At 40.2% G+C, this 115343-nt stretch carries 102 protein-coding genes and 3 tRNA genes (1 of these 105 running past the window's edge); 40 read left to right on the top strand and 65 right to left on the bottom strand.

What is annotated here, in order from left to right; genetic code table 11:
* The 16 genes in view from nhaA to PO830_RS03225 are tightly spaced (at most 28 nt apart) and all read left to right on the top strand, a layout consistent with a single transcriptional unit that may run on beyond the window.
* Positions 1–849 carry the 3' portion of a Na+/H+ antiporter NhaA gene (gene nhaA, locus PO830_RS03300; RefSeq protein WP_272852118.1) on the top strand. It extends 465 nt beyond the left edge of the window, so only the last 849 of its 1314 coding nucleotides appear in the window; its start codon lies off the left edge, out of view; the stop codon is at positions 847–849.
* A gap of 2 nt (positions 850–851) precedes the next feature.
* Positions 852–1865 carry a type II glyceraldehyde-3-phosphate dehydrogenase gene (locus PO830_RS03295; protein WP_272852117.1) on the top strand — a complete coding sequence of 338 codons (1014 nt, stop codon included), beginning with the start codon at positions 852–854 and terminating at the stop codon, positions 1863–1865.
* 12 nt (positions 1866–1877) lie between these two features.
* The gene (locus PO830_RS03290; RefSeq protein ID WP_272852116.1) at positions 1878–2489 is read left to right on the top strand and encodes a class I SAM-dependent methyltransferase; all 612 of its coding nucleotides are present in this window, start codon (positions 1878–1880) and stop codon (positions 2487–2489) included.
* Between the two features lie 28 nt (positions 2490–2517).
* On the top strand, positions 2518–3579 hold the full coding sequence (locus PO830_RS03285; RefSeq protein WP_272852115.1) for a class I fructose-bisphosphate aldolase: 1062 nt from the start codon (positions 2518–2520) through the stop codon (positions 3577–3579).
* A 9-nt stretch (positions 3580–3588) separates the two neighbouring features.
* Positions 3589–4944, top strand: coding sequence for a dicarboxylate/amino acid:cation symporter (locus tag PO830_RS03280; RefSeq protein WP_272852114.1), 1356 nt, complete (start codon positions 3589–3591; stop codon positions 4942–4944).
* 7 nt (positions 4945–4951) lie between these two features.
* Positions 4952–5926, top strand: a complete 975-nt coding sequence (locus PO830_RS03275) for an ATP-dependent 6-phosphofructokinase (RefSeq protein ID WP_272852113.1) — start codon at positions 4952–4954, stop codon at positions 5924–5926.
* An 11-nt stretch (positions 5927–5937) separates the two neighbouring features.
* Positions 5938–6933: a 2-hydroxyacid dehydrogenase gene (locus PO830_RS03270; protein WP_272852112.1), complete on the top strand. Its 996-nt coding sequence runs from the start codon at positions 5938–5940 to the stop codon at positions 6931–6933.
* A 28-nt stretch (positions 6934–6961) separates the two neighbouring features.
* Positions 6962–7792, top strand: coding sequence for a universal stress protein (locus tag PO830_RS03265; RefSeq protein ID WP_272852111.1), 831 nt, complete (start codon positions 6962–6964; stop codon positions 7790–7792).
* A 3-nt stretch (positions 7793–7795) separates the two neighbouring features.
* A complete protein-coding gene (locus PO830_RS03260) occupies positions 7796–8638 on the top strand; it encodes an ATP cone domain-containing protein (RefSeq protein WP_272852110.1) in 843 nt (280 codons plus the stop codon).
* A gap of 28 nt (positions 8639–8666) precedes the next feature.
* Positions 8667–10028 carry an MBL fold metallo-hydrolase RNA specificity domain-containing protein gene (locus tag PO830_RS03255; protein ID WP_375334180.1) on the top strand — a complete coding sequence of 454 codons (1362 nt, stop codon included), beginning with the start codon at positions 8667–8669 and terminating at the stop codon, positions 10026–10028.
* Positions 10029–10031: 3 nt separating this feature from the next.
* On the top strand, positions 10032–11534 hold the full coding sequence (locus tag PO830_RS03250; protein ID WP_272852109.1) for a thymidine phosphorylase family protein: 1503 nt from the start codon (positions 10032–10034) through the stop codon (positions 11532–11534).
* Between the two features lie 10 nt (positions 11535–11544).
* Positions 11545–12438 carry a ribose-phosphate pyrophosphokinase gene (locus PO830_RS03245; RefSeq protein WP_272852108.1) on the top strand — a complete coding sequence of 298 codons (894 nt, stop codon included), beginning with the start codon at positions 11545–11547 and terminating at the stop codon, positions 12436–12438.
* A complete protein-coding gene (locus tag PO830_RS03240) occupies positions 12435–13079 on the top strand; it encodes a hypothetical protein (RefSeq protein ID WP_272852107.1) in 645 nt (214 codons plus the stop codon). The genes PO830_RS03245 and PO830_RS03240 overlap by 4 nt, the downstream gene beginning before the upstream one ends.
* Positions 13080–13086: 7 nt before the next feature.
* Positions 13087–13380, top strand: a complete 294-nt coding sequence (locus tag PO830_RS03235; RefSeq protein ID WP_272852106.1) for a phosphoribosylpyrophosphate synthetase — start codon at positions 13087–13089, stop codon at positions 13378–13380.
* An 18-nt stretch (positions 13381–13398) separates the two neighbouring features.
* Positions 13399–15501, top strand: a complete 2103-nt coding sequence (locus PO830_RS03230; RefSeq protein WP_272852105.1) for a copper-translocating P-type ATPase — start codon at positions 13399–13401, stop codon at positions 15499–15501.
* On the top strand, positions 15502–16719 hold the full coding sequence (locus tag PO830_RS03225) for an MFS transporter (protein WP_272852104.1): 1218 nt from the start codon (positions 15502–15504) through the stop codon (positions 16717–16719). It abuts the gene before it with no gap.
* A gap of 14 nt (positions 16720–16733) precedes the next feature.
* Here the strand turns inward: PO830_RS03225 and PO830_RS03220 are convergent, their stop codons facing one another.
* From PO830_RS03220 to PO830_RS03110, 23 genes are all read right to left on the bottom strand, one after another.
* Positions 16734–17348 carry a nucleotidyl transferase AbiEii/AbiGii toxin family protein gene (locus PO830_RS03220; protein ID WP_272852103.1) on the bottom strand — a complete coding sequence of 205 codons (615 nt, stop codon included), beginning with the start codon at positions 17346–17348 and terminating at the stop codon, positions 16734–16736.
* Complete coding sequence (locus tag PO830_RS03215) at positions 17341–18108, bottom strand: DUF6577 family protein (RefSeq protein WP_272852102.1); 768 nt, start codon at positions 18106–18108, stop codon at positions 17341–17343. The genes PO830_RS03220 and PO830_RS03215 overlap by 8 nt, the downstream gene beginning before the upstream one ends.
* A 152-nt stretch (positions 18109–18260) precedes the next feature.
* Complete coding sequence (locus tag PO830_RS03210) at positions 18261–19016, bottom strand: hypothetical protein (RefSeq protein ID WP_272852101.1); 756 nt, start codon at positions 19014–19016, stop codon at positions 18261–18263.
* 6 nt (positions 19017–19022) lie between these two features.
* Positions 19023–19433 carry a protein NO VEIN domain-containing protein gene (locus tag PO830_RS03205; RefSeq protein WP_203295412.1) on the bottom strand — a complete coding sequence of 137 codons (411 nt, stop codon included), beginning with the start codon at positions 19431–19433 and terminating at the stop codon, positions 19023–19025.
* A 308-nt stretch (positions 19434–19741) separates the two neighbouring features.
* Positions 19742–22825 carry an efflux RND transporter permease subunit gene (locus tag PO830_RS03200; protein ID WP_272852100.1) on the bottom strand — a complete coding sequence of 1028 codons (3084 nt, stop codon included), beginning with the start codon at positions 22823–22825 and terminating at the stop codon, positions 19742–19744.
* A 12-nt stretch (positions 22826–22837) separates the two neighbouring features.
* Positions 22838–24340: an efflux RND transporter periplasmic adaptor subunit gene (locus PO830_RS03195; RefSeq protein ID WP_272852099.1), complete on the bottom strand. Its 1503-nt coding sequence runs from the start codon at positions 24338–24340 to the stop codon at positions 22838–22840.
* Between the two features lie 20 nt (positions 24341–24360).
* Positions 24361–24696, bottom strand: a complete 336-nt coding sequence (locus tag PO830_RS03190; protein ID WP_272852098.1) for a hypothetical protein — start codon at positions 24694–24696, stop codon at positions 24361–24363.
* A gap of 18 nt (positions 24697–24714) precedes the next feature.
* The gene (locus PO830_RS03185) at positions 24715–25899 is read right to left on the bottom strand and encodes a TolC family protein (RefSeq protein ID WP_272852097.1); all 1185 of its coding nucleotides are present in this window, start codon (positions 25897–25899) and stop codon (positions 24715–24717) included.
* A 71-nt stretch (positions 25900–25970) separates the two neighbouring features.
* Positions 25971–26411, bottom strand: a complete 441-nt coding sequence (locus tag PO830_RS03180; protein WP_272852497.1) for a hypothetical protein — start codon at positions 26409–26411, stop codon at positions 25971–25973.
* A 77-nt stretch (positions 26412–26488) separates the two neighbouring features.
* Positions 26489–28453, bottom strand: coding sequence for a heavy metal translocating P-type ATPase (locus tag PO830_RS03175; RefSeq protein WP_272852096.1), 1965 nt, complete (start codon positions 28451–28453; stop codon positions 26489–26491).
* Positions 28453–28824 (bottom strand): DUF3703 domain-containing protein, encoded by a 372-nt coding sequence (locus tag PO830_RS03170; RefSeq protein WP_272852095.1) that lies wholly within the window; start codon positions 28822–28824, stop codon positions 28453–28455. The genes PO830_RS03175 and PO830_RS03170 overlap by 1 nt, the downstream gene beginning before the upstream one ends.
* Positions 28825–28835: 11 nt before the next feature.
* Positions 28836–29192, bottom strand: a complete 357-nt coding sequence (locus PO830_RS03165) for an STAS/SEC14 domain-containing protein (protein ID WP_272852094.1) — start codon at positions 29190–29192, stop codon at positions 28836–28838.
* A 63-nt stretch (positions 29193–29255) separates the two neighbouring features.
* Positions 29256–29672 (bottom strand): Fur family transcriptional regulator, encoded by a 417-nt coding sequence (locus PO830_RS03160; RefSeq protein WP_272852093.1) that lies wholly within the window; start codon positions 29670–29672, stop codon positions 29256–29258.
* The gene (locus PO830_RS03155) at positions 29669–30307 is read right to left on the bottom strand and encodes a cation diffusion facilitator family transporter (protein WP_272852092.1); all 639 of its coding nucleotides are present in this window, start codon (positions 30305–30307) and stop codon (positions 29669–29671) included. The genes PO830_RS03160 and PO830_RS03155 overlap by 4 nt, the downstream gene beginning before the upstream one ends.
* 5 nt (positions 30308–30312) lie before the next feature.
* On the bottom strand, positions 30313–31509 hold the full coding sequence (locus tag PO830_RS03150; RefSeq protein WP_272852091.1) for an efflux RND transporter periplasmic adaptor subunit: 1197 nt from the start codon (positions 31507–31509) through the stop codon (positions 30313–30315).
* Positions 31510–31513: 4 nt separating this feature from the next.
* Positions 31514–35935, bottom strand: coding sequence for a CusA/CzcA family heavy metal efflux RND transporter (locus tag PO830_RS03145; protein WP_272852090.1), 4422 nt, complete (start codon positions 35933–35935; stop codon positions 31514–31516).
* A gap of 126 nt (positions 35936–36061) precedes the next feature.
* Positions 36062–36487, bottom strand: coding sequence for a DUF6660 family protein (locus PO830_RS03140; RefSeq protein WP_272852089.1), 426 nt, complete (start codon positions 36485–36487; stop codon positions 36062–36064).
* Positions 36465–37301: a DUF932 domain-containing protein gene (locus tag PO830_RS03135; protein ID WP_272852088.1), complete on the bottom strand. Its 837-nt coding sequence runs from the start codon at positions 37299–37301 to the stop codon at positions 36465–36467. The genes PO830_RS03140 and PO830_RS03135 overlap by 23 nt, the downstream gene beginning before the upstream one ends.
* Before the next feature lie 257 nt (positions 37302–37558).
* Positions 37559–39346 carry a ParB/RepB/Spo0J family partition protein gene (locus PO830_RS03130; RefSeq protein WP_272852087.1) on the bottom strand — a complete coding sequence of 596 codons (1788 nt, stop codon included), beginning with the start codon at positions 39344–39346 and terminating at the stop codon, positions 37559–37561.
* 393 nt (positions 39347–39739) lie between these two features.
* Positions 39740–39821 (bottom strand) — tRNA-Leu (locus PO830_RS03125).
* Between the two features lie 321 nt (positions 39822–40142).
* Entirely contained in the window at positions 40143–42788 is a 2646-nt protein-coding gene (locus PO830_RS03120) for a TonB-dependent receptor (protein ID WP_272852086.1), read from the bottom strand.
* Between the two features lie 67 nt (positions 42789–42855).
* Entirely contained in the window at positions 42856–43566 is a 711-nt protein-coding gene (locus tag PO830_RS03115) for a GLPGLI family protein (RefSeq protein WP_272852085.1), read from the bottom strand.
* A gap of 265 nt (positions 43567–43831) precedes the next feature.
* Positions 43832–44059, bottom strand: coding sequence for a hypothetical protein (locus tag PO830_RS03110; RefSeq protein WP_272852084.1), 228 nt, complete (start codon positions 44057–44059; stop codon positions 43832–43834).
* A gap of 311 nt (positions 44060–44370) precedes the next feature.
* Between PO830_RS03110 and PO830_RS03105 the strand changes: the two genes are divergently transcribed.
* Both PO830_RS03105 and PO830_RS03100 read left to right on the top strand, forming a co-directional pair.
* The gene (locus PO830_RS03105) at positions 44371–45759 is read left to right on the top strand and encodes a dipeptidase (protein WP_272852083.1); all 1389 of its coding nucleotides are present in this window, start codon (positions 44371–44373) and stop codon (positions 45757–45759) included.
* Positions 45760–45762: 3 nt separating this feature from the next.
* Entirely contained in the window at positions 45763–47013 is a 1251-nt protein-coding gene (locus PO830_RS03100) for a hypothetical protein (RefSeq protein ID WP_272852082.1), read from the top strand.
* A gap of 263 nt (positions 47014–47276) precedes the next feature.
* On the opposite strand, the gene PO830_RS03095 is transcribed toward PO830_RS03100, so the two are convergent.
* Positions 47277–48053, bottom strand: a complete 777-nt coding sequence (locus tag PO830_RS03095) for a DUF1206 domain-containing protein (protein WP_272852081.1) — start codon at positions 48051–48053, stop codon at positions 47277–47279.
* Positions 48054–48347: 294 nt separating this feature from the next.
* Between PO830_RS03095 and PO830_RS03090 the strand changes: the two genes are divergently transcribed.
* The gene (locus PO830_RS03090; RefSeq protein ID WP_272852080.1) at positions 48348–50108 is read left to right on the top strand and encodes a tetratricopeptide repeat protein; all 1761 of its coding nucleotides are present in this window, start codon (positions 48348–48350) and stop codon (positions 50106–50108) included.
* Between the two features lie 55 nt (positions 50109–50163).
* On the opposite strand, the gene PO830_RS03085 is transcribed toward PO830_RS03090, so the two are convergent.
* Positions 50164–50739, bottom strand: a complete 576-nt coding sequence (locus tag PO830_RS03085) for a PhnA domain-containing protein (RefSeq protein ID WP_272852079.1) — start codon at positions 50737–50739, stop codon at positions 50164–50166.
* A 126-nt stretch (positions 50740–50865) separates the two neighbouring features.
* Between PO830_RS03085 and PO830_RS03080 the strand changes: the two genes are divergently transcribed.
* Positions 50866–51240, top strand: a complete 375-nt coding sequence (locus PO830_RS03080) for a BlaI/MecI/CopY family transcriptional regulator (RefSeq protein WP_272852078.1) — start codon at positions 50866–50868, stop codon at positions 51238–51240.
* Entirely contained in the window at positions 51237–52676 is a 1440-nt protein-coding gene (locus PO830_RS03075) for a M56 family metallopeptidase (RefSeq protein ID WP_272852077.1), read from the top strand. Before PO830_RS03080 ends, PO830_RS03075 begins: the two co-directional genes overlap by 4 nt.
* Before the next feature lie 64 nt (positions 52677–52740).
* Here the strand turns inward: PO830_RS03075 and PO830_RS03070 are convergent, their stop codons facing one another.
* A complete protein-coding gene (locus tag PO830_RS03070; protein WP_272852076.1) occupies positions 52741–54171 on the bottom strand; it encodes a cell wall anchor protein in 1431 nt (476 codons plus the stop codon).
* A gap of 210 nt (positions 54172–54381) precedes the next feature.
* Here PO830_RS03070 and PO830_RS03065 point away from each other — a divergent pair, with 210 nt between their 5' ends.
* Complete coding sequence (locus PO830_RS03065; RefSeq protein WP_272852075.1) at positions 54382–55482, top strand: DUF4407 domain-containing protein; 1101 nt, start codon at positions 54382–54384, stop codon at positions 55480–55482.
* A 59-nt stretch (positions 55483–55541) separates the two neighbouring features.
* Positions 55542–56276 carry a peptidoglycan DD-metalloendopeptidase family protein gene (locus tag PO830_RS03060; RefSeq protein ID WP_272852074.1) on the top strand — a complete coding sequence of 245 codons (735 nt, stop codon included), beginning with the start codon at positions 55542–55544 and terminating at the stop codon, positions 56274–56276.
* On the opposite strand, the gene PO830_RS03055 is transcribed toward PO830_RS03060, so the two are convergent.
* Positions 56251–57150: an ATP-grasp domain-containing protein gene (locus tag PO830_RS03055; protein ID WP_272852073.1), complete on the bottom strand. Its 900-nt coding sequence runs from the start codon at positions 57148–57150 to the stop codon at positions 56251–56253. The genes PO830_RS03060 and PO830_RS03055 overlap by 26 nt on opposite strands.
* Before the next feature lie 55 nt (positions 57151–57205).
* On the opposite strand from PO830_RS03055, the gene PO830_RS03050 reads away from it, so the two are divergent.
* On the top strand, positions 57206–57643 hold the full coding sequence (locus tag PO830_RS03050) for a YybH family protein (RefSeq protein WP_272852072.1): 438 nt from the start codon (positions 57206–57208) through the stop codon (positions 57641–57643).
* Here the strand turns inward: PO830_RS03050 and PO830_RS03045 are convergent.
* The 8 genes from PO830_RS03045 to ruvC are packed head-to-tail and all read right to left on the bottom strand — an operon-like array spanning position 57640 to position 63638.
* The gene (locus PO830_RS03045; protein WP_272852071.1) at positions 57640–58887 is read right to left on the bottom strand and encodes an NAD(P)/FAD-dependent oxidoreductase; all 1248 of its coding nucleotides are present in this window, start codon (positions 58885–58887) and stop codon (positions 57640–57642) included. The two genes, PO830_RS03050 and PO830_RS03045, sit on opposite strands and share 4 nt — an antisense overlap.
* 2 nt (positions 58888–58889) lie before the next feature.
* The gene (locus PO830_RS03040; RefSeq protein ID WP_272852070.1) at positions 58890–59249 is read right to left on the bottom strand and encodes an MmcQ/YjbR family DNA-binding protein; all 360 of its coding nucleotides are present in this window, start codon (positions 59247–59249) and stop codon (positions 58890–58892) included.
* Positions 59250–59251: 2 nt separating this feature from the next.
* Positions 59252–60139: a transglutaminase domain-containing protein gene (locus tag PO830_RS03035; protein WP_272852069.1), complete on the bottom strand. Its 888-nt coding sequence runs from the start codon at positions 60137–60139 to the stop codon at positions 59252–59254.
* Between the two features lie 34 nt (positions 60140–60173).
* Positions 60174–60800 carry a DUF4230 domain-containing protein gene (locus tag PO830_RS03030; protein ID WP_272852068.1) on the bottom strand — a complete coding sequence of 209 codons (627 nt, stop codon included), beginning with the start codon at positions 60798–60800 and terminating at the stop codon, positions 60174–60176.
* Positions 60800–61153: a DUF4260 domain-containing protein gene (locus tag PO830_RS03025; RefSeq protein ID WP_272852067.1), complete on the bottom strand. Its 354-nt coding sequence runs from the start codon at positions 61151–61153 to the stop codon at positions 60800–60802. The genes PO830_RS03030 and PO830_RS03025 overlap by 1 nt, the downstream gene beginning before the upstream one ends.
* Positions 61150–61896, bottom strand: coding sequence for a cyclase family protein (locus tag PO830_RS03020; protein WP_272852066.1), 747 nt, complete (start codon positions 61894–61896; stop codon positions 61150–61152). Before PO830_RS03020 ends, PO830_RS03025 begins: the two co-directional genes overlap by 4 nt.
* Positions 61893–63041, bottom strand: coding sequence for a radical SAM family heme chaperone HemW (gene hemW / locus PO830_RS03015; protein WP_272852065.1), 1149 nt, complete (start codon positions 63039–63041; stop codon positions 61893–61895). Before hemW ends, PO830_RS03020 begins: the two co-directional genes overlap by 4 nt.
* A gap of 45 nt (positions 63042–63086) precedes the next feature.
* Entirely contained in the window at positions 63087–63638 is a 552-nt protein-coding gene (ruvC, locus tag PO830_RS03010; protein ID WP_272852064.1) for a crossover junction endodeoxyribonuclease RuvC, read from the bottom strand.
* Positions 63639–63671: 33 nt separating this feature from the next.
* Here ruvC and PO830_RS03005 point away from each other — a divergent pair, with 33 nt between their 5' ends.
* Genes PO830_RS03005 through PO830_RS02995 form a run of 3 tightly spaced genes read left to right on the top strand, consistent with a single transcriptional unit; the run spans position 63672 to position 66656 of the window.
* On the top strand, positions 63672–64619 hold the full coding sequence (locus PO830_RS03005) for a hypothetical protein (protein ID WP_272852063.1): 948 nt from the start codon (positions 63672–63674) through the stop codon (positions 64617–64619).
* Positions 64616–65749 carry a glycosyltransferase gene (locus PO830_RS03000; RefSeq protein WP_272852062.1) on the top strand — a complete coding sequence of 378 codons (1134 nt, stop codon included), beginning with the start codon at positions 64616–64618 and terminating at the stop codon, positions 65747–65749. Before PO830_RS03005 ends, PO830_RS03000 begins: the two co-directional genes overlap by 4 nt.
* A 34-nt stretch (positions 65750–65783) precedes the next feature.
* A complete protein-coding gene (locus PO830_RS02995; RefSeq protein WP_272852061.1) occupies positions 65784–66656 on the top strand; it encodes a hypothetical protein in 873 nt (290 codons plus the stop codon).
* Here PO830_RS02995 and PO830_RS02990 read toward each other — a convergent pair.
* The 6 genes from PO830_RS02990 to PO830_RS02965 are packed head-to-tail and all read right to left on the bottom strand — an operon-like array spanning position 66646 to position 71981.
* Positions 66646–67128, bottom strand: coding sequence for a hypothetical protein (locus PO830_RS02990; RefSeq protein ID WP_272852060.1), 483 nt, complete (start codon positions 67126–67128; stop codon positions 66646–66648). The genes PO830_RS02995 and PO830_RS02990 overlap by 11 nt on opposite strands.
* A gap of 41 nt (positions 67129–67169) precedes the next feature.
* Complete coding sequence (locus PO830_RS02985; protein WP_272852059.1) at positions 67170–68297, bottom strand: tetratricopeptide repeat protein; 1128 nt, start codon at positions 68295–68297, stop codon at positions 67170–67172.
* Positions 68290–69705, bottom strand: coding sequence for a M56 family metallopeptidase (locus tag PO830_RS02980; RefSeq protein ID WP_272852058.1), 1416 nt, complete (start codon positions 69703–69705; stop codon positions 68290–68292). Before PO830_RS02980 ends, PO830_RS02985 begins: the two co-directional genes overlap by 8 nt.
* On the bottom strand, positions 69702–70064 hold the full coding sequence (locus PO830_RS02975) for a BlaI/MecI/CopY family transcriptional regulator (RefSeq protein WP_272852057.1): 363 nt from the start codon (positions 70062–70064) through the stop codon (positions 69702–69704). The genes PO830_RS02980 and PO830_RS02975 overlap by 4 nt, the downstream gene beginning before the upstream one ends.
* Position 70065: 1 nt before the next feature.
* Positions 70066–70485 (bottom strand): YybH family protein, encoded by a 420-nt coding sequence (locus PO830_RS02970; protein WP_272852056.1) that lies wholly within the window; start codon positions 70483–70485, stop codon positions 70066–70068.
* Entirely contained in the window at positions 70482–71981 is a 1500-nt protein-coding gene (locus PO830_RS02965; protein WP_272852055.1) for an alpha/beta hydrolase family protein, read from the bottom strand. The genes PO830_RS02970 and PO830_RS02965 overlap by 4 nt, the downstream gene beginning before the upstream one ends.
* 138 nt (positions 71982–72119) lie before the next feature.
* On the opposite strand from PO830_RS02965, the gene PO830_RS02960 reads away from it, so the two are divergent.
* Positions 72120–72584, top strand: a complete 465-nt coding sequence (locus PO830_RS02960; RefSeq protein WP_272852054.1) for a DUF456 domain-containing protein — start codon at positions 72120–72122, stop codon at positions 72582–72584.
* Positions 72585–72640: 56 nt separating this feature from the next.
* Positions 72641–73804, top strand: coding sequence for a hypothetical protein (locus PO830_RS02955; RefSeq protein WP_272852053.1), 1164 nt, complete (start codon positions 72641–72643; stop codon positions 73802–73804).
* An 11-nt stretch (positions 73805–73815) separates the two neighbouring features.
* On the opposite strand, the gene PO830_RS02950 is transcribed toward PO830_RS02955, so the two are convergent.
* Positions 73816–74376: a nitroreductase family protein gene (locus tag PO830_RS02950; protein WP_272852052.1), complete on the bottom strand. Its 561-nt coding sequence runs from the start codon at positions 74374–74376 to the stop codon at positions 73816–73818.
* A gap of 114 nt (positions 74377–74490) precedes the next feature.
* Here PO830_RS02950 and PO830_RS02945 point away from each other — a divergent pair, with 114 nt between their 5' ends.
* The 4 genes from PO830_RS02945 to PO830_RS02930 are packed head-to-tail and all read left to right on the top strand — an operon-like array spanning position 74491 to position 79591.
* Positions 74491–75177, top strand: a complete 687-nt coding sequence (locus PO830_RS02945; RefSeq protein WP_272852051.1) for a TetR/AcrR family transcriptional regulator — start codon at positions 74491–74493, stop codon at positions 75175–75177.
* Positions 75170–76837: a peptidase domain-containing ABC transporter gene (locus PO830_RS02940; protein WP_272852050.1), complete on the top strand. Its 1668-nt coding sequence runs from the start codon at positions 75170–75172 to the stop codon at positions 76835–76837. Before PO830_RS02945 ends, PO830_RS02940 begins: the two co-directional genes overlap by 8 nt.
* 2 nt (positions 76838–76839) lie before the next feature.
* Complete coding sequence (locus PO830_RS02935; RefSeq protein ID WP_272852049.1) at positions 76840–78186, top strand: HlyD family secretion protein; 1347 nt, start codon at positions 76840–76842, stop codon at positions 78184–78186.
* Positions 78167–79591, top strand: a complete 1425-nt coding sequence (locus PO830_RS02930; protein WP_272852048.1) for a TolC family protein — start codon at positions 78167–78169, stop codon at positions 79589–79591. The genes PO830_RS02935 and PO830_RS02930 overlap by 20 nt, the downstream gene beginning before the upstream one ends.
* On the opposite strand, the gene PO830_RS02925 is transcribed toward PO830_RS02930, so the two are convergent.
* From PO830_RS02925 to PO830_RS02900, 6 genes are all read right to left on the bottom strand, one after another.
* A complete protein-coding gene (locus PO830_RS02925; protein ID WP_272852047.1) occupies positions 79580–81523 on the bottom strand; it encodes a cytochrome-c peroxidase in 1944 nt (647 codons plus the stop codon). The genes PO830_RS02930 and PO830_RS02925 overlap by 12 nt on opposite strands.
* Before the next feature lie 68 nt (positions 81524–81591).
* The gene (locus tag PO830_RS02920; RefSeq protein ID WP_272852046.1) at positions 81592–83439 is read right to left on the bottom strand and encodes an alkaline phosphatase PhoX; all 1848 of its coding nucleotides are present in this window, start codon (positions 83437–83439) and stop codon (positions 81592–81594) included.
* Positions 83440–83750: 311 nt separating this feature from the next.
* Positions 83751–85280, bottom strand: a complete 1530-nt coding sequence (locus PO830_RS02915) for an FG-GAP repeat domain-containing protein (protein WP_272852045.1) — start codon at positions 85278–85280, stop codon at positions 83751–83753.
* A 70-nt stretch (positions 85281–85350) separates the two neighbouring features.
* A complete protein-coding gene (locus PO830_RS02910; protein WP_272852044.1) occupies positions 85351–87417 on the bottom strand; it encodes a glycosyltransferase family 9 protein in 2067 nt (688 codons plus the stop codon).
* 80 nt (positions 87418–87497) lie between these two features.
* Positions 87498–88181, bottom strand: coding sequence for a hypothetical protein (locus tag PO830_RS02905; RefSeq protein WP_272852043.1), 684 nt, complete (start codon positions 88179–88181; stop codon positions 87498–87500).
* Positions 88182–88315: 134 nt separating this feature from the next.
* Entirely contained in the window at positions 88316–89092 is a 777-nt protein-coding gene (locus tag PO830_RS02900; protein ID WP_272852042.1) for a hypothetical protein, read from the bottom strand.
* Between the two features lie 144 nt (positions 89093–89236).
* On the opposite strand from PO830_RS02900, the gene PO830_RS02895 reads away from it, so the two are divergent.
* Both PO830_RS02895 and PO830_RS02890 read left to right on the top strand, forming a co-directional pair.
* The gene (locus tag PO830_RS02895; RefSeq protein WP_272852041.1) at positions 89237–89692 is read left to right on the top strand and encodes a hypothetical protein; all 456 of its coding nucleotides are present in this window, start codon (positions 89237–89239) and stop codon (positions 89690–89692) included.
* 348 nt (positions 89693–90040) lie between these two features.
* A complete protein-coding gene (locus PO830_RS02890) occupies positions 90041–93616 on the top strand; it encodes a T9SS type A sorting domain-containing protein (RefSeq protein WP_272852040.1) in 3576 nt (1191 codons plus the stop codon).
* A 67-nt stretch (positions 93617–93683) separates the two neighbouring features.
* On the opposite strand, the gene PO830_RS02885 is transcribed toward PO830_RS02890, so the two are convergent.
* The 14 genes from PO830_RS02885 to PO830_RS02820 all read right to left on the bottom strand — a co-directional run bounded on the left by PO830_RS02885 (position 93684) and on the right by PO830_RS02820 (position 107870).
* Positions 93684–95264, bottom strand: a complete 1581-nt coding sequence (locus PO830_RS02885) for an FAD-binding protein (RefSeq protein ID WP_272852039.1) — start codon at positions 95262–95264, stop codon at positions 93684–93686.
* Positions 95265–95275: 11 nt separating this feature from the next.
* Entirely contained in the window at positions 95276–95653 is a 378-nt protein-coding gene (locus tag PO830_RS02880) for a Bor/Iss family lipoprotein (protein WP_272852038.1), read from the bottom strand.
* A 325-nt stretch (positions 95654–95978) separates the two neighbouring features.
* Positions 95979–97277, bottom strand: a complete 1299-nt coding sequence (locus PO830_RS02875) for a hypothetical protein (RefSeq protein WP_272852037.1) — start codon at positions 97275–97277, stop codon at positions 95979–95981.
* Positions 97261–98295, bottom strand: a complete 1035-nt coding sequence (locus tag PO830_RS02870; protein ID WP_272852036.1) for a hypothetical protein — start codon at positions 98293–98295, stop codon at positions 97261–97263. The genes PO830_RS02875 and PO830_RS02870 overlap by 17 nt, the downstream gene beginning before the upstream one ends.
* Before the next feature lie 25 nt (positions 98296–98320).
* Entirely contained in the window at positions 98321–99034 is a 714-nt protein-coding gene (locus PO830_RS02865) for a hypothetical protein (RefSeq protein ID WP_272852035.1), read from the bottom strand.
* Positions 99031–100995 carry an AAA family ATPase gene (locus PO830_RS02860; protein ID WP_272852034.1) on the bottom strand — a complete coding sequence of 655 codons (1965 nt, stop codon included), beginning with the start codon at positions 100993–100995 and terminating at the stop codon, positions 99031–99033. The genes PO830_RS02865 and PO830_RS02860 overlap by 4 nt, the downstream gene beginning before the upstream one ends.
* A gap of 107 nt (positions 100996–101102) precedes the next feature.
* Positions 101103–101600, bottom strand: a complete 498-nt coding sequence (locus PO830_RS02855; protein ID WP_336375859.1) for a JAB domain-containing protein — start codon at positions 101598–101600, stop codon at positions 101103–101105.
* A gap of 11 nt (positions 101601–101611) precedes the next feature.
* The gene (locus PO830_RS02850) at positions 101612–102277 is read right to left on the bottom strand and encodes an NUMOD1 domain-containing DNA-binding protein (protein ID WP_272852033.1); all 666 of its coding nucleotides are present in this window, start codon (positions 102275–102277) and stop codon (positions 101612–101614) included.
* Positions 102267–103670 carry a primase-helicase family protein gene (locus tag PO830_RS02845; protein WP_272852032.1) on the bottom strand — a complete coding sequence of 468 codons (1404 nt, stop codon included), beginning with the start codon at positions 103668–103670 and terminating at the stop codon, positions 102267–102269. Before PO830_RS02845 ends, PO830_RS02850 begins: the two co-directional genes overlap by 11 nt.
* A gap of 206 nt (positions 103671–103876) precedes the next feature.
* Positions 103877–104602 (bottom strand): hypothetical protein, encoded by a 726-nt coding sequence (locus tag PO830_RS02840; RefSeq protein ID WP_272852031.1) that lies wholly within the window; start codon positions 104600–104602, stop codon positions 103877–103879.
* A gap of 333 nt (positions 104603–104935) precedes the next feature.
* Positions 104936–105913, bottom strand: coding sequence for a DUF3871 family protein (locus PO830_RS02835; RefSeq protein ID WP_272852030.1), 978 nt, complete (start codon positions 105911–105913; stop codon positions 104936–104938).
* Entirely contained in the window at positions 105891–106781 is an 891-nt protein-coding gene (locus PO830_RS02830; protein ID WP_272852029.1) for an AAA family ATPase, read from the bottom strand. The genes PO830_RS02835 and PO830_RS02830 overlap by 23 nt, the downstream gene beginning before the upstream one ends.
* A 103-nt stretch (positions 106782–106884) precedes the next feature.
* Positions 106885–107256 carry a hypothetical protein gene (locus tag PO830_RS02825; RefSeq protein WP_272852028.1) on the bottom strand — a complete coding sequence of 124 codons (372 nt, stop codon included), beginning with the start codon at positions 107254–107256 and terminating at the stop codon, positions 106885–106887.
* Between the two features lie 95 nt (positions 107257–107351).
* A complete protein-coding gene (locus tag PO830_RS02820) occupies positions 107352–107870 on the bottom strand; it encodes a hypothetical protein (protein ID WP_272852027.1) in 519 nt (172 codons plus the stop codon).
* 113 nt (positions 107871–107983) lie between these two features.
* Between PO830_RS02820 and PO830_RS02815 the strand changes: the two genes are divergently transcribed.
* From PO830_RS02815 to PO830_RS02805, 3 genes are all read left to right on the top strand, one after another.
* Entirely contained in the window at positions 107984–108211 is a 228-nt protein-coding gene (locus tag PO830_RS02815; RefSeq protein ID WP_272852026.1) for a helix-turn-helix domain-containing protein, read from the top strand.
* Between the two features lie 185 nt (positions 108212–108396).
* Positions 108397–108783 carry a hypothetical protein gene (locus PO830_RS02810; RefSeq protein ID WP_272852025.1) on the top strand — a complete coding sequence of 129 codons (387 nt, stop codon included), beginning with the start codon at positions 108397–108399 and terminating at the stop codon, positions 108781–108783.
* Positions 108773–112168 (top strand): hypothetical protein, encoded by a 3396-nt coding sequence (locus tag PO830_RS02805; protein WP_272852024.1) that lies wholly within the window; start codon positions 108773–108775, stop codon positions 112166–112168. Before PO830_RS02810 ends, PO830_RS02805 begins: the two co-directional genes overlap by 11 nt.
* A 68-nt stretch (positions 112169–112236) precedes the next feature.
* On the opposite strand, the gene PO830_RS02800 is transcribed toward PO830_RS02805, so the two are convergent.
* A tRNA-Ser gene (locus PO830_RS02800) sits at positions 112237–112309 on the bottom strand.
* Positions 112310–112357: 48 nt separating this feature from the next.
* Positions 112358–113554, bottom strand: a complete 1197-nt coding sequence (locus PO830_RS02795; protein ID WP_272852023.1) for a site-specific integrase — start codon at positions 113552–113554, stop codon at positions 112358–112360.
* A gap of 46 nt (positions 113555–113600) precedes the next feature.
* On the opposite strand from PO830_RS02795, the gene PO830_RS02790 reads away from it, so the two are divergent.
* Both PO830_RS02790 and PO830_RS02785 read left to right on the top strand, forming a co-directional pair.
* Positions 113601–114623 (top strand): HNH endonuclease domain-containing protein, encoded by a 1023-nt coding sequence (locus PO830_RS02790; RefSeq protein ID WP_272852022.1) that lies wholly within the window; start codon positions 113601–113603, stop codon positions 114621–114623.
* A gap of 2 nt (positions 114624–114625) precedes the next feature.
* Positions 114626–114991: an HIT family protein gene (locus PO830_RS02785; protein WP_272852021.1), complete on the top strand. Its 366-nt coding sequence runs from the start codon at positions 114626–114628 to the stop codon at positions 114989–114991.
* A 228-nt stretch (positions 114992–115219) separates the two neighbouring features.
* Here PO830_RS02785 and PO830_RS02780 read toward each other — a convergent pair.
* Positions 115220–115293, bottom strand: a tRNA-Asp gene (locus PO830_RS02780).
* Positions 115294–115343 lie beyond the last annotated feature (50 nt).

Below are 115343 nucleotides of genomic sequence, written 5' to 3'. Positions count from 1 at the left end.
GCATTACGTGTATTCCTAGTAACACTTGCCGTGGTGGACGATTTGGGAGGCGTGTTGGTAATTGCACTTTTTTACACTTCTGGCATCTCTACAATGGATTTGTTTCACGCTTTTCTTTTCTTTGGATTATTAATTATTGGAAATTATGCAGGTGTTAGAAAAACTTGGTTCTACGCCATCATAGGTATTGGCGGTGTTTGGCTAGCTTTCTTCTTCTCAGGAGTACACCCTACCATTGCTGGAATACTAACAGCCCTAGCCATACCAGGTCGTGTAAAAATAAACGAGGCTACATTTTCGCAACGCCTTGCTGCATTACACAAAAAGTTCAAACAAGAAAAGCCCGTAAAAGGGTCGCTGATTTCTCATTCTCAATTAGAAATACTCGAAGAAATTAAAGTTACAAGTTCTGAAGCCGAAACACCACTTCAAAAGCTCGAAAATGCCTTAAATCCATTTGTGAATTTTATCGTATTGCCCTTATTCGCTTTTGCTAATGCAGGTATCCATCTTCACGGCAAAGTTTTAGAAGTACTTACTCACCCTGTAAGTTTAGGAATAGGTTTTGGTCTCATATTCGGAAAGTTCATTGGTGTGGTCTTATTTTCAAGAATTTTGGTCATTCTAAAATTAGCGAAACTTCCTAAGAACATCACTTGGTATCATATATACGGAATTGCCTTTTTAGCAGGTATTGGGTTTACAATGTCACTTTTTATAAACGAATTGGCTTTTGCCAATGAGAAATTTATATATACCGCTAAAGTCAGCATTTTATTTTCTTCACTAATTGCGGGCATTATCGGTTCCATCATATTAATAAAAAATAAAACACCTAAAATAATATAAAAATGAAAAATATAGCAGTAATAGGATATGGAGTTATCGGAAAGAGAGTGGCAGATGCCATCAACCTACAAGATGATATGAAACTCATAGGAGTATGTGATATAATAAGTGATTGGCGCATTCAAAATGCAGTAAGGAAAGAGTATGACATCTACGCCGCAACTCAAGAAGCCGCTAATAAAATGAAATCTGAAGGTATTATCGTAAAAGGAAATATGCAGGAACTTTTAAATAAATCAGACCTTGTTGTGGATTGCACACCTAAAAAGGTTGCGGCCCAAAATGTGGCAATCTATAAGGAACAGCGCATCAAATTTATATTGCACGGTGGTGAAAAACACGAAACTACAGGGCATTCATTTAGTGCCGAAAATAATTATGAATCAGCTCTTTATCGGGATGCGACTAGAGTAGTCTCTTGTAATACAACTTCCATACTGAGAACGTTAACCGCATTAAAAAGAGCTGACTTGTTGGATTATGCAAGGGGAACACTTTTAAGAAGAGCTACTGACCCTTGGGAAAGCCATTTAGGTGGCATTATGAATACAATGGTGCCTGAAAAGGATATTCCAAGCCATCAAGGGCCAGATGCTAAAAGCGTCGACCCAGAATTAAATGTAATTACCTCTGCGGTAAAAGTACCCCAAACCTTAAGTCATATGCACTATTGGAACGTGAAATTAAAAAAACAGACAACTAAGGAAGAAGTGCTAAAAGCGTTTAAGACTTCCACCCGAATCAAACTAATTCGTTATGACCAGGGTTTGGTTTCAAACAACACCATTAAAGAAATGTTTTTAGATATGGGGCGACCTTGGGGCGATATGTACGAAGTAGCCCTTTGGGAAGATATGCTCAAAGTACAGGGCGATGAGCTGTTTTATGCCTACATCGTCGATAACCAGGCTATTGTAATCCCAGAAACCATAGATGCCATTAGAGCATTAACAGGCATAGAAAAAAATGCTTCAAAATCCATTCTAAAAACAAACAAAAGCTTATCAATCAACTAAGAAAAAATAGCAATGGATAATACCAATAAAATAAGAAAACGCTATGATAGGATTGCCGGCTATTTTGACCTTTTGGAAAAACCTATGGGTACAAGCGGATTTGATAAATGGCGCAAAGAACTTGTTAATCAGGCTAAGGGAAAAACTCTTGAAGTTGGCGTGGGTACAGGTAAAAACCTACGGTATTATAGCACTGAAATGGATTTAACTGCTATTGATTTTAGTAAAAAAATGCTTGATAAAGCGAAAGCAAAATATAAGGATGACCTACCAAGAACAAGTTTCTTGGAAATGGATGTGGAAAATATGGACTTCAAAGATGAATCCTTTGATACAATCCTAACAAGCTGTGTGTTTTGCTCGGTACCAAACCCTGTAAAAGGTTTAGAAGAAATTAAAAGAGTCCTCAAACCTAACGGACAGCTGATTATGCTTGAACACGTCCGGAGCGGCAACAAGATGTTGGGCACTCTTATGGATTGGTTCAATTTTATTCCCCTCTATATAATCGGTGATAATATTAACCGAAGAACAGATGAAAATCTTAAAAAAGCAGGATTCGAAAACATCAAAGAAACTAGGCTATGGAGTGACATTGTAAAATTTTTCATCGTGAAGAAATAAATTCTATGAAACCTTAAAATCATAACAAATGGATACTTATGAAAATATTAAAGAATACCTAGGCGATAAAGCTTCTTTTTATCTAGAACACGTTTGTGAAAAAATCACAAAAGATGAAATATATACCCCTAATGGTAACAGCAAAGAAGAAATATTTAGCAATAGCAACCGCCACCCGCAAGCACTAAGAAGTCTTGCTCAATTATACAATCACGGAAACTTGGCAAATACAGGTTATCTAAGCATTTTGCCTATAGACCAAGGTATAGAGCATAGTGCTGCTTTTTCATTCTATAAAAACCCTGATTATTTTGACCCTGAAAACATTATAAAACTGGCCATAGAGGCAGGTTGCAATGGTGTGGCATCAACCTTTGGTGTATTGGGTCTATATTCTAGAAAATACGCCCACAAAATACCCTTCATAGTAAAGGTTAACCATAATGAACTGCTAACCTACCCTAATAAATATGACCAAACTTTATTTGGCAAGGTAAAGGACGCTTGGAATATGGGTGCAATTGGTATAGGTGCAACCATCTATTTTGGTTCTAAAGAAAGCAATAGGCAGATTAAAGAAATATCAGAAGCTTTTGAAGAAGCCCATAACTTGGGAATGGCAACCATCTTGTGGTGCTACACCCGAAACGAAGCATTCAAAACAGAAAAGGAAGATTATCACACAGCTGCCGATGTAACCGGTCAGGCTAACCATATAGGTGTTACTATACAAGCCGATATCATCAAACAAAAATTACCTACAAATAATTATGGATTTAAAAATATTGATTTCGGTAAATATAATGATGAAATGTATGAAACGCTCACCACTAAACACCCCATTGATTTATGTAGGCTACAAGTGGCAAATTGTTATATGGGCAGAATAGGATTAATTAGTTCCGGAGGTGGCTCTAAAGGAGAGTCTGATTTGGTCGAGGCAATTACCACAGCCGTAATCAATAAAAGAGCTGGTGGTTCTGGGCTGATAATGGGTAGGAAAGCATTTCAAAAACCTTTTGGTGAGGGTGTAAATATTTTACAATCGGTTCAACAGGTATATCTGGAGGATAAAATTGACATCGCATAACAAAAAAGAATGTTTGACACAGAGATAAAATCGCTTAAATCGCTTAACGATTATTTAGTAAAGCTAGTAGAAAACCGACTATGGCTCAAAGTCATTATCGCCCTGTTACTTGGTGTTGGTTTTGGGTTGCTCTTAAGCCCACAAAATGGCTGGGTATCCAAAGAAACTGCTGATGTGGTAGGTAATTGGCTTGCACTTCCAGGAGTGCTATTTCTTAAACTAGTACAGATGATAATGATTCCATTAATTGTAGCATCCATCATAACAGGTATCGCAAGCAATGATAAAGATAGCCTCAAAAAACTTGGTGGTGGCGTGCTGCTTTATTTTCTCGGTACCACTATAGTCTCAGTAAGTATAGGCACGATTATATCTCAACTCTTTAAACCAGGACGCTTTTTACATCAACAATCGCTATCAGAGCACAACGATATATCCGTGGTGAATTCAGAGGGTTCTGAACTGTCTTTCGGACTTGAAAACATACCCGATGCCATATCAAATTTGCTTCCTGAAAATCCATTGGCATCAATGGTAAGCGGTGAGATGTTAAGTATCGTGATTTTCACAATCATTATTGGTGTAGCTGTGCTATCGCTTGAGGATTCTTTACTGCGCCCAGTAAAGCTTCTTTTAAGCGCCATACAGGAAGTCTGTATGACGGTAGTAAAATGGTCAATGCTTCTAGTACCTATTGCCGTATTTGGGCTTATGGCGCAGCTTACCTCTAGTGTTGGCTTAAGTTCATTATCGGGTTTAACTTACTATGCGGGAGTGGTCCTGCTTGGTCTGTTACTACTTGTGATTTTCTACGTTTGTTTAGTAGCCTTTCTTGGAAAGTCTAACCCGCTTCAATTCCTTAAAAAGATTAGAGATGTCCAACTATTGGCCTTTTCTACCACTAGTTCTGCAGCCGTAATGCCGTTGTCGCTTCAAACAGCAGAGGAAGAATTAAATGTAGATAAGACCGTCAGTAATTTTATTATTCCTATTGGTGCAACCGTTAATATGGATGGCACAGCACTCTATCAAACCATAACAACCCTTTTTATAGCTCAAGCCTATGGCTTAGAAATGAGTTTGCTTAACATCATTGTTGTCATTGTAACCATTGTAGCAGCGTCCATTGGCACCCCAGCCATACCAGGTGGTGGTGTGGTGATTCTCGCTTCTGTTTTAGGAAGTGTTGGTATACCTGCTGAGGGTATCATCATTATCATCGGTGTGGAACGTCTCTTAGGAATGTTTAGAACAGCAGTAAATGTTACGGGCGACCTTACGGCTTGTATGGTATTCAACACCTTGTATGGAAAAAGACTGTCATTAGCCAATATCAAAACAGATAATAAACCAAATTTAGAATGATAAATTAATGAATACTGATAAAATTAAACATATTGGCGTATTTACTTCTGGTGGCGACAGTCCCGGGATGAATGCTGCGTTGTACGCCATCGCAAAATCTGCTGAAATAAATAATATCAAATTAAGTGGGTTTCGAAAAGGATATGAAGGACTAATAGACGGTGATTTAGTTACATTAAAATCACACGAATTACAAAAAATAACACACAGAGGCGGCACTATTCTAAAAACAGCACGAAGTGAACGTTTTATGACTCTAGAAGGTCGAAAAAAAGCATTACGGACACTACAGGCCAACCATATTGACGCGCTAATAGCTATTGGTGGTGACGGTACTTTTAAAGGTTTACTTGTTTTTTCAAAAATATGCGACATCCCGTTTATAGGTATTCCTGGCACTATAGACAATGATATTTCAGGAACAGATTATACCCTTGGTTTTGATTCAGCAGTAAATACTGCCATTGAAAACATTGATAAAATACGTGATACAGCCGAATCCCACGACCGCGTCTTCATTGTAGAAGTTATGGGAAGGGATTCAGGATATATAGGTATCCATTCTGGCTTGGTTGTCGGTGCCAATGGAATTCTAATTCCTGAAAGCACACAAGACTTGACATTTTTATTAGAAAAAGTAAAAAACTATGATAGTGAGGATGCATTCTTAATAATAGTATCCGAAGGTGATGAAGTAGGTACAGACGTAGTGGCATCTAAAATTAAAGAAGTCAACCCAAAGGCCGATTTGCGAATTACAAGGTTAGGACACGTGCAACGTGGCGGCAACCCGTCTGCTTTTGACAGAATGTTGGGAATCAGGCTTGGTGCTGCTTCTGTAGATGTGCTTTTAAGAGGCTCTAAAAACGTAATGGTTGGGCTCTACAACAATATGATTTGCACAACCTCATTTCAAAGTGTCGTAAAACAGCACCATATAGATGAAGAACTGCAGGACCTTTTAGAACTTTTTGGTTCATAAAATCTTAAATTATGAGAACAACAATATTTAGTACACATAAATTCGATAAGCCTTCACTTATCAAGGCAAACGACGGAAAGCACGAGTTATATTTTTTGGAATATAGGCTTACGAAAGAAACAGCAAGATTAGCGAGAGGCTCTAAAGCCATTGCACTATTCTCTAACGATGATGCCTCTGCTGATGTCTTAGATGAGCTGTATCAACAAGGAATTGAGTATATCGCATTACGTTCAGCAGGATTCAATCACGTTGACCTTAAAAAAGCTGACAAACTAGGACTAAAAATAGCTCGTGTACCAGCCTACTCACCATATGCTATTGCAGAACATACTCTAGCACTCATCTTAGCACTTAACCGAAAAATAATCAGAGCACACAACAGAGTTCGGGAACAAAATTTTTCACTGAACGGACTTACAGGGTTTGACCTAAACGGTAAAACAGTAGGTGTTATAGGGACAGGAAAAATAGGTGCAGTTCTCGTAAAAATACTTCACGGTTTGGGCTGTAAGATATTGGCCCAAGATGTCGCTGAGGATAAAAACCTGATAGACTCTTATGACGTCATTTACACCAACTGTACTACTATCTGTAAACAAGCAGATATAATCAGCCTGCACGTCCCATTGACCCCATCAACGCAACACCTAATTGACACGGAACACATAGGCTTAATGAAAAAAGGTGTTATGCTCATTAACACGAGTCGAGGTGGTTTAGTTGACACCAAGGCCGTTATAGAAGGATTAAAATCTGGCAAAATTGGGTATTTCGGGATGGATGTGTATGAAGAGGAAGAAGGACTATTTTTTGAAGACCACTCTGATACAATTTTGCAAGATGAAGTCATTGCAAGATTGATGACTTTCAACAATGTTCTTATCACAAGTCATCAAGCATTTTTAACCGAAACCGCATTAAAAAATATCGCAGACACGACCATATACAATTTAGACTGTTTTGAAGACAAAGTACCTTCTGGAAATGAAATTATACTGAACTAAAATTATACGAACCTATAAATCATCCAAAATGAGAAACATATTAGTACCAACCGATTTTTCAAAGAACTGCAACAAAGCTGAACTACTAGGTATAGAAATGGCAAAGCTATACAATTCCGAAATTCACTTTTTACATCTTATGCAAACCCCTGTGGATTGGGTAAAGCTGGACAAAGAAAAGGAAAAGCGATATCCTGAAACATTAAAGCAAATAGGTAAGACCAAAGCGGCATTACGGGAATTAGAAAAAATAGCAGAACGCAACGGACTAAAATGCCGAACGTTTTTACAATTTGATGCAGGTCAAGGTGATATTTTAGACCATTCAGGTCATTATCAACACGACTTTATCATTACTGGAAGTAGTGGAACCAAAGGTGTCATTAGGGAAATAACAGGAAGTAATGTTGAGCAAATTGTACGAAAAGCTAATGCACCCGTAATTGTTGTAAAAGATGAAGAAGTCAACTTTCCATTCAAGAATATTGCATTTGTTTCAAATTTCGATGAGGACATTACCGATGCTTTTAAGCAGGTAATATCCATTGCGAATAAATGTGATGCTCGCATCCACTTATTACGTATTAATACCGAGACAGATTTCAATAATATTAATCTTGGTTTAGACCCCATTGAAAAAACATTGCAAAATTTTCCAGAGTTGAAGAACTACTCAATGGCTGTATATAATGAACCTTCTGTGGAAACAGGCATTAATACGTTCATAAAACAACATCCCATAGATTTAATAGCGATGGTGACACACGGCAAAACAGGATTTTTAAGTCTATTTTCTAAGAGTATCGCCGAAGGTGTTACTAACCATTCCACCTTACCTGTAATGACTATACATATATAGATAATGAACGATTCCATAAACATAATAAAACATTCTGGAGAGATAGAGCCCTTCAAAAGTGAAAAACTCATCAACTCATTACGGCGCGCGCACGCAAGTGAAGTACTTATCCAAGAGATAGTTGAACATATTGAAGCTACTATATACGAGGGTATATCAACCAAGAAAATCTACCAAATGGCCTTTAGGATGCTTAAACGAAAATCGCGAGTAAGTGCTTCAAAATACAAACTCAAAAAAGCTATTATGGAATTAGGACCTTCTGGTTTCCCTTTTGAAAAATTAATAGGTAAGATAATGGAACAGGAAGGGTTTGAAACGAAAGTTGGAGTTATAGTGCAAGGCAATTGTGTTAAGCACGAAGTAGATGTCATTGCGCAAAAAGACAATAAGCATTATATGATTGAATGCAAATACCATAGTGACCAAGGACGCTTTTGCAATGTAAAGATTCCATTATACATCAATTCGAGATTTTTAGATGTAGAAAAGCAATGGGAACGTCAAAAAGGTCACCAAACAAAAATTCATCAAGGTGGCGTTTACACGAATACCCGCTTTACTACAGATGCTATACAATATGGTAAATGTACTGGATTAATAATGAATAGTTGGGATTACCCTAAGGGAAATGGTCTTAAAGATAGAATTGACCAATCTGGTCTACATCCACTCACAGCGTTAACAACAATTACAAAACGGGAGAAAACATTGCTACTCGAAACTGGAACCGTGCTCTGTAAGGAAGTACACAATAATCCAGATTTATTAAATCAAGTAGGAATTGAAAAATCCAGGCACAAAAAGATTTTACAAGACTCTGAAGAACTATGTAGAACAAAATGAAATTAAAGAATAAATAAACAATATTATAATGCATATACACTTTTTAGGAGCAGCTGGTACCGTAACAGGTTCAAAATATCTGGTAGATACTGGTGTTAGAAAAATACTGATAGACTGCGGCCTTTTTCAGGGATTGAAAGAACTACGCGCAAAAAACTGGGAGTACCCGCCAGTTAATGTTGTTGATATTGATGCGGTTTTACTCACTCACGGCCATATGGACCACACAGGCTATTTGCCAAGATTGGTAAAGCAAGGCTTTAAAGGCCCCATCTATGGTACTAATCCCACTTTGGATATTGCAAAAATTATATTGAACGATAGTGCCAAAATACAAGAACAAGAAGCCGAACGCGCTAACAAAGAAGGCTATTCTAAACACAACCCGGCTAAACCATTGTACGATTTAAAGGATGTAGAAAAAACCGTTCCTTACTTCAAAGGGGTGCCGCCATCGCAATGGCTACCCATTCTCAAAAATGTGAAGGTTCGATTTCAATACAACGGACACATTCTTGGTGCAACCTACATTGAATTGGATATAAACGGAAAACGTTTTGTGTTTTCGGGAGACATAGGAAGAACTAACGACTTACTATTGTATCCACCTTTAAAGCCAAAAAAGGCAGATGTATTATTAATAGAGTCAACCTACGGAGGTAGGTTTCATCCAGACGAAGTGGAAGCAATTCCACAGATAGAAAAATTGGTCAACGATACCATCAATAGAGGTGGCAGTTTATTTATACCTAGCTTTTCGGTAGAACGAGCCCAATTGATGATGCTGATTTTTTGGAGATTACTCAAGAAAGACAAAATCCCTAAAGTGCAAATGATAATGGACAGCCCTATGGGTGCTAATGTACTAGAATTATTCCACCGCACAAGAGATTGGCACAAATTAGAAGAATATGAATGTGAAGAAATGTGTTCACACTTCACTGTCGTTAGTAGCTATCGCGAAACAATGGAACTAAGAACGGACAACAATCCAAAAATCGTAATTGCAGGTAGTGGAATGCTCACGGGTGGCAGAATGCTCAACTATCTCGAAACCCAAGCCCAAAACCCAAATAACACCTTGCTTTTTGTTGGATATCAAGCTGAAGGAACCCGTGGTAGAAAACTGTTGGAAGGTGACAAGGAACTCAAAGTTTATGGAAAATGGGTGCCATTTCATATGCAAGTTGCAGAAATTGAGGGACTGTCTGCACACGCAGACCATAAAGAACTTTTGGATTGGATGGACGAGATAGAAAACAAACCAGAACAAATTTTTATTGTTCACGGTGAGAAAGAAAGTGCAGAAGCCCTACAAAAAGGAATCAAAGACACTTACGCTTGGGATGCTGAGATTCCACAACTATATACCATTAAAGAAATAAAATAAGCTATGGAACAACCATCAAATATTTTAAAATACAAACATCTTGGTATCTATACCCAAAATGAGAACGTGGTCTATATGCGTGAAGATTGCCACGTATGTATTTCAGAAGGGTTCGAAGCCTTGACCAGAATTAGGGTATCAACTACAACCACGACAATAGTTGCAAGTCTTAATGTTATAAATTCAGATATTCTAAGTCACAATGAAATAGGTTTATCTGATGCTGCTGCAAAAAAACTGAAAGCTTCCGAAAATCAAACGCTTTATGTTTCTCATTTAGAGCCTATTGAATCGCTAAGCTACGTTAGGGCTAAAATCTATAATCAAAAATTGGATTATAAAGCCTACAACGACATCATAACAGACATCGTAGAAGGCGACTATTCCAATATCCACCTTTCTGCATTTATAACAGCTTGTGCAGGTGACAGAATGGACATAAATGAAATATCAGACCTTACCCAAGCGATGATAGCTTCAGGAAAACAATTAAATTGGAACAAGGATATTGTAGTCGATAAGCATTGTATTGGTGGATTGCCTGGAAACCGAACCACACCCTTGGTAGTGGCTATTGTAGCCGCATATGGACTTACAATGCCAAAAACGTCTTCCCGAGCCATTACTTCACCAGCCGGTACAGCCGACACAATGGAAGTCCTAACCAACGTAAAACTTTCTGCAGACGAGATTGAGGGCGTGGTGAATCAGGAAGGTGGTTGTTTTGTTTGGGGTGGTACCGCTCAATTAAGTCCAGCGGATGACCTTCTTATAAAGGTAGAAAAAGCACTAGATATCGATAGTGAAGGACAGCTCATTGCTTCCGTACTTTCAAAAAAAGCTGCTGCAGGTTCAACTCACGTTGTTATTGATATCCCAGTAGGAAAAACAGCCAAGGTAAGAAGTATGGAAATGGCTCAAAAATTAAAAGACCATATGGAGGCCGTAGGAACTGCCGTTGGATTGAATGTAAAAGTTGTAGTTACGGATGGCACGCAGCCTGTTGGTAGAGGTATCGGTCCAACTCTAGAAGCCATAGATATACTAAGAGTTTTGCAAAATGAGCCAGACGCACCCAAAGACTTAACAGAGAGAGCATTGCTTTTAGCCGCTGAACTATTAGAACTTTCTGGAAAAGTAGGAAAAGGAATGGGATTGGAAACCGCACATAAAATTCTCAAATCTGGAAAAGCATATGAAAAATTCCTTGCCATTTGTAACGCCCAAGGACGTTTTACACAACCCGTTTTAGCGCCTTATAAAATAGAAATCAAAGCAGAAACTACAGGTATTTTGAAGAATATTGACAACCGGAAAATAGCGAAGCTTGCAAAACTATCAGGCGCACCTCAATCCAAGTCTGCTGGAATTCTATTAAATGTTCATTTAAATGAAAAAATTGAAAAAAACCAATTACTGTACACCCTGTATGCTGAATCACAGGGCGAACTAAACTATGCATTAGATTATAGAAGTAACCATAACGATATAATAACCATTAAATAAGACACTATATATGAAAACAATATTATTTAGTCTTCCTGGAAATGAAGACCTCACAGAATTGATGGCCACAAAAATGGGTGCCGAAGTGGGCGAGGCCACTCTACGAAAATTCCCTGATGGAGAATCCTATACACGTATACTTTCTGATGTTAAAGATAAATGTGTGGTGCTGATATGCACCTTGCACAACCCTGATGAAAAATTGTTACCCTTGTATTTTTTAAGCCACACGGCCAAATCAATGGGAGCAATGTGCACCTGTTTGGTAGCACCGTATTTGGCTTATATGCGGCAAGATAAAATTTTCAATCAAGGCGAGGGTGTTACTTCTACGTTCTTCGGAAAGTTGATTTCCGGTTTTGCAGATAGCCTTACCACAGTTGACCCTCACTTGCACAGGATTAGTTCTTTGAGCGAAGTCTACCACATCCCAAACAAAGTTATCCACGCAGCCGATGCTATTTCAGATTGGATTAAAGAAAATATCGAGAATCCGGTACTTATAGGTCCAGATTCAGAAAGCGAACAATGGGTTTCCGAAGTTGCTAAAAATGCAGGCGCACCTTTTACGGTATTACAGAAAATACGTCACGGCGACCGTGACGTGGAAGTTTCAGTTCCAGATGTAGATAAATATAAAGATGCCACACCAATCTTAGTTGATGATATTATTTCCACCGCACGTACAATGATTGAAACCGTAGAACATTTGAAAAAAGCTGGTATGAAACCACCAATTTGCATAGGCATACACGCTGTTTTTTCAGGCAATGCCTATCAAGACTTATTGGATTCAGGCACAGAAAAAATAGTGACCTGCAATACCATCCCACACTCTTCAAATGGAATAGATTTAAGTGATATTATGGCAAAAGAGGTAGAAATATTAATGCACCATATATGAGAAAGCAAAGTTTCATAGTACTAATCACTTTATTCAGTATCACAATGACTGGACAAACTGAAATGCTTATTGGGCAGATTTCGGGTAGAGTTGTTGTTCGAGAAAATTTTGATGAAGAAGGCTCTTTTCTAAACAAACAAACTTTTGAAGCTGGTGAAACAATAAAGAAAAATGGATACTATGAAATTGAGGTGGTTACGGAATTGTTTGATCGTGACAAAAAATCGACCGATAAATACACCACAACCTATCGCTGTAAACCTGATGAAGCAAGTATAATGGTAATGGCTTTTCCGTTTTCCAATCCAAAATCAAAGAAAACAGAAATCAACACCACCTCTAAAAAATTTAAAGAGCTCTACGATTTGGACAACCTTGAAGATATAGAATTGGAAATGACTTTTGATTCAGGACTGCTGGATTTTTTTGGTTCAAAAAGCATCATAAAGATTTACGACCGAACATTGAAGGACAACAAAACCAACATTAATTCAAAAATAAATATTAAGGCTTATGCCTGGGGCATTCGCATTAAGCAACTCAACTATACCGTTAACGAAAAATTAAACGGGAATGGTTTATTGACCTTTCAGAAATTTACAGAAGAAGATAATAGTTATTTTACAATGACTTATAAATAAAATAAAAATGAACAATTACGACACCCTTTCAGAAGCAATAAACGATTTACAGCGAAAAGGTTATACATACGATTTTAACCTAAAACCAGAATGTTTGGAGTGTGCCTCACTAAAAATTGAAATACACCCAGAAGATTTTAATGTTGACGAGATGCATCGTTTTGAGGGTATGAGCAGTACCGACGATAACAGTGTGCTTTATGCTATTTCATCAAAAAATGGGATTAAAGGACTTTTGGTAGATGCCTATGGCGTCTGTGCCGAAAACATTTCGGAAGCTATGAGAAAAAAATTACGATAACACTTAAACAAGACAATAATGGAAAATCACGAACACCACAATCACGATGAAATGGACCATTCTAAAATGGACCATTCGAAGATGAAACACAAAAAAGAAGACCATTCTAAAATGAACCACAAAGGTGGGGACCATTCGGGTCACAATCCGGGTCACGGTCAAATGGGTCACGACCATCATAAAATGATGATTGCAGACTTTAGAAAACGGTTTTGGGTAACACTCGTGCTTACCATCCCTATATTGTTCTTCTCACCAATGATTCAGGAATTTTTTGGTTATGAATTTTTACTTCCAGGAAATCCATACATCCTTTTTGCACTTTCCACTGTTGTATATTTTTATGGTGGTTGGCCATTTTTAAAAGGGTTTTGGTCTGAAGTCAAAAAAGGTGCACCAGGAATGATGACCTTGATTTCTATGGCAATTTCCGTAGCTTATTTTTATAGTACAGCTACTGTATTTGGCTTAAGAGGTGAAGACTTTTTCTGGGAACTATCAACACTTATAGCCATAATGTTGCTTGGTCATTGGATAGAAATGAAAAGTGTGTTAGGTGCATCAAAAGCCTTGCAGTTACTGGTAAGTATGATGCCTGCGGAAGCGCACAGGGTAAAGGGTGACACCATAGAAGACATTCCTTTGGAAGATTTACTAAAAGATGATGTGATTTTGGTAAAACCAGGTGAAAAAGTTCCCGCTGATGGGATTATAGTAGACGGTTCAAGTTACCTAAATGAATCTATGCTTACAGGCGAATCCAAACCTGTAAAAAAAGATGAAAACGATAAGGTTATTGGTGGTTCTGTAAATGGCAATAGCACCTTAAAAGTAAAAGTTGAACATACTGGAAAAGACAGCTATCTAAACAAGGTCATTAAGATGGTCGAGGAAGCGCAAAAAACCAAATCGAAGATGCAAAACCTATCAGATAGGGCTGCAAAATGGCTAACCTATATCGCTTTGGCTATTGGTTTCGGAACATTAGCAGTATGGCTGATTTTAGGCTTTCCATTTGTCTATGCTTTAGAAAGAATGGTTACTGTTATGGTAATTGCTTGTCCACACGCATTAGGGCTTGCCATTCCCCTGGTGGTTGCAATTTCTACGGCAGTATCTGCTCAAAATGGATTGCTTATCCGAAATAGAACTGCGTTTGAAGAGTCCAGAAAAATTTCAGCTTTGCTTTTTGATAAAACAGGAACACTAACCAAGGGTGATTTTGGTGTCACTCGAATTGAGTCTGTTAACGAGACTTATTCAACAGAGGAAATTTTAAGACTTTCAAGTGCATTGGAACAAAGCTCAGAACACCCTATTGCAGTTGGTATTATCAAAAAAGTAAAAGAAGATAATATTACTATCCCTAGCCCAGAAAACTTCAATGCTATTACTGGTAAAGGTGTAGAGGCAAATGTGGAAGGCAAACAAGTTAAGGTAGTAAGTCCAGGCTATCTAAGAGATGAGAAAATTACTATTCCTGAAGATGCTTACAGCGATGCAGCGGAAACTGTAGTATTTGTTTTAATTGATGGAAAATTGGCCGGTTACATCGCCCTTGCTGATGAAATAAGACCTGAATCTGCGGAAGCTATAAAAATATTTAAAAAGAATAATATCAAAGTTTTGATGGCAACTGGGGATAACGAAAAAACAGCCAAAGCTGTGAGTGAAAAACTTGGATTGGATGGTTACTACGCCGAGGTATTGCCACATCAAAAAGTTGAAATTGTAGAAGAGTTACAGAACAAAGGTGATTTTGTAGCTATGACGGGTGATGGCGTAAATGATGCGCCCGCTCTCGCAAAAGCCGATGTAGGAATTGCAGTAGGCTCAGGTACAGATGTAGCTGCCGAAACAGCCGATATTATATTGGTAAATAGCAATCCACAAGATATTGCAAACCTTATTTTGTTCGGAAAGGCTACGTACAATAAAATGATTCAGAACCTAATATGGGCTACGGGATATAATGTCGTGGCTATTCCTTTAGCAGCCGGTGTATTATATTCTTCAGGCTTTGTTTTAGGTCCTGCGGTTGGTGCGGTATTTATGAGTTTAAGTACGATTATAGTAGCTATTAATGCGCAATTATTAAAGCGAAAAATCGGTAAAAAATAAATGGACAAAAAAGAAAAACTCAACAGGATATCTTTAATCCTGTTGAGTTTATTTGTAGTGATGTTGGGTTATGGTATTTTATTGCCAACCCTTCCCTACTATACCGAAAGATTAGCTTTAAAAGACAATCTCGACACCGATTTAATCAACTTCCATATTGGCTTGCTTACCAGCATTTATCCTCTATTTCAATTAATTTTTGTTGTCGTTTGGGGAAAGTTATCTGACAGATATGGTCGGAAACCCGTCATTATTATTGGTTTGATTGGCTTTGTAATAATGCAATTGCTAACTGGGCTTGCAACATCACTAACGATGCTATATATCGCTCGGATTTTTGGCGGCATATTTACTTCATCAGTTATTCCTGTCAGCAACGCATATTTAAGTGATATTACTTCAGAAAAACGTAGAACGAAGATAATGGCCTGGTCTGGTGTAGCCATTAGTTCAGGGGTTATTTTTGGACCCGTTATCGGTGGCTTTCTTTCGCAATCAGACCTTCATTTTGAGTATGCAATTGGTCAACTACATTTAGGTAGATTTTCCACGCCGTTTCTATTTGCTGCATTATTAGGTTTTATTGTGTTAGTCATTGTTGTAAAATGGTTAAAAAATTCCGTTCGCATCCATAAATTTACAACTCAAAAATTCAGTTTTCACTTCTCGTTCAGCCAATATTTCCTTATTCTATTGGCCTTGTCATTTGTTATCCAATTTGTAGTGACCTTGTTTGAAACTGTTTTTTCAATCTACGGTAAAGACGAATTAGGGTTTAATAGCAATCAGGTTGGTATTGGTTTTATGCTGTGTGGTTCAATAATGGCTGTTTTGCAGCCTGTATTTGCCAGTTATGGGGAAAAGATTCTATCTACTAAAAAGCAAATCGGCTTTGGGTTATTCATTTCAGGAATTTCATTAATTGTCTTTCCTTTTTTCAAAAATGAATTTGTTGTGTACGGTTTAATTGTGGTGTTTGCTGCTGGTGGTGCTATGGTTACACCTAATTTGCTGTCTGCGGTATCCTTGTTATCCAAAACAAATACAGGTCGAAATATTTCAATACAAAGTTCAACAAACAGTATCGGTCAGATTTTAGGTCCCATTTTAGGAACTTGGTTGGTTACCGGTGGTTTTTATTATCCATTTCTAATTGCAGGAAGCATTATTTTAGTTGCTATTGGTTTTCTCATTTTTCTAAAAAAACCACCTATTTAAAGAATAATGAATTATTACAAATTCTTAAAAAAATAATCTAACCAATAAGCCCCGCCTTTGTAGTATGGTATGCCTATGGTATCTGGTGCAAAAGCTGTTAGCTTATCGCCACAAATAGCGTTTACCGAAGGCGTAGTAATCGTTGTAGCAGTTCCATCGATTGACAGCCAAGGTGTTTCAATGGGCGATTCTATAAGTTCTGGATAGTGCGGACTGTCAAAAAGGATATCCAAAAGAATGGTTCCAGGAACGTTTGGATTATATACCGACTCGAACTCAAAGGTGTAATGTGCCTTTGGAACACCTTCCTTATAACTTCTATGCTCATTAAGCACGTGCTTTTTGAAATGTGAATTGGCTACAACTGCATCCAAAATTTCTTCTAATTTATCACGCTCAACGCTCGAAATAATATCGATATCAATAGAAAATCGGTTCCCTTCTTTTAGCAAAAGCACAAGTGATGTTCCCCCTTTGAAAACAAAATCGAGTCCTGAAACTTTTAAATGTTCGAGTAATGATAGTGCGTGAACCATTTTTTCCAGAATGGTTACATCGATTCCCTTATGTTCCTTTTTTGCACGGAAGCCATTCAGCCATTCCTTTTCAAAACTTTTGTTGTTAATCATATTGAATATCTTCTAAAAAATTTGGAATGTTGTTGCTTATAAACTGCTTTATTTCCTGTTCTTTTTTTCTTCGCTTGGCATAGCTGAACAACTTTGTAAAATTGATGCTATATCTATCAATTATTTTCTCGTAGATGTTTACCATTTCAGAACCTTGGTAAAAATGTAGCAGAGTTTCATCTGCAAACAGGTCCACCATAATCTTTTCAAGTGTTGCAATGGGCACTACCGCTTTTTTATTTTTTATTTTTTGTATGGGTGCCCTTGTCACCAAACGTTTAATAATAACTGGCACGTTACTTTCTGAAATATAGAATTGAATTTCCTTTTCATCTGGATTTAGGAAAAAATCCATTCTTAGATTATCATTTAGGTAGTAATAGAGTGAGTCTACAAATTCTTTTTCTACTTCGACGACAATCATTTGATTTGACGTCTGGTGCTGAGAAAACTCATTGAGCCATTGGGTTTCCCAAATGGCATATTTTATATCTTCAAAACGCTCATTGGTTTTACGGGCTATTTTGAACACACTATCAGATAGAAGAGGTTTATATTTAGGTTTATAGGAAATAACATAAAGTCCACGACCAATGGTTTTAATTATGTCCTTTTTCTTCAGGTCATAAATTCGCCAACTAAATGTACTTTCTTTTAGGTCTGGTTCGAAATCCAGATAGAAGTTATATAGCGCATCCCTATCAAAAGAACTACGGTCTTTGAAAGCTTGTATCAGTTTATTTTCAATAATCTTTGGCATAGTTAAAAATCAAAACTTTGCCAAAAATACAAAAAAGTGGCGAATATTTGAAAACAAATTTTCGCCACTATATAGATTAAGTGGTAATAATTGGAAATTAAATCTATCTAAATTCAGACAAACTTAGAATATGATAATGGCAAATACATATGTTACTGTTTTGGGTTCAATATGGAAAGGAATTGCAACGATTTCAATTTTATCTCTTCAATCATAGCATTATTCTTTTCAGTCTCAAGTAATGCCCAATATTTGGATTCGTTCCAAACAAATTCTCTTGTTAGACCAGAACCACGTTGATTTATAAATCCCCAGAACCAAAGGTCGTCCCAAACTTCCATTTCTTCAGAAGAATAATTATGCTGTAGCAGTTTATTAATTTTATGGAAATTCCATTTAATTGTTGGGTCAATACGATGGAAAATTGCTTCAATTACAGCATCGACAGGTAAGAAGATTTTTTCTTCTTTGTCAATGATTTTCGGCGCATCGTCCCATATTGAATTTTGAAATCCATACGCACCATTATGTAAATGATAAATGGTTTTGGCAAACAATGCAGACGTTTTATTACCCCAACCTTTTTGTCTCAACATACCATAGTAAAGCGATTCATAATTATGAACATCGTTTTCTTTATCTGTTAGAAAATCGATGAATGTCTTAAAACTATGAAGCTGGGTTTTATTGGAATATACTTTTTGAAAAAAAGGTGCGAGAATATCAATTTTAGGTTGGCTTTGGGTATTCGCTACGTGATGAAGAGCTGAATATAATTTATCTTCAAGAGAATCGAACGGTGCTAAAAACCGGTAATAAGAATTTGATTGGACCCTTTTATTATGATATCTGTTCTCATTCAAGAAATGAAATAAAGAAAATAATTTGGAATTCATTGTTGTATTCAAAATCAATTATTTTTCAAGGGTTACCGTTCCATTAGCATTAACCCAATAATGTTGTATACCTATCTTATTGAGCTCTGGAATAATACTGGCTATTGCTTTTCTTATTTGTTCATCCTCAGGATGTGCAATGGCAATTTTTGCATTTGGGAACGCAACTTTGGTTTCTAAGCATTTAATAATTGCTTTACCCAAATGAGTTTTAATCTGTCCAGAGTTGAAATAATCTCGTCGCTTCGTAGGCAAATCCTTATGTGCTTTTGCACCTTTTACCTCAATTAATAATTTTTGGCCATTCTTTACAGCTACAATATCATATCCTCTCGTTTGGCCCAAGCAATAACTCTCTATCTCATAGCCTTGTTGAACCAAATGAGGCATCAGTAATTCAATGGTTTTATTTTCCGTTAGTTTTTCCATTTAAGCTAAATTTTCACACAATATAACTGAATTAAAAAACAAATAGACTTTGTGAAAAATAAGACGGGTTTCAAGCGAAATTAATTCACGATTTTGGTACGGAAATGTAGTGTTCCTTCCCAGTCCCGAAGTTTCGGGACGGGAAGGGTTAACGGAATGGAAAACTGAAATTGGGGATTGTGTCCAAGACCTTTGTAATGAAGCTCTTTTCACGGAATGTAGGGGAATGTGCTGAGTGGGATTATAAAATTAATGCATAAAAAAACCTTCCTACCATAGTAAGAAGGTTTTTAATTGTAATTCGTTTGCTATTTTTCCCTTTTCAGAACCAACTGATATACACAAGGAATTACCACCAAGTTCAAAATAGTAGCCGATAACAATCCTCCTAAAATAACAACTGCCATAGGACTTTGTATCTCACTACCAGGTTCGCCACCTTTTAAGGCCAATGGTATCAAAGCCAGACCTGTGGTAAAGGCAGTCATTAATATGGGATTCAATCTATCCAATGCACCTTTTTTTATCAATTGAAATCCTTGGATTCCTTCTTTTCGCAAATCTTCATAACGAGAAACCAATAAAATACCGTTACGTGTTGCTATCCCAAAAAGACTAATAAATCCAATGGTCGCAGCTATGCTGATGATGCCTGATGTGAAATAGACAATTAAGATGCCGCCAATTAATGCCAGAGGTAAATTAATCAACACTACGAACGCCAGTTTTACGTCCTTGAATTCATAATACAATAACAAGAAAATGACAGCTATGGCGATGATGGCCGTTATCAAGAGAAGCTGTGATGCTTTGGATTCACTTTCAAACTGTCCACCATATTGCACACGGTAGCCTTCTGGCATATTCACGTTATTGGCCACAACTTCCTTTATTTCGTTTACCGCACCACGCAAATCCCTGCCCTGTACATTGGCGGCTACCACAATCTTTCGTTGCACATCTTCCCGATTGATGGTATTTGGACTGCTTACCGATTGTACGGTTGCCAATTCGCCCAATGTAGTTTGTCCACCATTCGGTAAACTGATTAGGGTTTTATTGATGTTCTCAATATTGTCCCGAAATGGTTTTTCATAGCGTACTATCAAATCGAAATACTGCTGTCCTTCATAAATCTCGCCCGCTTCCTCTCCTGCAAAAGCGATATCTACCTGTTCCATCAAATTACCGACCGTCATTCCATACGCCGAGAGAATCTGACGTTTGGGTTTAATACGAATTTGAGGCACTTCAATTTGCTGGTCAACCGCAACATCTGCCAGTCCATCAATATTTTTGATGTTCTGTTCTACACTTTTACCAACTTCAAACAAACGTTGTAAATCGGAACCAAATATCTTTATGGCAATATTGGCACGTGTACCCGAAAGCATATGGTCAATACGGTGTGCGATGGGTTGTCCTAATGTGATATTAACACCAGGTGCGATGCTCAATTTATTTCGGACTTCTTCAAAGAATTCTTCTTTGGTTTTGTCTTCGAGAACAAAGGGCACATCAATTTCCGAAGCATTGACACCTTGCGCGTGTTCGTCCAATTCGGCACGTCCTTGTCTTCGGGTAACGACCTCTACTTCGGGCATATCCAATAAAATGGTCTCTATTAACTTTCCAGTCTTATTACTTTCTTCCAAAGACATTCCCGGTGGACCAACCACGCTAATTACCAATGAACCTTCATTAAATTCCGGCAGGAAACTTCTTCCCAATTGCGTTACAACCAGAAGACTTAATACAAATGCAATGACAGTTACGCCTATAATGGTTTTAGGTATTTTAGTCGCTCGCTCCAAAAGGTTGCCATAATGTTTCTGCAACCAACGCTCTACTTTTGTACCATCAGCTTGTTTGTTTAGAAGCTTCTCATTGTCCAATAAATAAGAACACAAAATAGGCGTTACCGTCACGGCAACAATCAATGAGGTCAATACAGATGTTACAAAGGCTATTCCCAGCGGTTGCAACAAACGTCCTTCCATTCCGCTTAAAAAGAACAAGGGAACAAATGATACGATGATAATCAAGGTCGCAATAATGATGGAACTTCTTATTTCTACTGAAGCATCACGTACTACTTTTATTGTCGATTCCCGTTCCGCTTTTGGTTTTCTGATATTTTCGCGCAAGCGTTTATACACATTTTCTACATCAATAATTGCATCGTCCACCAATGCACCAATGGCAATGGCCATACCGCCCAAACTCATTGTATTTATGGTGTAACCCAGCCATTTTAATATGATGATGGAAACCAATAATGAAATAGGGATAGCCAGCAAGGAAATAACAGTAGTCCTCCAGTTCATTAAAAAGATGAACAGGATAATCATTACAAAAAACGCACCTTCTAAAAGAGTCATATTTAGATTACTAATAGAAGCATCTATGAAATCGGACTGTCTAAAGATTTGGCTTTTGATGTTGACACCTTTTGGCAAGGTAGTTTCTAAATCTGCAATGGCTTCGTCCAAGCGGTCTGTCAACTCCAAGGTATTCACATCGGGTTGTTTTGAAATAGTCAGAATCACAGCGGGTTTTGCATTTAATGAACCATCGCCAATTTTATCAGCTTCACCAATTTGTACGGTTGCAACGTCTTTTATCTTGATGGTTTGACCATTCACTTCCTTAAGAACGGCTTCTTGCAAATCTTCCAACGCGTAGGCTCTACCGCTTCCCTTAATGATATACTGATTGCCATATTGGTTAATGATACCGCCAGGCGCATTTTGATTTGCTTCCTTAACGTGTTCTACCAATTCTGATAGGCTCACATCGTAATACTTCATCTTTTCGGGATTGGCAAATACTTGGTATTGTTTGTAATCGCCACCAATGACCACCACGTTTGCAATACCGCCAATGGCTTTTATACGAGGTCTGATGGTCCAGTCGGACAAGGTTCGCAGTTCCATTGGTGAAAGGCTATCCGATGTCACTCCCAAGAGCATTATTTCGCCCATAATGGATGAAATAGGTGCCATTGTTGGTGCACCGATGCCTTCGGGTAAATTTTCCCGTACCATCGGGATGCGTTCACTTACAATTTGTCGTGCCCGATAAATATCGGTTCCCCACTCAAATTCTACCCAAACAATGGAAACACCTGCTGCCGATGACGAACGGATTCGTCTCACATTGGGCGAACCGTTTAAGGCAGTTTCCAGTTGATAGGTCACTAATTTTTCTACTTCTTCAGATTCCATTCCGTGCGCTTCGGTAAGAATTGTTACCGTGGGCGCTGTAAGGTCTGGGAATACATCGACGTTCATTGTACGTGCATAATATACGCCCAACACACTCAATGCGACCGCTCCCAATAGTATGAGCAATCTATTTTGAAGTGAAATTGATAATATTTTGTTTAACATTTCTCTTCGTTTTTAATGTTCGTGACCGTGTGCAGGTGTTGAACCTGACATTGAAGCCATTTTAACTTGATATGCTCCTGTAGTTACCACCACTTCGCCAACTTGCAGACCTTCCAGTATCTCTACATTTTCGCCATTGCGCTTTCCAATCTTAACAGGTCGTCTTTCAAAACTTTCGCCTGATAGTTGAACGATAACGGAATAGCTTCCATAGTCTTCCAATAAGGCATTTACAGGTATCATTGTATTTTGGGTGGCATTTCCCATCGCTATCTGAACAGGTGTTAGACTTCCTATTGGCATATCGACGGTGGCATTGACTTCTGCAAAAACAGAAATCAAAGGGTTTTCACGTTCCACGTCCTTTCCAATCGAAAGGATTTTGCCCTCGGCATCAGTTGCGTCTTTCCAAAGGTTATCATTATCCTGATACCATATACCTTGTACATTACCCATCGTAAGTCCGTAGTTGGGTGCTAACTGCGCTTTTAAAACTCTGGATTGATGCGTTCCAACGGTCACAAGCGCAACGCCTTGTTCTACGTAATCGCCATTTGAAACTGTTATGGATTTGATAAAGCCATCAAAAGGGGCGCGGATTTGTTTGCTTCCGCCCGAGACACCAGACACCAATGATTGATAGTTGGATTTGGCTATCTCGAAACTGCTCTCTACTTTTTCAAATTCAGATTTCGGGACTATTTTGGATTCGTATAGCTCTTTCTTCCTTTCATATTCCGATTTGGCCTGTTGGAATGTCGCTTTCGCGGAAGCGATATCCGTACTTAAATTATTGGATGCCAAACCTTGACTGTTCAAGCTCATCAACAACTGACCCTGTTTTACCGCTGTACCTTCGGTTAGGTTATTAACTTTAAAATCTACCACACCATTGGATTTTGCCGCCAAGGACTTTGTAGAACCTGGCGATGGCATCCAAACACCAGACGTATTGATAACATCGTAGATTTTACCTGAAATTACAGGCGCAGTCTGAAAATCGATTTTCCAAGCTTGTTCCTTTAAAAACGAGATGGCCTCATCTTCTTCTTCCGTACCTAAAGCTTTTATGGCTTCATCCGTAGTGGCATATACGACTACATCATCAATGGAAATTTTATCTGAATATTCTGGTGTTGTCAATTCAAAAACCAATTGATAGTTTCCAGCTTCTTTCGGTTGTATGGCAGGCGAAAAAATACCTGGTGATGACGGTGCATCTACCATATTTCTGATTCCTTTTCCATCTTTTATTAAACTGACCGTTACAGAACCTTCACGAACGGGCTGGTGATTATCCAAAACCGTAAAGTGGGCTGCGAATTTGCTTCCGTTACCTACTATAAGCGCAGGAAACTCAACAAAGAGTTCTGTTTTATCCGTCCAGATAGTATGGCTCAATCGTGGAATTTCTTCGCCCACGTGACTACCATCTGCATTATGTGCGTGTGCATCTTCTGCCTTGTTATTACAGGACATTGCCAAAAAGGCGAGCACAATTATTATATATTTCATCTTTCGTATGTTTTTGATTTTTAATGGTCGTGGTGTTCTGACCCATCATCGTGTTTGTGGGTGTCAGAATCATCATCTGAATGGTTACCGTCCGAATCGTGGTCGTGACCGTGTTCGTCTGTCTTTTGTTCCAAAGCATCTTTTCCTACTTCAAATTCTTCCTGTTCTATGTCTTCCTCGTGCATATGGCTTCCGTCTTCATTGTGTTCGTGACCGTGGTCATCTGTACTCTCTTTTTTTGTTTCCCTACAAGAGGTTACCAAAAAAGTTGATGCGATTGCTATTGCGAATATTGTTTTTGAAATTTTACTCATTGCCAAATATTTGTTTTGGTATTCGTGAATCTTCGATTTCATAGTTGTATGTTTTATAGTTTATAATTGATGTCTTAATAATCGTGCCTGAAGTAATTGTATTTCCTTTTCCATCTGCAACATTCTGTCTGATGCATTTCGGTAAAACTGAAGCTCTACATAGTAATTCATAAACGAATATTCGCCCAACATATAGGCCTTAAAAAGCAGTTGTTCGCTGTTTAAGTTGCCCATTGTGGTTAGATACTCATTGTATTTTTCGAGCATCAATTCGTATCGATTGTATGTTTCTTGAAATTGGGCATACAGCGAAGCGGTAATGACTTGAGTATTCGATTGCTGATATTCATAATCGGCCTCGGCCGCTTTTACCTTGTTCTTGCTGTTCCACAACGGAATAGAAAGGCCACCGTAAAAACCTGAATAATTGCTACCACTAACACCCTGATAATTGTAACCGAATGCCACATTTGGCAAGACCTTGTTTTTTTCCAGTTTTACTTTTTGACGCGAAGCTGTTTCAGCAGCCTTTAAACTTTGTAAAGAAGGATCGTTTGCCAATTTTTCTTGCCAAAGCGTTTCGACCGCAGCAACTTCGATAGGCAAATCGATACCTGCCGTAAAACCATCAATGGCATTCCCGCCGTTCAATGTTCTGAGTTTGGCCAGTACAATTTGGATTTCGCTTTCAATCTGTTGAACAACGAATTGCTCTTGAATCCAAGCGATTTTTGCCTTGTTCAAATCCAAAAGACCCACTTGCTCTTTATCATAAAGCTCTTGAATCTGGTCAAAAACCTGTTTGCTTTGGGTTCGTCTTTCGGTTTCAATGGCTTTCTGCTTTTGAAGGAAAACGAGTTCAACCAATACCGATTTTGCTTCCAGCAAAACTTCCTGTCGTTTTTTATCATAGGACGTTTGCAGTTGTATCGACTTTAAGTCGTTCCATTTACTGCGGGAACCATAAACCGTCGGAAACTCGAAGGATTGCGATATTTCATATTCGGTGTAATTTCCCGTTGCATTATCGCCAAAAGGCAAATAATAGCCTGAAAGCTGTGGGTCGGGTAAATTATTGGTGCTCTTGTTTTCGAGTTGTTGGCTTTCAATGAACGATTGATAGCCTTTTAACTCTGTGTTGTTCTGTTCTATTTCGTTAAGCAGTTCCCCAATGTTTTTATCCTGTGAGAAACCATTAGCAAAGAACAGGCATCCGCAAATCGCGGACACGATGTATTTATTCATTGTTTGAAATTTTAGGTTTAATCTTAATGTATAAGAGGATTCCTTCCGTAGCGGTAGGTATTCCTAAATGATTAACCTAAAGATGGTGGGCCCCGTAAATCGAGGGATGAGAGGTAAGGATTGAAATAATAACTGGGTGGCTGATAAATTGGGGGCTTAGCGTTTTGCCTTTTATCAACGACATAAAATTCTTGAAAATCAGAAGTAGGTTTTACAACATTGTAATCTACGATAGTCTGTTGCTCAAAAGTATTCTTTTTAAGTACAACAATATCGCTGGAAACCGTTGAATGAACGTGCATATCCATAAAGAATCCAAAGAAACCGTATGGGGATTCTTCTTTCTCGTGAGAACTGTCATCGTGATGATGGTGTTCGCCAGTATGTGCAATATCTGAATGGGAATGCGTTTCCTCGTGCTGATGATGCAAATGTGGAAAAACCTGATGCAGCATCATTAGACTAAATAAGCCTAAAAAGAAGAATGCCGCTATTTTATTTGGTTTTTGCATCAAATACAAAACTAATGAAATTTGAGTATATTTTTAGAGTTTTAAGACTTGAAGTCAAAATATAACTTGAACAATAATTAGTTCCACTTCATTTTCTGCAATCTAACAGCATTGAGAATAGCCAATAAAGCAACACCCACATCAGCAAAAACAGCTTCCCACATTGTCGCTAATCCACCTGCACCGAGAATGAGGACTATGACCTTGACCCCAAATGCAAGCGCAATATTCTGCCAGACAATTCGTCGCGTTGAACGACCAATTTTAATCGCTCTTGCAATTTTGCTCGGTTGGTCGGTTTGGATGATAACATCGGCTGTTTCGATGGCGACATCGCTTCCTAAACCGCCCATCGCAATACCTACACCACTTGCTGCCAAAACGGGTGCATCGTTGATACCATCGCCGATAAATGCGACTTTCGTTTCGGGTTGCTTTTTGAGCTCTTCAACTTCATTGAGTTTATCTTCAGGTAACAATCCACCTTTCGCCCAATCAATATTTAACTCTTTTGCAACTTGCTGTGTAATAGAGTCCTTGTCGCCTGATAGCATTATAATTTTTGAAATTCCTGAATCTCGAATTTGTTTAATGGCTTGGTGTGCATCATCCTTTAGTTCATCTGCAATAGTTACATAACCTGAAAAATTTCCATCAATGGATACCATAACGATTGATTCTACGATACCATCTGTTTCCGAAGGAACTTCTATGCTGTTTGAGGTCATCAAAGCCTTGTTACCTACCAACACCGTTTTTCCGTTGACTGTTCCTTTTAAACCTTTTCCTGCAATTTCTGAAACATCGGTTGCCTCATAATCCGCACCGTCCGCTTTATATTCCAGTATTGCCTTTGCAATGGGATGGGTAGATTGTTCTTCCATCGCCATCAAATACTTCATAAATTTGACTTCCTCAAATGTGATGGAATTGATTTCCTTGATTTTAAAAACCCCTTTGGTAACAGTTCCTGTTTTGTCCATTACGACTGTGTTCACTTGAGTCATTGCATCTAAAAAGGATGCACCCTTAAAAAGAATACCGTTTCGCGATGCCGCACCCAAACCGCCGAAATAGCCGAGAGGAATCGAAATGACCAGCGCACAAGGACACGAAATCACGAGGAATATCAATGCACGGTATAGCCAATCCCTAAACACATAATCATCTACAAAAAAGTAAGGTAGAAATGTAAGTCCGATGGCAAGGAATACAACGATAGGCGTATAAATCCGGGCAAATTTTCTGATGAACAATTCGGTCTTTGATTTTCTGGCGGTTGCATTCTGCACCATATCCAGAATTCGTGCAATGGAACTATCTTTAAATTCCTTAGTAGTCTCGATTTCGATTACGCCATCAAGGTTGATACTTCCGGCAAAAACGGTATCGCCTTTAGCAATAGTATCAGGTTTGCTTTCGCCTGTCAAGGCAGCAGTATTAAAAGAGCCCTTTTCAGAAAGCAGAATACCATCAAGCGGAACTTTTTCGCCTACACGCACTTGTATCTTTTCGCCAATCTCAACAGTCTCGGGATTTACTGAAACAAAGTCACCATCACGATGTACCAATGCCTCATTCGGACGGACATCAAGTAAGGCTTTGATGTTTCCTTTTGCCCGATTGACCGCTGCATTCTGGAATAATTCGCCCACAGCATAAAATAGCATTACGGCTACACCTTCGGGATATTCGCCAATGGCAAATGCACCTAAAGTGGCTATGGACATTAAGAAAAATTCCGTAAAGAAATCACCATTTTTGATACTCTTCCAACCTTCTCTTATTACCGGAAAACCGACGGGTATATAGGCAACGGTGTACCAAACCACTCTTACCCAGCCCTCGAAAATCGGAAAGGTGTCAAAGTAATCAACTGCAATCCCGATTATCAGCATTAGAAAGCTGAAAATAGCTGGAAGATAGGTTCTGAAATTAGAGAGCTGTTCAGGACTGCTATGGTTATGGCCATCGTCGTGACTGTGCTCGCCTTGGTGTTCTTTTGGTTCTAAGTCACGTAAGTTTACTTTTTTCTTTTTCATTATATTGGTTTGTATTGGTTTAAAATGAGACTTAAATCCTGTGGAAGTTCCATCTTTTTAAGTGGTGGCACATCAGAACCACCAGTATTTCCAGTTGGTACGTGGTCAATAAACGATTTCCACCCGCCGACAAGTAAGCGAACAACTTGACCTAAAACTTCTTTCACATTCTTTTTTCTGAATCCAAATTTGAGCATTAGCCAATGGGAATATGTATGCTCAAAAGGATAGGATTGCCCAATTATGTGTGAGCGTTCAAGATGATGCCAAGCTTGAGACAAATTTCCATTGAGTAATGACAAATGGTAAAATCGTAGTTCATTGTCATAATGTTCTTTTAAGCCTTTTGGCATTATGGTGTTGAATTTCATTTATACGCTACTTAAGAGGCAATCCAAGTTCTTGCCAGTTCTTTATCTTTTAAATCAAAGTATTTAACTTCTGAGCTTGTAAAGAAATCGGTTGCTTTTGCAGCCCATTCCTGCCATTTCTTTTCGCCCACAAATGCCATTTTTCCATAGTCTGAAATATGTGCGCTGTCCACTTTTATATCTTCCCAAAAGCCTTTTAGGGTATAACCATCAAAGTCTTCCATTTCAAAATAGAAATCAACTTTGTTGTTTTCTTTCAATACTTCGTGAATAAGTGAATGGATTTTTTCAACTTCATTCTTTGAAATTTTACCGCTGATTTTTGCGGAAATCAAATTGTCCTTTTCTGAATTTAATAGCTGTATCATAGTTTTTTACACTTAATAATTCACTCAAAATATACTGGAAATAGTAGTGCAACGGAAGTGCATTTATTGACCGCTACACTTCTCGCATATACCTTTAAGCACCAAATTAGCATCCTCGGCGACATAGCCATCGGGCAAATTGATATGCGGGATTTTTTGTTCCGTTAAACAAATCGTTTCGTCACAATTATTGCAATGAAAGTGCAAGTGCAAATCTTGTTCAAGTTCGCAGTTGCAACCGGGTTCGCACAATGCAAATTTCGAAATATGAGTGCCATCATCTATCTGGTGTACGATACCTTTTTCCTCAAAGGTTTTGAGGGTACGGTACAGAGTAGTCCTATCCGCTTTCGCGAAAGCATTCTCGATATCTGTGAGCGCGACCGCAATTTCTTTTTCGGCCATATACTTATAAATCAATATGCGCATTGCCGTGGGGCGAACCCCATTGTCATTCAATCTTTTTTCTATTTCTTTCATTTCTTATCGATGCTGTTTTTGATTTTTTGTGCTTTGGAATAGGCTTCCCAACCCTCTTTTGCCGCGTATGGTACTATCAACAATGCCGCAACTGGGTCTGCCCACCACCAGCCCAGCCATTTCACGAGCAATAGGCCTATTAGTACTACTACGGTTTGATATAGACAGATAAAAGTATCCTTGGCATCTGCAAGCAGAGCAGGGCTATCCAGTTTATGTCCGTACTTTCTTTTGTAATAAATCAAAAATGGATTTACCACCAAGGAAACTATCAGTATACCAATACCCACCGTGGACCAAGATGCCGTTTCTTGACTTATTAATTTTGAAATAGAATCATAGGATATGAAAATGCAGATGAGGGCAAAGGATATTGCGATGACATAAAGGGTTGTCATTTTTCTTTGCTCTACACGCTTTTCGTCCAGACCTTTGATTTCACCGTGCAATCGCCAACCCAGCGTTCCCGCACTTACAACTTCTACGGTGCTGTCCAATCCCCAGCCTATCAATGCCGAACTATTTGCCGTAAATCCTGCTATAAGCGAGACCACCACTTCAATAACATCATAAATAACGTTCCAAATCTGTAGTGTTCTGGCTTCTTTTAAATTTCTTTTTCTTGCCTCTTTCATATCTTTTAATGTTCGTGTTCTGTCTCTCCTTTTTTCATTTCTCCCATAAGGTAATAGGCATTATTGAATGCAAAACGCGTGTTGGAATCTGGGGTTTCAAAAAAACGTATGGCAATCCAGTCGCCATCTTTCTCGGCTGTTGTAACCTCTATTGGTGTAAAACTCCACGCATCGCCTTCTCTTTGCGCTGTAAATACATAAGTCTTTCCAGCTTCTGTTACTACTGCACTTTCAGGTAATGCGGTTGTCTGCTGATTGTCAACTTGAATTTTACCTTTAATGTACATTCCTGGAATAAGACCGCCTTCTTTATTCTCAATTTCAGCGTGAACGTGCACTGCTTTGGGATCTTGTTCAAAGGTCTGGCTGACCGAATAAATCACGGCTTCCAGTTCTTTTCTTGGACGCGATTGAATACTGAAACGTACCTTTTGGCCTTTCTTTACTTTGTCCACATCTTTTTCAAAAACCATTAAATCTGCGTGTACGTGATCTGTATCTACTATTTCCATTAAGTTGGTCTGTGGCTCAACATATTGACCAGTTTTTATGAATACCTTTTCTACCACACCTGCGATGGGACTGCGCAATGCCACACGCTGATAGATAGTGCCATTGCGCACGCCACTCGCATTGATGTTGTACTGTCGCAACTGCGCTTCAAGGCCTTTTACCATTGCGGTAGATGACTGATAGTCTGCCGTGGCTTTTTGATAATTCATACCAGATGCCACGCCAGCTTCATAAAGCCTCTTTTGACGTTCATATTCTTGCTTTAAAAAACGACTGTTGCTGTATGCATTTAGGTAATCACTCTGTATCTGTATGATGCTAGGATGCGAGAGGTACGCGACCGCTTGATTTTTTTTGACTTCGTCGCCTTCTATAACTTCAATAGAAGCCACATTTGCTCCAGCAAGCGCGGTAATATTTGCTTCGTTTTGCGGTGGCACTTCAAGCGTACCATTTGCTTCTACATAACCACTCATATTGCGTTGCGCGAGTGTGTCAATTTCCATTTGTAAGGCTTCAAACTGCTGTGCTGTGAGCATCAGTTCTTCAGCTTCGCCTTCTGTATGGCTTTCTTCAGTTTGTGTACTTTCTTTAGTTTCATCTTCGGCAGTTTTTGAGTCGCCACAACTGGTCAATAATAATAATGCTAATAGCATCGCTGTAATAGGTATATATTTTATCGTTTTCATCTTTTTAGTTTTGGAAATATTGTAGTTCAAACAAGGCATCTAAATAATTATCGAGTGCGTCCAGCGCATCCATTTCGGTTTGTATAGCATCACGTATTATTTGCGTGAATGCTGCATAATCCAGCGCACCTTCTTTGTAGGCGAGCAATGCGCCTTTGCGCTGGTCTATGGCAAGTGGCAGAGCTTCGGTTTTATAGAAAAACCAAGTATCTCGCCATCGTGTATAATTTTGCTGTGCTTGTGTATATTGGGATTGCAGCTCGCGTTGTTTGAATGCGGCATTGGTTTCTGCAATCTGTGCATCCAGTTTAGCAGCTTTTGCGCGGCTGCGGTCTGGTCCAGAAAACAGCGGTATGGAAATACCTGCTTGATATGTGTAGAAACCACTATCGCCATTGACACGTTGCAGACCACCTTGCAGATTAAACTGGGGCAGTAAACTTGCCCTTGCTGCATCATAGCTTGCTTGTGCTTCGTCTATACGCTTTCGCAAAAGCGATACCTCGGGATGATCATTCAATGTATCATCAGTCTCTAAAATTGAAATTTCAGTAGCTTCCAATTCATTAGTAACGGTGTACATCGTATCTGGTGTCAACCAAAGATTGAGCTTTTGCAAGGCGATGAAATAGTCTGTTTCTGCCTGCTGAAACTTATTGTTAATTTGTAGTGCTTGATTGCGCGCAGCAGCATATTCCAGTCTTGAAATGGCTTCCACTTCATAATTGAGTTCTACAGATTGTGCAAACTGCCCATAAATGCTGTCCAGTTCTCGGTACAAAACAAACTTCTTCTTTGCCTGAAAAGCTTCTGACCAGGCTTTTTTAACTTCCCGTTCTATTTGAATTTCTGAAAGGTCAAATGCCGTTTGTGCCAACTGAATGCGCTGTTGTTGTAAGCGTTTTTTGGCACCTATTCCCAGTAGATCAATATTCTGTTGACCAATACCTATCAAGGTATAAATGCCCTGACCATCGGCCACTTCTTCGCCACCAGTAAATATCTGCGTACTTCCGAAATCATATGCATTGCCCGTGAGTGCATTCTGTCTATCAATTTCGAGTTGGTTTGCTTTAAGTGCAGGATAATTTTCTTTGGCAATTTCTACAGCTTGTGATAATGTGATGGGCGTGATGCTGTCCTGAACTACAATTTCTTGCAAAGATGTTTGTGATTGTTGCGCTTTCGCGAAAGCGGTACCACCTAACATAAAACCAAGTATCAAAATCGTAGTTAATGCTTTCGAATTAAATGAACCAATCTTATTCTGCTCTTTGCGCTCACGTCTCTTTTCTATAAAGGTATATAGCACGGGAAGCACGACCAACGTGAGCAGCGTGGCTGTAAGCATCCCACCGATAACTACCGTAGCTAGCGGCTGTTGGACTTCTGCACCGGCCGATGTGGAAAATGCCATAGGTAAAAAGCCAAAAATATCTGTGGTGGCCGTGAGCATAATGGGACGAATACGTTCTTTAGTCCCTTGAAATATTCGATCCTTTATACTTATCACACCTTCTTCTTTTAAGGAATTAAATCGGTTTATAAGAACCAGCCCGTTAAGAACCGCGACACCGAATAGTACAATAAATCCTACACCTGCCGAGATACTAAAAGGCATATCTCGCAACCATAAAGCAAACACACCACCGATAGCTGCCAAGGGAATCGCGATGTAAATCATTAGCGATTGTGAAAAGGATTTTAAGGCAAAGTATAATAGTATAAATATCAAGAATAAGGCGATGGGCACCACAATGACCAAACGATCCTTTGCGCTTTGTAGGTTTTCAAACTCTCCACCATAGGTAATATAATATCCTGATGGCAAGTCCAATTCTTCATCTAATTTTTGCTGAATATCTTTTACTACAGATTCCACATCCCTGCCTCGAGCATTTACACCTACGTAGGTTCTTCTATACGTATTGTCACGTGAGATTTGCATAGGTCCAGGGACGTATTCAATTTCGGCTATTTCGATAATGGGTATCTGATTGCCATCCTTAAGATCGATGTACATATTGCGCAGGTCATCAATACTTTTTCTATGACTTTCATCAAATCGTACCACGAGATCAAATCGTTTCTCGCCTTCAAAGATGACACCAGCCGTACCACCTGCAAATGCGGTACTTATGTAATCATTTACTTTTTGAATATCCAGTCCATATTGCGCCATTTTATCACGCTTATATTTTACGGTCATCTGTGGTAATCCAGCAGTTCGTTCTGCACTCACATCACCAGCACCAGGAACGGTCTGTATAATCGCTGCCATTTCCTGTACTTTTTCTGATAACACATCTAAATCTTCGCCATACAGCTTTACCGCAATATCTTCTCTTACACCTTCTAACAGCTCGTTAAATCGCAACTCTACCGGTTGGGTAAAAACTAAATTCACACCTACGAGTTCTTCATCCAATTTGTCTCTAATAGCATCTATCAAACCTTCTTTAGTAGAAGCTGTTGTCCACTCGTCCATATCCTTATTAAGGATGATGTACATATCTGCAATGTCCATAGGCATAGGGTCTGTAGGAATATCTGCAACACCTATACGAGCAGTGACTGTTTTAATTTCAGGGAAATTTTCTAATAGAATGGTTTCTATCTTTTTGGAAACTTCAATGGATTCTGATAGCGAACTTCCTGGTCTAATGAGCGCTTGCATTGCTAAATCACCTTCGTCAAGCTGCGGCACAAATTCTCCTCCCATATTAGAAAAGATTACACCTGCGATAACAAGTAATACGGCAGCAGCTGATAAAACGATAAGCTTTAGTTTAAGTGCTCCCTTTAACAAAGGCATATACGCACTATGAATGGCACCTATGATTTTATCACTTATCTTTTCGAGCCAGCGCTCAAACTTGCCAAACCAGTTTTTGGTATTTTGTACTGGCTTCATAAAGAGTGCAGACATCATAGGCACATACGTAAGACACAGGATGATGGCACCTATCATTGCAAAACCAAAGGTGTATGCCATCGGTTTGAACATTTTACCTTCTACACCTGTAAGGAAAAGTATAGGTGTAAAAACTATAAGGATAATGATCTGCCCGAAAAAAGCAGAACCCATCATCGTGGTTCCGGCATCATAGGCTACTTTATCCATTACGCCTTGATTGAATTTTAGCTTTCCAGACCTAATCCGTTTTTGGATCTCATACACCGTTCCTTCTATAATAATCACGGCACCATCTATAATAATCCCAAAGTCTATAGCTCCCAAGCTCATTAAGTTTGCCCATACATTAAATTGCTTCATTAATATAAAGGCAAAAAGCAAGGACAACGGTATGGTCGTGGCCGTTATGATGCCACCTCTTAAACTACCCAACAATAAAACAAGGGCAAATATCACGATTAGGGCGCCTTCCAGTAAATTGGTTTTAACGGTATCGGTCGTTCTGGCAATTAGCTCACTACGATCAATGATAGGGGCGATAGTGAGACCTTCTGGCAGGGATTTTTCAATTTCTGCCATACGATTCTTAACATTTTGAATAACCGCATTAGGGTTTGAACCTTTTAGCATCATTATTATTCCTCCCACGGCTTCCTTACCGTCTTGCGTAAAAGCACCATAACGTACCTGATTCCCAAAATGGACGCGTGTTGCAACATCTCCAATAGTTACGGGAATGTTGCCCTCGTTAATAATCGAAATATCTTTAATGTCTTCCAAAGAGCGAATAAGACCTTCACCTCTTATGAAATTTGACATTTTATTTTTTTCTATGTAAGCACCGCCTGTATTCACATTGTTCCGAGCGAGAGCCTCATACACTTGTGAAATACTAATACCCAAACTATTCAACTTATCTGGGTTGACAGCGACCTCGTACTGTTTAATACTGCCTCCATAAGAGTTGACCTCTACCACGCCTTCCAGTAATGTGAGTTGTCGTTTGATAACCCAATCTTGCACGGTGCGCAGTTCCATAGGCGAATACTTGTTTTCAAAACCTTCTTCTGGCTTTATAGTGTATTCATAGATTTGACCCAAACCAGTAGAGATGGGTCCCATAGATGGACTTCCAAATTTTTCAGGAATGGATTCGCCCAGTTCGTTTAGTTTTTCCCCTACAAGCTGTCGAGGAAGATAGGTTCCCATATCGTCTTCAAAAACGATAGTAACTACGGAAAGTCCAAAGCGTGAGATAGATCTTATTTCTGTAACGCCTGGTAAATTACCCATAGATAGTTCTACGGGATAGGTTACGAACTGTTCAATATCTTCCGTTCCCAGATTGGGCGATTGCGTGATAACCTGCACCTGATTATTGGTAATATCTGGCACAGACCCAAGATTTACCGTTGCCATTGACCAGATACCGACACCTATAAGAGTCAAGGTAAAAAGACCAATAATAAATTTGTTATTGATTGAAAAATCAATGATTTTATTAATCATAGATAAGGATGTTAATTCAGTTGAAATTCTTGTTGAGCACATTACATAAAAATGCAATGCACTATGTTGACGAACCCAATAGATGGACACGTCAAAACAGGATATAGTTGTCCTATGAAAACTGAATTATGCCCGAGGTGGCTGAAAAAGGGAATGGGGAACATCTTTGCCAAGGTCATCAAAATGGACAAAGAATTCTTGAGGAATAGCAGGCTGTAGCGGCTCAAAAGCAGCAAGTCCAAAATTTATGGTATGAACGTGGCAGCAATGACATTGACAGAAAGGCGAGCATAACTCACAGTCTTGGTCGTGGTCGCCATCAATATCTATTACCGTAACAACTTGGGTATCATCGGCACTATTTGCCGCATCGCTACAAGGCACTACATTGAGTGCCAAGAAATAAAACGATAAAATGATTGCTACAACTTTCACAATACAAAGATAAAAATATTTTGGTGCAACTGTGTTGCAAAATGGTAAGGCAGAAAAAATCCAGTTTGAGGTACTGGACAAACCTATATTAACTTTATGCCATAGCATAGACTTCATCAAACAGCTTTTTATCTAACCGTTCTTGTTGGCCGAAGCTTTTCTTCAAAACGTTATGAAGTACTGAATTGAATGCATTGTAACCCAACCACAGATTTGGTTCTTCATTGAGCAACAAGGCTTCGTAGTTCAAGATTTCGATGACTTCACGAGACTTTTTTGAAGGGTCGCTATTCGTGTCGCTACACTCGTATCTGAACAATTTCGTTCTGTCAAGAATCTCCTTTACGAATTCCTGTGTATCGATGATTTTAAATTCCTTCATCTTATCGAATTTCTTGGTAATGGTATAGAATTCATTGTCCAGAAATTTATCGAATAGATTGTTCAACCTTGGCATAATGAGGTGTGTATTATTCTTGCTATGCTTGATAGAAAACTCGATTTCTGCCAGAGAAACGTGCAGACCATTTGAACACACTTCTCTATAAAACCCGAAGTGTCCAGAGGTCTTTTCACTTCCGTCATAAGAGTTCTTGAACCGAAGCATCGGTAGTATCAAATCCTTATCGTTCTTGACGGTAAACTGGCTTTTGTCGTCGATGATAAAGTCGGTAATGAACGACCTGTCATTTTTGTTGATGGTGCGTTTGTGGAAGTTCAGCTGTGCATCGGTCAGCATTTCTTCAGCTTTCTTGAAGAACAGTTGGTTTGGAATATGGCCATAGCTGTTCGATACCACGTTAACGATTTTGCCATTTGAGATAATGACATTTTCAAGCCCTCGTCGGGATTCCATCTGTGTCAGACTTTTTAAGGATTTCATTTCTGATGGAACAAAGATTTCATCCTGTTGCAAATTTTGTAAATACATAGCTTTTGAATTTAGATTAAACAATATTTGAGCAGTACCCAAACGGAAGATAAAATCTCAGCTCAAAAGGAAACGGAATAAATAGTGAAGGTACGAACGGTTTATGCCGTAGTCTTTTGATGGGTGTATTTTACGAGTTTACCTTTGCGCTAACTATTGATTGATAACCCCTTCCTTATGAACCCAACTTTCAAAACACTATCATAAAAAAGAAAAAGGGCCAGCACGAATGCCGACCCTTCTCCAAACAACAAAAGCTAATCGTTGAGTTCCTGAATTTGCTTTTCAAGAACTGTGATACGCTCTTTCAAACGTGCTTCACGCTTGTCTCGTTTTTCGGCATATTCCTTTTCTATGCCGGCAATCTTGGATTTGTAATATCCTTGCATTGCGCTGTAGAATGAAATGTTTGTCAGATTATTGACGTGATTGCTTTCGCCAAAATGAACTTGTTTCGTGAGCATATACCGTATCAGCTTATGGAAGATTTCCTTTTTGAATTTCTTCTTGAAATTCTCGACCATTTCAACTTTGGTCATCTTTAAAGTGTCGCCCAAGAACTTTGAGAAATACTTTTGTTGGCTCATATAGTCCACATTGTTCTCAAATAGCGATATCGAGAATGCCACCATTTCATCTGTTGAAAGTGTTTTCTTTGTATCAACGTATTTCGTTTCACGAATCATCTGAACCACTTCTTCAAACTGCTTGTTATTCTCAATTTGCTTCTTACGGATTTCCCTTTCGTTAATTTTAACGATTTGTTCTTCAGGCGTACAATCTGCCATTTTTCTGTTCGCCAATGGTGCCGAATATTCCGTAGAATCGTTCTTTGATTTTTCAACAATCTTTACAAAAATTTCCTTGTGCTGGAATGAATCGGGATGGAACACAATACCGTTTTTAAATCCTTCTTCTTTTGCTGAACTGAATTTTTCCAATGCTTCTTTATAATTTTGCATTGCTTCATCCAATTCTGCCTTTAATTCATCTTCAGAATAATCGTAATGTTGATATTCTTTCTGAATAGCTTCGATTGTTGGCTCAATCGGATTCTCTATAATTTCAACATCGTCCAGTAAATAAACTTTCAATCCGTTCTTTACCAATTGGGATATAATGAGCTTATTGTTTTCGTCATCTGCCCAATACTGTCGTATTTCAGGAATTAGAAGGATATTCTCTTTCTTGGATTTTTCAATCAGGTTCAAGAGCGATTTGCTTTTCTTCGTTTCAAAACAGGCTGCTTTCGTACAGACCATCTTTCCTTCGCCGAACAGATTGCCTTGATTTGCGGCATTGAAAGGACATTCAACACAAGACCCAGCTTTTGGGACCAATTTTTTATCGGCTACATCAAAAGATGCTTTTTCCAAATAGTATGTCTGGTCTTTAATCATCCTGTTTATCTGATGTGCATTAAAATCCTCGCCCATCGTTTCCAACATCATCTGTTGCTCTTCCGGTTCAAAAAGTGCCACGCCTACGCCCAAGGAAATGGTCATTTCGCCATTGCGTACAAAATGCTTGAAACCATCAATTAATCCGGCCAGTTTCAAACGCTGTCTGATGAAGTTATCCGTTCTACCCAATCGCTTCGCAATTTCGGTAGGTGAATATTTCTCACTTAGGTAAGCAATCGCATCGGCTTCTTCGGTCGGTTCAACATCCTGTCTTAGCAGGTTTTCGATGATTTGAACTTCCAGAACATCATTGTTCTCATAAGTTCTTACGATACAGGGTACGGTCTTTTTTCCTGCAAGCTTGCTCGCACGATATCGGCGTTCGCCCATCACGATGATATAATGGCCATTTAGTTGCCTTACCGTGATTGGCTGCAACACACCGTGCTTTTCGATACTCTCAGAAAGCTGCTGCAAGGCATCATCATTAAAAGTTTTTCTGGGCTGTTCAAGGTCAGGCTTGATTTTACCCAATGGTAAGTTCTGAATTTGAAGTACTTCGGATTTCTTTCCGTTTACTTCTTTCTTGGCAGTAGATTTCGCTCTACTGCGCTTCATTTTGGTACTCGCTTTTGTTGTCATAATACTCAAATTTTTGATTAAACAATATTTGAGCAGAAACCAAACGGAAGATAAAATCTTGGCTCAAAAGGAAACGGAATAAATGAGTAGGGGAAGAAGCGTTGGCTTTATGCCGTAGTCTTTTGATGGAAGTATTTTACGAGTTTACCTTGCGTGTATATTGTATGATAATAAACCCCTCAAACGAAGAACAGAGGTTGAGATAACCTAAAATTTATTAATCCTCAATACAGAAAATAGGATTTGTTATCAAATGAATGGATATAGTACTAAAGCCAATTCAGTTCTGAAAAAAGGTAAAATGTTGTACCTATGTTGTACCCAAGGTCAAAAATCGTGAAGAAAATCCCATTTTTTAAAATGAAAAAGCCGAAGATTTCTCTTCGGCTTTTGTGCGGATGACAGGAATCGAACCTGCACACCTCGCGGCATCAGATCCTAAGTCTGACGTGTCTACCAGTTCCACCACATCCGCATTTTAAATATTTTAACACTTTTTCTTAGGTTAAATCCTAAGTCTAGCGTGTCTACCAGTTCCACCACAGCCGCTTAGGGTGTGCAAATATAAACAACATTTAGAATTTACACAGTATTACACCCTTAAAAAATAACCTATGAAAAATTATATTATTTTTTACAAGGAGTAAGCGGAGTGGAACTGTGAAGAGTTAAGGACTCTACAGAAAAAAGCATTGTTTAATTCCAATAGTTTCGGTAAATACCTTTTGAAAAATACCAAAAGGAGGTCTCGAAACCTAGGAGATTTGTAATCCGTTTCAAATATGAAAAGTAATTCTTAGTACCTATATCCTAATTTTATCAAAATCACTCTAGGCTGAATAAAAGTTCTTGTGTCACTCACCAAAAACTGAGAAAAGAAGTTTTCCCTTTGAAATCGGGTATCGAAAATATTTGTAACCTCTAACGTAACGCTCCATGGGCTACTTTCTTGATGGTATAACAACGATGCATTCCCAATAGAAAATTGATTAGACTCTTTTTGCTCTCTATTTTGGAAATAGGTAAAACCGTAATCTGCTGTAAGCACAAAATCCTTTAAGAACAAATACTCTAGCTCTATGGATGGAGTAATAATTGTAAATTTATTATTGTCACTTTCACTTTTAAAATTACTAAAACGGTGGAGCCAGTCAATTGTTATAGTGGGACTATTTTTGAATTGAACTGTTCCGCCTAATTGATAGTCGTAATTGAGCGCTGTGAAATCTTGGATATCCTCATTGATAATCCTTGAATAGGCGGCATAATTTCCATCAGAACCTATTTTTAGTCGGTATTTACCTAATAATTTGGTAAAAAGAACACTACTAGAATACAAATTCTCAGGCAAATCTGTATATATAAGGGTACTAATTTGGTCAATATTTTCTATGGCCGTTGCGGATCTGATAGACTGCTCTCTATGGGTATAGTGTAGCGTAGCATTAATAAAATTTCCCTTGAAGGGGCTAAACTTGCTGTAGGTTAATGAAAGTCTATGATATAGTTCATTTTCAAGATTTGAATTACCCACAAAAAGTTGATTAAAATTTTGTAATACAAGCCTATCTGCTAATTCAGACGCGTCACCAAAGGTGGATAATCTATTATATTTCAGTTTTATTTTATAGGCGCTATTCAATTCCCAATCTATTTGCAATTGCGGCAGCAAGGCACCCTTTCCCCGTTTACGAAAATCATTTTGAAATTGCTGAATCTCCCAATCATAGTAATGATAAAACAACCCGGGTTTGAAAACAAACTTACCTGTTTTGGCCTTATACTGCAGCCCAAAATAAGATTCTGTTAATCCAAAATCGAGATCATTGTTGAATCCACTTTCGCGAAAGCTAAGAATCGTTTCATCTACCTCCTGCCCATCAAAGGTTCTATATGCTTGATCGATACGGTTAATGCCAATCTCGGGATAAATATGATGAAAAGGATGCAACACCCAATAGTGTTTCAAATTGCCTTTGAACTCTCTAAACAAATTATCGCGTTGCTGTTGCAAGCGGATTGTTTCACTTAAAGTATCTAGCGGAATAATTGCTGAAAAGATAGGGGTGTTAAAATCCCATCGATTGCTGGCATCACTTTTACGATATTTGTAACTGGCATTGAATGAGGTAGTATGTTCCCTCGAAAATTTTTTATTTGCACTAATTTTCTGTGTGAAATCGAGTGAAACTAGTCTATTATTTTGACTTACAAAAGTACTATCCCCGCTAGTTTGTGAATTAATATTGGTGAGGCTTCGGCCACTACTTGTTTTTAAAAACGCATCATATCGTACATCAAGACTTCTAGTATTTAAATAGTGGAGCGTAGCCTTGTTTAGCGTAAAATTTTTTTCGTTATTTAGATTAGTTGTTCGATTCTCCTTAATTATGTGGTTATTCAAATAGGTCAAATCATTTTCTCTCTGAGCGCTCACATCCCCTATGGATACAATGGAGTAGCCTGAAAAATCAACGTTTTTAGCAATATTCTGATTAAGCGAAACGGCTCCAAATTTATTGCGATTAAAAATAAAGTCACGTTGAGATAAAAATTGAGCAAATTCATCATTAAAAAGCTTAAAATAGGCTTGAGGATCTTCGCCCAGTCTAGAAAAACCACCTTCAAAGTTTATATAATCTTGGGTTGTAAAAGCCTTCTCCCCAACATTATTGATATCGCCTATAGCATTTATACTTGTTTTTGGGCTGTAGTAAAAGAGTGTGGGATGTATTACGTAACGATCTTCTATCCCTACACCAGCTTCCAGTTCTCCAAAGACAAACTTTTTCTTCCCTTCCTTGAGTTTTATATTTAAAGCAAGCTCCTCACTATCGCTCAGACCTTTTAAAAAAGTAATTTCGTTATAATTATCTAGTGCCTCAATCTCATCTACAACATCTGCTGGAATATTGTTTACACCCATTTTTTCATCTCCAGTGAAAAATTCATTACCCTCTACTAGTAATTTAGTCACATCTTTACCATTTACAGTTACATTGCCCTCTCGGTCTACTTCCAGACCAGGAAGTTTTTTAAGAATGTCTCTTAGTTTTCGCTCTTCCCCCGTAAGAAATTTTTCTGGCCGATAGGTAATAGTATCTTCCCGCACTTTAACTGGTATACGCTCTGTTAGGATGATTTCTTCTAATGTTATACCATTGGGGATCAAAACTATATTTTTTGATGTATCTTCTTGTAGTGATATACTATCTTTAAAAGATTCGTAACCCAGATAACTTACTTCAACCGAATAGCGCACACCCTTTATAAGCTCTAAGCGATAAACGCCCTCAATACTAGAAATGGAGAATTTTATTTGACCGTCCTCGGAAGAAGGAATAGCAAGTATGTTTGCATTGTGAAGGGGTTGTTTGAGAGTGTCTAAAATGATACCTTCCAAGCGTACTTCTTGTGCTTGTAGTGTAAAAAATCCTGTCATAGACAGGATTATAATAATTTTAATTTTATAATACGAAATCAAAATTTGATGCGAACTATTTCTTTATTTATCCTTTTGAATTAGAAAAATTTTTCTCTGATTGGCTAAGAATACTCTTAAATTCCTCTAAGCTTAGAACTTCTTTATCTGGAACTTGAATCTTTTTTATTTCATCCGTTTCAGAAAAATTTATTGCAGTATAAACAATGTTATTTACATTCAATTCTAAAATTAACCCTGGGAGGCCCATATGCCCCACAGGGCCATAGGGGTATGGTAAGCTTGGCGCATAGTATGCCACCGCCTTCCTTTCATTTCCTTGGATATCTCTATAGGTGCATAGAGCCTTCAAACAATTAAATCCTTTTATTTTTTTACCTCCTTCATTTATTAATTGCCAAGGATAACTCGGCTTATATTTAATCACTAGTGGCGAAATCAGTATTTCTGTAACCCGCAGAAGACTGTCATTCGAAGTATAAAATAAATCATTACTATTAAGGGTATAGGTTGTTGCTAAGTCTACAGAAGTATCATCTCCTATTGGGAGCATCGCTATTGTTTCAAATTTTGTTTTTCGGCCAGAAATGGTGAGTTTACTTTCATAATCCTCCACTCTCTTAGACATTAAATACAAAAGATTTTTTACATCACTATTTTGTGTTTCTATGGACTCAGGAACTTGTAATTTAATATCATAAGTAACAACAATGTTTTGGCATTGTAATTTACAGGCCAGAAACATTGTTGCTATGCAAATTAAATAATATCTCATCATCTACTGTTGATTCTGTTGACATGCATTTGTACATCCAACAACCCACGTTCCAAATTGGATAGCAGTCCAACCATACATATCTCTAAATATTTGACCAGTAGCGTTACATGTCTGAAAACATGTGGGAGGTTGTTCCGATACTGCGGAACTTTTTTCCGTTGCAAACGAAGTTTCCGAAAGAAAAACAACCCCTAATACTAAAATTATTTTTTTCATAAAGTATAAATTTTAATTAGTTACAAGTTTGACTTAAAAAACAGATTGCTTACTGTTGATTCTGTTGACATGCATTTGTACATCCAACGACCCACGTTCCAAATTGGATAGCAGTCCAACCATACAAATCTCTAAATATTTGCCCAGCAGTATTACACTGTTGGAAACAAGAAGGAGGTTGTTCTGATAGTTGCTCTGCTATTTGAGAGCTCTTCTCCGTAGCAAAAGAAGTTACTGAAAAAAGAGCAATAAATAATACAAGAATAATTTTTTTCATAAGTGAAACATTTTTAATTAGTTATACCCTAAATAGAATAAATAATTGAATTATTTAAGAATTTAACAAATATATTGAACCAAAGCTAAAAGTAATACATTCCTACTGCATGACTTTTAAAAAATCTTGAACATTCTGATAAAAGCGCAATCCAATAATCTGAAATTTTTCGCTTAACTGATTCCTATAAATTATTCCCGCTAAGTATTTAAATATCATTACATAATTATAATCCATCATCGTAATCTATTAGCTCGGAAGTTTATAATATAAATAATCTCTTGTACCTTTATAAAAATCAAATTTTATCTATGCAAGACACTCATAATTATATAGAAAAAAACAAACAACGGTTTATCGACGAATTGATCGAACTCCTTAAAATACCTTCAATAAGTGCCGATTCGGCCTACAAGGAAGATGTTCTAAAAACAGCCGAAGCCGTTCGAGATAGTTTGCAAAAGGCAGGATGCGATACCGTCGAGATCTGTGAAACACCAGGATATCCTATCGTGTTTGGGGAAAAGATCATCGATTCCAATCTTCCTACGGTTTTAGTCTATGGGCATTACGACGTACAACCCCCAGATCCGTTAGACCTGTGGAACAGTCCGCCTTTCGAACCTGTCATTCAAAAAACCGAACTACACCCCGAAGGCGCGATTTTCGCTCGAGGGGCCTGCGATGACAAAGGCCAGATGTACATGCACGTGAAAGCGTTGGAATATATGACGCAAACCAATCAGCTTCCGTGCAATGTGAAGTTTATGATTGAAGGGGAAGAGGAAGTGGGCAGCGAAAGCCTGGAAGGATTTGTGACGAAAAATCAAGAGAAACTCGCCAATGATGTTATTCTCATTAGCGATACCGGAATGATCGCTAATGATATTCCGTCGATCACCACAGGGCTACGCGGACTCAGCTATGTAGAAGTAGAAGTCACAGGACCCAATCGCGATTTGCACAGCGGACTCTACGGTGGGGCGGTCGCCAATCCCATCAACGTGCTAGCCAAAATGATCGCGTCGCTTCACGATGAGAACAACCATATCACCATTCCCGGTTTTTACGATAAAGTAGAAGAATTATCTTCCGAAGAACGCGCGAAAATGGCGGAAGCGCCCTTCAATAAAGAAGCGTATAAAAAAGCATTGGATATCGATGACGTCTATGGAGAAAAAGGATACACCACCAACGAGCGCAATAGTATTCGTCCAACTCTCGACGTCAACGGCATTTGGGGGGGCTATACCGGAGAAGGTGCCAAAACCGTGATCGCCAGTAAAGCGTATGCGAAAATTAGCATGCGTCTGGTGCCACATCAAGATTGGAAAGAAATCACACTATTGTTTAAGTCGCATTTCGAACGCATCGCTCCTGAGGGAGTGCGTGTGGAAGTACAACCGCATCATGGCGGACAAGGCTATGTAACGCCGATTGACACCGTGGCATACCAAGCAGCGTCAAAAGCGTATGAAAAAACCTTCGGAAAGACGCCTATCCCACAGCGAAGTGGCGGGAGCATTCCTATTGTCTCGCTTTTTGAAAAAGAGCTGAAAAGTAAAACCATTTTGATGGGATTCGGCTTAGACAGTGATGCGATCCATTCTCCCAACGAGCATTTTGGCGTTTGGAATTATTTAAAAGGAATCGAAACCATACCACAGTTCTATCATTATTTCGCCACTATGCAAGAATAGCCCATGATTTTCACGCGTGCGCACAAAGAGCGTTGGTCTTTCGTGGCCAAACTAGTATTCAGGTTGCTGTTTCTCTACAGCACGCTTTATATTTTTATGACATTCTTTGGGCAGGGGTTTGGCGGATTCATGCGGTGGTTTGCTGAAACCGTGCTTCATTGGGGTGCTGATTTTAGCACTGCCTCCACCGGTAGTGGGGACACGACCTTTCATTATGTGCAACTGATTTTTGTTGCGATTTGTTCGGTGATCGGGACACTTGTTTGGACGGTGTTCGATCGAAAACGAACCGCGTACAATCAACTGGCGTACTGGTTTCGGGTTGGAATTCGATGTTATCTGTTCTTTTTTATGATGACCTACGGATTTGTAAAAGTTTTTAAAATACAGTTTGCCGATATCCAACTTACTAAGCTCTTACAACCTATTGGAGACCTATCACCCATGGGGCTCGCATGGACCTATATGGGACATTCTGTTGCGTACAATTTTTTTGTTGGACTGGCGGAACTTATCGGAGGATTGCTTTTGCTTTCCCGCAGAACGCAAACCTTGGGAGCTCTTGTCATCGTTGGTGTGATGGGTCATGTAGCCGTGATGAACTTCACCTATGATATTCCCGTGAAGTTGTTTTCGGTACACCTGGTCTTTTTTGCATTCTTACTCTTACTGTCCGACGGTAATCGCGTAATTAACTTCTTCTTATTAAATAAAGAAACAACGGCTATTTCTGAGCCAATTCCTTCCACAGAATCTACCTATATTTGGGTCATACGGGGACTAAAAATCCTCACACTAGTTGTTGCTATTGGGTTGTTCACATTTCAATCGACAACCGTGATGAACCGAAGAGCTTCTACCAAGGCGCCAGCGCCCTTTTACGGTATCTGGGAAGTCCGCACCATGACGCAAAATCAGGACACCCTTCCGCCGCTACAAAATGATGGATATCGGCTAAAGTATGTGGTGATGGAAAGGAAGAAGCGATCGGCGGCTATCTTCATGGACGGCTCAAAAGAATGGTGGAATACGCGCATCGACACTACAGTGAAGAAAATAGGATGGCATACTTCAGAAAGCGATTCGATTCCTCTTAATTTTTCGTATCAATTTGTGGGGTCTGAAGCCCTGCAAGTTGATGGCGTGATGGAGCGTGACACCCTCTCTATGCTCTTAGTTAGGAAGAATCTTGAGGATTTTGAACTGATAGGACGTCGCTTCCACTGGATCAATGAAACTCCCTATAACCGATAATACCTTCGGAAAGATATCGATCTAACCGAGAAGCGGCGGATACGTTCCCTTATTTTTTTTCGAAAGAAGAATTCAAAAGTAAATCCAATTTGATGAACTTCAGATTAAACAGTGACACCCTACATGCTCTTAAGGATTATTTCGGCGTTTGAAACCATTGGAAAGGAATCGAAACCCTTCCACAGATTATTCCATTATTTCAGAGCTATGGGGATGCATTCTAAATATGTTGCATATAGAACCCTTACTAGTGGGGAACCTTTCTAATCTATAGACACCTTCGGATATTTAGCTTGTATAAACATAAATATTCCGTAGGATACCAGCCCCAGTGCTACAATTCCCATAACGGCTGCACCAAATGTATTTTGCAGAAAATTGAAGGCCTCCACTTTACCATCCATTGAATCTTTAGAACCTAGTGAAACCTTAAAAAGCAGGTAGGCTACGATGGAAGAGACAACACCTCTCGCGCTAAAACCAATCACTCCGGCGCGGATGAGTACCTTTTGTGCTTTTCTGCTCAGACTACTTTCCTGCACCTCCTCTTTAAATTTTTTGGAATAGGCTTTATAAAATTGAAATAGCCCCTTTCCTAAGATACATAACGCTATAAAGGCAATTATATAATTTCCATAAGGCGTATCTAAAAGCTGCTGAATATAAGGTGTATCACCAGCGTTTGAATTTGAACTGATTACCATAGTGGTTGCGCTAACGCCAAGGGCACCATAAAAAATAGCACTAACCAAAAATCCGATGCGCTTCACTGCCCCTTTTAGTTCATTCCATCCCTCTTCAGTATTATAAAATGCCTCGTAGCATCTAAAAAAAGCATATCCAAATAGACCAACAGCAATAACAATTAACAATACCATCCCATAAGGTTGTCTTGCTAAAAATTCTAACACAGTGCTTTGTCCACTCCGAGAACCTCCTAGATTGAACGCCGCTAATGTCGTAAGAGCGCCTATTAAGGCATAGACCATTCCTTTGGCCACCATTCCGAAGCGCGCGAAATTTTCTCTCTTTTTACCCATGAAAATCTAAGTTGAACGTTAAGAAAGATAGGCAATCATTGAGAATTGGTGTATTAAGTCCACGTTATAAATAGCCTAAAATTTACCTAAAAACAAATAGTAAACTACTATATTACAGATTTTTAAGACCTGTGTTTTATCATGAAGCAAGTCAATAAAATGAAGTATTGATCCTTTCCTCTTGCGATGTAACGTGGCAAAAGTAAGGACGGCTAACAACAAAATACGTTGCCAGAGTAATTTGATAAATGGATATATGTATCTTTATCTACTCATAACCAAACAACTAACCTTTTGAAATCATTTCTTAAGTTCTGGAATGAATTGCGTCGCAGGAATGTTCCCAAGGGTATTATCTCGTACATTGTTTTTTCCTGGGTTTTGTTGCAAGTTATATCAGTATTGGGATCCTTAATTTCTATTCCGAATGGAACAGGAAAAACAATTTTGATTTCGCTATTGATTCTTTTTCCCTTCTGGCTTCTTTTTTCGTGGTTTTATGATATAACCCCTGAAGGAATACAGCGTACAGCGCCCCTTGATGGAGAAATTAATGCTGAACGTACCGAAGCCATTGGTAAAAAACTGAACATGTTTATTCTAGTTTTTCTAAGTATTGCGGTGGTGCTGCTTATTGTAGACCGATCGCGTCTGGTTTCAGAGAAATCGGGAAGCTCATTGGCCATCAACTCGGCACTTCATAATTCCATTGCGGTGTTGCCATTTCACGATATGTCACTGCAACAAAATCAGGAATATTTTGCAGATGGTCTAGCGGAAGAACTTCTCAATTCGCTTGCCAGAATTCCCGATATGCGAGTGACCTCAAGAACTTCGGCTTTCTCCTTTAAAAGTCAAAATCTCGATATTAAGAGTATTGCAGACAAACTCAACGTCAATTATATCTTGGAAGGAAGCGTGAGGACCCAAGACAGTTTAATTAGAGTTAGTGTAAAATTGATCGACACCCGAAACGACCGGAATCTCTGGGCGCAAACGTGGGATAAAAAACTTCGGAACATTTTTCAAATTCAAAATGATATTGCCCAAGCGGTGGTCAAGCACATGCAACTTCACTTGTTAAACGCTTCTATTCCTAAATCGCGTGAAGCCAAAGCGACAGCCTACGATATGTACTTACAGGCTAAGTACGATTATCAAAACTCCATAGGGAAAGACAAGCTTCTTGAAGTGGAGGAGAAATTGAAAAAATCTTTGGCAATAGACCCTACCTACGCACCAGCTTGGCAACTACTAGGGTCGGTATACCATTCGCAGAACAACTACGGCATTTTAAATGCCACCGACGGGTATCATCTTTCTGAAGAAGCACTGTTGAAAGCGATGGAAATAGATAGCACGTATGCAAGGACATACGCGGCCATGGCAACATTAGAATTAGACTATAATCAGGACATAAGAGAAGCGGAAAAATGGAGCCAAATGGCAATGGAGTTGGCACCTAATGACGCTGATGTCCTTGACAGGGCTTCCGAAGTAGCCAGCCTTCGTGGCAAATGGAATGAAGCCATACAATTGAATAAACGAGCGATTCAACTGGATCCATTAGACGATTACAACTATCATAAAATAGCAAACACCTATTATTTTGCCGAACGGTATAAGGCTTCCATTGAAAGTATCAAAAAAGCCATCGAGATTAATCCCAATAACGATGTTGTATATTCCACTTACGCCTTGTCATTAATTCAATTAAAGCGATATCGAGATGCCTTAGCGGTTATTGATAACGAACCCCTGGAAGGATTTCGGCTTTACATAAAAGCCATTATCTATCATTTTCTAGGAAATACAGAGGCTTCAAAGAGTGAGATGAGGCAAATGATTGAGACGTATCAGGAAAGTTATAGCTTTCAAATTTCCACTGCCTATGCTGCGATGGGCGAACCGAAACAAATGTACCATTGGTTGAAAAAAGCGAGGGAGAACGAAGATCTTGGACTTACCGAGTTACCGCTCGAACCACTATTCAATCCCTACAGAAATGAGAAACGCTGGAAAGAATTTGTGGAAACCCTCGATTATAAATATTGATTTTTCGTATGCGTTATAAATCACTCACCAAAACAATAATTCAAAGAGGAAACCCTTACATTTTCTTTATGTAATCGGTGACCAGAACGATGTGTTGCCCATCAACCTTTCCCTCAATATAGTTCTCATTTTCCGGATCTAGCGAAATACGACGTACCGCTGTTCCCTGTTTGGCGACCATACTGCTGCCTTTTACTTTTAAATCTTTGATAAGCACTACCGAATCGCCCGCTGTAAGTTCGTTGCCATTTACATCCCGATGGGTAATTTGTACTTCTTCCTCCCTTGTTAACCTGGCTTCTGCCCAGGCTCGGGTATCAGGTTCCATATACATCATGTCCAGCAAGTCTTGAGGCCACCCTTCATTTTTTAGGGCAAACAAAAGTCGGAAAGCCATCACTTGAACCGCCGGAACTGTACTCCACATACTATCGTTAAGACAGCGCCAATGGTTGGTGTCTAAGGGAGTCGCTTCAGAAATCTGATCAAGACAGATCGAACACACGTAGATAGCGGTTGCTTGTTCCTCTGAAAGAGCATCTGGAACCGTGTAAACCGAAAGCCCCTCGGTTCCGGAGCATAACTCGCATTGATTTTGAGATCGCGCTTGTAACTGTGATGCTATATCCATGCGTCAAAGAACCGTAATTTTTTTCGACTACCGAAATTATGGCTTTGGCAATGATTCTATAATATATTTTACTCTACATTTGTAGAATTAAAAATTTTATTCTACGTTTGTAGAACAATTTTCCCTATGAACTCACTTTCAACAGCCGAAGAACAACTCATGCAATTTCTCTGGAAAGAAAAACGCGCATTTATGAAGACATTAATCGAGGCCTACCCCGAACCTAAACCGGCTACCACAACGGTAGCCACGCTGTTAAAACGCATGGGAGAAAAAGGATATGTAGGCTACGAGCAGAAAGGACGTTCTCGTGAATATTTTCCAAAAGTGAAAAAGAAGGATTATTTCGCTACTCATGTGCAGGGATTAATTCAGCGCTTTTTTAATAATAGCGCCACCCAATTCGCCTCTTTCTTTACCGAAGAAACGTCCTTGTCTCAAGAAGAATTAAAGGAGTTGCGAAGCCTAATCGATGAAAAAATTGAAAGTCCGAGCCCATGATAGTTTACGCTATAAAATCGATACTGTGTTTGGGTATTCTCTATATGGGCTACCTATTGTTGTGGGAACGCACCTCATTTCACCATTTTAAGCGAGGCTACCTCCTTTCAGCGCTAGTAATCTCTTTGGCAATACCGGGTATCACAATTACCGAATATATTGAAGCCACCCTACAGCCGGTCACCACAAATTTAATAACTGTGGTTCCCACTGCGACACCTACTTTGGATGTGGAAACGGCACCCTCGGGAATGTCGTTACTCTTATGGGGCTATATCCTGGGTGTGGTTGTTTTCCTCTTTCGCTTCGGAAACCATGTACGTCAGCTTTGGCTAAAGATTCAGCGGCATGTTCATACTCATAAGAATGGTTTGATTCACGTTCAGTTGGACACTTCAGAAGCACCACACACTTTTTTACAGTATATTTTTCTTCCGAAGGAACACAAAACGAAACCCCTTCCTCAGGAAGTCATCCAACACGAAGAGGCGCATGCCATACAACGACATTCGCTGGACGTACTGCTGGTTGAATTCCTTCAAGTGTTTTTTTGGTTTCATCCGGTCCTGTACTTTTACAAACGCTCGATGAAGTTAAATCACGAGTTCTTGGCCGATCAAGCCGTACTACAAAAAGGGGTGCAAACACACCACTATCAAAAATTATTATTGGCGTTTTCTGGCAATACCTATTCCCCGGCCTTAACGCACTCCATTCAATATTCATCTATCAAAAAACGATTTACTATTATGAAAACAACCCCTTTATCCAAAACTTCCAGATGGGCGAGACTGCTCTTCTTCGTGCCTGTTTTAGCACTTCTCGTATGGGGCTTTAGTAGCAAAGAACAAGTGGTTCGATCTGCTGATTCGACTATAAGCCACCTCCTTTCCGAAGGAGATAAGATTAGGCTCTATGTACATCAAAAAGAGGTCACTGTTAATGGCCAAAAGATTGCTGCTTCCGATTTCGCCAAAACCGTTGATGCGCTTACTAAAAACTGGTCGAAAGCGTCCATGAACTCCTTTCAATGGGACATTTTTTATGACAATGCAGACAAAGCGACCCTTAAAACACTCGAATCAGAATTTCTTAAAACGAATCTATACAAGGTGACACAGCGCGGTTTGAAAGCTACTCCACCGCCGCCGCCACCTCCGGCACCTGATGCGAACAAAACGCCACCGCCGCCCCCTGCTCCCGAAACCGATTCACCACCGGCACCCGAGCGGGTGTATTACAGTGTACCGGAACCACCGCCACCTCCTAACCCCGATCCGGTGGAATACGTGAAAGAATTGGCCAAGAGAGGGGCTATTTTCTACTCAGGACCTCATAAAAATTCGTTAGAACAAATGCTAGAATTGGCCCGTAAATCGGATTCGCTACAATTAGACCTCAGCGAATATCCCATTGTGCGATTATCGGGATGTTAACAGCCTCTTTGTGATACTAAAAAGCCCCCGGAAATTCGGGGGCTTTTTATTGATTGCTTTGTTTTTATTTAATACTAACACTCTCAGAGAACACTACAAGGGTATCGGTAAAGCTCCCCGTTAAACGTTGTACGTATATTTCAATATAGTCGTCGGTAGTTAAATCTATTACAGCGTTCAATGAAATACTTTGAATCTGGCTATCATTGTCTATTCGCACAACTGCATTTGAGCGCTCTAAAGGAACACCATTTTTTGCAATGGTAAATCCATAGAAATCACCCGATGCATTTGTTACTCTAACAGATAGGGAAGCGACGATCTGAAAAGAACGTTCAATGGTTCCTTCATATACCATCCTGTTTCCATTTCCTTCAATGCGAAAACGAAATAACTTATCAGATCCATAGTCGATTGCCGGAGCTTGAATTTCAACAGCCGTCCCATTGCTTATGGTTTGTGTAAAACCCGTTGTAATAACCCCGTCATAATAAAAATCTGCATTCGCAAGCTCGTGTGTTTCGTTTAAAAGTCCGGAGCAATTTACATACCACTCAACGGTAAAGTTATAGCCTGGATAAGTACCTGTGGTATATCCATTTACGAAATCGCCATTTCCAACAAAACTAATCCCAGAAAGGGAAGCCTCGTTATTAATAGATGGGTTCGCACTCACATCAAGCCCCGTTTCACCGGAATTGACAACAATTCTACCATTCGCCATTTGAATATTGCTGAAAGTTCCATTTAAATCAAGAAATGTCCCTGTATTGGTTTCCGTCCAAAATGAATTACTCATAAAGTAGGAATCAACATCAGTTACTGTAAATCCATCTCCATTGTTTACATATTGCGTAATGCTGAAAAACGCCAAATCCAATCCATCTAAGTTTCCTAAAGAAGAGCTTCCAACCATAACAGAATTATTGAGCACTAGTGTACCTCCCGTTAGATCGAAAATTGAACTACCGTTTCCGTCTATTGTAATATTTCTCAAACTTCCTCCAACAGAACCTGTAAACAAGGTTCCGCCGGATGCATTTATCAAAATATCCTCGCTCACGTCGACACCTTCAATGTAAGCACCGTTCAAATCGATGGGAGCATCCACAGTAATGCTTCCGTTAATTTCATATAAATAATCTGTGTTCAACACGTAGCTTCCTCCAGAAAACTCATCAGAAAGATCTGATATATCCTTCACTAATTTATAGTTGTCTCTTATTTCGGCACTTCCAAGCGGCTGCCAAATAGCACCATCAAAATAGTAGAACAAATCGAGATCAGTATCAAAGACAAGTAAGCCCGTAGCGGGACTCGCTATGGCTGTGCGTTGAGCAGTGGTCATTCTTGGTGTAAGCATTCCACCATCGGTAGAAGAAATATCCAGCGCAGCAGAAGGATCTGGATTGGTCGTTCCAATTCCAACTTGCGCATAGAACGGCACGGTAAAAATGATGAAAAATAATAGCAGTAATGAAATGTGAGGTTTCATAAGTATTGGGTTTGTTTCTTTGCCATAAATGTTCTTTCGGAACCTCTATGAACAAAAGTTATTAAAAAAGGGGAGCGTTTCGCGCGGCAAAAATACGATTAATTTCTCGTTTTATCGAAGAACTACACGCTTCGATTATTCGCTTTCTCACACAACATCGCAGGTGATTATACGTTTTAAATACTCCATCAATCAAAAAATCAGCGTCTTATGCTACAACGTTTTTTTATTTTTTGCTCGGGAGCCGACACCGATATTCTTGAACAGTGCTCTGCCGGAGAGCGCACTAAATATGCAGGAATTGGTGCCACGGTTTTCTTCACCGCTGTCATGGCAACCATTGCTGCCGCATATGCCTTGTTTACGGTATTTGACAGTTATGTCTCGGCAATTTTCTTCGGAATCATCTGGGGCTTACTCATCTTTAATCTAGACCGGTTTATTGTTTCCACCATCAAAAAACGAGATAATTTTTTCGATGAACTGATCCAGGCCTCACCCCGAATCGCGCTTGCCGTTATAATAGCAATCGTCATTTCAAAACCTTTGGAGCTAAAAATCTTTGAGAAAGAGATCAATCAAGTGCTTCTGGAAGAGAAAAATGCAATGACGCTCGAAAACCAAGACCAATTAGCACTGCAATATACGCCTACTCTCAACGCCATAGCAGCAGAAATAGAAGAACTGGAATCTGAAGTCCGTACGAAAGAAGCCGAAGTAAACGCCTTATACGACACCTACATCGCCGAAGCAGAAGGCCGCGCCGGAACCGAAATCTTGGGTAAAGGACCCGTTTACCAGGAAAAACGCGACAAACACGATGCCGAGCTGGCCGCGCTCCAGAATCTTAGAGCGACCAATGCTGATAAAATCAATGCGCTCGAGACACAACAGCAGACCCTAACCAATGAATACAACGAAAAAGTCGCCAGCACCCAACCGGTGATAGATGGATTCGACGGACTCATGGCACGGGTGAACGCCTTAAATAAATTACCGTGGCTGCCTTCTCTTTTTATTTTCTTATTGTTCTTGGCCATTGAAACCTCGCCAATTTTGGCAAAACTTCTCTCGCCTAAAGGGGCCTACGATCTCAAGTTGGCTGAGCAGGAAGGAGCGGTTCGATCTTGGGTAACGCAACAACAAATGCAACGGGAAATAGTAGTTACCACCGATCGAGAAGTAAACAATCGAGTGTATGCTGATATCGCAGAAGAGCAGGAGCTTTATGATTACAAACGACAGAAAGCCAGGGAGCTGATGCAGCTGCAGGCAGATGCGTTCTATAAAAAGCAAAAATCCGTGCTTTAGGTATCTCAAGATATTCCGGATTTCGCTATCTTCACTTTCCGAATAACACGCAACAAATCGTGAAGTCAGAAGAAGTACATACATACCTCACTATGCAGTGCTCATTGCACGATATGTTTCCAACGCTTCCCTTTAGTCGTGTAGAAGCGCCGGACATGTCGGTTGGCAGCACCTTCTTCGGAACCGATCCGGTTCATGAAAATCTGGAAACCGCACAGCACCGTATGGATCGGTTTCAGCAGCAACACCCCGACGCATTAATTGCCAATGGGTATCTGGAAGCTCGTTCCTTTTATAATACCGATCGCTACCAGCGCCAAACGCCTACAGGCAAAGAATATCGAAACATCCATTTGGGTACCGATTTTTGGGTTGCCGATCGAACCCCTCTTCATTGTCCCTTGCCCGGAACGGTGGTTATTTCTCACAACAACGCATTTCATAAGGATTACGGACCCCTACTGGTTGTAGAACACCGTATAAAAGACCAACGATTCTATACCCTGTATGGGCATCTCTCAGAAGATTCATTGGTTCATAGCCCGGCAGGTACCACCCTTGCACAAGGAGACCAACTGGGTTGGATTGGAGGTGCTTCAGAAAACGGGGACTGGGTGCCGCATTTGCATTTTCAAATTTTAACCCACTTACTGGGAAATACCGAAAACTATCCCGGTACTGCCTACCCCTCTGAATTGGATCACTGGATGGCATTGTGCCCCAACCCCGATCTGCTGTTCAAAGAGCATCTTCCCCAGGGTCCCGCCCTTAGACTTGCCCCATCTTGGTCTTAATAGCACGGGCGAATTGATGTGCTGCAGAAGGATGATCACGCAACCAAATTTCGGGTTCAATCAATTCTAATTCTGAAACCATAGGAGCTCCGGCTTCATCCCACATGATATCCACACGTCCATACACCGGAAGGGATAGACAACTATTCATAGCATTTTCAGCAAGTGTGATCTCCGCTTCGGAAGCTTCATATGAATGTACGGTTCCTCCAAAATCATCCTGCACGCGAAAATCGCCCGCCTTCGCCTTTTTCAGAATAGCATGGGTGAATCTTCCTCCAAATACCATCAGCGAAGCCTCTCCTTTTTGTGTAATGGACTTCTGAAAGGGTTGTACTAGCATATCTCGCTGTGCAAGGAGTTCGGCAAACCGAGGAGTAAAGGCTTGAATCTGGGAGCCCTGTAATTGATATGTTAGATAGGCCGCTGCTCCAATTGCAGGCTTTACGATTACATGCTCCCATGCATTCGTCTTACAAATTTCTTCGAGCGACCTATGGGTTTTGGTGCTCGCAAAAAAGGTGGGGACGATAGGAATCTGCTTTTGTTGAAGGTCATGCAAGTAATGCTTATTGACATTCCATCGTACCATATCGATGGAATTGATCAAATGCGTTTTTTGCGGTACCGATTCCAGCCATGTCATAAACTCGTCATATCGCTCGTAGTAATCCCATGTCGTTCTGAGAACCACGGCATCACTGTTTTCCCAAGCATAGTTTGGATTGTCCCAGGCGGTACGCTTCACCAAAAACCCTTCGGCTTCCAAGGCAGCTTTCAGGAGTTCATATTCCTTCAAGATATTCGCAATATAAGGAGTCTTCTTTTTGGGATGTGCATATCGCTGTTCGGTAACTAAGGTAATGGTTGGCATAGGATACATTTTCGGAATAGAAAATAAACTTATTTTTACCATCTAAATGTACGGTATGAAATCAATTTATCTCACCCTTTGCCTGCTTTTTTCAATGGTCTATTTTGTCTATGGACAATCCTATTCCGAAGATAAAAAAGCCATCTTAACGGTTATGAAAGCACAGGAAAAAGCGTGGAGTGCCCACGATCTTGAAGGTTTTATGGAAGGCTATTGGAAAAGTGATTCCTTAACGTTCTACGGTGCCAGCGGTCTCACCAAAGGGTGGCAAGCTACCCTTAACAATTACAAAAGAGGCTATCCTTCTCCAGCCGACTCGGGAACCCTTCGCTTTACCATTAATGATGTGTCACCCATCGATGCTACCAGTTATTGGGTGATGGGTGCCTATCATCTGGAGCGGACCAAAGGCAATGCCGAAGGTGTGTTTATGATTATCTTTAAGAAAATCGATGGCGAGTGGAAGATTGTAGCGGATATGTCCTGCGGCTAAAAGCTGCGATCCGGATGAAAAGAGGCAACGGAAAACGGGCATTTTTTTCCGGATAAGATTGCGGCGATTATAGCACCGGTTGCAGGTGCCATACTCCATCCCATCATGGCATGCCCTGTGGCAATAGCAAGATTGTCGTAAGCAGCGGTACGGCCAATGTAGGGCAATCCATCAGGAGTCACCGGGCGCAATCCACAAGCCACTTGAGCTTGTTCCGCTTCAGAAACAGACACGGCATTATAATAATGGGGCACAGCTCTGGCTATAGCTTCTACCCGTTCTTTTCTAATTTTCGTGTTGATTCCTGAAAGTTCCATAGTACCCGCAAATCGAGTAGCGTGCTCCATAGGCGTTACTGCTACTTTTGATTCGGCAAGAATGGCCGGCAATGTAATAGGAAGCCTACGCGACACATCAATACGATACCCTTTCCCCGCTTCCAGCAGTAATGAGAGTCCTAGTGAGGCAGCCAGCGAACGGCTCCAGCTTCCCGCTGCTAGCACAAACTGATCCGCCTCAAACGTGGAGGTAGCTGTCTGTGCCGCCAGAATGCGCGTTCCTTTCTTTTTGAATCCTACCACCGCCTGCTTCGGAAGAATGGTAACGCCTTGCTGTTTCAAATGTGTTTTTAGCTGCTGCATGACCTTATGTGGAGTACTGTGCCAATCGCATTGGTAATGAACCCCTCCTAGAACAGCATCTGAAACGGATGGTTCTAAGGCCTTTACCTGGTTTTTGGTAAGCATCGTAGCTCCTAGTCCTTCCCGCTGTACCAACTGTTGGAGTTGTTGTTCTTTCTCCAACGCTTTGTGAGTGATGCAAAGCGTTAGCAGTCCTTTGTTTTCAAGATGAAATTGAAATGCGGGTAAGGTCAATAGCTCCTGATACAGCTCCACACTCTTCACAGAGAGGTCTTTAATGGCCTGAACGGCTTTGGCAGACTTGGCTGCGGTACAACTCTTCTGAAATGCTCGCGCCCAACGTAGAAAATCTTTTTCAAGTCTTGGTTTTATGTACAACGGACTCGCACGGTTAAACATCCATTTAAGTCCTTGCCGCACCATCCCAGGTGAAGCTAACGGCACCAAATGACTGGGCGAAACAAATCCTGCGTTCACATACGAAGCGCCCGAGCTCATATCAGACTGGTCTAAGAGAGTCACCTGAAACCCTTCTTGCTCGAGATAGAAGGCCGTACATAAGCCAACGATACCTCCCCCCACTATTACCACACTTTTTGACATGTCTATAGTTTGGCGTGTGCTTCTCTCACTTTTTTGGGTAAGCCGTCTACGATCAATTGATACGAATGGTCGATAAGTTCATATAGCAACTCGGCAGGTATGGCACCTTCCAAGGTCACGGTATTCCAATGTTTCTTGTTCATATGATACCCAGGGATTATGAGTCCGTCGTACGCTTCGCGCAATTCTAACGAACGTTCAGGATCGCATTTTAAATTAGCGGTTAATGGCTGCCGTTCCAGACTTGCCAATGCAAACATCTTGTTCATCACTTTAAACACCAAGGTATCATTGTCAAAAGGAAATGATTCGGTGACACCTTTTTTCTGAAGACAGTAGTCTCTAAATTGCTCAATATTCATACCTACTTAATTTTATATCCCAACACAGGTTGTTCGTTCATGTAAATCAGGAGAAATTGTGCCCCCAAAGAGAGCGGAACTTCAAACTGTAGCCTTCCTTCGCGCATTTCAAAAGGAATTTCAGCATAGGTCTCATTCATGCGATAGGCAAGGGTCTCCGGGGCTTTGGTATGGATACTAAAAGGAATGTTCCCCAAAAAGGTTTCCAATCGCAACACTCCTTTGGTTGGTGTTTCCAGTGCAGAGAAATCGAATCGATCCTGCAACAACAAAGGACGCTCGCTAAAGGCTTCGAATGAGACTGGCGGTTCGAGTAACTGATCTTCCTCCAACTCCGGGAAATGACTATTGATAAATACTTCCGCAGGAGTTTGAAAGTACACATAGCTAGGATCAAATATAAAAGCTCCATCATATCTTCCCGCTCCCCAAGTAGGATCGAAGTGAAAATAGGTGCCATCTATCTTTGCAATATTCCACATGTGATTGGTGTTGAAAGACCGACCGATATCGTTGAAATGGGTTTTGGTATCCCCTCGCACTAGGTAGCTTGAAATCCCTACTTCCTCACAGAGTTTTTCAAAAAGCATCGCATAGCCTTCACAAACAGCGATCCCTTCTTGCAGGGTTCGGGCAATCACTTGCTGGCGTGTTTTTTCTTCTTTGACATTCCGCTCGCGGTAATTTTTAAAGTTGAAGTTAAACTTTTTGTATTCATCAGGGTCGTAGGCCACATTCGAAATGATCCAGGTATAAATAGCCCGTACCTTTTCGGCTTCGGAAGAGAAATCGCGATTGATAAAATGGGCCAGTTCTGTTGTCGAATCAAAAGAAGAAGGATAGAGTTCTATGGTGGCATCAACACGCTCGAAATCTTGTGCCTGTAGCATTGGACTACCAAGGTACCCCAGTAAAAAAAGGACCCTAACTATTGTTATTGTTTTCATTTTGTAGCAAAGAAGTATGATGGGGAGTGAGCTGTGAGTAATCTACTTTCCAATGAATGGTAGCCGCCAGGTTTTCTAATAACTGCATGGTTTCGTAAGCCTGTTGGTGTGCCTCTTCCAACAACCCGCTGCCCGGTATTTTATCGACAATGTATTGTTTCGCTTCGGCATTGATTTCGGTGAGGTCGGAAGCCGTAAACGGATTGGCCCAACCTTCTTTCTTATCATAATACTTGAAGTCGGTTTCAATTGAGAGCAATTCGGGCTTTGGAAACTGACTCACAATAATTGTTCGCTGTGCTTCATCGGGTTCCAATTGAAGCGTCGTAAGATCGAACCCCACATGCGCTTTGGCCTCGATAAGCACCAGCGCTTTTTTCTTTCCTAAGAGACGGTTAACCCATTTGTGCTTCATACTCTCGTAATGATAAATCTCTGAAAAATCACCTTCTACCGTGATCAGCTTACATACAGACCGAATTTGTCGCATCAACACCACCGATTGCCGCTGTGCTCGTTGTTTTTTTCGATCTTTGGTTACCCAACCGAAAATGAAGTAGGCAGCGATGGCACCTAGACCCAGTCCTAAAAACAATGTTTCCATTAGGCATTTTTTATTTTGTCGAGATGGGTATGTTTAAAATGATCTTTGTATTTGAGGCCATATCCCACGGCCCGATCCAAGGAGGCATGAGAAAACAGTATAATTCCTACCAACAGCATCCAAGGATAGTTTGTGAGAATCCCCAGGAGTACTAGCGCGATGGCGATTCCTTTATGATGGAACAGATTATAGGTAAGCGCCCCAGTTCGTGGGCTTTGGAGATACCCCAACATACCAATATCTGGCGTAAGAATCAACACCGGAAACCACCACCAGGCAAATTCAAGTTGCGAAAAAAAATACAGTCCAGCGAGAAACTGCATCCACTCTTCTATTTTCAATACTGTTTTCATTCTATAGCATATAATACAGGTCTACTGGGCGCGGCATCATTTTCAAAATTAGCGTGTTGTAAGTTCAGTACATATCTACCGTCGGCCACTTCGTTTGGCACGTAGATCAATTCTGTAATGGTTGCGTTGTAACGGGGGGCTTCGGGTACATTCCAAAAAGCCTTATGCGCCGCCAATGCCCCTTCGTCTTTCTCTTTATCTACCGAGGGCAAATCGATCAACAAATGTTGTATTCCCAAGTTGCGCATATAGGCCGCCGCATCTTCGTGAAGGTACGGCCAATTACTGTGGGAATACTTTTTCTGCTGTTTTTCGTCGGTGTTCGGGAGGGTTCTAATGATCAGCGCTTCCGGTGTACTACCGTTCAACATTTTTTTAATTTCTATTGCGGGAATAATTTGATCGTCTCCCACGGTTTCAGGCACTACGGTAATCACTTCCGCCAGAAAAAAATATCGGTCTAATAGCCTGGCGATCGAATGCGCTTCCTTCGTAATATGCCCCACCGATTCGGTATGGGTGGCATGCGCATGTGGGTTGAAATAGATGTTATTGAAATTGACAGAGGCGCCTTCAGCAACACTGCCCTTCCAATCACCAAGCTGTACCGGCTCTATTTTAGGTGTATCCAGATACCAGGCCACCGGGTTCTCTTCAGATCCGCGCAGCGTCAATGAGATGTCGATCGGTGCGTGCAAGTCGATCGTTATAAGTCGCTCATCTATCTTAAGGGTAGCTTTCATTGCGTTTCTTCTGAAGGATTTAAATGTACTAAGAATAAATCACTTGCAATACCGTCACTCAGGAACTTTCCTTTCTCTGAAACGCGCAAGGTTGTTCCCTGTTGAAGTAGGTAGCCTTGTGCGATATGGGTAGCGGCCTGCTGTTCGGCATAGTCTCGATAAAGCGTTCCAAAGGTGGTTTCCAACACGTTCAGGTCCATTCCTTCCTGTAGTCGTAAGCGCGTCATCACGTATTCGTTATAACGATCGGTTTTGGTGAGCGTTTCCCGTTCTATAGGTAAAATTTCCCGTTGCAGCGCCCTAATATATTGGGCATTGTTGGCAATATTCCAACTTCGTTGTCTGCCGTCGTAGCTGTGCGCTGAAGGTCCGATCCCCAGATACGGCTTCCCCAGCCAATACCCTTGATTGTTTCGAGACGCGTAGCCCGGTTTTCCAAAATTGGAAAACTCGTAATTGACGTACCCTTCTTCTTTGGTAGCCTTGACCAGTAGCTCGTGATGTTGTTGCGCAGCCTCATCTTCTACCGGCGGCACAATGCCTTTTTCGATAAATTTTTTCAGCGCGGTTCGCGGTTCTACGGTTAGGGCATAGCACGAAAGATGGGGAACTTTTAACGCAAAGGCCTTTTCAAGGTTTTCTTCCCATCGCCCTAATGACATGTCGGGAATGCCATAGATGAGGTCCATGCTTACGTTCTCAAAATAATCTAGAGCACGCTGCATCACCTCCCAGGCTTCTCCTGCGGTGTGGGCGCGATTCATCAGTTTGAGGTCTTGCTCAAAAAAGGACTGCACGCCAATACTCAGTCGGTTTACCCGACTTTTTGCCAGTTGTTCCAGTACGGCTTCGGAAAGATCATCGGGATTGGCTTCTAAGGTGATTTCCGGTGAGGTCTCTAGGGAAAAGGTATCTGAAATTACGGATAAGAGCCGTGCTATCTCTTCCGAAGTCAATAAACTTGGCGTACCACCCCCAAAATAGATGGTTTCAAGCGGACCTTTGAGTTCGTTTTTGCGAAGCTGAAGTTCGTTTTCCATAGCCCGAAGCAAGGGTTCCTTTTTTTTAAGGGAAGTTGAAAAATGAAAATCACAATAGTGACAGGCTTGCTTGCAGAATGGAATATGTAGATAGAGACCTGACATCAATAATTTTTCTTCGGAAAGGTACGCAATTGAAGCCTGGGGTAGCTATTGGACGCGATCTTCATTTTGTTTGACAAAGGCATCCCAACCCGAATATTTTTTTCCGGTAGCTATGCTTCCGCTATTGTAGAAGTGACACACCGCCGCCGCCAAGCCATCGGTACTGTCCAGATTCTTCGGAAGGGTTTTTAGCCCTAAGGTTTGTTGCAACATCTTAGCCACCTGTTCTTTGCTTGCGTTCCCGTTTCCGGTGATGGCCATTTTAATTTTTTTAGGAGAATACTCTGTCACCGGAACTTGCCGAGACAGGCCCGCGGCCATGGCAACCCCTTGTGCTCTTCCCAATTTTAACATGGACTGAACATTTTTTCCGAAGAAGGGTGCTTCAATAGCGATCTCATCGGGATGATGTGTATCGATGAGCTCGAGCGTACGTTCAAAAATTTGCTTCAGACGTACGTAGTGATCGTCGAATTTGGAAAGTTTGAGTTCATTTAGTTGAAGAAACAGCATCTCCTTTTTGACCACTTTAATCAACCCAAACCCCATGATCGTGGTTCCGGGGTCTATCCCTAAGATGATTCTTTCCGAAGTCATACTGCAGCAAAAGATTACTTACTTTAGCGAAACATGATCGCCATTTCCTACAAAGCTAAACATTATGGTTGGATTGCCCTAAAGGGAATTATTTTGGTCGTAACCACCTATTATGTCTATAACAAGCTGTCGCAAGCCGATCGGGAAATCGACTGGTTATGGCAGTGGACCCAAAGAGCAAGTTCGTACGCCTGGTTTGGGGTGTTTGTCGCTTTGGCGACCATCAATTGGTTATTAGAAACGCAAAAGTGGCGGACTGCGGCGTCTCAGGTACGCAGCATTTCTTTTCGTACCGCCTGGAAACAAAGCCTAATGGCCTTAACCGCATCGCTGGCAACGCCCAATCGCATTGGCGAATATGGAGCAAAAGCATTGTTCTTTCCGCCGAGGCATCGAAAAAAGATCATGCTCTTCACCTTTGCGGGTCAGAGTAGTCAAATGGCCATTACAGTGCTCATGGGGAGTGCCGGGTTGTTAGTCAGTTCGATGTCGGTATCCACCATTATTTCCCCCACCTTTTTTTGGGGTAGCCTAGGGATCACACTTGTTATCTTGGGCCTAATGTATCGCTACCGAAAAATGGACTGGTTCGTCCAAGGTGCGAGTCCGTTGCGAATTTGGAGCTTTTACCGGAACCTTTCTACAACTCTCTGGGGAACGCTGCTAGGATATTCGTTACTGCGATACTTTTGTTTTAGCAGCCTTTTCTATGTGATATTACTGGTTTTTGGTGGTTCTATGACCGTTCTAGAATTTTTTCCCGTCATTACGATCCTGTATTTGCTCGTGTCGATTATTCCCTCTTTTGTATTGTTAGATGTAGTGATTCGGTCTGGGGTTGCCGTTTGGTTATTCTCCTTTTATAACATTCAGGAAATCATTATCTTAGGAACGATTTTTTTGATGTGGTTTCTCAATGTGGTACTCCCCGCCCTACTGGGTTCCTGGTATCTTCTCACCGTTAAAAAACAGCCCGTATGATCGCTGTTAGTATTGGTATTACTGCCGCATATTTAGTACTCCTCCTGTGGATCTTGTGGGGATATTTCCGTTGTGAAAGCGTTCCAGATGTATTGACAGACGGTCCTCCACCCAAAACACTGTTTACGGTCATCGTTCCGTACCGGAACGAGATCGAACATCTGCCGAGCTTATTAGGCTCGTTAAAAAACCTGGAGTATCCGCATAGCATGTTCGAAATCATTTTTATGGATGATGCCTCAGACGACGGTTCTACCGAATTGATTGAGACCATGCTCGCCTCCATTCCAATTCCCTCTCGGATAGAGAAAACGCCATCACACACAGGCTCGCCCAAAAAGGATGCTATAAGTCACGCGGTACAGCTGGCTGAATTCGACTGGATCGTAACTACCGATGCCGACTGTGTGGTTCCCAAATACTGGTTGCGAGCGTTTGATGCGTACCTTCAGAACCATTCGGTTCAACTCCTGGCAGGTCCCGTATTTATCAAGGGCAAACAAAATCGGAGAGAGCAGTTTCAAACCTGGGATGGAATTAGTCTGCAGGCCCTTACCATGGCTGGGTTCGGAAATAAGACGCCGCTGTTGTGTAATGGCGCCAACCTGGCGTATGCTAAAAACGCCTTTTTACAGGTCGCCGGATATCACGGGAACACCCACATTGCAAGTGGAGATGACGTGTTCCTGTTGGAAAAAATGACCACCCAATTTCCAGGTCAAACGGCCTATTTAAAATCGCCACAAGCAATTGTGAACACCGCGGCAGAGGAACAGTGGAGCCATATTATCGAGCAACGAATAAGATGGGCAAGTAAAACGTCCAAACAAAAGAACTGGAGAAATCCGCTTATTGGAGGGATCGTGTTCTTAGCAAATCTTTGGTTCCTTCTCGGTTTATTACTGTCGCTGCTTTTTTCGGAACTCTTCAAATACTATCTGGTATTCGCTATTCTAAAGGTGCTGCTCGATCCTATTATCTTATGGACCTGCGCACATTTTTTTCGGAAACGGCTCTCCATTTCCTACTATCTGTGGAGCGCCTTATTCTACCCCTTTGTGACCCTTTGGGTGGTTTTTAAGAGCACTACCAGTGGCTACCAGTGGAAAGGCCGTCGTTTTAATACCTAATTATTTAGTACATTAGTCTCTCAATTATCGCCCTATGAAACTGAATCACCTACTTTTAGCTTGCTTCTTTCTGCTAACCGCCTCCATGGTGGCACAAGACACTTACACGATCAACGGAACCAGCTATACGCTAAAAACTGAGGTTTCGGGACCTCTTACTTTGCTGTGGAATACCGTGGATGGAGAATATCGCTATTTTTCGAAGAAAGGAGGCACGATCCTCGAATTGCGAAACACGCGGAAGAACGGTCAATTTCAAGAAGAATACAAAGCGATACTGCAATCACAAACGGCAGACGCTTCCGTGAACGTTTCAGAGGTTAAACTCACCGTTCCCAGTTTGCGATCCTTTTTTATCACCTACAACAAACAAGTCGACCCCAATTACGCAATAGACACTCCGTCGGTCGCCTTAAAGACCCGACTCGGAGGGTTTGTAGGCGGAACTAATTACGTGTACGCGACCAATCCCGATAATAGTATCATCCCTCAATTTGGGGTAGAATGGGAAATCTATGATGAGGTAAAACTACGCCGACATGCATTAGTGTTGCAATTCCGACAGCTTCTGGGGACCTCCGATTACGATTTTTCATCCTCTCAGTTCTCGCTGAACTATCGTTTCAAGTTTATAAAGAGTGCTGCATTCGACTTCTTCGTGAACACCAAAATTGTAAACTATATTGTGGTCAATCAAAACGTTGAATTTATAGATGATTCTGACGAGTTGATTACCTTGGGTAATTACAACGAATTCCTAGCACCCTTTGCTTTGGGAATTGGGGCCGATATTGCGCTGGGGAATGGCTATCTTACCGTAGCGTATAACGATATTGTTGCGCTCAATTTGAATAATAACGATGAATTTCCGGTAGATTTCACGGTGGGATACAAGTTCAATCTGTAGTGGCCAACACCAACGGAAATGAATAATGGGACCGTACCGGTATCCCTCTTTTATAGGCCGGCTCGAGTCGTGGAAGCGAATCCATACTTTCTTGTATCCATGCGGTTAAATGCGGAAGAGATGCCTTGGTAAGACTATCCATATCAAGAGGGTTTCTAAGAATGAGCTCCCCGTTCTTTGCAATCACGAACTCAATCCACAAAGTATCGTGAAGCGCTTGTGTCGCTTCCAAATCTCGGTTTTCGATAGACCGATACAAATGGTCTAGAACCGTTGTTTCGAAACACTTTTTTTGTTCGGCTTTTTCCGTGAAGGACATACAAGCGGGAAAGGTAGGGTAACGGTCTACGTCCTTCCAATCTAGCTGTGCTTTTTCCTGTTCGTAAAAGGTTTCCGAAGAGATCTTCTCGGTTTCAAAAAACTGACAGGAATTCAAAATTATTACCAATAGTATGAAAACAGCGTACTTCATAGGCGCAAACAGTGCTGAAAAGTACGATTTTTAGTTCATACTTAATCCTTCTCGAAGTGAAGTTGGGTCGTAATGTCTTTAATACGTTGTTTGGCATAGGCGCTGTAGAGGCCATTTTCACCGAATTTCGCCAAATAGCGCTCGTAATGAGGAATCGCTTTCGAGGCATCCGATTGTTGGTTTTCAACGGCGGTGGCTAACATATACCAGCCACGCTGACTTTCAGGGTTCTCGACAACAACTTGTTGCAGAGCTTCGTACTGCTTCTTGTATCGTTTCTGTGCGCCATAGAGTAACGCCAACTGCATGTATTCTTCTTCCACAGAAGGGCGTTTCAAAAGTATGGCGATCTCGTAATGCCGCTCCGCTTTATCGTATTCCTTGAGTCCGCTATACGTAGCAGCCACCCCCGCATGCCATTCGGGAATCTTATCATTGAACTGATTGATCAGAATTTTGTACTGTGTTAGCGACTTTTCGTACTGCAGCGTCGCCCTGTAGGAAATCGCGAGGTGTTCGTGTAACGATTCGTTGCTTTTTCCCACGCTCACAAGTCGTTCATAATCCTCAACGGCCTGGTGAAAAGCTTCCGTATAAAAAGCATGTAGGGCCCTAAGATTGAGAAAACGAAGACTGTTAGGGTTTTGCTTCAGCGCTTCAGAAATATAACGGGATGCGGTGTCAAAATCTCGCTTGGTGAGTGTGTATCGCGCTCGCTTATAGCGTGCATTTTGATGTCGCGGTTCTAACTGAAGCGTTTGTAAAAAGAGCTGCTGTGACAAGGAATCATTTTCTCCTTCCCAAACCAATCCACGTTGGTAGTGGTAGGTCGCCTGCATCGGGTCTTTCACCGATAATTCGCGCAGCAGACTGTCGGCCGCCAGTTTATTGCCCTCTCGAAAGTACAATGTTGCCAACGCAAATGGTACGGTAGGAGTTTCCGGCTGCTTTCGTAGTTGTTCTTCATACAAGGAGATCGCCTTCGACAGGTCGCCCCAATGCTCGTAAATAGCCGCTTGTTGCTTCCAGGTGTCGGGAATCTCCTGATACATCTGCAAGGCTTCAGAATAGGTTCCAGCGGCATACAGGCTATCGGCCAAAGCCGAAGGTGTTTGGCCTTCGGCTTTAAAAACTAGTACTCCCAAAATGATTAGGAAAACTCTATTCATCTATACTGAAAACTATTGGAAGCGAATACATTACTGAAACTTTTTTTCCACGATGCACGCCAGGTGACATTTGCGGCAACAAATGAATAACTCGTAAGGCCTCAGTTTCTAATTCTGGCTGCGGGGCACGCGCTTTTGCATCTAAGATATTTCCTTCAGTATCAATTTTAAACTGAACGGCAATACGCTGGATACCCATCAGTCCTTGTCCCTTAACTACGTCGGTATTAAAATTCTTGACGACCAAACTGGAAATCTTTTCCGTCATGCATTTTTTAGCTGCTTGTTGCCCTAAATTCTCACATCCCGGGTAAATTGGCGTCTCATCAATAGTTGCGAAAGGAACTTCTTCAGTGCTTACAACTTGGGAATATGTCATTCCTTGCGGATTAACAGGGTGTAGTGCCGTTGAGAGTTGGGTAACCCTAACATTCAAGGTGTTTAGTTGTTTCAATTCTTCCTCGGAAAGTTCCCCTTTGGCCTCTAGCGCCTGCTGTAGGTCGACGATCTTTTCAGAAATTTCAGAAGGTGCTTCCGAAGCTCGCTCTTGAGAACAGGCGGTGTAGATGAGCATCCCGCCAATAATCGGGAGCAATAACAAATACTTGAGTTGAACAATATTCTTGGATTTGTTTTTACGTAACATAATAATTCGTTTTTTGATTAATGATTGATTGAAAAATGTATTGATGAATGAAACGTTCTTGGTTTGAAATACCTGAGAAAGTAATTCCTGATAGTACTTGGAAGATCCTTGTAAGCGCGCCACGTGCCGGTCGGCTGTGTATTCGTGTAAGGCCCCCACTCGATGCTGAAACAGGTACACTAGCGGATTGAACCAAAAGAAGATTCGGAGGAATTCAAAATAAAGCAGGTCGTAACTGTGCCATTCGTCTACATGTACCTTTTCGTGTTGTAAGATGGCCGCTCTCTGCGTCGCGTCCACAGACGCTCCCAGATAAATCTTTCGGAAAAAAGTGAAGGCTGCCGTTGACTGCGGTAATTCAATGTAATCGATGCCATGACTTTCTTTCTGTTTCCCTTGAAGGGTTAGTTGCACCATTCGAAATAGTTTGATTCCCAATAGCGAAAGCGCTACCAGGCTCCCAAAGGCCCATAGCATTGTCCAGGAAAACCACGAAGTTGTTCCGGCAAGCACGCTCCCGGCTTCAGAAGTTGTGGAAACCGACTCACCTACGATGACCGTTGGCAGTGAAATCACATAGTTCTCGGGGATCTGCGCTCGTATGGCTTCTATTCGAATCATTGGAAGCAACAAGGAAGCCAACGGAGTTAATAATAAATACCATCTATTGGCGCGATGAAAGGTCTCTCGCTTCAGAAATACATCATAAACAAGTAGAAACAACACTTGAAATGCAATGGTTTGGAGAAGATAATGTATCATTCTGAATCTTTTTTAATTTCTTTTAGCACACCCTCTAACTCTTGTAAACTCATATCGTTTTTCTTCACAAAAAAGGAAACGAGACTTTTAAACGAGCCTTGGAAATAGCCGTCCATCAATTTATTCAGACTTTGATGACTGTACTCTGCCTTATGCACCAAAGGGAAATAAATATGCCCACGACCTTCCTTTCGATACCCCACAAATTCTTTGTTTTCTAAGATGCGAACGATGGTCGAAACGGTATTATAGGCCGGTTTTGGCTTTGGTAACTCGTCAATGATCGCAGCCACGTTGCCTTCGCCCAGGTCCCACAATACCTGCATGATGTCTTCTTCTGCTTTTGTTAGTTCTTTCATGCTATAAAGGTGAATAATGATCAATTTTAATTTTCCAGGAACCGTCTTCCTGTATCCATAAGAGGGTAAAGCGCACTACAGATTCTACTTCTTTTCCTTCGTACATAAAAGTGAGGTACGACACGCCCCGCTGTATCGCAATCTCCCCATACGGCAGGATTTCATTGTTTTCTAATCGCCATCTTACATGCCTTCCTTCCAACCCCTTCCAATAGTTAACCACCGCTTCGTTGCCTTCGATGAAGGTACGCGGACCGATAATGTGTGCTTCCGAACTGTAAAAGTTAGCAATGGCAGTAAGTTCCCCATTGTTATAGGCCGTTTCCATGGCGCGATTCTGAGTTAGGATTTCCTCCGCTACACTTTGTGCCTGTGCTACCAACGAAATACCGAGTAGCAGGATGAGAAGGGTTGTTTTCATGGTGTTCGTTTTAAAATTCCTATTTGTTGAAGCCATACCAGCTTATCGTCCAAATAGCCGTGACTGATTTCAAACTCTGGCGTCATAAACGAATGATTCGCCCGTGGATATTCTTCAATTCGATAGGGCACATTAGGGGCGATATGCTGTTTAAAATTCTGAAGGCTCGCCGAGGCATGAACTCGTTCGTCATTTTCACCATACTGTAAAAACACCGGACAGCCAATTTGAGAAAGGTCCCTCACAACGGTCCTATCGGTTAGATCTTCCGCGGAAGGCGCGGCCGGCACCAGTGTACTGTTTGGCGGCAAAAACATCCGTTCGTGACGGTCTCGGAAACTATTGGCTCGTGCTATAACGGATGTAGGTATATTGTTGTTTAAGATTCCGTCGTAATAATCATTCCACAGTGCTACTACAGCGTTGATGTCTGCTTCTGAAAGCCCCAAATTACGGTGGTATTGAGCGACCGCATACAGTTGGCCCTCGCGCATGCTCATGATGGGTGCGGCGGTCGCATTTACAAAGGCCATGTCGGGAAGGGCTCCTGCCATCATTAAGGCCAATCGCCCACCTTCACTGGGGCCGTGAACTCCGACGCGATTCGCGTCTACGTCCGGAAGGTTCTGCAAATAATGGTATAGCGCAATGTACTGTGCTTTTTTTTCTGAAAAGGTCTGCTGTCTAAAATTACCTTCGCCTTTCGACTTGCCATTGCCAGATTTATCAAAAATCATGGACACCAGTCCTTGGGCTGCAAAGTAGCGTGCCTCGTATTCGTAATTCTTCATGCCAACAGCACCTCCTCCCGGAAGGACTAAACATGCTGCTGCATCATGTGATTGTGGCGGGTAAAACACTTTGGCGAATAACGTATCACTACCAACGGGTATCCAATGTTCTTCTATTTTGATTGGAGGTAGTGATTGAAGCGTGCGCGACGTGTTATTTCGCAACTGAACCCTGTACATGCCATCTTGCGGATGAAATTCCCAAAGCGCTCCGGAAACCGTCCAAAGTAGCTGTTCTCCAATGGGCTTTAACGACATGGTTCGTTCAGAATAGGGCGACATCACATGTAGGTATCCGTTACCCGCATAGATAACCGTTCGTTGGCCGGTGCTGTCTTCGAACACCCCTTCGTAGGACGCCAAATCGGATTCTGCTAATGGAGGAAGCTGCTTCCATAAGGTGATCGATTGTTCTTGTCCGCTGTAGGTTATAGTTCCTTTACTTGGGGAGGTTACTGGTTCCCAACGAAGGTTCCAAGGGGCTCCTTTCCGAAGAAAAACAAATTTCGATGCGCCTTTGTTTTTTAGAGGGTAGCTAGCTTTGCCATCTACATAGGGAAATGAAACCAAGGTGTCTGCCTCACTCACCACGATTTTGATGTATTCATAGCTACCTCGATACATAACTTCTCCAACATAGGCTTGCCCTATCACGGTTGAAACCGAAAATATTCCAAAGAAACAGAACCATTGAAGTAGCCGCATGTTGTTGTATTCACTACAAATATAACTAAATATTTAGTTTAAACTAATTTTTTAGTTTAAATACTGTAACAGATACCTACTTTTGAATACTAATGACACAGTTTGGAGCTACTTTGCATTACCATAGGGTTTGTTTTGATGATCGTAGGAATAGCGGGCAGCATACTTCCCGTCATTCCGGGGACACCCATCAGCTGGGCGGGATTGATCGTACTCTATCTCGCACCTGCCCTGCCCTTTGATTGGGTATTTATTAGCGTTACCGGATTCGTCGCCATTGCGATCTACGTGTTGGATTACATCATTCCCGCGATGGGGACCAAGCGCTTTGGCGGAAGCAAAGCCGGGGCATGGGGAACGACCATCGGACTCATCATCGGGCTCTTTTTGCCTATTCCCTTTGGCATCTTAGTGGGTGCTTTTGCCGGAGCGTTTGTTGGTGAAATGGTGTTTAACGAAACCAACGGCCCCGATGCTGTTAAGGCTGCTTTTGGATCGTTTATAGGATTTCTCGCCTCTACTTTTATGAAGTTTTTTGCCACCCTGGTGTATCTTGGTCTCTTCTGCTATCAGGTCTGGAACCACCGCGAATTGCTTTTTTAAGTCCGTTGCGATGATGACAAGTTCAAAATCTTCCGATGTAGGGTAAAACAACCCTTATGAAACCTCTGCTCACCCTTCTATCTTTCACTTTCCTCGTTGCTAGTTGTATGAATTTTTCTTCGGAAGAAGAACCCTACGTTGAAGAATTCCAATCGTATGAAGATGCTGAAATATATGCTGATACTCCTTCCGAAGCGACTCCAACGAACTCGAAACGTATGGCTCAAAACAACACTCAAATAGTCTATAAAAACACCATTGACCCGAAAACCAACATGGTCACCGGGCGCGTACCCTTACCCCAATCGTGGAATTTTTCCGGCCCAAATAATGAAGGGTTATTTTTAGAAGGTCCTAATGGCATCAAAGTGTATCAAATGAAGTATCAGTCGTTTATGTACACCCAAGATCCTTATTACCAACAAATATACGCGCAAAGTGGAGCAAATCTTCGGCAAGATCTTAATGTACAGCAAATTCTGCAACAAGACATCATTCCGTCAATCACGCAACAAGGATACTCTCGTATCCGCAACTATCCTATTCCACAATTAGCCAAAGTGGATGAACAGTATTTTGCTCAATTGTACCAGGTAGCACCCTCACAAAAGAGTTTTGAAGTATTAGGGGCTGAATTCAACGCGCCGGATGGCAGTAAATCACTCCTGATCCTACAAAAGATGAGCAGTTTTTCTCAGGGCTTGCTCATGTGGGGATACAGCGGCTATATTTTGGACGCTCCAGCGTCTGAATTTGAATCGGCTAAAGAACACTTGATAAATGCCTTGCTAAACGTTCAGCACAATCCGCAGTACATTGCACAATACAATCAGCGTGAACGCCAAAAATCAAATGCGAGTTGGACAGCGCATAACAACCGAATGGCTGCTAATCAGCGTAGTTTCGATGCCACACAAAAAGCCTATCGGGAATCTACGAATGCCGTGAACGATGCCATGATGAGCACGTGGCGTTCTCAGAACGAATCATCAGACCGCATGCAATCCCAATTTGTAGACGGCATTTGGGAACAAAAGAACATGACCGATCCCAATTCTGGAAACACCTATAAAGTGCAAGAGGGCTATAATCAATACTGGAGCAACGGAAATAACGAATACATTGGTTCGAATGATGCGTACTACAATCCAAATACAGACACCTCTGTTAACAATCAAAATTGGCAACAATTAGACGCCACGGATGACGGCGGTTGGTAAGTTGATAAGTGCTAGTACCAGGTAGTTTTCTTCTCAATAGCGGTATGTCGGGTTCCTTCTTCCAAGGGCCCGTCGTATTTTCCCATATAGAAAAAACCTAAACATTGCTCTCCTTCGGCCATGGTCACGTGGGCATTCAAATGATTTCGAAGGCCGGGGGAACTCCAATAGGTACCAATACCCATTGCTGTAGCCAGTAACCACATGTTTTGAACAGCCATAGCAGTAGCGGCAACCTCCTCCCACTCGGGAACCGATTCGTTGGGATCTCGTTGCATGCAGATGGCAATTACGCAAGCCGACTGTACCGGCTTTTCGGCAATCTTTTTTTGCTTGATTTTTGAGAATTTCTCGGCGGTGGCTTCAAAGGTTCGCGCAAGAAAATCACTCAATCCCTTTCGTGAGGCTTCGGAATGAAACACCTTGAACCGCCAAGGCTCCGTACGCCGATGCGTAGGCGCCCAATTGGCCGCTTGCAGCAGTGTTTCTATTTCGCTTTTACTGATAGCTTCGCTATTGTATTGCACGGGAAAGACCGAACGACGATGCGCAATGAGTTGTGCTAGTTCCATACCTCAAATGTACCCGTAAAGACCTTAGAAATAATACGCATAGTTCCTAAAAATACGTTAATGTTCTTTACAATTAATAGTATTACTATTATTATTGCGCTTTAAATTACTATTATGCAAAGTTTGCTACGAAATTTCAAAGTGGTTATTCACGAGAGCTTGTATCTAAAAGATCCTGAAACCTCTGATTTAGGTAAAAACATCGTTGGAGAAAGTATTTTGTTGATTGACGAAATAGGATTCGAGAAATTTACCTTTAAGAAGTTAGGAAGTAGAATTGGAAGTAATGAAAGCTCTATTTATCGGTATTTCGAAAACAAACATAAATTGCTTCTGTATTTAACTTCGTGGTACTGGGCCTGGATGGAATACAAGTTGGTCTTTCGAACCGCCAACCTCAACGACACCCAGGAAGTGTTGCGCACAGCGATCGAAGTACTTTCCGAAGAAACCAAACAAGACTCCGATTTTTCACACGTTAACGAAAAGATTCTAAACGCGATTATTATCAGCGAGTTTTCCAAATCGTACCTCACCAAAGAAGTGGATAAAGAAAATAAAGAAGGGTGTTTTTCAATCTACAAGCGCTTGGTGGGACGTTTTGAAAACATCATCCAAAACGCACAACCCAACTATCCCTATGTGGAAAGTTTGGCAAGCATGGTTATTGAAGGGGTGTTGCACCAACACTATTTGAAACAGCATTTTCCTTCTCTAACGAGTTGTGATGAGACCACCATGCCCCATGAATTCTTTACCCACCTTGTGTTTTCAACCCTAAATCTGAGTACTCATGAATGATCCCGCCATCTCCCCCTGGAAACGCTTGGTGAATCTGCTGAAATTAGATCGAAAGGACATTCTCCAGATTATCTATTATGCTATTTTCGCCGGCCTTGTAAACTTGTCGCTTCCGCTAGGGATTCAAGCCATTATCAATTTGATTCAGGGAGCGGAAATTAGTACCTCCTGGATCATCCTGGTCGTACTTGTTACCCTGGGTGTAGCCTTCGTAGGAATCCTTCAGCTCATGCAGTTTCGAATCATTGAAAATGTACAGCAAAAGATCTTTACCCGTGCTTCCTTCGAATTTGCGTATCGCTTTCCGAAGATTAAAATGGAATCCTTTTCAACATACTATCCGCCAGAACTGGCCAACCGTTTTTTCGATACCGTCACCGTTCAGAAAGAAATCACCAAAATCCTACTGGATTTTCCCGCGGCCCTGCTGCAAATTATTTTCGGGCTTTTACTCTTATCCCTCTACCATCCCTTCTTTATAGTGTATGGGGTATTGTTGATTATCTTGATTTACCTGATCATTAAATTCACCGGAAAAAAGGGAATGGTAACTAGTCTCGAGGAAAGCACCCACAAATACCGTATCGCGCATTGGCTTCAAGAAATAGCCCGATCGGTAACCAGTTTTAAACTATCGGGAAAAACCAGTTTGGCCATGCGCAAGAATGATGCGTTGGTTACCCGATATCTCAGTGCTCGTGAGAGTCATTTTAAGGTATTGGTACTGCAGTTTATTCAATTAATCACATTCAAAGTGCTGGTGACCGCAGGATTATTATTGATCGGTGGAATTTTAGTACTCAATCAGGAAATGAATATTGGTCAGTTTGTCGCTGCTGAAATTATTATTCTTCTCATCATTAGTGCGGTAGAGAAGCTCATTCTACGACTCGAATCCTTTTACGACCTGCTTACTTCCTTAGAGAAATTAGGACAGGTAGTAGATAAGGAATTAGAGACACAGCAGGGGGCCCACCCCTTCCAAAACCAACACCGTTTTAGTTTAGAATTGGACGGTGTTTCCTATCATGCCCGGGATAACGGAGACCTACTTCTGGACAACGTGAGCATGAAGATTGATAGCCAAACACGTCTCCATATTTCAGGAGCTAGCGGTGCGGGGAAATCTACGCTGCTTCAGTTGATCTCTGGAATCTTAGATGCTTCCAAAGGCAATATTTACGTAAACGGACTCTCCATGAAAGGTATTTTGCCCAATGGGTATCGTGCCGGAATTGGACAATCGCTTTCAGAAGAAACTCCTTTTGAAGGTACAGTACTGGAAAATCTAACCTTTGGAGACCCCGAAATCTCTCAGGAGGACGTACAACACGCTATCACGGTAACGGGATTAACAGAGTTTGTCAAGAAGTTGCCGAAGGGTCTTGATACCGTAATCTATCCGGAAGGGAAAAAAATTCCCTTTACCGTGGCCAAAAAGATCGTATTGGCTCGAAGCATTGTCACCTCTCCAAAGTTACTACTGCTTAACGAACCGCTGGAGCAGTTGGAACCCCAGGAACAAGAGCGAATTATTGCCTATCTAACCGCTTCAGAGCGCCCGTGGAGCTTGGTGGTGGTGAGTCAGAATCCACTTTGGAAAAAATACTGCAACACCTTTGCTACGATGGCTAATGGACGTTTCAACTTAAACGCGTAATCATGTTAAACATTTCAAAATCAGGCAAACGCCCAGACGTAAATCTTACGGAATATTCCTCCGGCAGGATCGTATTTCACAAAAGGCACTACCAACATTTCAATAGGTTCTTGCTCTTATTCGCTGTGATTGCTCTCATTATCATTTTCCTACCCTGGACTCAAACCGTTACGGGTACAGGAAGTCTCACGACACTCACGCCCGAACAACGCCCTCAGACGATTCAATCGCCAATTCCCGGAAAGATCGAACAGTGGTACGTTCGGGAAGGTGATTTTGTGGCCAAGGGAGATACCATATTGCATATTTCAGAAGTTAAAAATGAATATTTCGACCCAAATCTGGTATCGCGAACAGGAGAACAGATCAACTCGAAAAGTCAGTCGGTAACCTCGTATAAAAACAAGGTGAAAGCGCTTGAGTTTCAAATTTCAGCACTAACTCAAGAACGTCAATTGAAACTAGAACAGGCAAAGAATAAGCTGGCGCAAGCGAAGCTTACCGTGAAAAGTGACAGCATCGACCTAGAAGCGGCCAAAACAAATCAGACCATTGCAGAACGACAGTTTGAACGAATAAACACTTTGCAGCAAGAGGGGTTAAAATCGCTGACCGAAGTTGAAGAAAGGCGTTTGAAACTGCAAGAAACGGCGGCGAAATTAGTTTCTCAAGAAAATAAGTTCTTGGCGAGCAAGAACGAAGTGATCAATGCACAGGTAGAGTTGAACAGAATTCAGGCCGAATACGCCGATAAGATCGCCAAGGCCCAAAGCGATAAGTTTACAGCCCAATCCAACCAGTTTGATACCGAAGCCCAGGTGAGTAAACTTCAAAACGATTATACCAATTACGAGATTCGAAGTAGCATGTACTACGTGCGGGCGCCGCAAAACGGATATATAAATAAAGCCATTCGCTCTGGGGTTGGGGAAACCTTCAAGGAAGGCGAGCAATTGGTAAGCATCATGCCATCGCAATACGAAAAGGCTGTGGAAACCTTTGTGGACCCTATCGACGTACCATTAATTCACCTAGGAGAAAAAATGCGAATCCGATTCGACGGTTGGCCCGCCATTGTTTTTAGCGGCTGGCCTAACCTTTCTTATGGAACCTACGGAGGAGAAGTGGTGGCCATTGAGAATTATATCTCTACCAATGGAAAATATCGGGTGCTACTAGCACCCGATTCGGACGATCACGAATGGCCCAAGGATCTTCGTATCGGAGGCGGGGCATTTACCTTAGCCTTATTAGAAGATGTTCCTATCTGGTATGAAGTGTGGCGCCAACTGAACGGATTTCCGCCCAACTTTTACACGCCCAATACGAATGAAACTGCACAAAAGTAAGAATATGATCCATCGGTTTTTTTGGTTGGTTTTGCTAGGGTTGGCCGGACCGCTCTCACTTGCTCAGGAACGAATCTTGACCTTCGAAGAATATATGGCACAGGTGAAGGCCTTTCATCCGGTGGTGAAGCAAGCTCAATTACAACTCGAAATGAGTGAAGCGTCCCTGTTGGAGGCACGTGGTGGCTTCGACCCAAAAATTGAAGTGGATTATGAAAACAAGGAATTCAAGAATACCGAGTATTATAACAACTTGAATTCGAGCTTTAAAATACCAACCTGGTACGGTATCGAGTTGAAAGCTTCCTGGGAGCAAAATTCAGGGCAGTTTCTCAATCCTCAGAACACGGTGCCGGAAGACGGACTCTACAGTGCGGGCGTACAACTATCCTTAAAAGACGGATTTTTGCTTACCAAGCGCATGGCCGCCGTTCGCAAGGCAAAATTATTTGTAGCGCAAACTCAAGCAGAGCGCGACTTGTTGGTGACCGCCATTTTGTACGATGCTGCCATAGCCTATGTCGAATGGCTTAAAGCTTATAAGGAGCGTAGCGTATATCAAACGTTTTTGGTGAATGCCGAAACTCGATTTCGCGGTATTCAGAGACAATCGGAAGTTGGCGCTCTCGCGGCCATTGATAGTACGGAGGCGAAAATCACCTATCAAAACCGACAATTATCACTAGAGGCCTCACAATTGGCCTATATAAAAGCCTCCCTGGAATTGGCAAACTACCTCTGGGTAGCCGACAACATTCCGGTTGAATTGCAGGAAGACATGGCGCCGGCTATGGTCACTTCCGAAGACATTGATCGCGTACTAACCCTGTCTGAAGTGGCGTTGAATGCTATGAATATTGATGCGCATCCAAAAATGATCTCGGCCCAACGGAAGGTAGATCAGTTACAACTAGATGCGCGCCTGAAGGCTAATTTGCTGTTGCCAGACGTTACCGCCTATTACAATTTTTTGACTCCGAATGGGGATCAATTGAATACCTTGAACACAGATAATCTCAAGGCAGGACTGCAACTCTCTGTCCCTATTTTTCTCCGGAAAGAACGCGGAGCCCTCAAATTAGCCCAAACCAAGGCAAGAGATGTAGCGTATGAGCTGTCGAATGAGCGGGTGCGACTTCAAAACAAATTGAATGCTAGGATCAACGCCATTACTTCGTACGAAACACAATTTCGACTCATTAATGATATCGTTCAAAACAGCCAAACCCTCTGGCAGGCAGAAACGCGAAAATTCGACTTAGGCGAAAGCTCTTTGTTTTTAGTCATTTCCCGAGAAAACAAATACATAGAAGCCCGCCTCAAAGAAATTGATCTTGAAAACAAATGGTTTCAAGCCAAAATGGAACTCTTCAAGACGCTGGCGCGCCCCGTGCTATCGCAGTAATTTCCGATCGTTATATTCAGGCTGCGAAAAATCACGCGGCAATTCCGGTAATGTATGTGTAGTCGTTTTGTCTGTTAGCGTTTTCATGAACGCGACGATGGCATCAATTTCAGCTTCAGAAAGGTCCAATGGGTCTGGCGCCAGGGTTTGATTTTCTAAAACCATCCCTCTTCCGGCACCTCCTCCTTCATTGTAAAATTCCATCACTTCCTCTAGCGAATCGTAAATACCATTGTGCATGTAGGGCGCGGTTTTGTCAATATTTCGTACCGTGGGCGTTTTAAAGGCATGTTTAAAAAACGGTGCTACTTCACGCATGGCGCCATTACCTAGCCGACCGATGTCACTATCCAACGTCAGCGGTTGATCTTTATGCGCAGGAACACCTAACACTTCGCTTTCCGACTCTGTATAAAGCGGAGGCACCGTTCCGGAGAATAAGGGCATAAAATGGCAGGTGGCACAGGCAGCCTTTCCGGTAAATAGATTAAAGCCACGCTCTTCTTGGGATGTTAACTCTGAGATCTTCCCTTGAAAGTAGGCATCGAGTTTGCTGTTAAACGCGTTCAATTGCATGACATACGCCGCCAATGCATAGTCAATTTGGTACGGGCGAATCATCGACTGCTTCGGAAAAGCAGCTTGGAAGTTGGCTTGATAGGTGGGACTCAACTTTAGTTTCTCAATGATCTTCTGATAGTCGGTATTAAATTCTTCCTTGCTCAGGATAACATGTTCAAACTGATCTTCCAAACGTTTGGTTCGCATGTCGTGAAAATATCCGGAAGCATAGACCGAATAGTTCAGGGTCATCGCATTTCGTGCTAAGGTACCTCCCCGATTGTTGGCACTTTTCGGAAGTCCGTCTGTAAACGCTTTTTCCGGAGCGTGACAGCTCGCACACGACATCCGATTGTTGGTGGAAAGTATGGGGTCGTGAAAAAGTTTTTTCCCCAGCGCAGCCAAGGCGTCAAATTGGGCCTCCGGATCGATGCTTACGTAATAGAATTCGTTCAGAAAATCGGGCGCGAAGAGATGAGCTGCTTCCGAATTAACCGCCAATGGAAAGCGAGAAACTTCTTGAATGGTCTCATACTGCAAGGCGGTGTGAATGTCTTTGATGGTTTTATAAATGGGGTTGGCCACTTCTTTGATGAAGCGTAATCGATTAAACGTGTTGAAGGAGGTATTTTGTGTGCGTTCGATGCCTATCGAATAAAGGGTTGTCAACTTTTCTAATAACTCCGGCCGATCCATCTGCTTTAGCTCCTCTTCATAATATTTAAAATACGATTGTAGGGATTGCAGCACTACGTTGCTATCTTCCACCCCCTGTAGCGTGCCGGGAGTGTCAAAGCCAGTAATACCCAGTGTGGTGAGGCGCAGTATCGCCTGTCGAGAGGCTTCTAAGAATTGACGATCGTTAATCTTTTGGGTTCGAACAAAAGCTGCTAATCGCGTTGCCTGTATACGTAAGGTGTGCGCTTGTATTGAAAGTTCTTGTAGGGTTGCTTCGGAAAAGGGCGCTGCCATGAGCTCGTCGATTACCTGTAACCCTTTCGGTTCCAGAATGGCAAAGTCGGATACTTTGGGTTCCAGTTTTGGCAATGGGGCGCCATTTAAGAATTTATCATAGGCTTCCTTATCGAGGTATTCCAATAGGAATGAAACCGTTTTAAACCGATCGCGAAGCTTTCGATACGCTGGCTCGAGCTCCGCTTGAGATGCTCTGCCCTGTTGAATCTCCGTTACAAGTTCTTCAAACTGTTCTGTGGCTTCCGTAAACCTGGTGAGATCTTCTCGGTAGTCCCTATTAATATGCCCTATGGCTTTATCGACATAGCTTCGTTTTGGGACCGAAGGTTTACTCGCCAGCATGAGAAATGCACTCAACAAAATACTGCCAAAAAGAAATATAGTATCGCTTCGCATAGTAGAAAGTTATTATGTAGAAAACCGGGCCCTGCTAGGTACCCGGCTTTCTGTGAATATGAAAAAAATTACTTAACTAGCAGTTTCTTAGTATCTCCCTCGTTGGTTTTCAATAAATACGTTCCGGTTTGTAGCCCTGAAATATCAATGGATTTTACATTTCTATAGACAGCTACTCTTTTCCCGGTGATATCGTACATGGCGACATCGGTAACCTTGTTGAAATAAACGATACGCTCTGTAGGATTTGGATAGATAATAAAACCTTCCGTATTCTCATCAAACTCAGGTGCAGCTAAGGTATCAATCGCTCCTGAATCATCAAATCCGGTGATGGCGAACGTAAGTGAATTGTTGTATGGAAACGGGTTAGATCCATCAGGGTGTTGCGAATTTACTAACACCGACTTCCCATCAGCCGTGGCACAGGCTCCGGTAATTTCGGCGCCACGCGGCGTTTGTGTCAAGCGGATCAAATCGTCTACGGTAGGATTGGTCGTTTCCATATCCAAAATGTACATTTCGCACATTCTGTCATCAGGATATTCCAATGGTGTTCTTCCGAAGGACGTACCGTTCAAATCTTCATTGATCAACATATAGGTTTTATCCTCGCCGGCTACATTCACATACAGCATGTTTAAACCATCAGGATTTGAAAGGTGCTTTGATGGGTAGTTGGCAAGCGGCGGACTCGCAGCGAAGTATGGGCCTCCTTCTACAAAAATAGTAACGTCTCCTGTGGCTGGGTCGTATTCAAGGATACGCCCATAGTAATCCCAATAATCGGCATCATCGGGACCTGAAACGCCCTGATCGGCAGCACGCTGAATGTGGTGCGGCGCAAATACCGCTCCGGCAGCCAATTCATCAGACCAGTTTCCCGCAGGGTTATCACGACCGGTTTCAGTCATATACACTTTTCCTGTAGTCTTGTCGATGGTCACCCATTCCAAACGGTTGAACATGGTCGCTCCCGAAGACACGGCTTCCGAGCTAAAGTTCAACATCTTATTAAAATCATCGTTGTTTATTTCTACCCAAGGATCTCCCGGCTCGTCGTGCTTGTACACATAGGTAGTTCCTACGGTGAAATCGCCCGCTACATCAGCAACGAATTTGGTAAAGAATCCAGGTGTTGCGTCAGCACCCATATAAACAGTTTGATTGTCGTTAGCGATTGTTCCCCCTTCAAAAGGTTGACGCCCCCAGTTGTATTGCTTACGCACCGCTTTAGAAGCACGTGGGTCGATCTCTACCATCCAGTTAAAGTTTTGATACTTCGGAATGGTTTGAAAGTTCGCCATTTCAAATTCGGTATATTTAATGGTGTAGGCAGTAGTATCACGCACTCCGTTTCCAGAATCATAAATACTGGCGTTATCACTTCGGAACCACTCTTCCGCAGTCCAAATACGTCCGTCTACGTTAGAGTTGATTCCACCACAGTTCATTCCGGTTTCCCCAACGTTAGAAAAATCTACGTTGAAGAAATCTCCTGAACGTCCATCGCTTAAATTTTGAGGGATGACATACAGTTCATCACTCACGGGATCACGCCCTAATAAGAAGGTGGTCATGCCACCGCCGTCACCTAATTTGTCATCAGCCAGGATCATTTCGTGATTTACGGAGGCCCATCCAATGGCATTGGGGTCATCCACACAATCTTCGGCCGTCAAAGGAGTGAAGCCAATAAAGTCGTGCCACTGCTTGGCAGGAACCGCTTCATTGATTCCGGTTTGCACCATATCCTCTCCTCCTACAAATAAGATTTGAAATTGAAAGGGAGAAGGAGGAATGACCACTTCCGTAGCTTCCCAGTCGGTTTCCACAACGCGTGTGGGAAACACACTTTGCGCCATCATTGAAAAGCTAATGGCCAGCATGCTTACTAAAAGTACTTGTCGTTTCATTGTTTTGTTTTTTTGATGTTTTGATTCGAATTAAAAGACACCTAAAACTAAAATCACCGTGTTATGAAACTTTGAACTGGAGTTGAACGAACCGTTAGTCGAACGTTAAGACTTATCTTGATTTGTTAGGATAATGAAATGCGGCGGGACCGATAATTCAAGATTTAGTAACCCCGGTATCGTGGGACGATTTCCTACAGAATGTTCGGAAGCCTTTGGTAGGTATGACAGGCTGAACTATATCAAGTCATGCCAAATCATCCTTAACATATCCATCCCAACTTATTTAGACCTCCTCTAAATACGCAATCCTAGCGTTGCGAGTTTTCCAAAACGACAAAAGGAACGCCCGACGCCATCCATTTTTCCACGAATCCTAGCTTCGGAATGACTTCGAACGCCAACGACCCTAAGACCAGATCCAAATCGCCATCGCCATCGTAATCGGCTGCATCCATCACGATCCATCTTCCCACATTAACCTCTGGAAACGTTTGTAGTTGATAAGAATCTCCTTCCTTCTGAAAATACACGAAGCTTTCTTCCGGACTGTTAACCCAATCCGGGAAGAATGAAATGGCGGCAATATCCATATCGCCATCGCCATCAAAGTCATTCACCACGGCATTGTAAGCGCCATTAAGATGAACAAAGACCTCCTGCTTAAATTCATTGTCCCCATTATTCGTAAACACGTATACGCCGTGCCAGGGTTTCAGTACGGGTTTGTAATCGGCGTTATCTCCGGCAGTAAATACAATATCTAAGGCTCCATCGTTATTGTAATCCATCAAGTTGAAAAAACTAGAACCCATGGACGGTGAGAAAGACAAGACCCGTTCTCTTGTGAAATTCGCCTTCCCATCATTATAAAAAATATCGATGCCTTCGTCCCCTTGTGCAAACAGGGCGACGATATCCTGGTGTCCGTCATTATTCATATCTTGAATATACGCTTTGATGGCTCCCGGCAAGGGGTGCAATACCTCCTTGCGATAGCCTTGAGCGTTTTTGAGGAATAGCGAAAGCGCCCCTGTCCATTTTCCAAATTCACAGACCACAATATCGCTCTCTCCGTCATTATTCAAGTCGGCATAACTAGCATGCACCGGGCGTTGCAAGCGGTCAATGACCGTCTCAGCCGCATCAGCTTGGTTTATGGGCATTTGGACAATACTGCCTAATGGCGCATCCGTTGGAGAAAAGCTGCCCATCACTGTCAGCCATTGCCTATTTTCTATGATTTCAATACTTACGACACCTTCGGCGAGATTTCCGGTTTGTACAACTTCTAAGGCGTCGGAAAACACGGTAAAGCTTTGTGTCATGGCATCGCCTAAATAAAGACTTCCGTCATTAGAAAATTGGACCAGGGTACTGCTGGGAATACGCACCTTTTGCTTCGGAATGTGAACCTCAAACTGAGACAGCGTTTTTGAAATATTCTTTTCTGGCGGAAGGGGTAGAGAATCCGGGGCTTCCGAAAGGTAGTACTGTGTAATCGCGTGCCACGTAGTGCTGTCGAGCGTCGCTTCCGCCGGAAACAATCCGCTTTCCAAAACAATGTTTCCCCCTTCATTATTTTCAAACAAAGCAGCACGTTCGGCTGGATGGTCATAAATTCCAAACATGTAACCCATTCTGGGAAGCATGAATTGCTCCCAGGTGTCTTTATTCAGCAATGAAGGTTCGGGGAATTGATGACAACTGGCACAGTACAGTTGCGCTAGTTTTTCGCCTGAAGCAGGTTTACTTTGTCGTGTGACGGAGGGAGGATCGTTCTTACAGCCGGTAAGGAGCAGAAGCAAGCAAGTACTTAGCCCTAAGAGAAAAATTCGCATACGATAGAATTACTTCTCTAAAATCCAAAATTACACGCTTCGAAGCTGCGTCTGGATTGTTACCAATTCGTTATTTTTTGAAGGAGGGGATCTCGTAAAGTACTCCCTGTTGCAGCAGTACGTCGATCACACTGTGAATATCGGCGCTGTTTGAAACCTCGGCTATTCGATTCTGCAGCAAGTTTTCAATGTCATCACGCATTTGTTCATTGTGATATTCCAGTAACAATTCTTGATCTCCTAAGCGAAGCAAGCAATCTTTTTTGGTGAATTCTGTCGTCACCTGGGGGTTGGCGACAATTGTATCACTTATTTCAGGATAGGCTTTTGAAAGCACTTTATATACAGCCTCCTTGACACGGGCCACGGTAATAGAATTAAGACATATTTTATGCTCACAATTTAGGATGACGTCGTAATTGCAGCGAATATTACAGGTACCCTTTTTACCCCAAATAAGCTCGTTATGTTCGGCAAAACTTCCCCAGCTTCCCGGACCGGTAGGTCCGTAGATTCCAACCGAAGGCACATTGAAACCACCAGCAACATGGGTTATTCCGGCATCGTTCCCTATGTGAAATAAAGCACCGGCCATCGCTTCGCCAACATCGAGCATCCCCCCGGTGATCATCGTAACACGAGACCATTTCTTGGTAAAATGTGCTTCGATATCGGGGTCATCGGGTCCTTTAATGATTTTGCAGTGGAGATTGGGATACTGGTCTAGCAGTTGTTCCACCAGCTGTGCATATTTTTCCGTAGGCCAAATCTTCAGTAAAAAACCAGCCCCATGATGGACGACAAAATAGGGGTTTTCACTTTTGGAGGTAGTTTTAAAATAGGGATATCGTACAAGTTGGTTGTCCATATCTGGATGGAGTTTGGACAACGTATCAATATAATGCTGAATGGCATGTTGATTGACCTTCTTATGCGTCGGATATTTTAGCGCATGCGGAAGGTCATAGCCTCGAAAGGCCGGATAATTTCCCAATTCGTAGATGTGATCATAATCGGATTCCTGTTGTCTCACCACTTCCTCGTTCACTACAGGAATGCTCAAGTATTTGCTGAAGAAATCAACCAGGCGCGGAGCGACCGCAAAATGCAATTCTTCAGAAACTTCTGCCAATTTATAAATACCCGGGATGGCAAAGAAAATATCTCCTAAGCCGCCATAACTTTTATAGACCAAGACTTTTTTTAGTTTGGCAGCCTTCTTAGGAATCACTTCGGAAAGGATGTTTTCCACCCCCTGCCAAAATTCGTGTGGTGCGGCTTCCATAGCGGTTATAGCGCCCTTGGGATCGTCAGGATAAAAATCAAAGGAAAACGTGCCTACACGATCGTTCGCAATCATTTCACAGCCAGACAGGAATGCTTCCGCAGCAAGCCTTCCCGAAGGTTCCGGCCACACCGGTTTGCAGATAAATTGTTTTGTTTTGCCCAGAATTTTCAACACCTCTTCATTAGGAATGGGATCGTGGAATGATATGTTCGATGGCATTTCTCGCCGCAAGCGTTGTCGACCATATACTTTGAACTGTGTATCGGGATGGGTTTCGGCATAGGTAACATACTCATGACCACCTTTCAGAAAATTGAGATCTCCAAAAAAAGGTATGACCTTATCCTCCTTCTCTTCGGAAGGCTGTAATAGAGAGGTCGTTACCGTTGGGGGCATAATAAGGTGCTGGGCAATGGCCTCTCCATAAAAATCATAATGCGCTTGGTAGTGCTTAGGTGACTGAAAAACATTTAGCGCAGCATTTCCGAAGAGACGTCGGTACACATGAAACTTATCTGGGTTGCAACAACGCCGGACGTTACGATCTACGGTACAGAGAATATTCCTTCGGATACAGAAATTATAATCATACTCCAATTTAATGTAGGGGGTGGTGGCCTCCAACAGAAATTCTAAGAGTGGAAGTTCATAACGACACCGAGAAGTACTATTAACCACACAGAGATCCGCGTTTGATATCCGTTTTTTTGATTCGGACAAATCGTTTAGATAATCGAGTTGTACGGTATATCCTTTTTTCTCTCCTAAAAGAATGAGCTCCTTAATGGTAAGTTCTGCACCACGCGGGGTAGTGAGTGATGTATCATGTAAAAATAAGATTGTTTTCAAAAGCGGAAATTCAATACATCGGGCACTTCGACAGTTGGGTACAGAAGAAAGAAATGCCCGATGGAACTAAAACAGGGGAATTAATTTTTTTCGAATACCAAGATATCGGTACCGCCGCCGCCACCGCTCACATCTCTAAGTTCGACGCGCGTAGTCGAGACACTAAACACGTCCCAGTCGTCATTAAACTCATCAAAAGGAGAACCCGAAAAGGCAAGACTTAGTCCGTTACCTCCGCTGGTCACCAGCCAGGTACCCGTGTTGGTATTGCTTCCATTACTGGCGGTTACTGCGTTCCCGCTCATAAAGTCGACACCATAACCTGCATAGGTTCCGGTTTGATCGGAGCCACTATCGATATAGGATTGTACGGCCCAGATTCCGTCGAGCAATATGTTTGTAAGTGCCGATCCATCATCGTAATAGCCATCTCCATAGTAGCCGTCGTCGTAGTAACCATCATCATAATAGCCGTCGTCATAATACCCATCACCGTAGTAACCGTCGTCATAATACCCGTCATCGTAATATCCGTCATCATAATAGCCGTCGTCGTAATAACCATCTCCGTAATAGCCGTCATCATAGTAGCCATCATCGTAATAACCGTCTCCATAATAACCATCACCGTAATACCCGTCACCAAAAAACCCTTCGACCTCATCGTCTGGAGAACAAGACGAAATAAGTGCTCCGGTAATAGAAATGGTAGATGCTGCCAATAAGGCCTGACCCGATTGTTTTATAAATTTTCTCCGTTCCATAGGTGATGTTTTTAAGGTGAAACATTTAAAAGTAGTGAAAAGATGGTACATTATGGTACAAATTTCTTTCCAAGAACTATGTATACAACAAGTGGAACAGATTTTACCCTACCCTGTATTTGAAAAAAAATTATTTATTGAATGTCGGGATTAAACGGAGCGCGATCATCCTTATCGGGGACGCCATCTAAATCGGAATCCCGCACACCGTCATCAATCACCAATAACTGAAAGCTTATCGGCAAAAATGTATTCATGACCTCTGCTTCAAATTGTGTGGTAGGCGCTACGGAAACCGAAGCAGAAACTTGGGTAAAATTGGTGGTCGGTTCGTACAATGTATTTACCCAAACCAATCCGGTAAAGGTTCCGAATTCAATAAGACGTGCACTAAAGGTAAGTTGAAAGGTGCCGGTATTCGTCGACTTTGTTTCCGTGCAAATCACATTAAAATCTCCATTAAATTCAAAGAAATTAAACATCGAATTTACTTCAAAAGCCACGACATCATTTATAGGGACCTGGCCTTGTAGCGAAAGCAAGGGCACATAACGCCATACCACATTATTGTCGTTCCGAAGTACATTTACTCCCACTGAAGGGGGATTATTTACCGAAACCTCAACGGCGGTATATCCCTGCGGAAGCTGGAATCCCAACTGTGGATAGGCACTATGAATGAATTGCATCCCGGGATTTTGAATGGTGGGTATTTGGGTAAGTGGAACCGGTAGCGCATTACTGTAATCCCAGTACAGACCGGTTATCCCTTGGGCGTTGCTACAAATACTCGAATTGAAATCCGCCAGCGGGTCTTGTTGCGTTGTTGGAGTGTCATCGTTACTACATCCGGAAGTAACGAAAAGTAGCGCACTCACCAGCGCAATTGAAAAAAGTGTCTGAAATCTCATAATTCTTGTTTTTACTTACATCGGCGCTACCGTAAATTGTCATCACCGCTATTGTAAATCATTTAACCACAGCTACTATCTATCGTTTTTTTCGTATCTTAATACTACTTTATAAGCTCATTGACAGACTCTTATCTTCTCATTATGAACAAACAACTCTTTCTTTTATCAGGATGGGTATGTCTTGCTTTACTTCTTATGGCAGGCTACAGTCCTAGCACAGATCCTTCCGTTTCTCAATCATTACAAGGCGTTTGGGAAATGGAACACCAGTATATGTACGAAAATGGTGAAATCACAGACACCATGTACAACATGCATGGATACCGACAAATTAAAATGTACAGCGGCAGCAAAGTGATGTGGTCTCGTTTTAATCCGAATGATCCTAATGAATGGTTTGGGTATGGCACTTACAGCATTCAGGATGGTTGGTTGGAAGAACGACTGGAATATGCTTCCGGCCCGATGATGGAAATTGTAGACACCACCCAGGTCTTCCGATTTCAGCTCGTAATAGAAGGAGATCGATTCCGACAAGTGGCATTGGACAATAACGGACAGCGGTATTATTCAGAAAATTATAGACGCATTGAATAATACAAAAAAAGCCCATTAGCCTCAGGCTAACAAGCTTCTCATTGGTCAGATTTCTCTGATCCACGTTCCTCATTTTCATGAGGACAACACAACGTCTTTATAGGGTAACCCAAAAGCTGGGTTTCTTACTCTGTTTACTGCAAAAATAAGAAAAAGTATTGATCTGAAATAAGGAATTCTGTAAAATAACAAAAGGGTTTGTGGTGTAGAAAAAAGGTGATTTTCTCCCTCTATGAATTCATGTAGAAAAAGTTCATTCGTCTAATTTTTAATCCGTTGCTCCTTTATTTTTGTGAATCTCGTTTCTGGGTTGTTCCTTGCTTTCTTATTTAGTAAGACAAAGCAATCATGAAAATACTAGTACCCCTTTTGCTACTTATGGGCAGCCTGACCACGTGGGCCCAAGCCGTTAATGACGAGTGTGCTACGCGAACTACAATCGCTGTTACCACCTCTGAAAACACCTATTCGATAGATACCTCGACCGCCACGGAAAGTCTTGATGGAAGTTGCGAGTCGGTAGGAAATAACAATCTAGATGTATGGTATGAATTTACCATGCCTGTGAACGGAAATGTACGCATCACAAACATCCCAAACACTGTTACGCGAAGCCTGTACGATGTTTGTGGCGGAACCGAACTAGTATGCGCTAACAATGACGGGTTCTTTTTCGCATTAACCAGCGGAACCACCTATGTATTGAGAATTGCAGAGCGATCAGATTTCGCGGGGAACGTGGATTTCACCATTCAAGCCTTTGAAGAAATTAGTAACGACGAGTGCGCTGATCGTATCCCCATTACGGTTCCTACAGGAGGTACCAATACCTATAGCTTCGATTCTAGACAGGCCACCGAAACCTTAGATGGTTCGTGCGAAGGAGCCGGAAACCAAAACTTGGATGTTTGGTACGAATTTACCATGCCCGTGAACGGAAACGTACGAATTACAAACATCCCCAACACCGTTACTCGAAGTCTGTATGATGCTTGCGGGGGAACCGAATTGCGTTGTGCATCGAACGACGGCTATTTCTATAACCTAAGTTCAGGAACAACATATGTTCTTAGAATGGCGGAACGAGGGCTGTTTGCAGGGCTGATAAACTTTGATGTGGAAGCGTTTGAAACGGCAGTTAATAATGAATGTGCTAACCGAATTGGTATTACCGTACCACTGGGTAGTAGCAATTCTTATGATTTCGATCCCAGAACCACCAGTGAAAGCATCAGTGCCAGCTGCGAAGGTGGCGGAAGCACCTACCTTGATGGCTGGTACGAATTTACCATGCCCGTGGATGGAAATGTAAAAATTACCGGACTCCCAACCACTGTTTCACGAAGCCTCTTTGATAGCTGCGGAGGAACCGAATTGATCTGTGGCTTTAACGATGGTTTCTTCTTCGATCTAAGCGCGGGAGCTACCTATGTGCTGCGCATTGCGGAGCGCGCCGATTTTTCGAGCCCTATTACCTTCTCGGTAGAGGCTTTTCCTACCATTTCAAATAACGACTGTGTTGATCGCACCCCTATTACAGTATCCACAGCTGCCGTAAATAACTACGCTTTTGATCTTAGACAAGCTACTGAAAGTTTAGATGCTTCTTGTGAAAGTACCGGTCAGCAAAACCTAGACGTTTGGTTTGAGTTTACCATGCCTGTTGACGGAAATGTGCAGGTGACGGGCATACCCACTACCACCACCAGAAGCTTATTTGATGCGTGTGGTGGCATTGAATTGGGCTGTGGGAGCAATGATGGTTTTTTCTTTAGCCTTTCAAGTGGAACCACTTATGTGCTGCGCATTGCGCAACGCGCAGATTTTGCCGGCTTGATTGATTTTGGTATTCAGGCTTTTGAAGCCATTGAAAATAATGACTGCGCCATGGCCATAGAAGCGCCGGTAGGGGTGGTTGCTCCTACGACCATCGATTTTGATTCAAGAGGTGCTACGGAAAGCCTGGATGCCAGTTGCGATACCGCATCGCAAATTAATATGGATGCCTGGTACGAGATCACCATGCCATTTGATGGCGATCTGGAGGTAACCAATGCCACTAGCTTCACCCGAATAACGGTTTTTGATGCTTGTGGCGGAGCCGAAGTGAGTTGCTTCTCCGGAAACAGTACGGTTTTTGGTCTTGCCGGGGGGACAACCTATTACCTTCGTGCCGCACGCCGAGCAGATTTCAGCAATGCCGACCCTTTCGACATTCAAGCCTTACCCTCGCCCCTTCCCGGCTGTACTACTACCACCGAATGGATTTCAGGGGGCTGGAATAACGGAACTCCAGACCTTTCCAAAAATGTGATCATTAGAAGCACATATGACACGGCAACCCACGGTAGTTTTTCGGCCTGTAGCGTGTCTGTAGATAGTGGTATTACCCTGCGCGTAAATAGCGGTGATTATGTGGAAGTCGCCTACGACATCAACGTGGTGGGGACGCTCGATATATTCCATGAGGGAAGTCTGGTACAACGAGACGACGCGGCTATCACCACCAATAATGGCATCATAAGAGTTCGAAAAACCACACCCTTCCTCAAGCCTCGAGACTTTATGATCATGAGTAGTCCAATGAGTGCCGAAACGCGTGAAGATGTGTACAGCAGTGCATTTTTAGTGTTAGCGCATACCACCGGAAACTTTGTGCCTAATGCAGACGTAGCTGCGGCCTTTCCTTCAGCAGAGAATTTTGCTGATGATAACGGTGATTTTTGGAATCCGCATAGCGGAAACCTAACTTTGGGAGAGGGATATCTGGTACGCCCCCAAGCTAATTATCTCGATGGTAACCAAACGTATGACCTAACCTATACCGAAGGAACCTTGAACAACGGTACGGTGACGGTTCCGTTGCTGTTCAACACGACTCAAAATGACAGTCCGAATGTCCTTGGAAACCCATATGCATCGGCAATATCGGCCGATGATTTTATCAATGCCAATCCGGAAGTAGAAACCTTATACTTCTGGGAACACCTCACGTCGCCCAGTCCGTCGCTTCCAGGGGCAGGAAGTATGAACTTTAGCATGGAGGATATCTCGATGTACAACTTAATGGGAGGCTTAGTTGCGGCATCAGACCCATCTGGGATCGATACGGAACCCAACGGCATCATTGCTTCGGCCCAGGGCTTCGGGGTAAAAGCGTCAGCTGCCGGAACAGCCACCTTTACTAACAGCATGCGTCGTCTTACCGGAAATGATACCTGGCGCGATGTTTCCGAAGAGAAAAACCGACTCTGGCTATCGGTACAGAGTTCAGAATTCGACTTAAATAATAGTACCTTGATTGGCTTTTCTGAAAATGCGTCCGAAGGCATCGACCCCGGTTATGACAGCAAGCGACTGGCCACGGTAGTCTCGCTATTCTCGATGACAGACCTGGGAGATGAACTAGGCATTCAAACAAGAGAAGCTTTTCAGGAGGATATTAAAATTCCGCTTGGATTTACTTCCCTCCTGGACGCCGAAACCACCTACGAAATATCGCTACAGCACTTAGAAGGAAGTATGTTGATAAACGCTACACCTTACTTGTTTGACAATGCAACCGGAGTTACTGTAGATCTTTCGCAAGAAACGTATCGTTTTGTCAGTCGAAAAACGACCACGCCCAGAAGCTTTACCTTGTTCTTTAAAGAAACTACTACCTTAGGGGTAACCGACTTAGCTACATCATTCTTAGAGTGGTACCCAAACCCAGCTTCCGAAAACATTCAATTGCTCAACCCAGAAACTCAAAAAATCACTGAGGTATCCATTTATAATGTAGTAGGAAATGAGGTTCTGAAACAAACGTTTGCGGGAGTTTCAGAAGCCACCATAAACATTGGCCATCTGGCTAGTGGCGCCTACATCATCAAAACACAATCGGACCAAGGGATGCAGATACATCGTCTGCTAAAACGTTAACATTCAACTAACTTCCGATTACGAAAAGCCCTTCCGCAATGGAAGGGCTTTTTATTGAAGATACATTTTAAACAATGTCATGTACAATGGTATCGAGTCCGCATCGCGCCATAAAGGGATTGGTAAAAACGCGCATGGCTGAAGGGGTCATAAGCGTATTTCGAGCATGGATCCATGCGGTTACCGCGGAAGTACCATACATGTTTTTAACCCGCGTTTCGTTTAAAATAGCATTAAATTTTCCCCAATGTAAGGTGTACGCTATTCCCTCCATTTCCAAGCGCTTCCAAACGGTATCGAAAAAATCTCGAGATTTATTACTATCCAAACCATCCATCTCTAGCACACAAGAATTTGTAAACTTCGTGAAGCCTAAGGTAGCGTTTGTACCTTTCACATAGCGCAGTGCCAACCCGCCGGCAAAGGGTTTTGTTTTGTTTATTTCCATGATCAGGCTAACCGCTCTTGGGGTATCTTCTATCGACAATCCTATGGCTGCACTCGCCACCTGCCCTCTAAATTTTGTAAAGTTAAAAATATCACCGATGGTTCCAGTTTGAGGGGGTCTAGGCGTAAAGGCATCTTTGAACATGAGGTTGACCAGGGGTGGAATCAACGCATCCGAAAGTACCGCTAGTGTATCGAGTAGCGAAGAAATAATACCCAATAGGTCTTCGCCATATTTAAATTTTTCCGAAGGGTGCATATCTACAGCCGCCGGATCAAATGGCTTTTTGAACATATATTTCAGAAAAGCACCTTTTTGAGGATTGTCGGGTTCGAAATTGTGAAGGTTAAAGAGAATTTCAAAATGATAAAGTTCCTTGCCTGGACCGGTTCCCGGTAGTGGAAACTGACTGAAGTCGAGTGTGGTCATCACGGTTTTGAGCACGTCATCGTACGGAATATTTCCTACGCGTCGTTCCTCCAACAAAAACTGAGGCTCCGTTTCGATCATGACTCCATGAATAAAACCAAAACTTCCGAAGCTCACAACGGCAGCATCAAAAATAGCGTCATCTCGAATTACCTCATCCACCTCCAATAATTCGGCCCATGATTGAGAAATCACCGGATAGGATGCGCGTTCAATCCACACATGAGTATCCGCATCCGTTATTAAATGAAGTCCCACCACCGCATCGTGAACCGCCCCCACTTGAATCGCCGCCCCATGGGTACCCGTTGATAAGGCACCGGCGATCGTCTGACCATTACTAGCACCCGAAGCTCTTATGGAACGCTGCGGTTTCTTTTGCGCCAGACGGGTATTAAGTTGATGAATCTTTGTTCCGCATTGAAGAAAATAAAGGTCCTCGTGTGATTTTTCGTAATTAGGATCTAAATCTTCAGCAATGATGGGGAACGAAAAATTTAAGGATAAGGTATCTATCAGTCCGCCTTCCGTCATCCCCACCTTCGAGAACGACCAACCACGCCCTAGCGCTCGTAGTGAAAGATTATTCTGAATGGCATGATCTATCAACCACTGGACATTTTTCGTGGTAGCGCGATAGCGCTCCCAACCGCTATTTCCCGGAGGATTGACTAGTTTAAAGGAAGCGTCTTCCACCAGGGTTTGTGTGAAATTTTCGTGGGCATTGCGCCATTCTGTTTTAGGTCTGGAAAGTATCCCTTCAGGCAGCATATCATTTAGTTTTAAGGATGATCTCTTCCTTGCTCGCCTTCATCTACTTCGGCGCATTTGTACGAAACTGTTCGATGGTTGACGATGCCTAGTGTGACGAAATTGAGCAAAAAATCACCGAAAGAGCTCTTTACTTCCACGGAGGCCATTGCGTTGTTCGCACATGGACAATCGGTATCTGGACTGTTGGGACCTACCAAGACTTCATCAGAGCCGCCAATGCCCCACCAGTATTTCCAATGGGATAGCTCATGACAGGCCTCGTTATCGAGGGTATCGCTATGGTAATTGGCGATCACTTGGGTAGACATACAGGCATTGCACATCATTAAGATCGCAACATTCGCTATTAATACAAGGAGAAATCGGGTAAATAGGTGCGCCTTCATTTTGAACATATTGCTTCGGAAGCTAACGGAAATCAGTAACTTACTTTGTTAAGAGAATAATGTAAACGGGGAGGTATTCTAAAAGTAAGAAAAAAATAAACACAAATGTCTGTTATAAACCTGTAATTTTCTGAATAACAGTATATAAGAACAACACATACGACTCAAAAGTAATAGGGCGAGTCCACAAAAAAAGCCCCTCATTGCTGAGAGGCTTTTTAACTTTTGCGGTCTGGACGAGACTCGAACTCTTTACTATATTTATTTGATTACCATATACTTATGAAAAGTAAGTTATTCTATTATGCCGTATTTTAGGCCTCAGTTAGCCTTTAGAAAGAATAATTACACTCTCTCGTATTGGTCCAGTAATTTTCTGTTGACTACTTGATTTCAATAATCGAGCAATCCTTATCTCATCGGTATTAAAACCTAAACTTTGGGCAATTTCAGATAAGATTAAGTCAACATTTAAAACTTTTCCACCGTAAGCTGAATTTGATACATTTATATAAGCTCTTCCTCCAGATTTGAGCTTATTATGAAGATTACTTAAAATTCCTTCCATATCATTGAAGTATCCACTGATCATTCGAGGTATATTATTATTCCATAAACGTCCATTTAGTCCGTTAAGGTGTTCCAAAAATTGATTGATTTCATCAACATCAGGATATTTTGTTTCAGGTAATTTTATCTGAACATGTGAGGTGATAGCACTCTTTCTAAGTGTTTTTTCTTTTTCAAATTTATCTATATATCCCAGTATCCATAGCTCTAGACGATATACGTCGGTATAGTCCCTAGAATTCAAATAGGGAGGTGATGTGATTATCAAATCAAAACTTTCATCATCAAGATCCATCAATTTATTCCTGGAATCTGCATTATAATATGTTGAATGATTCTCAACCACCTTAATTTGTCTCTCCTTAGATCGTATATCTATCAAGATAAGTTTAGATACATCAATGAATCTAGTATGAACTTCTTTCCTGTCAAATTTGCGTTCCTCCCAACCACGCCGATAACTCAAACATTTTCCATTTCTAAACACATTACTTACTGGAAGCAGAATGTTTGCCAATGCAATTTCAAATAAAACTGCATAATCACTATGTGTAACTTTAATTGCTTCTATTTTACCAAGGATATCACCTATTCCATTTGATACTTCTTTGTGGAAAATCCATTTGTTTTTTTCCTTTGATTCAAAAAAAGTTTTAGATTCTAATTCGGGTAAAACAACTGCACTCGTACATGATGTTAGATATGTTTCAAATTCAATAAGCAATTTCTCAAATTCCAGGCTTGAGTAGTCCAGTAGTTTTGCTCTTGCAGTCTTGTAGAAAAATGGATTACTCTCAACGGACGTGCATTTAACACCTAGATCCTGACAAGTAAGAGCCGTAGTACCGATGCCACCAAAAGGTTCTAAGCAATTTTCAGGAATGTAGTTTTGCTCTCCCAATATTCGTCTTACAAATTCAGTGGAGAAACCTTCTACAAATGGATACCACCTGTGTTTTGGATGATACAAGTTTGATTTAAAGGATACTAAATCACTGTACTCGTTTGAATAGTCAATTAAATCTACGTCTTTACTTTTAGTTATTTTTCTCACGTTTCTTTGTTCGTATTATTTTAGTCGCAGCTACTGAAGCACTGGTTGTTTCCATATATAATCTAAAGGGAGGGTCGTATATTTTACTATCCCATTTTTCTGTGTCTAGCCAGTTGATTTTTTCATCATTTGGCCTGCCATCATAAAGGACTAATACTCCAACCTTACAGTCATTCTCGTGATCAATATAAATCTTTAATTGTTCGATCCCCTCATTCGCCCGTTCATGTGCTTTTTCATCAAGGTATTTGGTGCCAGTTTCACTCTCCCCTATCCATTTTACCTCAAAAATATAGAGATCTCCTGTTTCGTAATGAACCGCTCTGACATCCAGCTTATCATCAGTATTTGAATTAAAACATTCTCCATCAATCTTGGCATCTGAAATTATCCTATCCAGAAATTGATAAAAAAACATCCCCAATAACACTTCTGGTTCCTTCTTTAATATTCTGTCCTTTTTATTCTGCCAGTACCAGCTCGGCTTATAATCTTTAGGAAATGAATTACGATACCTTTCCAAAACTGACTCAACCTCTTGAATGGATATCCGATGATGCTGTCCTCTCCAATCATTTTGATTGAATATATTAGGTATGGCCTTTACATAATTCCCTTCAAAAAATATGTGTAGACTGTTCCCATCGATAATAAAAAACTTTACTTCTTTGTTAAACGTTGAAATTTCAAACCCCTCATCGTAAAATAGAATCCTCTTTCGACCAAACTTTTTCGATTCTATGAGCTCTCCCTTATTATTTATTTCAACTATATTAGCTTCATCCAGGTTGTAGTCACTGATCAAAGTTGTGGTAAAAATATCCGTTAACTTAATTCCATTTCCCTCTATTACTGAAGAGGAGTCGTAAACTGCAAGAACAAATAAGGAAAACTTGTCAATCTGCGACTGATAGGCAGTTGATCGAATCAGTCTCAAAATTGAATTAATTAAGTCCAAATTATAGCTAGGAGGAGTAAGTTTATCTAATAACGATAATTTCGTGAATATCCCTCCCATTAGTGTATTTATATATCTCGTTTGATCATCCATTGGCAAATTCATCGATATATTTAGAATATAGGAATTCAAAAAAGCTTATTATTACTAACTCGGCTATTCGCTTTTCATCGGTTCTCTCAACCTGTAAATCCTGCGTGACAATGAATTTTTTTACAAATTCAATTAATTTATACGTTGGGGTGGATGGATCAGATGTGTCTATGAACTTTCTGAAATCTTGACTGTTCTTTATACTTAGATATGTAGAATCTTTATAAACCAAGTCCACAATATGATCGAATCCATCATAGCTACTATGTTCCTCAAAAATTTCTTCGTTAGAATATATATTTGAGACTTGAATTAAAATTGAATACCACCATTGTTTTTCATTTTCCTTACTGTACTCAACCAGTTTATTAACAACGGATTCACCAGCATCACTTAATGAATATTTAGCTATTGAATATTTATGATTGTGAACAATAAAATCTTCAATCTCAACATATCCTAATGCAGTAAGATGATCCACGGTATTTTGGATCTCTTTTGAATATGGACCTCGATAGTGACTTACGAATCTTATTGTGGCTAAAACAATTTCCTTGACAGGAGACAGCAAATTTGCTAAATAGAAAATCTTTTGAATTCCAATTTTAGATAACGATTGAATATTTACAGTTTTAGCTGCATACAGAATATGTAATACCTCATTAGATCTATTATAGTCCTTGAATGGTATGTGATTTACACTCATGCTAAACCAATCATTTTAATAGTTTCAGAATAAGGTTTCAATTCCGCAGGTGAAATTCTTCCAAAATCAAGATAATTTAATATACCCTCATCACTTGATACTCCTTCGAGTAAATTCTTGACAAAATCAGGTTTGCTTAAATTAACAATAAGAATCAACTGGGCATCAGAGGTCTTTGCAAAATCGACAAAAGTTTGAGCTAGTCGAGCCGTATATTTAACATCAAAAGCCCCTTCGGAGGTTTCAAAAATTAAGAATGAGTTACCCTTATCATTCCTCAATTCCAAATATAATTTCATCAGACTGAGTCGGAATAAATATTCAAGAAATAATCTTTCTGAGGTACTACAATGTTTTTGTAAAGTTCTTTGTTTGCCCTCATAATATGGGACATAATGCGACTGTCTGATTTTCTCAAAATTATTGGTCTTCTTAAGTTGCTTCTGTTTTATTTGAAGCTCACTGTCATCCCGAAAGTATTCTGCAGCTAAAGAACGGAAGCTATTATTAATCAGCGAAAGGTTCTCAGCTACTACTGATGATAGTTTGTCATTTTCCTTTTCCAATTTCAAGGCGAGTTGCTTGGCCTTATTTTCTTTGGGTAGTAGCTTATTTTTAATTTTATCAATATTCTCTCTTAAAGTCTTAATTTGTATGTCATATATTGAGTAATCATCTTTTGATTCAGCAGTCTTCTGCTCAATATTCAATTTCAACCGCTCAATATTTAGATCATCGAGTTTGTCATTCAATTTTTCAAGTTCATCTGCTTTCTGATCATTCTCTAACTTAATTTTAATCTTAGACTCCTCCAGTTTTAACCTTTTCTTGCTGAGCCGAGCTAATTTTTGTTCTAAATCCTTTAGATCATCAATATCGTATTGCAGCTCTGTAACTTCATCATCCTGAACACCAAACTTTGTACGACATACCGGGCATTTTTCATTCTGGATTATAGCGAGAATCCTTTCCTTTATCTGCCCGCTAACAGTATTATCACAATAAATACAGGAATCATAGTACTTCAATTTTTGAATTGCACTCATTACTTTTTTATCAGTATAAGTATTCCTATAAAACTGGTGTTCTATATGTAGAATTTGCTCATTTATACCATCTATTTCAGAAACAACCTTTTCTATTGACAATCTTAACTTTGTCAACGAAGTATGAGAATCTTTCCAGCCAGCTAAAATTTTGGTTCTTTTGTCATCAAGTTCAGTGATTTCAAGATTTAGAGAATCAATTTTTTTTAATCGATTTTTTTCCGTTTTACTCGATGTTTTATCCGCTAATTTGAGCTTCTTAGCATCCTCTAATTGCTTATTTAATGATTTGAGATTAGTATCCTTAGTTCTATTAATAAACGTGGTTAAATCGGAGAGTTCATTTGCCATGGATTGATACTTCTCTTTAAAACCAATTGGACTAATTAGTAGTTGAAGTAGTTTTGATTGGTCCTTGAAATTCCATAAAAGATAATTTGCTTCCTCCTCTCTAATAAGAAATTTCTCTAAGATAAATGCCAAATCCTCAATACTGCCTAGTTTGGTATCTCGAACAAGATATTCTGAATAATTGTCAGAATCCTGGTCCTTCGAATTATAGGTGAAACTAACTATTTCCTCCTCAAATAATCTTCGCGTGATTTTGAACACATTTTTACCTACATAAAACTCTACCTCTAACAACGCTTGATCATCATTTGAATTTGCATCTTTTCTATTAATAAAATAATCTTCATCAATATTAAATATTTCACGATCATAATTAGCAGTGAATCCAACTAAACCGTAAATAATTAAGCTTGTTGTTGTTGTCTTCCCAAGACCATTTACTCCAACAAACAAATTCAATCCTTTTTGCACCTTGTATTCCCAATCCTTCTGAAACAGAGTATAATCTGAAACTTTTATGTGCTTTAGTGATGGTAATAGAATATAATTATCCGTATCGCTCATTGCAACAATTATTATTAACTATATTGTAGGGGAGTCTAAGCGAAGTTAATCAATTTTATTATTACTACCTATAGGTGAAAATTACCTCAAGTTCTACGCCTTCTAACTTAAATATCACCTTCATCACTGAAGCTATAATAACCATTATTAGAGAGTATAATATGGTCTAGCAGGGTAATGTCAAGAAAATTACTAGCATCCATAATCTTTTTTGTTAGGTTTTTGTCTTGATCACTCGGTTTTAAGTTACTAGATGGATGGTTATGAGCTATAATTATGGCGTGTGTTTTAGATTTTAAGGCAGTTACCATTAATAACTTCACGTCAACTACTGTTCCAGCAGTTCCTCCTTTAGAAAGGCTGTAAACGCCCAAAACTTTATTGTCTCTGTCCAACAGTAAACATTTGAATTCCTCCTGTAGCTCTATTGTATTTAAATTCCAGTTGTTTAAGAGTAAATCGTAAGCAGATTGGCTATCCGACACCTTAAGTATTTCGTTTGAGTAGAATTTATAGCTCAGTTCTATTTCTGATATTTTATTCATAGCTGATAAGTTAATTGCATTAAAAAACCCCACCAATTCTGGCAGGGTTTTTAATTTCATTTATTAAAAAATTATTGTTTGTACTTCCATATAAACCCAGAAGCACTTTTATACTTACCTCTACAGCATTTGGCTATGCTGGACCTATTGGCACCAGTAGATTGAGATGCTTCTGCAACGGACTTGTACTCTGCAATCATATTGCCTTCCACATCCATCTGAATAACTTCCTTCCTCCTGGCATCTGAGTTAGGAATGAAGGGTTCTTTGTACTCATAGCTCCAGTAAAAACCTTTGTAAATATTATTCACATTTAAACACGCCCTCGAAATTGCCTTTTTATCTGCATTAACTGCACTAGCTGCACTTTCTAGGCAATCAAAAGATCCTGTAAGAGTTCCGTCATCAATGCTATATTGATACACTGTTTTCTTAAACCCACCTCCAGAGTCTGAGTTATATCCATTCCTATAGGAATTATACTGCTCGATGTATTGTTTTTCTATCTGTGCAAGCTCATCCCTTGATGACGTGGTATCAATTTCTTCCCAATTGAAAGCCTCAGGACCATAAGTCCCAATCGCTTCCTGAAAATAATGCCCCTTATTAGAATTTGATTTTTGGATATGATCTTTTATTCTACTTTCTAAATTTTTAGTTGTGACACCAACATAGATCATTCCTGTCTCAATATTTGTAGATTTATAGATCAAATAGCTCTTGACGTTATCCTGCATCGGTTCTAGATTTAGTCCAACAGAATAAATTACCGCCAGAAGACTTGGATTTAAAATCACAATCAATACTTTCAGCATAGATTTTCATCCATTTATCAAAAACATGTGCATTCATGTCACTGAGATGTGGATTTAGATTTTTAAATTTTTGTCTTAATTCTCTTTTATTCTGTTTTATACCAACTTCCACATTTGCCTTTGCAAATTCTTCAAACTCAGTGCACGTTCCACTTTTTAACTTATGATTACCTAGATTAATTGGTGTCGGTTTGAGTAATCCATGAAAAAGATATTCCTTCACACATGACATCATAAACAAGTAAAACTTGTTTTCTTCTTCTTCTGACCAATTGGATCCAAAAAACCTATTGCCAAATTCATCTTCAGGACGATAATTAGCATCAAAATAATTTATCAATTCAAATTCATAGCGCCTTCTTTCATCGGTAGACCCTGTTGGTCCACCAACAATATAATTTGACGTCATCATTATTTTGGGTGAGTTGTCTCTATCAAGAAAGAAAGATTGCTGTCTCTTTTTCTCAATTTCAATTCCACTTGTAATAATTGAATAAAAATCTTCTAAACTAGTGGTGCGCTCCAAATCGTCATAAACAATTACGTCAGTTGTCAAGTTTATTCTTTGATTTTTGAACCAGCTCCCCTTCTTAATCTCTTTTCCATCATAGGAAACTACCTCCCTACACCTAGCAATGGCTTGGCTAAGCAACGTTTTGCCAGTCCCGCCATTTGCACTACCTAATTCTCCCATCTTTGCATCATAAAAAATAAGAGCTTTATCCTCCCCTTTTTCCTTGTTTCTATGCAATAAATAACCTAGTGCTGTTTTCAAGGCTATAAATCTCTCATCACTACCCGTTATCAATTCTACAAACATTTCAAATTGTCCTGATTCATGGGTTTTTGGATCTGAAAAATCATGGTTGATGACCCTGCTTTTCCAAATAACTGCTTCTAAAGAAGACAAATCCTCTTTTTGAATTGAATCTTTGTTTATTTTAAAAAAGCAGTTGTTAAAATAAAAGCAAGATTCATCAGTTTTATCTCTGTCATTTAGTAATTCTTGATTATTTATTAAACCTAGTTTAGTATTATTAATATAACTGCCTACTCCCTTTACAAACGCTTCATATACTTCTGGATATCCACAATTCTTTAAATTGTCGCGCACGGTTTCGCATATTTCATTAATTGAACTTTCTCTAATTAAATTATTTTCTTTTCTCACCAACATTCTATGTGAGGGTGAAATCATAATATTCAAAAAACCTTGTTCATTAAGGAATTCAATTAATTTGGAATGTATTATAGTGACATTCCCTCCATCACCCAACTTCCAAAATTGGGCTTCTTTCTTTCTATTAATATTCATTTAATTTTGTGCCAAATTAACTTGGCTGTTAATAAATCGCTTGATAAGAAAAATTAAATTATTACAGACGGAGATGATCTGCTAATTGGTTTTTCGCTCATCATTTCTCGAATCTTAATCTAATTCTTCAACCAAACAAGCACAAAAATATGGAAGAGATGTCTCATTTGTAGGGGAAAATATTCTTACCCCTACGCTAACCCTCGTCATTGTTGAATTTCAAAAAAATTTTCAGACGTGAAAATTTCCTTCAATCTCTGCATAGATTTCTCAATAGTCCGTGAACCATTTTTAAAATCACTTAGAAGGCTTCCAGATTTACTAATCTCTTTAAATGTATTAGAATTCTCGTCCAAATAAGCAAAATACTTATCAATTAAATGGCCTAGGGGACTAAAAAGCGGATTCTCGATTAATTTTTGTTGGTGTAGTAAGAGAAATAGAACTTGAATATCAGTTCGATTAAGATTGAACCTGATTTTATCCCGGTTTTTAATATCTAAAAGAAATTTTGTTTCAAAAAAGTCAAGAGCAATTCTTATTTCTCTATTCAAGGCATTTTTTACCTCATCAATCAAAAAAGCACTTCGTTTCACAAATTTTTCTATACTAAAACATCGTAATTGATATTTTTTTGAGAGTTCAATTTTCTGTTCTGCCATAAATAGATCATTTTCATAAATGTAGTTTTGAAATTTATTTATCAGCTTATTCCCTAATCCATCAATTTTAAGAATCAAAAAGTCATTTTGAAAATATCTCTCTTGTAAGCTTCCAGATTCTTCATCTTTGTATTGAATGTGGAAATCTTCAGCAACAATAGCATCGTTCAATTCAGTATCCTTAAAATTACTTCCAAAACTCATAAAATCATTTTGAATCTTGATATACGATGATTCTGACATAAAATCTTCTAGCTCTACCTCTAACATTTCTTAAAATTTAATTGACACCTGACGGGGACAGAATAGATTAAACTTGTCAAAGTTATACAATTACAAAATTTCAAAGTAGTGATAGTAATAAGCTTTTCCCTTGATCACATATACAGTTTTAATTTCCATCGTTACTTTTACTTCTTCCACCCATAGCAATTGCCCCTTTTTGTAACCGTTAACGGGTGTAATAACTTCAACCTCAAACGGGCAAAATAGTTCCTTTAAAACATTATTCCAACTAACAATTAAGAGGCTTTTGGGTGTGCTAAAAAGGAGACTATTTGAAAATTTATTGAAATCCATTTTTTTCAGAAAAAAGCTATGTTATTAAATATCTAAAAACCAATTTTTGGTGTTATTTTTTAGTGAAATACTAAGCTCACGGACTAATTCGTATGCACTTACATTCCTTTCTAAATTGGAATCTATATAAGAGGATTTGTTGGCAGAGGTTAGTAAATTATATAACTTCCATAAGTTGATAGAATTTTTATCCGATCTTGAAAAATTAGCGTCCGTGTAGTATTCTTTTACGACTGTATTTATTTGGTTGTCACTCAATTTTAAAGGGAACAAATCCGATCTTTCAATTTTAGGCAAATGTTGGTACATCCTCATCTTTCCAATAAGGTGTGCAAACTGCTTTTCCGACAGCTTTGAATGACTCATTTGTTGCATAGCCATAATTGAATTATCTTGGCTGAAGGATTGAATCAGTCTTTTAATTTGATCTTTCAATTCATTTATTGTAGTGACTCGGATATCTGCATTTAATCCATCTGTGGCAATACAAAGATTTGTGCAAACTTGATTTTTAAACCCAATAAAAACTTTGAACTTTTCAGTAGTTCTTTTACTGTATAGGTTCTCTTGATTCAATGCTCGTACTCCACCAATGGTCAAACTAAGAGAGTTACCATTAATATCACATTTAATTTGCGGCAACTCAATGATAAAAGCACATCGTTGATAATAAATAGTCTTTTCATCCGGTCTAAGGTCTTTAACTGCTTTACCTATTGCAGAAGGCACACGTCCCTTAATGATGTGGCTAATTCTGATATTGGGCCGCAGAATAGTCTGACCGGAAAAAACATCTTTTGTTACATCCCCTGTAGCCTCAATAAACGATGCATGCGAAATAGTAGTTTCATTATCAGGGTAAACGGGAATAATACAATCATTTCTGAGATGTTCGAGCGTAACTTGCTCTGTATTTGCTTCAATGAAATTCCCTTTTGAAATAATTATGTCTTCTTGAGGGACTATCTGTTGTTCTGTTTTATTTATGGCTGTCAGTTCCATTTTCTTGATTATTTTGTTGAATTACTTGATCGTCAGACACTAATTGGCTTGAAATGCTCTCTAGTTGCTGTTTTTTCTGAATAACGAGATTCTTTAGAAGATTTTGATTTTCAGGATATTTAGAATAAATGTGTCTCAATCCTTCTAGGGTTTCACAAGATTCTATCTCGCGCTTAATCTTTTCCAACACATCATCTGAGCCTTCACTACACCAGAGTAGTAATTTCTTTCCTGTTGCAGCGTTAATTATAAAATCTGGCTTATTTGTAAAAAGCTCTGTTCTATCTTTTGAAGCTTTTGCATGATGCGAAATGTCAATGTCAAATACAATTGTGAATTCATAATCCAATGAATCACGCTGTATAGCCTTAAGTCCGACTTTCTCAGGAACCATTTTACCATTTTTATTATTTAGCACATAATCCTGCTTGACCCGCATAGTAGCTATTATATGGCTATCTGATTGCAGAATTTTGTTCACGAATGTATTTTGTCTGGGAGTAATCTTTCCCCAATTGGTGAAGGAGTTTCCAGGCATATTACTGTGGATATGTAATAGGTAATCCCAACAGTGACTAATGCTGTCTATTATTATAACTTCCATTCCTGCTTGTTCACAGAGCTGAATTGCCTCAATGTAGCGTTCTGGGGAATAGGGTGGTTTCATTGATACCACATTATAGTTTCCCAATTGTGCATACAAATCTGCACTGCCGTTTTCAGTATCTATTACGGCTACTTTCTCAAATTGATTTCTAGTCAACCCTTTTGCCAGGAGGAGTGCTGAATAGGTCTTTCCACTGCCAGAACTGCCTTGTAGTGCCAATTTCATCTTGGCTTTTCTTCTTTCAGATTTTCTTATTTCCATTATGGTATTTTGTTATATTTTATACTAATAGTTATTTGGTCAAATAAAAAGGCTTACCCGATTTGGATAAGCCCCTTTAATTGTTTCTGTGGTATTATAATTACTACATCACTGAGTCATCTTCGATAAGTTGTTTTTTACTCTGGAAAAGTCCAGCAAAATCCGCTGCGCTAGCCCTTTGCACATTCTGCAAATGTGACATACGCAGGTATGGTGTTCCATCAACTTCATCAAAAGTTACAGTTGTAAGGTAGTTTTTTCCAACCTCAAGACCGTGTTCATAGTTTTTCTCGTAGACCATGGCTGTGCGCTCTACCTCTTCCCCGCTCGGAAGCATAAATTTAACCTCAGCAATTTTGTAGTTTGTTTCATTGCTGTTTTGCAGGATTGTTTCTCCCAACCTTAAAAGTTTAGCTGTAAAGGAGAATCCCATTTCCCCTGTTTCTTCGTTGAAAAATTCATTATACTTAGTCATAGATTTAAATTTAAATTAGACAATTGACTACGGGGGGTTATCCCCAATTTTCAAGAAGGGTGGGGATGAATAGAGGTTAGGCTGCACTCATAATATTAATCTAATTTCTGACTAGGTAACTTTGACAAATAATTGAAATTGTTATCTTCAAATCGGTTTGTTGAATGCATATATAGCTCTCTACAGATTTCTGAACCACTTATTTTTTCTGTTCTAATACATACACTAAGTTTTGTAATCCCATTTTCTCTGGTTAATTCGGCTGACTGCCAACTATTTCTGGTTTGTGGATATAGAATTGTTTTGACTAGTCCATCTTTTTTAATGATTTTAACTTCCGAAATATCCCACTTATAATATGTTTGATTTGCGTAATCAATTCTGTAAAGATGGCCTGAAGAATTATAAGTTATTGCTTGAATATATTCCTTGGGTTGTTTAACCTCATTCAGGTTAATATCTAGATACCAATAAAATTGTTCTCCATCTATAACTTTGAACATCTCTTTGTCGAAATTTACATGATATCCATATTGTGTATAAAATTCAATATTAATTTGAGAGATTAAAGAAAGTGGAAGCAGCAGCAAGAAGGTAATGACAATTATTTTCATAAAATTAGATTCTTAAAAAATTTCAATATTTAATAGAGAAAATACCGCGTAAATATAGTTATTATATATCATAACTCTCTGCGTTAGATATTACAGCATCTTGTCATAGAATTATGACTGAAGCTGAAAAAAATTATTTATTTGATGTTGGTAGAAATATAGCTAAGCTAAGAAGACAGCACGGCTTTAGTCAACTTGATATCTGTGTCCAGATCGACATGGAAAAATCTAATCTTTCTAGCATAGAAAATGGGAGGCAAAATTTTACAGCATTGACATTACTCAAGATCGCAGAGGCGATAGGAGTAGGAGTACATGAATTTTTTCAATTTACAAAATAGCATTGCCACCTCGCCAAATCCTTACGGCACTTTATCAATCCTTGAACTCGTTACGGTAATCCGTTTTATTACTAATTCTTTATTTAAATGTAACTTTTATACCTAAGATAAATTAAATAAATAAATTCTAACTTAAAGAGAATTCAACATTTACTAACTCGGAAATTAAATTTTAGAAATAATATATGCCACTAATCACTTCATCAATGCTTACTGCGTTAGCGGTATCATTAGCAACTAAAGGTCTTGAGAGCCTTATAGAGGATACGGGAAAATCAATATCCCAAGGAGCTATAAATTGGGTAAAATCTTTATTCTACAAAGAAGGCGAGCCTAAGAAAGCCCTAAAGGAACTCCAAAAGAATCCTTCAAATGAATCGAAACTTGAAATAGTAAAATCTATTCTTGAAAATTCCATTGAAGCAAACTCAGAAAACCTAAATCATTTTAAGGAAATCATTTCTAAACTACCCAAATCGGATATGAAGATTAAGGGCAGTAAGAATGTCAATATGGGAAATGTTGATACTGGAGGTGGTGATTTTAGAATAGGAGATAATTATGGGAAGTAATATAAATACTGGAAATGTAAATACTAATGGTGGTGCTTTTCGAGTTGGTGATACTTATAATATACATCTTCAGGGCCTTGAATTGTTGCTTCAAGATTATAAAGCCCAGTTACAAGGTATAAAATTGCTAATTGATGAGTTTAAGCCAGATACTGCGTTAAAGCAATTAGAAAACCTCCAAAAAAGGATTCCGGATGAATTAAACAGAAACCCAAAAATAAAAAGTAAAATTCTTTTCTTGAGTGCTACATGTAAAAGAGAATTACAACAATTTGCTATCAAAGAAACTGCAAAAGAGTTTGTGCAAGCATATAGATTAAACCCCACAGATACGGAGTTAAGAGAAAAGGCCGGAATTGAATATTTGAACCTACAAGAACCAAAGAAAGCGGATAAAATAGCAGATGAGATTCTCAAAGAAGATGAATTTAGTATTGTTGCTTGGCTAATAAGACTTCATAATTCTAAAGATTTAAAAGTAGCGATTGAAGAAACTCCAAAATCAGTACAAAATGAATATGTCTTTAAAATAAATATCGCAAACTACATATTAAGAAAACATGCTCTCGGTTTAAACGTGGGAATCGATAATTTTCAGTTCAAAGTAGAATACGATAAGTATAATGAAGTAACTTTTACAAATCGACAATTATGGTCGATTACATTGGACTTGCTTATCAATGAGATTTTTGGTGATTACCCAATCCGTTTCCTTGCTGGTAAGGAAAATCCAGTAGTATCACATCATTTGGTAAAAAATCTTATGCCATTGCTGAAGAAGTATGTTGCGACTCTGCAGAATACTGAACTTTCGAAGGCAATTTGGCATCACAAACACGTCTACCATTATTTTGATTTTTTTCTGAAAAAGGAAAAGTCTCGATTAGATGATTTGAAGAACCTATATGCCTCCATTCCAAAAGAAAATTGGTTCTATACAATGACCTTTGTACAGGCGTTACTTGTAAATTCTGATTATGAAGATGCATTGTTGGCATTAAAAGAATACGAAAAATCTGAAGAGCTGGTCAGTGAATTATATCTTGTTAAATCAGCAGTTCTCTTTTTCCTAAAAAGGACAGATGAAATCGAGGAAGTTTTTGACAGCTACCTTGACGGCATTGAAATGATTGACGAGCAAAAGGGTTTTAACATTTTGAACTCTTTCTTTAATGTGTTTAATAGGACATTGGATAAAGAACTTTTTTTAGAACATATAGAAAAAGTAAAATCCAAAAAATTTAAATCAAAAAATCTTAAACAAGTATTTATTATAAGCTGTGAAACCAGGTATTTAGATATCTCAGAAGTAAGAAAGGAAAAACTATCTGAAGAGCTGAAAGAGCTTGAGAAAGCTGATGATTTAGACCATAACTACAAGAGTCTAATTGCTGAATCCTACCAATCGATTGACAGAATAAATGAAGCGATAGATTTTTTATCTGAATTTGTAAATAAAGAAAAACCATCACAAGAATTGGTAATGTATGCTTCACTTTTGTATAAAAAATTGCAGAGCAATGAGAAAACAGGAGAGGGGAATCATTCTGAGTTACTGGATCTACTCAAGAATTTTAGAACAATTCATAATCAAACCGATGAAGAATTGTTGCGGATTGAGTATAGCTTACATGCATTTACAAACAATTGGAGTGAGGTAAAAAGTATTGTTAAAGTGCTGAAGGAAATTGACCCCACAAATGAACAATATCTTGTAGCCTATGTGAAGACACTTGAAATTTTAGGAGCCTATGATGAAATAAAAAATGAGGTCAGTTTATTTCCTGCAAGTTTTGCTGATGAGTCGGTTGCATTACTTATTGCAGTGATTTTACTTCGAAATGACATAGAGGCTGATTATGGTTTTAAAATCCTTTACAATTTGGCATTGAATCAGTCAAATACACAAGCAAGAAAGGAATATTTGGCTTTATTGATAAAATATGACAAGAGATTTTTTGAAAAATATGAAAAGGTAAAAATTGATGTATGGGTGAGATTCAGAACCAATGGTAAAGATTTAAATGAAATATTTATTGATTCCGATAGTGGCTTTAAAGGAAAGTTAATTGGTAAAAAGGTCGGAGATACGGTTACGGATACAAACAATCTGGACATGTCAATCCATACAGTAGAGATTGTTGAAATATATAATGATGCACTCAAATTATTAAGAAATATTCAAGAAGAGATTGAAAACCCATTAAATGAATTAGGGTTTAAAATGATTGAATTTCCTTCCAACAAAGAAGAGTTTGAGGATTTTCTGATTAAAAATTTTGGTGCAAGAGGAACTGAAGAAAAAGAGTATAAAGAAAAAGGATTGCAAGACTACTATAATTCCCGCATCGGATTTTCTGAAGTTTCCAAGATGGTATTCAGAGGCAATATGGTTGATGCCTATTTTTACTTAACAGGTCATAATACTTCAAAATTTACTACGCTCCCAATTTTAGCAACCAATCCTATAAACACAAAAATTAGCGAAGTCTATGGTTTGGATGTTACTTCACTAATTTTATTCTATCAACTTTATAGGAAACTAAATTTTCAATTTGAGCATAAATTCACGGTTTCTTATTATACCAAGCAAATATTCTTAATTGGATTAAAAGAGGCAGAAAATGCCCCAGAAGATGGCCTTACAACGCAAATTACTCTTGAGGGTGTAAAGGTGTTTCCATTGCCAGATAAAAATTCAAAGATTGAATTTTACAGAGAAATTCTAAAGTGGATTGATGAGAATTGCTTGATTGACAATGTAGAAGAAAAACTTGAAATCGCATTAAGGTTAGAACAAGAGGGAAAAGAGAGGGATACATTGTTCGGATACCTTGTAGATAATATGTTTTTGACAAGTAGAAATGGTTTTAGACTAATCACGAGTGACTCTTCTTTGTATCTTTTGAAAAGCGAAGATTCTATACAGATTAATAAGTGGTTACTGAGTCCAGAAAAATATTTAAGGGTTTATAACCGAGATAAGTGCGATACAGAATTTTATAGTTTTTTATTACAGAATAATTATTCGGGAATTGATTTAAATTTAGATGTGTTAAAGAATGAGTTTTTTCAAATGCTCGCTGGAAAGGACAATCAATATTCCATGGCTTTATATAATTTACAGTACTCACTTCATAATAATAATCTTCTTATTCCGGTTTGTGCAAAATTTTTAAAGGATATCTATCTAACTACCTCAATCACGACAGAAAATAAGAATAGATATGCTTTCGATATAATTAGAAACTTGATGTATGGTATGGGAATAAATGAAGTCAATTTATTAGGAGGAGTTCTTTTTTCTGAATTTAAATTGATGGGGGCAAACTTGAATGAAGTGATGTCTGTGCACAAGGAAGTGAAAAGCTTGTATTTTAAGTGACAAAGAAAATATAAAAGGCTACCGGACAGATAGCCTTTCTATATAGTCTCCCATTTATCGGGAAGGAATAATCCCGCGGGGGAATCGAACCCCCACTTTGGACTTAGCAGGTCCACGTTCTATCCGTTGAACTAGCGAGTCGTAATAAAGGTAATAATTTATTTCTGTAAAATATTGGATCAATGACTATTACTTGAATTTTCCACTTATTCGTGTAATCTCTTCACTAATTCGCTTCTGAATAACCTTACCATAATGGTCCTGCGTCGTCTGTAACTTTGAATGCCCTAACAATTTACTTACGATCTCCATAGGAACGTCATTATAAAGCAAAATAGTGGTGGCAAAGGTTTTCCTGGCTATATGATGGGTCAATCGCTTTTTAATACCGCAGAGGCTTGCTATTTCCTTAAGATAGGCGTTAAAATGAGTATTACTGATAGAAGGTAACACCATCTCCCGCGATTCCCCATCATACTTGACCATGATTTTCCTTGCCTTAGTTAGGATTGGGATTTTATAGGTACGATTGTTCTTCTGCCTTTTTACATGAATCCATGGTTTGTCATCAAATTCCACATACACATCCTCCTTCTTCAGATTAGCCATTTCTTTAAAACCCAATCCTGTATAGCAGCAAAAAACAAACATGTCCCGTATCCTTTCTAGACGTTCCAAAGCGAACTCCTTTTCCTCCAGAATGGTAAGCTCCTTTCTGCTTAGAAAAACCACTTCCTTCTTGCTTGTTCTTGGCTTGTAAAGAAGAAATGGATCCTTATTTAAATAATCCTGTGCAACAGCATACTTTACCACCTTTCTGAAGCGCTGTATCGCCTTATTTAGTGTGCTCTGAGCTAAGCTCTTTTCCACCTTTAGAAAATAGCTGTAATCGTCTAAAAAAACCCCTTTTAGAGACTTCAATTGCACGTCTTTACGCTTGTATTTCCATTTGATAAAATCAGCTAGGTGCCTATACGATTCCTGATACTTTTTATAGGTTACCAACTGTAAATCCTTCCCGATTAATTTCTCTATTCTGGTTAAGTATTCACGGTAGGTTTCAAGCACTTGTTTTTCATTTGTTGTTGGTTCACCTTTGTAACGACTGTAGATATCCTCCACAGTGAAGGACTCACCACTAACCTGCAAAAACAAAAAAGCCTGATACAAGTTGTTCTTGACCAGGCTCAGCTGTTGGTTGATGTAGGTGCTATCTTCACAGGGTTCCACCTTTTGTTTCTTGGAGTTCCAGTAATCTGGATTAATGAAAAGTCCTGTTGAGAATTCTTTTCTTCTTTTATTACTGGTTATTCTACACCTAACTGGACACCTGCCAGTAGAATTGGCTTTAGATTTATATAAAAGAAATAATATCTTAAGTTTCATAGTTATTTATGTTTTAGTAATTTGTTTATTAATTCAATTATTCACCATGCACTTAAATATTCACGATGAGAAATTCTCAAAAATTTCATCTGTATTTAACAATACAAGTGCTACGTATAAATTTTATTGGTTTTGGTCCATTTTGGAATCCGTTGAGAATGGCACTAAAACAATAGGTAAAAAAGAATTGTTTGCCAAAATGCTTGCATTATCCTGGTATACTGTCAATTATTTTCATATTTCATTTGGCAAACAGGATCTAATCCAAAATGCTATTTATTCGGTAAGAGAAATAGAAAACTTACCTATTGACACTAGGCAAAATAAAATTCTAAACACACTAATTAATTCTAATAACAAATCAACCGTTTCCACATTACTCCATTTTGATAATAATGTGCCACATAAGTTTTTAAGCCCATGGCTAGGTACTGGTTCTAAAAAAATTGTCTATGAATTGTCATTAGATAAATCAAAAAATGCTCCTTACTCTCTTTTTAAAGACAACATCATAATAGATGATGATTGGTTTATTTTTTTTCAACTTAATCTCGGGGTTTTAAAATCATTTTGCTATTGGCACTTGTCATTATTCTTGCAAAGTCGAAATCCAAGTGTTCCTGAAATACCAAATAAAATCCAAAGACCAATTATCAGAGGCAATCTAACAAATCACAAACGCAAATACTGGGATATAGTGCTAAATGAGCTTGGTTACATTAAATGCATTTATACTCAAAAGGAACTGATTGTTGGTGAGTATATAATTGAACATTTCATACCTCATCAATTTGTTGCACATGATTTAATGTGGAATTTAATCCCAGCTGAAAGTTCATTTAATTCAACAAAAAGTGCAAAACTGCCTTCTTTTGACAAATATTTTGATGACTTCTATGCCTTACAAAAAGAAGGTTTTGAAATAGTACAGAAGAGTAAGCCAAAAAATAAATTTTTACAAGATTACCTAACAATATTTCCTCTACTCAATTTCGATAGATCCAGATTTGAAGAATTTATTCAACCTATGTTAACTATAGCCCACAATAATGGATTTGAATATTTGTAATAATGGAGAATTTTTTAAATATCCCTGACAATAAGAAACTTTATACAAGTAACCACTTTTTTATCATTAAGGACTCTTATCCTGTATCACCAGGTCACTTACTAATAATTTCAAATGAATTACACATTGAATTTTTTGAGCTTCCTCTTGAGGTTAAAAATGAACTTCCGAGTTTAATTGATATTGCAAAGAAATTAATTGAAAGAGAAAATAAACCTGATGGATATAATATTGGCATGAATTGTGGATCCTCAGCTGGTCAAACAATTTTCCACTTTCATTGTCATATTATTCCTAGATATCAGGGCGATTTAAAAAATCCTGAAGGTGGTATAAGAGGAGTGATTCCAAATAAAATGAACTATTAAAAAACAGGGTACACCTTTTTGAAAAAGTACACCTATAGGTACACCTTTTCTGGAGTAAAAAACTTGTCAAACTTGACTTTCGGGAAATGAGTTGTGTAGAAACACAAAAAAGCAGATTCCTGTGGATAAGCTTCTCATGGGTCTATTTCTAAACCATAAGCCACATTTAAGGGACTCAACAGAAACAAAAAAAAGCCCCTCATTGCTGAGAGGCTTTATACTGGGTTGCGGTCTGGACGAGACTCGAACTCGCGACCCCCTGCGTGACAGGCAGGTATTCTAACCAACTGAACTACCAGACCGTGCTTGTTATTTTATGACGTAAAGCGCGTCAATTTCTTTCAATCTATTT

It is taken from the genome of Altibacter sp. HG106 (assembly GCF_028561755.1).
In the GTDB taxonomy this organism is placed as follows: Bacteria; Bacteroidota; Bacteroidia; order Flavobacteriales; family Flavobacteriaceae; genus DFVG01.
Note: the sequence above shows the minus strand (reverse complement) of the source record. Positions and strands in the feature narration are given on the sequence as shown.

Excerpts from the sequence above, each read along its gene's own strand:
- PO830_RS03295 (WP_272852117.1), top strand. The coding sequence starts at position 852 with ATGAAAAATATAGCAGTAATAGGATATGGAGTTATCGGAAAGAGAGTG.
- PO830_RS03290 (WP_272852116.1), top strand. The coding sequence starts at position 1,878 with ATGGATAATACCAATAAAATAAGAAAACGCTATGATAGGATTGCCGGC.
- PO830_RS03285 (WP_272852115.1), top strand. The coding sequence starts at position 2,518 with ATGGATACTTATGAAAATATTAAAGAATACCTAGGCGATAAAGCTTCT.
- PO830_RS03280 (WP_272852114.1), top strand. The coding sequence starts at position 3,589 with ATGTTTGACACAGAGATAAAATCGCTTAAATCGCTTAACGATTATTTA.
- PO830_RS03275 (WP_272852113.1), top strand. The coding sequence starts at position 4,952 with ATGAATACTGATAAAATTAAACATATTGGCGTATTTACTTCTGGTGGC.
- PO830_RS03270 (WP_272852112.1), top strand. The coding sequence starts at position 5,938 with ATGAGAACAACAATATTTAGTACACATAAATTCGATAAGCCTTCACTT.
- PO830_RS03265 (WP_272852111.1), top strand. The coding sequence starts at position 6,962 with ATGAGAAACATATTAGTACCAACCGATTTTTCAAAGAACTGCAACAAA.
- PO830_RS03260 (WP_272852110.1), top strand. The coding sequence starts at position 7,796 with ATGAACGATTCCATAAACATAATAAAACATTCTGGAGAGATAGAGCCC.
- PO830_RS03255 (WP_375334180.1), top strand. The coding sequence starts at position 8,667 with ATGCATATACACTTTTTAGGAGCAGCTGGTACCGTAACAGGTTCAAAA.
- PO830_RS03250 (WP_272852109.1), top strand. The coding sequence starts at position 10,032 with ATGGAACAACCATCAAATATTTTAAAATACAAACATCTTGGTATCTAT.
- PO830_RS03245 (WP_272852108.1), top strand. The coding sequence starts at position 11,545 with ATGAAAACAATATTATTTAGTCTTCCTGGAAATGAAGACCTCACAGAA.
- PO830_RS03240 (WP_272852107.1), top strand. The coding sequence starts at position 12,435 with ATGAGAAAGCAAAGTTTCATAGTACTAATCACTTTATTCAGTATCACA.
- PO830_RS03235 (WP_272852106.1), top strand. The coding sequence starts at position 13,087 with ATGAACAATTACGACACCCTTTCAGAAGCAATAAACGATTTACAGCGA.
- PO830_RS03230 (WP_272852105.1), top strand. The coding sequence starts at position 13,399 with ATGGAAAATCACGAACACCACAATCACGATGAAATGGACCATTCTAAA.
- PO830_RS03225 (WP_272852104.1), top strand. The coding sequence starts at position 15,502 with ATGGACAAAAAAGAAAAACTCAACAGGATATCTTTAATCCTGTTGAGT.
- PO830_RS03220 (WP_272852103.1), bottom strand. The coding sequence starts at position 17,348 with ATGATTAACAACAAAAGTTTTGAAAAGGAATGGCTGAATGGCTTCCGT.
- PO830_RS03215 (WP_272852102.1), bottom strand. The coding sequence starts at position 18,108 with ATGCCAAAGATTATTGAAAATAAACTGATACAAGCTTTCAAAGACCGT.
- PO830_RS03205 (WP_203295412.1), bottom strand. The coding sequence starts at position 19,433 with ATGGAAAAACTAACGGAAAATAAAACCATTGAATTACTGATGCCTCAT.
- PO830_RS03200 (WP_272852100.1), bottom strand. The coding sequence starts at position 22,825 with ATGTTAAACAAAATATTATCAATTTCACTTCAAAATAGATTGCTCATA.
- PO830_RS03195 (WP_272852099.1), bottom strand. The coding sequence starts at position 24,340 with ATGAAATATATAATAATTGTGCTCGCCTTTTTGGCAATGTCCTGTAAT.
- PO830_RS03190 (WP_272852098.1), bottom strand. The coding sequence starts at position 24,696 with ATGAAATCGAAGATTCACGAATACCAAAACAAATATTTGGCAATGAGT.
- PO830_RS03185 (WP_272852097.1), bottom strand. The coding sequence starts at position 25,899 with ATGAATAAATACATCGTGTCCGCGATTTGCGGATGCCTGTTCTTTGCT.
- PO830_RS03180 (WP_272852497.1), bottom strand. The coding sequence starts at position 26,411 with ATGCAAAAACCAAATAAAATAGCGGCATTCTTCTTTTTAGGCTTATTT.
- PO830_RS03175 (WP_272852096.1), bottom strand. The coding sequence starts at position 28,453 with ATGAAAAAGAAAAAAGTAAACTTACGTGACTTAGAACCAAAAGAACAC.
- PO830_RS03170 (WP_272852095.1), bottom strand. The coding sequence starts at position 28,824 with ATGAAATTCAACACCATAATGCCAAAAGGCTTAAAAGAACATTATGAC.
- PO830_RS03165 (WP_272852094.1), bottom strand. The coding sequence starts at position 29,192 with ATGATACAGCTATTAAATTCAGAAAAGGACAATTTGATTTCCGCAAAA.
- PO830_RS03160 (WP_272852093.1), bottom strand. The coding sequence starts at position 29,672 with ATGAAAGAAATAGAAAAAAGATTGAATGACAATGGGGTTCGCCCCACG.
- PO830_RS03155 (WP_272852092.1), bottom strand. The coding sequence starts at position 30,307 with ATGAAAGAGGCAAGAAAAAGAAATTTAAAAGAAGCCAGAACACTACAG.
- PO830_RS03150 (WP_272852091.1), bottom strand. The coding sequence starts at position 31,509 with ATGAAAACGATAAAATATATACCTATTACAGCGATGCTATTAGCATTA.
- PO830_RS03145 (WP_272852090.1), bottom strand. The coding sequence starts at position 35,935 with ATGATTAATAAAATCATTGATTTTTCAATCAATAACAAATTTATTATT.
- PO830_RS03140 (WP_272852089.1), bottom strand. The coding sequence starts at position 36,487 with ATGAAGTCTATGCTATGGCATAAAGTTAATATAGGTTTGTCCAGTACC.
- PO830_RS03135 (WP_272852088.1), bottom strand. The coding sequence starts at position 37,301 with ATGTATTTACAAAATTTGCAACAGGATGAAATCTTTGTTCCATCAGAA.
- PO830_RS03130 (WP_272852087.1), bottom strand. The coding sequence starts at position 39,346 with ATGACAACAAAAGCGAGTACCAAAATGAAGCGCAGTAGAGCGAAATCT.
- PO830_RS03120 (WP_272852086.1), bottom strand. The coding sequence starts at position 42,788 with ATGACAGGATTTTTTACACTACAAGCACAAGAAGTACGCTTGGAAGGT.
- PO830_RS03115 (WP_272852085.1), bottom strand. The coding sequence starts at position 43,566 with ATGATGAGATATTATTTAATTTGCATAGCAACAATGTTTCTGGCCTGT.
- PO830_RS03110 (WP_272852084.1), bottom strand. The coding sequence starts at position 44,059 with ATGAAAAAAATTATTCTTGTATTATTTATTGCTCTTTTTTCAGTAACT.
- PO830_RS03105 (WP_272852083.1), top strand. The coding sequence starts at position 44,371 with ATGCAAGACACTCATAATTATATAGAAAAAAACAAACAACGGTTTATC.
- PO830_RS03100 (WP_272852082.1), top strand. The coding sequence starts at position 45,763 with ATGATTTTCACGCGTGCGCACAAAGAGCGTTGGTCTTTCGTGGCCAAA.
- PO830_RS03095 (WP_272852081.1), bottom strand. The coding sequence starts at position 48,053 with ATGGGTAAAAAGAGAGAAAATTTCGCGCGCTTCGGAATGGTGGCCAAA.
- PO830_RS03085 (WP_272852079.1), bottom strand. The coding sequence starts at position 50,739 with ATGGATATAGCATCACAGTTACAAGCGCGATCTCAAAATCAATGCGAG.
- PO830_RS03080 (WP_272852078.1), top strand. The coding sequence starts at position 50,866 with ATGAACTCACTTTCAACAGCCGAAGAACAACTCATGCAATTTCTCTGG.
- PO830_RS03075 (WP_272852077.1), top strand. The coding sequence starts at position 51,237 with ATGATAGTTTACGCTATAAAATCGATACTGTGTTTGGGTATTCTCTAT.
- PO830_RS03070 (WP_272852076.1), bottom strand. The coding sequence starts at position 54,171 with ATGAAACCTCACATTTCATTACTGCTATTATTTTTCATCATTTTTACC.
- PO830_RS03065 (WP_272852075.1), top strand. The coding sequence starts at position 54,382 with ATGCTACAACGTTTTTTTATTTTTTGCTCGGGAGCCGACACCGATATT.
- PO830_RS03055 (WP_272852073.1), bottom strand. The coding sequence starts at position 57,150 with ATGCCAACCATTACCTTAGTTACCGAACAGCGATATGCACATCCCAAA.
- PO830_RS03050 (WP_272852072.1), top strand. The coding sequence starts at position 57,206 with ATGAAATCAATTTATCTCACCCTTTGCCTGCTTTTTTCAATGGTCTAT.
- PO830_RS03045 (WP_272852071.1), bottom strand. The coding sequence starts at position 58,887 with ATGTCAAAAAGTGTGGTAATAGTGGGGGGAGGTATCGTTGGCTTATGT.
- PO830_RS03040 (WP_272852070.1), bottom strand. The coding sequence starts at position 59,249 with ATGAATATTGAGCAATTTAGAGACTACTGTCTTCAGAAAAAAGGTGTC.
- PO830_RS03035 (WP_272852069.1), bottom strand. The coding sequence starts at position 60,139 with ATGCTACAGGCACAAGATTTCGAGCGTGTTGATGCCACCATAGAACTC.
- PO830_RS03030 (WP_272852068.1), bottom strand. The coding sequence starts at position 60,800 with ATGGAAACATTGTTTTTAGGACTGGGTCTAGGTGCCATCGCTGCCTAC.
- PO830_RS03025 (WP_272852067.1), bottom strand. The coding sequence starts at position 61,153 with ATGAAAACAGTATTGAAAATAGAAGAGTGGATGCAGTTTCTCGCTGGA.
- PO830_RS03020 (WP_272852066.1), bottom strand. The coding sequence starts at position 61,896 with ATGAAAGCTACCCTTAAGATAGATGAGCGACTTATAACGATCGACTTG.
- hemW (WP_272852065.1), bottom strand. The coding sequence starts at position 63,041 with ATGTCAGGTCTCTATCTACATATTCCATTCTGCAAGCAAGCCTGTCAC.
- ruvC (WP_272852064.1), bottom strand. The coding sequence starts at position 63,638 with ATGACTTCGGAAAGAATCATCTTAGGGATAGACCCCGGAACCACGATC.
- PO830_RS03005 (WP_272852063.1), top strand. The coding sequence starts at position 63,672 with ATGATCGCCATTTCCTACAAAGCTAAACATTATGGTTGGATTGCCCTA.
- PO830_RS03000 (WP_272852062.1), top strand. The coding sequence starts at position 64,616 with ATGATCGCTGTTAGTATTGGTATTACTGCCGCATATTTAGTACTCCTC.
- PO830_RS02995 (WP_272852061.1), top strand. The coding sequence starts at position 65,784 with ATGAAACTGAATCACCTACTTTTAGCTTGCTTCTTTCTGCTAACCGCC.
- PO830_RS02990 (WP_272852060.1), bottom strand. The coding sequence starts at position 67,128 with ATGAAGTACGCTGTTTTCATACTATTGGTAATAATTTTGAATTCCTGT.
- PO830_RS02985 (WP_272852059.1), bottom strand. The coding sequence starts at position 68,297 with ATGAATAGAGTTTTCCTAATCATTTTGGGAGTACTAGTTTTTAAAGCC.
- PO830_RS02980 (WP_272852058.1), bottom strand. The coding sequence starts at position 69,705 with ATGATACATTATCTTCTCCAAACCATTGCATTTCAAGTGTTGTTTCTA.
- PO830_RS02975 (WP_272852057.1), bottom strand. The coding sequence starts at position 70,064 with ATGAAAGAACTAACAAAAGCAGAAGAAGACATCATGCAGGTATTGTGG.
- PO830_RS02970 (WP_272852056.1), bottom strand. The coding sequence starts at position 70,485 with ATGAAAACAACCCTTCTCATCCTGCTACTCGGTATTTCGTTGGTAGCA.
- PO830_RS02965 (WP_272852055.1), bottom strand. The coding sequence starts at position 71,981 with ATGCGGCTACTTCAATGGTTCTGTTTCTTTGGAATATTTTCGGTTTCA.
- PO830_RS02960 (WP_272852054.1), top strand. The coding sequence starts at position 72,120 with ATGATCGTAGGAATAGCGGGCAGCATACTTCCCGTCATTCCGGGGACA.
- PO830_RS02955 (WP_272852053.1), top strand. The coding sequence starts at position 72,641 with ATGAAACCTCTGCTCACCCTTCTATCTTTCACTTTCCTCGTTGCTAGT.
- PO830_RS02950 (WP_272852052.1), bottom strand. The coding sequence starts at position 74,376 with ATGGAACTAGCACAACTCATTGCGCATCGTCGTTCGGTCTTTCCCGTG.
- PO830_RS02945 (WP_272852051.1), top strand. The coding sequence starts at position 74,491 with ATGCAAAGTTTGCTACGAAATTTCAAAGTGGTTATTCACGAGAGCTTG.
- PO830_RS02940 (WP_272852050.1), top strand. The coding sequence starts at position 75,170 with ATGAATGATCCCGCCATCTCCCCCTGGAAACGCTTGGTGAATCTGCTG.
- PO830_RS02935 (WP_272852049.1), top strand. The coding sequence starts at position 76,840 with ATGTTAAACATTTCAAAATCAGGCAAACGCCCAGACGTAAATCTTACG.
- PO830_RS02930 (WP_272852048.1), top strand. The coding sequence starts at position 78,167 with ATGAAACTGCACAAAAGTAAGAATATGATCCATCGGTTTTTTTGGTTG.
- PO830_RS02925 (WP_272852047.1), bottom strand. The coding sequence starts at position 81,523 with ATGCGAAGCGATACTATATTTCTTTTTGGCAGTATTTTGTTGAGTGCA.
- PO830_RS02920 (WP_272852046.1), bottom strand. The coding sequence starts at position 83,439 with ATGAAACGACAAGTACTTTTAGTAAGCATGCTGGCCATTAGCTTTTCA.
- PO830_RS02915 (WP_272852045.1), bottom strand. The coding sequence starts at position 85,280 with ATGCGAATTTTTCTCTTAGGGCTAAGTACTTGCTTGCTTCTGCTCCTT.
- PO830_RS02905 (WP_272852043.1), bottom strand. The coding sequence starts at position 88,181 with ATGGAACGGAGAAAATTTATAAAACAATCGGGTCAGGCCTTATTGGCA.
- PO830_RS02900 (WP_272852042.1), bottom strand. The coding sequence starts at position 89,092 with ATGAGATTTCAGACACTTTTTTCAATTGCGCTGGTGAGTGCGCTACTT.
- PO830_RS02895 (WP_272852041.1), top strand. The coding sequence starts at position 89,237 with ATGAACAAACAACTCTTTCTTTTATCAGGATGGGTATGTCTTGCTTTA.
- PO830_RS02890 (WP_272852040.1), top strand. The coding sequence starts at position 90,041 with ATGAAAATACTAGTACCCCTTTTGCTACTTATGGGCAGCCTGACCACG.
- PO830_RS02885 (WP_272852039.1), bottom strand. The coding sequence starts at position 95,264 with ATGCTGCCTGAAGGGATACTTTCCAGACCTAAAACAGAATGGCGCAAT.
- PO830_RS02880 (WP_272852038.1), bottom strand. The coding sequence starts at position 95,653 with ATGAAGGCGCACCTATTTACCCGATTTCTCCTTGTATTAATAGCGAAT.
- PO830_RS02870 (WP_272852036.1), bottom strand. The coding sequence starts at position 98,295 with ATGGGAGGGATATTCACGAAATTATCGTTATTAGATAAACTTACTCCT.
- PO830_RS02865 (WP_272852035.1), bottom strand. The coding sequence starts at position 99,034 with ATGAGTGTAAATCACATACCATTCAAGGACTATAATAGATCTAATGAG.
- PO830_RS02860 (WP_272852034.1), bottom strand. The coding sequence starts at position 100,995 with ATGAGCGATACGGATAATTATATTCTATTACCATCACTAAAGCACATA.
- PO830_RS02855 (WP_336375859.1), bottom strand. The coding sequence starts at position 101,600 with ATGAAATTAAAAACCCTGCCAGAATTGGTGGGGTTTTTTAATGCAATT.
- PO830_RS02850 (WP_272852033.1), bottom strand. The coding sequence starts at position 102,277 with ATGCAGGATAACGTCAAGAGCTATTTGATCTATAAATCTACAAATATT.
- PO830_RS02845 (WP_272852032.1), bottom strand. The coding sequence starts at position 103,670 with ATGAATATTAATAGAAAGAAAGAAGCCCAATTTTGGAAGTTGGGTGAT.
- PO830_RS02840 (WP_272852031.1), bottom strand. The coding sequence starts at position 104,602 with ATGTTAGAGGTAGAGCTAGAAGATTTTATGTCAGAATCATCGTATATC.
- PO830_RS02835 (WP_272852030.1), bottom strand. The coding sequence starts at position 105,913 with ATGGAACTGACAGCCATAAATAAAACAGAACAACAGATAGTCCCTCAA.
- PO830_RS02830 (WP_272852029.1), bottom strand. The coding sequence starts at position 106,781 with ATGGAAATAAGAAAATCTGAAAGAAGAAAAGCCAAGATGAAATTGGCA.
- PO830_RS02825 (WP_272852028.1), bottom strand. The coding sequence starts at position 107,256 with ATGACTAAGTATAATGAATTTTTCAACGAAGAAACAGGGGAAATGGGA.
- PO830_RS02820 (WP_272852027.1), bottom strand. The coding sequence starts at position 107,870 with ATGAAAATAATTGTCATTACCTTCTTGCTGCTGCTTCCACTTTCTTTA.
- PO830_RS02815 (WP_272852026.1), top strand. The coding sequence starts at position 107,984 with ATGACTGAAGCTGAAAAAAATTATTTATTTGATGTTGGTAGAAATATA.
- PO830_RS02810 (WP_272852025.1), top strand. The coding sequence starts at position 108,397 with ATGCCACTAATCACTTCATCAATGCTTACTGCGTTAGCGGTATCATTA.
- PO830_RS02805 (WP_272852024.1), top strand. The coding sequence starts at position 108,773 with ATGGGAAGTAATATAAATACTGGAAATGTAAATACTAATGGTGGTGCT.
- PO830_RS02795 (WP_272852023.1), bottom strand. The coding sequence starts at position 113,554 with ATGAAACTTAAGATATTATTTCTTTTATATAAATCTAAAGCCAATTCT.
- PO830_RS02790 (WP_272852022.1), top strand. The coding sequence starts at position 113,601 with ATGCACTTAAATATTCACGATGAGAAATTCTCAAAAATTTCATCTGTA.
- PO830_RS02785 (WP_272852021.1), top strand. The coding sequence starts at position 114,626 with ATGGAGAATTTTTTAAATATCCCTGACAATAAGAAACTTTATACAAGT.